Below are 114938 nucleotides of genomic sequence, written 5' to 3' on the forward strand. Positions count from 1 at the left end.
GGCTGTTCTGGACGAAGGGCACCGTTATTTTGGCGAAAACCGCGTGCAAGAGGCGGAGGGCAAATGGCCCGCCTTTCAACAACAGTATGACGGAGTGGGCTTGCACCTGATCGGCCCGCTGCAAAGCAACAAGGCGCGCAGCGCGATGGAGCTGTTCGACGTGATCCACACGCTCGACCGTCCTAAATTGGCCCAAACCTTCGCGCGGCTGGCGCAGGAACTGGGGCGCTGCCCTGATATGTTCGTGCAGGTGAACACCGGCGAAGAGGCACAGAAGGCAGGCGTCCTACCGGCAGATGCGGATGCGTTTATCAAGGAATGTCAGTCGCTTGATCTACCCGTGCGCGGATTGATGTGTATCCCGCCGGTCGACGAGGAAGCCGCGCTTCATTTTGCGTTACTGGCCAAGATTGCGGCGCGAAACGGGGTAGGCGACTTGTCGATGGGGATGAGCAGCGACTTTGAAAAGGCCATCGCGCTTGGTGCGACCCATGTGCGCGTCGGCTCTGCTATCTTTGGGGAACGCAGCGCGGGCTAAGGCTGCCTGCTAGACGATCAAACGGCTATGACGGGTCAGCCGTGCCGCTATGTCATGAAGGTGCGCGCGTGAAAACGCGACGCAGCCTTCGGTGGGGTATCCGGGGCGGCGCTGTTGGTGGATAAAGATCGCAGACCCCCGGCCCGGCACGGCATCGGGCCAGTTCCAATCGGTCAGGACCACCAGATCATAAAGCGGGTCAGCCCTGCGCAGTGCTTCGTGGCTGTGCGGGTAGGGGGTTTGCACGAGGCTGTTGTACTGGGGCTGTGTCACATCATCTGACCAAAGATCGCGCGGCCCGATGGGCGCGGCCCACGGCACGGGGGCGGGGATGCGGTCGGGCCGGTATAGCATTCCGACAATGCGGTGAATGCCGGCGGGCGTGGCCTTGTCACCCTCTTGTTTGGTGTGAGTAACGCCGGTTTTGCCAATGGTGCAGGGGTACAACCGCCCTTGAAACCGGACGCCTCGCCGCGTGAGGACCAGATCGTCGGGCGTCACAGCAGGTGACCGGATTTAGCGGCTTTCGTCGCAAGGTAGGCGTGATTGTGACGGTTTTCGCCCACCTTCAATGGGACGCGCTCTGCCACTTTGACGCCGCTTGCCTCCATCATCTCGACCTTGCGGGGGTTATTGGTCAGCAGGCGTACCGATGAAAACCCCATTGATTTCAGGATATCCGAGCCCAGACGAAAATCCCTTTCGTCATCTTCAAACCCAAGACGGTGGTTGGCCTCGACGGTGTCAAATCCCTGATCTTGAAGGGAATAGGCGCGCATCTTGTTGGTCAGCCCGATGCCGCGCCCCTCTTGGTTCAGATACAGCAATACGCCGTTTCCTTCGGACCCCATCTGGGCCATCGCCGCATGAAGCTGCGGCCCGCAATCACATTTCAGGCTGCCCATGATGTCGCCGGTAAAGCAGGCAGAATGCAGCCGTGCCAGTACCGGTTTGCTACGGTCGGGGCGGCCGATTTCGATGGCATAATGCTCTTCTCCGCCATCATCGGGGCGGAAAATATGCAGACGCCCTGCCTCTGACACTTCCATCGGGAGGCGGGCGTTGACTACAGGATGCAGCGGGCTGCGGGCGGCGAGGATCGGTTTGGCCGCGTTCAGATCAATCACCGTCAGGCCATTTTGCATCGCGAATTGCGCGGCGTCTGTAAGGTCTAGTATGACTGCGGCGGGCAGTAGCCGTGCCGATTTTATCAGATCGATCGCCAACCCATGTGGCGTCGCATCGCCGCCGCGGGCGCAGGTAAGGGGGCCCTTCATCGGGTTGCGCAAATCGTCGGCAGGATCGGCAACGGATTTAACCCACCGCAAAGCGGCATCATGCGGCAATAGCACCCGTGCAAAGCTGCCATCATAGGCGTGTGCTTTCAGGGTTTCGGCCCGACGCGCAGTGATCGCCAGCACCGGTTCACCGCCCAGTGCAAGCAGTCCGGTCAAGCGGGCAGGCGTCAGCGTTTCGGCGGCCATAACCAGAACCGGACGCGATCCGGCCAGTACAATGGGAACGCCCAAACGAAGATCGGCGCGGGCGCGTGCCAGTTGCTCGGTGATGTCGGGCCCAAAAACCATGATTTGTAATCTTTCATGTTATGTTGTCACATTTATTAGTGCAGATGCGCGAGGATTGAAACATTGCGCGACAATTTCGCACGGTCGTGTGATCAAATGCCTGCTGCTCTTGTGTGCACGGGTTTGTGAACACATCTGTAAGTCAGTTGTAGAGGATGAGTTGATATGGCCCAGCTAAAGAAAATTTTGCTCGTAGATGACGACGACGACCTGCGCGAAGCGCTGAGCGAGCAGTTATTGCTGACCGAAGACTTTGATGTATTCGAAGCAGGCAATGGTGCGGATGCTAAAACCCGCGCCGCCGAAGCGCTGTATGATCTGGTGATCTTGGATGTCGGGCTACCGGATATCGATGGCCGCGATCTGTGCCGCGACCTGCGCACGCAGGGCGTCAAAAGCCCCATTCTGATGTTGACGGGGCACGACAGCGACGCCGACACGATCATGGGTTTGGATGCGGGCGCGAATGATTACGTTACGAAGCCCTTCAAGTTCCCCGTACTGCTGGCGCGTATTCGCGCCCAGCTGCGGCAGCACGAACAATCCGAAGAGGCGATTTTTCAGCTTGGTCCCTATACGTTCAAGCCCTCGGCCAAGATCTTGATCACCGAGGACGACAAGAAAATCCGGCTCACCGAAAAAGAGACGAATATCCTCAAATTCCTCTATCGGGCTGGGGCCGGTGTGGTGCCGCGCGATACGCTGTTGCACGAGGTCTGGGGTTATAACGCCGGTGTCACGACGCATACGCTGGAAACGCACATCTACCGTCTGCGCCAAAAGATCGAACCCGATCCTTCGAATGCGCGGATTCTTCTAACGGAATCAGGTGGATACAGAATTGTTTCTTAATTTCGGAACCCAAAGCGGGTCCGGTTGTTATTCCTTCGAGAGACGGGGTTTTCATGACCCGTCGATCGGTTTGAACCCGAAGTTTGTATCCGGGAAATGATACATACCTCCCTGTTGGACTAGGCCGGGCCTTTGTGCCCGGTCTTTTTTAGTCTGCACTCCAAAGTCTCTGGAATTCGGCATGGTGGATGCCGCTCATTTCGCGGTAGGGTGTGCGCGATTTGACCCAAGGGAGCTGCCTCATGCCATTCACGCTGGCCACATGGAATATCAACTCTGTCCGGTTGCGCGAACCTATTGTGCTTAAGTTGCTGGCAGAACATGGGCCCGACGTTCTGTGCTTGCAGGAATGCAAAAGCCCCGTTGATAAGATCCCGACCGCCGCGTTTATCGAAGCAGGCTATACCCATATGGTGGCGCGTGGGCAAAAAGGATACAATGGTGTTGCAATTCTGTCGCGACTGCCGCTGGTTGATGCCGGCGGTCACGATTTTGCCACCCTTGGTCATGCCCGCCACGTTGCGGCCAAGCTCGAGAACGGGGTGACAGTGCACAACTTCTATGTGCCGGCGGGTGGCGATGTGCCTGACCGCGAGGTGAACGAGAAGTTTGGCCAAAAGCTCGATTATCTGGCGGATATGCGCGACTGGTTTCATGGCGACAAGCCCGAGAAATCCATTCTGGTCGGTGATCTGAACATTGCCCCCCGCGAGGATGATGTCTGGGACCACAAGAAGCTGCTCAAAGTGGTCAGCCACACCCCCATCGAGGTCGAAAAACTAGCCGAAACCCAGGACGCGGGCGGTTTTGTCGACGTCACGCGGCAAGATGTCCCCCAAGGCAACCTGTATAGCTGGTGGTCCTACCGGGCCAAAGATTGGGATGCTGCCGACAAAGGGCGCCGTCTGGACCATGTCTGGGCCACGGGCGATATCTCGGGTGCGGCGCATTCCAGCCGTGTGCTACGCGAAGCCCGTGGATGGGAGAAGCCCAGCGACCACGCGCCGGTCTTTGCGACATTCGACCTTTGAAATAGACAGACGCGCCCTCATATAAAGGGCAACCCCAAGCGAGGATTTTGATATGATGGATTTGAACCTTTCCCCCGTTGCCGCCGGTGATGCCGATCTGATCAAAGATACCACCGAAGCGACGTTCATGGCCGATGTCGTCGAGGCGTCGCAAACCGTGCCGGTGATTGTCGACTTTTGGGCCCCTTGGTGCGGCCCGTGCAAGACGCTTGGTCCGATGCTCGAAGACGCGGTGCGCGCGGCCAAAGGCGCGGTCAAGATGGTCAAGATTAACGTCGACGAAGCCCAGCAGATCGCGGGGCAGTTGCAGATTCAATCGATCCCGACGGTCTATGCCTTTTTCAAAGGCCAGCCTGTTGACGGGTTTCAGGGGGCCTTGCCACAATCCGAGATCAAGGCGTTTATCGATCGCGTGATCAAGGCAGGTGGGGGCGAAGCCCCTGGCGAAGAGCTTTCCGAAGCTGTGGCAGCGGCTGATGACATGTTGGCCGAGGGCGCTGCCCAAGACGCGCTGGACACCTTTACTGCGATCTTGGGCGAAGACCCGAACCACGCTGGTGCCTATGGTGGCATGGTGCGTGCGTACATCGCGCTGGAGCAGCTGGATCAGGCCGAAGCCCATCTGAATGGCGCCCCGATGGAAATTTCCAAAGCGCCCGAGCTTGAAGCAGCGCATGCACAGCTGCAACTGGCGCGACAGGCGGCGGATGCCGGTCCGGTGGCCGAGCTTCAGGCCGCGGTTGATGCCAACCCCGACGACATGCAGGCCCGTTTCGATCTGGCGCAGGCGCTTCAGGCGCACGGCGATACCCAAGCCGCCGTGGATCAGCTGCTAACGCTCTTTGGGAAGGACCGTGAGTGGAATGATGGCGCCGCCAAAACCCAGCTTTTCACCATTTTCGATGCGCTGAAAGCGAACGATCCCATTGCGTTAAATGGCCGCCGCAAACTTAGCTCGATGATATTTGCATAAGGCGGGCTGCGCCCTAGGTAAGCTAACATGATACAGCAATCAGACCTGCCAGACACAATCGCGATCTTCCCGTTGTCGGGCGCTTTGCTGCTGCCGCGCTCGCGGCTGCCGCTGCACATCTTTGAACCGCGCTATTTGCAGATGATCGAAGACTGCCTGAAAACGCCGGGACGGTTGATCGGCATGGTGCAGCCGAATGTCGTGCCGGGCCGCGAAGGCCCGGGACTGCAGACCATCGGTTGCGCAGGGCGGATCACCCAGTTCTCTGAAACCGAGGACGGGCGCTATATGATCACCCTTGCGGGGATGTCGCGCTTTCGAGTAGTGAAAGAGGTCGACGGCTTTGCCCCATACCGACGCTGCGATGTGAGCTGGGACGGGTTTGAACGCGACCTTGGTAAGGATGAACAGGATTGCACGTTCGACCGTGATACCTTCTTGAACAAACTCAGCCGCTACTTCGATGCTCGCAACCTGTCGGCGGATTGGGATACGCTGCAAGAGGCCGACGATGAACTGCTGATCAACTCGCTGTCGATGATGCTTGATCTGGACAGTGAGGACAAACAAGCCTTGCTTGAAGCGCCATCCCTCTCTACCCGACGCGAGACGTTATTGACGTTGATCGAATACACCCTGCGGGGTGGCCAAGAAGGGGAGATGATGAATTGAACGCCGAAGAGATACCGTTTGACCGCCGCATGCTAGAGGCGTTGATTTGCCCCCGAACCCAGATGCGTCTGACCTATGATGCCGACAAACAAGAGCTGATCTCTGAGGCGGCCGGCCTCGCCTATCCGATCCGCAACGGTATCCCCGTGATGCTGGTCGACGAGGCGCGGATTATCGATTGATACGCTGGGGGCATCTGCACCTAAAGCGCTTTGCCCTGCATCAAACGGGGCAGGGTGCCGGTCAGCCCTGCGGCCTCGCGCATAAAGCCACGCCGCGCATCGGGCAGCGCATTGATCGCCGCCATCCCAACATCACGCGCTAGACGCAACAGCGGATTATCGTTCGAAAACAGCCTGTTGAAACTATCTGTCGCCAAGGCCAGCGCGGTGTTATCGAACCGGCGCCACAGCTGATACTGTTCCAACACGGTGGCGCTGCCGATATCCTGCCCGCGTCGGTGCGCATCTGCGATGACTTCGGCCAATGCGGCGACATCGCGCATACCGGCGTTTAACCCCTGACCGGCAATCGGGTGTACGCCGTGCGCGGCATCCCCCAGCAGCGCGACACGCGTGGCCATCATCGCATGCGCCAATGACAGGCTCAGCGGGTAGGTGTAGCGCGCGCCGGCAAGGGAGATTTCGCCCAGAAAGTCACCGAACCGCGGGCGGAGCACGTCCAGATATCCGTCGTCTGGCAGCGCGTTGATAGGTGCGGCATTGGCGGCGGTTTCGCTCCAGACGATGGACGACCTGTTGTCGGTGAGCGGCAGGATCGCGAGCGGGCCGGGCGGCATAAAGAACTGATGCGCGATACCGTGATGCGGTTTTTCATGCGCGATGGCGCAGACCAGCGCGGTTTGAGCATAGCCCCAGCCGATCCGCTTGATCCCCGCACGCATTGCGGTGCCCGATGCGCGGCCATCCGCGCCGACAACCAGCCGTGCGCGCAGGGACTTGCCGTCTGCGAAGGTCAGGGTGATACCCGAGGGTGCCGCGTCCTGCGCGACAACCGTTTCGCCGTCCAGCCGCGTGATCCGGGCGTCAGCGCTCACCGCCTCTGCCAATGCGCGGCGCAGGTGGCGGTCCTCGACCATATGGCCCATTGGCCCTTCTTCGATCTCTGCGTGATCGAAATGCATGAAGAAAGGGGAGGGGCCTTCGCCCGCGCGCCCGTCCGTCACTTTGATCTCGAGCATCGGTTGCGCGTGGGGTTTCACGCCCTCCCAGATCCCGAGCGCCCCCAGCATCCGTGTCGAGGTCAACGCCAGCGCATAGGATCGCCCGTCAAACGCCGCATCTTCCCGCGTGGCAGCGGGCAGCCTGTCGATCAACGTGACCCGCAGCCCGATCTGCGCCAAAGCCAAGGCAAGTGTCGGGCCATTCAGCCCCCCACCGACGATTGCGATATCTGTATCAAAATCCATAGCTTTAGATATGGGCGTGCAGCAGGGATTGTCCATGCGCGCTGGCGTCGCTACCGTCCCTTTTCCAAAGCATTATTCGAGGAAGCAACATGCAAGAGTGGTTAACCATGACAGCCGCAGATTTGGGACGGGGCATCGGGGACGGCCAGATCGACCCTGTTGTGCTGTGCCAGACCTATCTTGACGCGATCGACGCCCACCCCCTGCGGGATCGCATCTATGCCCGCGTGACCGCCGACCGGGCCCTGGCCGAGGCCGGTGCCGCGCGGGATCGCGCGCGCGCGGGGCAGCGTTTGTCACCACTGGACGGGGTGCCGATCAGCTGGAAAGACCTGTTTGACACGGCGGGCGTCGCGACAGAAGCAGGTAGCGCCCTGCTGAAAGACCGCGTGCCCGACCGCGACGCGCGTGTGCTGGCGAATGCGACGGCAATGGGGCTGGTCTGTCTTGGCAAAACCCACATGAGTGAACTGGCGTTTTCGGGGCTCGGGTATAACCCCAGCACCGCCACCCCGCCTTGTGTCAATGACGAAGACGCTGTTTCGGGCGGGTCATCTTCGGGGGCTGCGGCCTCTGTCGCTTTCGGTCTGGCGGCGGCGGCGATCGGGTCGGATACCGGCGGATCGGTGCGGGTGCCTGCCGCGTGGAACGATCTTGTGGGGCTGAAAACCACCTCGGGCCGTGTGTCGCTTGAAGGGACCGTGCCGCTGGCTGCCAAATTCGACACGGTGGGCCCGCTTTGCCGCTCGGTCGAGGATGCGAGCCTGCTGCTGGCGCTCACCGAAGGGTCCAAGCCGATGGACATGGGCAGCACCGACATCGAAGGGCGTCGCTTTGCGATCCTGCGAACTGTGGCGTTCGACGATATTGAAGACGCCCCCGCAGCGGCTTTCGACGATGCTGTCGCACGGCTAAAGGAGGCCGGCGCGGTGATCGAGGACATCGATTTCGACCCTATCAAAGAGGCGATGCCGCTGAGCGGGTGCCTTTACACCGCCGAAGCCTACGGCCTGTGGCGCGACGTGATCGAGGCGAACCCGGATGCAATGTATGGTGAGATCCTTGAAAGGTTCCGTCTGGGTAAATGCCACTCCGGCCCCGATTACGTCGCGGCCTGGGCCAAGATCGACCACATCCGCGCGGCCTATGTGAAAGCTGTGGCGGGCTATGACGCGGTGCTGATCCCCACCGCACCGCTGTTGCCCCCCAAACTGGACCGGCTGGAAACCGAGCATGACTACTACGTCTCGGCCAACCTCATGACCTTGCGCAACACGCGCATCGGGAATCTTATGGGGGTAGCAGCGGTGACGCTGCCCACGGGCACCCCTTCCTGCGGCCTGATGCTGATGGGCACGCCCAACGGCGAAGAACATCTGCTGCGCGTCGCCGCAGCCGCCGAGGAAGCACTGGCCTAAATGACACAAACGCTGCCCTGCGTCCTGCAATGTCTGGACGCGGGGCAAGCCCTTGGGTACTCTGAAACAAACGGGGCATGAATGATCCCGAACCCGAGGCAGTGAAATGATGTACCCCGAGCGGTTTTCGAACCTTCCGGCCCACGCGTGGCCGCGCCTGCGCGCATTGCTTGATGCGCATGAAGGCGGTGGCACGCCGATCCATATGACGATTGGCGAGCCGAAACATGCTTTTCCAGCGTGGGTCACCGATGTGATCGCGCAAAATGCGGCTGGGTTTAACAGCTATCCCGCCAATGACGGCACGCCCCAGTTGCGCGGCGCGATTGCCGGATGGATCAAGCGGCGCTACGGCGTGGATGTCGATGCAGACACGCAAGTGATGCCGCTGAACGGCACCCGCGAAGGGCTGTACAACGCCGTCATGGCGACTTGTCCCGAGACAAAGAATGGCCAGAAGCCCGCCATTCTGATGCCGAACCCGTTCTATCAGGTCTATATGATCGCCGCGATTTCCGGTGCCGCTGATCCGATGATGGTGCCTGCTACGCGCGAAACAGGGCATCTGCCTGATTTTGCCAGCCTGCCCGAAGATGTACTGAACCGGACCACCGCGGCCTATATCTGCTCGCCCGCCAACCCGCAGGGGGCCGTGGCCACCCGTGCGTATTGGGCCGATCTGATCGCGCTGGCAGAAAAATACGATTTCAAGATTTTCGCGGATGAATGCTATTCTGAGATCTACCGCGACACGCCGCCCGTAGGGGCGCTACAAGTCGCGCGAGAGGTCGGGGCCGACCCGGATCGTGTGGTGATTTTCCATTCGCTGTCGAAACGGTCGAACCTGCCCGGGCTGCGATCCGGCTTTGTCGCCTCGGGTGCCAATACCATGCGCGAGATCAAGCAGCTGCGGAACTATGCCGGTGCACCGTTGCCGTTACCACTGCAAGCAGCGTCGGCTGCGGTCTGGGACGACGAAGCCCATGTAGCCGAGAACCGCGCGCTATATGTTGAAAAATACGAAGTCGCCGACCGGATTCTGGGCAATGTTCCCGGTTACCAAAGCCCCGAGGCAGGGTTCTTTTTGTGGATGCCGGTCGAGGATGACGAGGCTGCGGCACTGAAGCTTTGGCGTGAGACCGGCGTGCGGGTGCTGCCGGGCGGCTATCTGGCGCAAACCGTAAACGGCGAAAACCCCGGTAAACAGTATATTCGGGTGGCGATGGTCGCCCCAAAAGAAGAGACGACGCGCGGGATCGAAGCGATCCGCCGCTGTCTCTATCCAGAATAAGACGAGGGATCAGAGCAATGGCATATCAGACACGTGGGCGCGACCCTTTGCTAGACACAAACATGGCAGAAGCGATCGAAAAGCGCGGCAAGGAATTGCTGGGACTTGGGTTGATCGCCCTTGGCCTTATGGCCGCGATGATGATTGGCAGCTACACCCCTGATGATCCCAACTGGATGGTTTCGACCGATGCGCCGGTTCAAAACTGGCTGGGCCGCATGGGCGCATCGATCGCAGCACCGCTGTTCATGATCGTGGGCTGGGGCGCGTGGTCTGTCGCGGCAGTTTTGCTGGCGTGGGGCGCACGTTTTGCCCTGCACCGTGGCGAAGAACGCGCGGTAGGTCGGTTGATTTTCGCCCCGATTGGCGTCGCGCTTTGCTCGATCTATGGCGCGACCCTGACGCCTGATGCGGCTTGGCTGCAAACTCACAGCTTTGGCTTGGGCGGGCTGTTCGGCGATACCGTGATGGGGGTCATCCTGACCGTTCTACCCATCGGATCGACCTTTACGATCAAGCTGATGTCGCTGCTCATGGGCGTATCGATCCTCGTGTTCGGTGCGTTTGTCTTCGGCTTTACCCGTCTGGAACTGCAACGCCTGTTCCGCTTCATGCTGGTGGGGCTGATCATGGGCTATGCTGGTTTGATGACCCTCTTGGGACGCGGTGCATCTGGCGCGGTTTCAGCGGCACAGGGGCTTCAGTCACGTCAGCTGGAACGTCGCGAACGCAACCGCATAGAGGCCGAAGAGAACGCTGAGTTTGCTGCAAACCAAGGGTATTATAACGATGCGTCGGCCTATGATAATGCGCCTGCACCTGCGCCCAGAACCGGTTTGCTGTCGAAGATGCCGGCACTGGTCAAACGTTCCGATCCGCTGCCCGAACCTGAATTGGTCGAAACATGGGCCGATCCGGAACTGGACGAAGGTCCGAGCGATGACCGCATCAAATCCAAGATCGCCGATGTGATTAAAAGCCGTGTGCGCAAAGGTGGCGGCGTGCACACCCCGTCCATCGCGCCTTTGACACGCGGTCGCGGACGTGGGCCCGATCCACTGCTGCTGGATACGACAGCGCGGGGTGCCCATCGTGCAGAACCTCCGCTCACCGGCGCTCAGGCCCCCTCCCCTACCCGGGTAGAGCCCCCTTTGGTTGCCAGCCGGAGCCCTTTGATCGCCGAACGGCCTGTGCTTGAACTGACCCCGTCCGAACCCGACTACGATGCGGATATGGCGGTTCTGGATGATGATCCGATGTTCGACAGCCAGCTGCCTTTGCAAGAGGCAGAGCCTGAGACGACCATGCAAATCCCTGTCGCGCAGCCACGCAAAGTCGTGCAGCCGCAGGTCCGCAAACCGGTTCAACCCAGCAAGCAGGCGCAGGTCGAAGCGCAGCCTGCGCTGACCTTTGAGGATACCCACCCGGGATTCGAGCTGCCCCCCCTTAACCTGCTGGAAAGCCCCGACACAGTTGAACGTCTTCACCTGAGCGATGACGCGCTGGAAGAGAACGCGCGCATGCTTGAAAACGTGCTGGACGACTATGGCGTGAAGGGCGAAATCGTCGCCGTGCGTCCCGGACCAGTTGTCACCATGTACGAACTTGAACCGGCTCCGGGCCTCAAGGCGAGCCGTGTGATTGGTCTCGCGGACGATATCGCACGCTCCATGGCGGCACTGTCGGCGCGTGTGTCCACTGTGCCGGGCCGCAGCGTGATCGGGATCGAACTTCCCAACGAAAACCGCGAAAAAGTCGTCTTGCGCGAAATACTTGCCGCCCGTGATTTCGGCGACAGCACCATGCGTTTGCCGTTGGCCTTGGGCAAAGACATTGGCGGTGATCCTGTCGTTGCGAACCTTGCCAAAATGCCTCACCTGCTGATTGCGGGGACCACGGGGTCGGGTAAATCGGTAGCCATCAACACGATGATCCTGTCGCTGCTGTACAAGCTGACACCGCAAGAGTGCCGGATGATCATGATCGATCCCAAGATGTTGGAACTGTCCGTTTATGACGGCATCCCGCACCTGCTGTCCCCCGTTGTGACCGACCCGAAAAAGGCCGTTGTCGCGTTGAAATGGACCGTAGGAGAGATGGAAGAGCGCTATCGCAAGATGTCCAAGATGGGCGTCCGCAACATCGAGGGCTATAACGGCCGTGTGCGCGATGCTTTGGCCAAGGGCGAAATGTTCAGCCGTACCGTTCAGACCGGTTTTGACGATGATACGGGCGAGCCGATCTTCGAGACGGATGAGTTCAAGCCCGAGGCACTGCCCTACATCGTTGTTGTCGTCGACGAGATGGCCGACCTGATGATGGTGGCAGGCAAAGAGATCGAAGCCTGTATCCAGCGTCTTGCGCAGATGGCGCGGGCCTCCGGTATCCACTTGATCATGGCAACACAGCGCCCGTCGGTCGATGTCATCACCGGCACGATCAAGGCGAACTTCCCGACCCGGATTTCCTTTCAGGTGACGTCCAAGATCGACAGCCGCACCATCCTTGGCGAAATGGGGGCGGAACAGCTTCTTGGCATGGGCGACATGCTGTACATGGCAGGCGGGTCCAAGATCGTGCGCTGCCACGGGCCATTCGTCAGCGATGAAGAAGTCGAAGAGATCGTGAACCACCTCAAGGCATACGGCGAACCCGATTATGTATCGGGCGTGGTCGAAGGACCATCTGACGACCAAGAGGGCAGCATCGACGCAGTTCTGGGCCTTGGCGGGAACACTGATGGCGAAGACGCACAGTATGATACGGCTGTCGCCATCGTCGCAAAGGACCGCAAATGTTCGACGTCGTACATCCAGCGTAAACTGGGCATCGGCTATAACAAGGCGGCACGTCTGGTCGAACAGATGGAAGACGCAGGGCTTGTGTCGCCAGCGAACCATGTGGGCAAACGTGAAATCTTGATACCTGAACAGGGTTAACCTGCAAAATTTATCGGAACGTCATAGCGACGTTGGGGGTTGGCTTGGGAACAGGCCGACCCCTTTTACATTTGCGCCGTGTTAAACGATATCCTGCTGCGTGATATCGCATATCATGACGCGACACCCTATGTCGAAGGCAAGGCTCTGGAATAAGAATAGGAAGACTATGATGCGTTTTGTGACAACCACCGTACTGGCCATAGGCTTGGGGCTCGCGGCTGTGATGCCCGCCGCCGCCGACAAACTGCCGCTGAACGAAATTTCCGGCTATTTGAATAAACTGAAGACCGCCAAGGGCGAATTCACCCAGATCAACGATGACGGATCAATCAGCACGGGCACGATCTATATCAAGCGCCCGGGCAAGGTGCGTTTTGAATATAACGCACCGGATTCCGGTACTGTCATCGCGGGCAGCAACACCGTTGTCATCTATGACAAGAAATCGAACCAGCCGGCAGAGACATACCCCCTTTCCAAGACTCCGCTGTCGATCATTCTTGCGGCGAATGTGAATCTGGGTCAGGCCAAGATGGTCACGGGGCACAGCTATGATGGCACCGCGACCACCGTACGCGCCCAGGATCCCGCGCGTCCTGAATACGGTAACATCGAACTAAAGTTCACCGGTAGTCCCGTAGAGCTGCGTCAGTGGATCATCAACGATGGCAATGGCACGCGCACCACGGTCGTTCTGGGTGACCTGCAAAAGGGCGGCAGCCTGCCTAACAGCCTGTTTGATGTCGGCAGCCCCGGCAAAACGAACCGCTAAACGAAAAAGGGCCCCAGCAGCTGCGAGGGGCCCTTTCTTTATACTTTATCGATTGGCTTACCAACGTGACAAGCGGCACCCTGCGATCTGCTGTTGGTACATATCAGACCGCGCACGTACCTTGCGGGCCACGGCGACCAACCAAGGTTTGGAATTATAGCTTTGGCGCGCGTAGCCGGTATTGCCCTCGTGGTAGGCAAGATACTGGTTTTCGGCGTCATGCAGCGCAATTCCGTTCTTTTCCCGGCTCTTGTTCATATACCAGCCCATGAAATCAGAGGCGTCGTTGATCCGATCACGCTTGGCGCGAAAACCGCTGGATTCGGCAAGGTATTCATCCCACGTCGCATCAAGCGCTTGGCTATAGCCAAAGGCGCTGGACTGACGGCCCATGGGGATGACGCCGATCACATAGCGAAACGGTGTACGGGCATCCGCAATGAATTTGCTTTCTTGATGGATCGTTGCCATCTGCACATGCACAGGCACACCCCAACGGCGTTCGGCGGCACGGAATGCACGATAGTATTCTGGGCGCTCTTTGAGAATCGCACATGCGTTATCAAGGTCTCGTGGGGCGCTCGTCGGGCCGCCACTACATGATGCCAAAAGCACAGCAATTATCAGGGCGCAAAAGGTTCTGCTCATCGGCCTCTCACATTTTTCGTGTTTTTATTGTCCTTAGTTTATCAGATCAGCCGCCAGACGCCCACCAGAAATTTACCCTAGAAACCCCAGTCTGAGCGGTATTCCCACACACGACGGCATGCGCAAAACGACCGGCCCGCATATTTAGCAACCTGCATTTCGCCATTGTTTTCAATCCAGAACGGGCGGCCAACGGATGGTGCTTGGCCGGTCTGCCAGGACTAAGGCGTCACGCCATCGCGTCGAGACATCAAAACTCGGCCCTCCGCTTTCAAGGCTACACTGGCTGTTCAAACAGATTATGACTGCAATCTGTCCAACGCACATGGAATGCGTTCACGAACTGTTTCCTTGGTTTGGCGTGGCAGGATTGGACAAAAGCCCCTTGAAGGGACTACGAACGAACGGTAGGTGCACCGAAGTTATGATAAGAACGCGCGCGAAATATCACTTGGGCCAGATTGTCCGGCACAAAAAGCATCCCTTCCGAGGGGTGATTTTTGACGTGGACCCCGAATTTGCCAATACCGAAGAATGGTACGAGGCGATTCCCGAAGACAGCCGTCCCGAGAAAGACCAGCCGTACTATCACCTGCTCGCTGAAAATGAGCAAAGCTATTATGTGGCCTATGTCTCTGAACAAAACCTCGTGGCCGATTACTCGGGCGAGCCGGTAGACCACCCTGACATCCCCGATCTTTTTGGTCCGTTCACTGACGGTGCCTATCCGCTGCACTTCCAGTTGAACTGAGGCACAGCGCGGATCATCCGCGCCATGCCGCGCTGTTCAATAGCCCAAGGCACATCCGTCTTTGCGGGCGTCGCTCGCTCCTTCTAGCAGGCCGCTATCATGCAGTTTGATGGCCTGCGCACCGCCGATTGCTGTGGCGGGAATCTCGACCTTGTGGCCCATGTCTGACAGTTGCGCGCGGACCGCATCGCTATAGCCGCGCTCTACCTTCAGGATGCCCTTGTCGGAAAACGCGCGTGGCGCATCGATCGCGGCCTGCGGGTCCATCCCGAAATCGGTGAGGTTGGAAACAAGCCGCGCGTGGCCATTTGGCTGATACGCACCGCCCATCACGCCAAAGGGCATAATCACCTTGCCGTCGCGTTTGATCATCCCCGGAATAATCGTGTGCATCGGGCGCTTGCCGCCTTTCAGCTCGTTCGCATGGCCCTGTTCAAGGGTGAAGCCCGCCCCACGATTTTGCAGCAGGATACCGAATTTATCCGACGCGATGCCGGACCCAAAGCCGTGGAAAATCGAATAGATCAACGATACCGACATGCCGTCCTTGTCCACGACGGTGATATAGATCGTGTCCTTATGCACCGCTTCGGACAGGGCGACGGGGTCGGGCATGGCTTTCTTCGGGTCGATCAAAGCAGCTAGCTCCCGCGCTGTTTCGGGCGCAAGCATATGGGCCAACCGCGCGGTGTGATCAGGGTCAGCCAAAAAGCGATTGCGTGCATCATACGCCAGTTTGGCGGTTTCCGCCTCGAGGTGCACACGCTCTGCGCCCCACGGATCCATTGATGCGATGTCGAAATGTGACAGCATGTTCATCATCAACAGTGCGGTGGCCCCTTGACCGTTCGGCGCATGCTCCAGCACCTCGACATCTTGATACCGTGTGGCAATAGGATCGCCGGGCGTGCAGGCCACAGCGGCGAAATCCTCTGCCGTATGCAGCCCGCCTTGGGCGTTGAGGGACGCGACCATATCATCGGCGATCTCACCGGAATAGAATGCATCCGGCCCGTCTTTGGCGACGCGACGCAGCACCTCTGCCTGGCCAGGCGCACGGAACATGTCGCCTGCCTTGGGAGGTTGGCCACCGGACAGGTAAAAATCACGCGCAGCCCCTTGCAAGGTGTCCGCGTCGTTCCCCCAGTCAAAAGCGACGCGGGGCGCGACTGGCACGCCCTCATCGGCATAACGGATCGCTGGGGCAAGGAGCGCATCCAGACCCATGGTGCCGACACTGTCAGACAGGTGGCAAAAGGCGTCGATCGCGCCAGGAACCGTGACGGCATGGGCGCTGCGCAGGGGCACATTCGTTTCGCCGGCGTCACGCAGATGACTGGCGTCCAGTGCAGCGGGGGCACGGCCTGAACCGTTCAACGCATGTACATCTTCGCTGCCCGCTGGCGAATAAAGCACAAAGCAGTCACCGCCGATCCCCGTCATCTGCGGTTCGCAGATTCCCAACAACACGGCCCCTGCAATCGCGGCGTCCATCGCGTTGCCACCGCGTTCCAGAATGTCGATAGCGGTTTTCGCCGCAAGAGGATGGGACGTGGCGCACATGCCGTTTCGGGCCAGAACAGGGGAACGTCCGGGAAGGTGGAAATCGCGCATTGGTCAAGGCCCTCAGTTGCAAAGCATTCGCGCGAGCCTAGCGTGGGCGATATCGCGCGGGCAATCTTTTAAAAGGATTCGATCAGGAAAATGTGCCTCGGCATTGCGTACTGGGTGGGGGCTATTAAAACGCAACGCCGAGGGAAGCTATATGCAGCTACAAGTCCGACATTGCCTGCAAAAATGGGCGGAAATATGAAGCATTTGAGGCACCAATGCGAAGCTTTCGGAGGCACTGAGGTCTCGATGGCCTAGCGCTCTAAACCGGCGCGCAGCAAAGTCGCTCGCCCGTTTGCATCGCATCGCGTATCAGCGTCACCCTGCGGCAAGGGGTATGCGCAGGGTCAATAGGTTCATATCACCCATGCGAGAATACGCTAGATCGCAGCTTAGCAGGCGGATCAATCCCCAACCGAACCCACCTTCGGGCAGCACATCTGCGATTTCATGCCGCTTGAACGGCTTTCCAGCGGGAAGGGTAAACCCGGGCATCGGTTTGCCGATATCCGTGATGCGAAGCCGCAGATCCTCCCCCGAATATGTCCCCCGCACCCCGATCAGCCCGGTTTGCGGCGCACCTGCATACGCGTGTTCGACAACGTTATTTAATGTTTCTGCCATCACCAGTTCGATCACTTCCAAATTCTCTTTGGATAGGCGGTGTCGGGCCAATTCTGCGCGAATATGACCCAAGGCCGCACATACTGCATCAGGGGATGCTTCAAGGGTGACTTCAAAGCCATAGGGTGCGGAGGCTGGTTTCACAGCGTCACTATGCCGGTACAGTGCGCTCATGCCGTTGCGGGCCCGGCCATGGCCGCATCCATCGTCGGAAAAAGCGAAAAGACGCTGTCCATTCGCGTAAGTCGAAACACCCGGTCCACGGCGGGCGTCAGGCCCGCCAGCGACAACTTACTTCCCGGGGGGAGTAGTTTCAGCGTGGCAACAACCGCCCCAAGCCCGCTGGAATCGATAAACGAGACCTGCCCCAGATCCAGAATAACACCAGGCGGCGCGTGTTCGACCATGTCACGCATCGCTTCCTTAAAGGCACGCGCAACGGCGGCATCTATGCGGTCTTCCATGACGGATATGATTTGCAGCTGCCCTTCTGTTCTGGTTGAGAGTTTCATATGGTCATCCCCAAGGTGTCCCTGATGCCTAAATGCATAACGCCGATACCTTACCAAAAGATGATCATTTCCCGGGGAGGGGACGAAATGGAAAAAGTCGTGATAGCAGGTGCCGCGCGGACGCCTATGGGCGGATTTCAGGGGGTTTTTGCCGACCTGACCGCCGCCGATCTGGGGGGGCACGCGATCAAGGCCGCGATGGACGGGGCCGGAACGGACACCGTGGATGAGGTGCTGATGGGCTGCGTTCTGCCTGCGGGCCAGGGACAGGCACCGGCACGGCAAGCGGGATTCAAGGCGGGTCTGGGTGAGGACGTGCCTGCCACGACACTGAACAAGATGTGCGGCTCTGGCATGAAAGCGGCGATGATTGCCTTTGATCAGATCGCATTGGGGCACACCGGCGTCATGATCGCCGGCGGCATGGAAAGCATGACTAACGCGCCCTACGTCCTGCCCAAGATGCGCAGCGGCGCGCGGCTGGGGCACGGGCAGGTGATCGATCACATGTTCCTCGACGGGCTCGAAGACGCGTATGACAAAGGCCGTCTGATGGGCAGTTTTGCCGAAGACTGCGCAGAGACATTTCAATTCACCCGTGCCGTGCAAGATGACTATGCGCTGGCCTCCTTGTCGCGCGCGCTAGATGCGCAAAATAGCGGTGCTTTCGACGGCGAGATCGCAGCGCTTGATTTGAAAACGCGCAAGGGTGCCGTGACCGTCTCGGCGGACGAACAGCCCGGCAACGCGCGTCCCGAAAAGATCCCCCAGCTCAAACCAGCCTTCCGCGAAGGCGGCACGGTGACTGCGGCGAACGCGTCCTCTATTTCGGATGGGGCGGCCGCTTTGGTGCTGGCCTCTGAAACCGCGGCAAAGGCCCAAGGGCTGACCATGCGCGCGCATATCCTTGGCCATGCCAGCCATGCGCAGGCACCGGGGCTGTTTACGACGGCACCGGTCCCAGCCGCACAAAAACTGCTGGACCGGTTGGGTTGGCAGAAAGAGGATGTCGATCTGTGGGAAGTGAACGAGGCGTTTGCCGTCGTCCCCCTGGCTTTCATGCACGAGATGGGGCTGTCCCATGACATCGTGAACGTGAATGGCGGTGCCTGTGCACTGGGGCACCCCATCGGAGCCTCGGGCGCGCGCATCATAGTCACCCTGTTGAACGCCTTGGAAAAACGCGGGTTGAAACGGGGGATCGCGGCGATATGTATCGGCGGCGGCGAAGGCACCGCAATCGCCATCGAGCGGCCCTGAATTTCCAAATGGAAAAAATCCTCGGGGGTCGGGGGGCAGACTGCCCCCCCGGTCCGACAGTAACAAAAGGCACTTATATGCGCGTTGACTATACGACCCTTTCCAAGACCCTCCATGCCTTGACCGAAGGCGAAACTGACAGCGTGGCACTGATGGCCACCGTCGCCTGCGAGGTCCACCATGCCGATGATCGTTTCGACTGGACGGGATTTTACCGCGTTACCGACCCCGAGCTGTTGAAAATCGGTCCGTATCAGGGCGGGCACGGTTGTCTGGTGATTCCCTTCGCGCGTGGTGTCTGCGGTGCGGCGGCGCGCACTGGCGAAACACAACTGGTAGAAGATGTGGATGCCTTTCCAGGGCACATCGCCTGCGCCTCTTCCACGCGGTCCGAAATTGTCTTGCCGGTTTGGGACGGCAAAGGGGAGCTGTTGGGTGTCTTCGATATCGACAGCAACCAACCGGCGGCATTTGACCAGACCGATGCAGACGCACTCGCCGTGATCTTGAAATCTGTCTTTTCTAACGTCTAGGCCGGTGAACCTGCCCACCGATCAAAGGAAACGCCATGAGCTTTGACGCATGGATCATTTTCGCCCTGTTCTGGGTGGTGTTTGTCACCACGCCGGGGCCAAATGCGGTGAACTGCATCAGCAACGGTATGAACCTGGGCTTTTCGCGGGCCATGGTGGGCGTGTTGGGAATCTTGACACAAGCGTCTTTGTTTCTGGCCCTGTCTGCAGTTGGTGTGACGGCGCTGCTGACGGCCTCGGCGACAGGGTTCTTTGTGGCCAAGATGATCGGGGCGGGGTTTTTGATCTACCTCGGCGTGCGCGGATTGATCATGGCGGGCAAACCCGTGGTGATGGATGATCGTCCCGCCGCGTCCATCTATTGGCGGTCCTTTGCGATTGCGACGATCAACCCGAAATCCGTTGCGGGATACCTTGCGGCCTTCAGCCAGTTCGTGCAGCCGGATGTGCCGATCTGGGATCAGATGATCGTGATTGTGCCCACCGCGCTGACGCTTACCGCGGCAAGCTACACGGGGTTTACCGCGCTTGGTGCCGGATTGGGGCGGGCGGCCTTGGGGGCAGTGTTCAACGTCTGGTTCCGCCGCGTGATGGCGGTCAGCTTTATCATCTACGGAGTGCTGTTGGGCAGCGCGCATACGCCGGTGATCAAGGGCTGATCCAGCGCGCCGGTAGGGCAGGTGCACTTGGGTCAGTCTTTCCCTCTGGCCCCTTGGGTCCTGCAGGCGTAAGCAGACCCCAAGGAGACACGACATGCGCAACCCCGATACCCTATCCGCCAACCAGCCCGCCCCGCCCGAAGACACGCCCCAAGGGCTTGCTTTTGCGATTGGGGCCTATGGTCTGTGGGGGTTTCTGCCGCTTTATATGAAGGCCATGGCCCATATTCCTGCGGCTGAAATCGTGGTGCATCGGGTCATCTGGTCCGTCCCCGTGGGCGCGTTGGTGTTGATCTTGCTAGGCCGTACCGCCACCCTGCGCGAGGCGTTCAGGTCTCCGCGCACCCTGGCGATGGGCTGCGTCACGGCGACGCTTATTTCGGTCAACTGGGGGATCTACATCTGGGCGGTGAACTCGGGTCACGCGCTGGATGCGGCCTTGGGCTATTATATCAACCCGCTATTTAGCATTCTGCTGGGGGCGCTGCTGCTGGGGGAACGTCTGTCGCGGCTGCAACTGGCGGCGATTGGGCTGGCGGCGGTGGCCGTTGCGATCCTGACCCTCGATTCAGGCCGTTTCCCTTGGGTGGCCCTCAGCCTGACAGTGACTTTCGGGCTGTATGCACTGGCGAAAAAGCGGCTGCCCATCGGGCCCAACCAAGGCTTCCTGCTTGAGGTGTTGATCCTGCTTGCCCCCGCGCTTGCCTATCTGGTCTATCTGATCATGACGGGGCAGAACCACTTTGGTCAGGGCGTTTCGTTCGATACATGGATGCTGGTGGGCTGCGGCGTGGTCACGGCTGTACCGTTGATATTTTACGCCAATGGGGCCAAACGGCTGCGGCTGTCTACCATTGGTATTTTGCAATATATTGCACCCACGATGATCTTTTTATGCGCGGTTCTGGTCTTTGACGAACCCTTCGGGCGGGCACGTATGATTGCGTTTCCATTGATCTGGGCGGCTTTGGTGATCTATTCGATCTCGCTATTCCAGCAGATGCGTCACAAGCGAGCGTGATCGGGGCGGAGGGCACCTCAGCTGCGGTGCCCTCCGTTTGCTGCGTCGGGGGTTTAGGACAGCGCGTCTTTGAACGCGAGAAAGCTCGGGTCTTTCATCACGCGCGCGTTCATCGCTTCGCGTAGGGCACCGATGGATTTATAGGGGCGCATCACCACCTCGAATTTGCCGACTAGACCGTCGTCACCCAAGGTGATCAGATCGACGCCAACGGAATCCAGATCCCCGATCTTGCATTGAAACTCCAGCGCCCAATCTGTGCCTTCCCCCATGATCCGGCGGTATTTAAAGTCGCTAAAGACATTGCCAACGTGGCCCAGTACGGCGGCCACTGGGGCGCGACCGGTCCATGTTTTGTAGTAGGTCGGCGGCATAAAGGTGACGTCCTCGGCGAGCAGCGGGGCGATCTTGTCTGACTCTCCCTTGGCGACCACATCAATCATCTGGGTAATAGTAGGGTGCATTCCGGATCCTTTGGTACAGATTGGGTTGAAAAACCACCCTACATCTGAGACGGACACCTATGGAAACAGAATATAATCCGCCCCACGATCCGCTGGTGATCTTGCATGAGGATGCCGAAGTGTTGCTGGTCGATAAACCCGCAGGCTTGCTGTCGGTGCCAGGCAAGGGGCCGCATCTGGCCGATTGTCTCATCGCACGGGTGCAGGATGCATTTCCGGACGCGCTGCTGGTGCATCGTCTGGATCGCGACACCTCAGGCGTGATGATCTTTGCGCTCACACCTTATGCGCAGCGCCATCTGGGGCTGCAGTTCGAAAAGCGGATGACGCGCAAAACCTATGTGGCGCGGGTCTGGGGCGTGCCGCAGGAAAAGACCGGCACCGTCGATCTGCCGCTGATCGTGGACTGGCCCAACCGCCCGCGCCAGATGGTCTGTCATGAAACTGGCAAGTCCGCGCAAACCGACTGGCGCCTGCTGAAAGACGAAGGCGACACCGCTCGCGTCCGGCTTAGCCCCAAGACAGGGCGGAGCCACCAGCTGCGGGTGCATATGCTCAGCCTCGGGCATCCGATCCTGGGGGACCCGTTTTATGCCACGGGTCCAGCGTTGCAGTATCCGCGCCTGATGCTCCATTCAGAAGAGCTGCGGTTCAACCACCCTCAGGGCGGGCATTCGACCAAGATCCGCGCCAAAGCGCCATTTTAAAGGCACGGTTGCGCGAACGAAAAAGGCCACCCCGCAAGGTGGCCTTGGTGTTTGTGGGGGATGCCGAAAGGGCTGCTTATTCAGCGGCCCAGCCAGAGACGGCTTTGATCTCGGTAAAGTCCTCGATCCCGTACATGCCACCTTCGCGCCCGTTGCCCGACTGCTTCATGCCGCCAAAGGGCGAGCCCGCGGCACGGCTTTGGCCGTTCATCTCGACCATGCCCGAGCGCAGCTGGCGTGCCAGACGGTTGCGGCGCTCGCCGTCTTGCGACTGCACATAGTTGGTCAGGCCGTAAACCGTGTCATTGGCGATCTGGACCGCTTGCTCTTCGCTGTCGAACTTCATGATCGACAGAACCGGGCCAAAGATTTCCTCGCGGGCGATGGTCATGTCGGGGGTCACGTCGGCAAAGACGGTGGGTTTGACAAAGAAGCCGCGGTTCAACCCGTCGGGACGTCCGGTGCCGCCCGCAACCAAACGCGCACCTTCGTCGATGCCCTTCTGGATCAGATCCTGAATCTTGTTGAACTGCGATTCATTCACAACGGGGCCGATGTGACGCCCATCTTCGGAGGCAGGACCAACGGTGACCTGCGACGCGACAGCGCCTGCTTCTTCGACGGCTTTGTCATAGACATCGGATTGTACCAGCATACGGCTGGGGGCGTTGCAGGATTGGCCGGTGTTGTTCATCATGTGCAGAACGCCACGTTTGACGGCTTTGTCATCCGCATCGTTAAAGACGATGTTCGCGCCCTTGCCACCCAGTTCAAGATGGACCTTTTTCAGCGTATCGGCTGCCGCTTTCGAAATCAGCGTGCCCGCGCGGGTGGAGCCGGTGAAGCTGATCATGTCGATGTCTTTATGCGACGACATCTGGCTGCCAACGCCGACGCCGTCACCGTTCACAAGGTTGAACACACCTTTGGGGAAGCCTGCCTCGTCCATCAGTTCGGCAAAGATCATCGCGTCCAGCGGGCTTTCCTCGGAGGGTTTCAGCACCATTGTGCAGCCGGATACGACCGCAGCCCCGACCTTGAGCGTGATCTGGTTCATCGGCCAGTTCCATGGCGTGATCAGGCCCGCGACGCCAACCGCCTCGCGGATGATCCGGTCGTTGGGTGCGTGGTCGCCAAGCGGCTGTTCGAATTTGAACTCTTTCGCGGCTTTGATGAAGTTGCCCAGATGGTATGCGCCGGCCCCGACCTGCGCGGTGCGGGCCAGATCCATCGGCGCACCCATGGCGGTGCTCATCGCCTTGGCCAGATCTTCGGCGCGGGCCTGATAGACCTCGAGGAGCTTTTCCAAAAGCGCGATGCGGTCAGCCGGAGGGGTCGCCATCCAGCCGGGCAGGGCCGCTTTGGCGGCGGCAACTGCAGCGTCGGTATCTGCCTGATCCCCAAGCGAGATGACCGCGCAGGGCTCCTCTGTGGTGGGGTCGATCACGTGATAGTCATTCGGCTTGGCGGGGGATACCCATTCACCGTTGATGTAAAACTCGCGCTTCTCCAGCATGGGAAAACTCCTTTTGTCATGCGGTGTCGAGGGCATTTCCCCGACCTGTTGCGCGTACCATGTCACCACATTTGCAGACCCGCAAGTGAGGGGGTGAAACCGGCAGCGCAACGTCTTATATAAGTACTGAACGACAAACCGAAACCATGAAGCCGGAGTATATTATGTCCTTGCGCATCAACGATACCATCCCCGATCTGACCGTCGAAACCGATCAGGGCACGATCAGCCTGCACGACTGGGTTGGCGACAGCTGGGCGATCCTGTTTTCGCACCCCAAGGATTTTACCCCCGTTTGCACAACCGAATTCGGTGCGGTTGCCCAGCTTGCCGATGAATGGGAAAAGCGCGGCACCAAGGTGATGGGCATTTCCGTCGATGGCGTCGAAGAGCACAAGAAATGGAAAGGCGACATCGAGAATTTTGCGGGTGCCGAAGCGGGCTTTCCGATCATTGCCGATAGCGATCTGACCGTTGCCAAGGCGTTCGACATGCTGCCTGCCGACGCCTATCTGCCCGACGGCCGCACGCCCAATGACAGCGCCACAGTCCGCGCCGTGTTTATCATCGGTCCTGACAAGCAGCTGAAACTGTCGATGACCTATCCGATGACCGTTGGCCGCAACTTTGCCGAAGTGCTGCGTGCGCTGGACGGGCTGCAAACCTCGACCGGCAAGGGCGTGGCAACACCGGCGAACTGGAATGTCGGCGACGATGTGATCATCCCCGCAACCCTGTCGGACGATGATGCCAAAGCGAAATTCGGTGAGTTCAACAAAATCCTGCCTTACCTACGCACCACCAAAGCGCCGAGCTAAAGCCAGATCTGAGGCCTTTGAAGCAAAACACCCGCATCAGCGATATGCCGATGCGGGTGTTTTTTACCCAAGCGATAAACGCGGCCGGCTAAAGGCGCGGATTACTGCTGTGCGTTAAAGGTGAACAGCTTTTCGCCGTTGATCGTATAGCTGTCGATCAGGCCCTTGGCGCGGTCGCCGACCAGCCAGCCTTCCAGCTGGGCCGCGGCGTCCTTGTTCACATGCGCGTGCTTTTCGGGGTTCACCGGAATATAGGCGTATTGGTTGAACAGCACCGGATCGCCTGTAAAGAGGATCGCGAGATCGGCCTTGTTGTCGAAGTTCAGCCAGCTCGCGCGGTCGGACATGATATAGGCACCCATCCCCGCAGCGGTGTTGAGGCTCGCGCCCATACCTGCGCCGACAGCTTTGTACCATTCGTCGAATGTCGCTGGGGCGAGATCGGCACCTGCCCAAAGGGACAGCTCTTTCTTATGGGTGCCGCTGTCATCGCCACGGCTCACGAAGGGAGCCTGGGCCTTTTCGATCCGAGCCAACGCGTCCTTGGCGGCCTCGGAATCCTTGATCTGGGCGGGATCGTCGCTGGGGCCAATCAGGACAAAATCATTATACATGATCTCGCGGCGGTGGGTGCCATATCCGTCGGCGACGAACGCCTCTTCGGCTTTCTTGGAGTGGACGAGGATCGCATCGACATCGCCCGCTTCACCCAACCGCAAAGCCTGACCGGTGCCGACGATTAGCAGTTGAACATCAAGGTCCAGATCCTCCTTGATGGCGGGCAACAAAACGTCGGACAGACCCGAGTTGTTAAACGACGTGGTGACAGCCATTTTCATCGTATCGGCCTGAACAGCAGTGGTGCCAAGCGCCATAACAAGGGCGGTAATCAAGGATTTCATATCAAAATGTCTCCGTTCAAAAAGGATTTGAATTCCGGGGTCTGCGGGGCGTCAAACGCATCGGGCACCGGGCCGGCCTCGTGAATGTGACCTTTAAACAGAAACAATATTTCAGTTGCAAGGCGCCGCGCCTGACCCAGATCATGGGTCGCCATGACGATACGCGTCCCAGCCTGATGGGCGGCAGTCAGTAAGGCCTCGATATCCTTTACGGATCGGCCATCAAGGTTCGAACAGGGTTCGTCCAACAGCAGGATTTCAGGGTCGCGGATCAATGCGCGGGCAAGGGCGAGCTTTTGTTTTTCACCCCCCGACAACCCTGTCGCGGGCCGGTCCAGCGCCGCCGTGAGACCGATGCGTGTGGCCCATGCCTCTACCGCGTCATTCACCTGCGCCTTTGGCTGGCCAAGAATCGCTAGTGGATATCCCAGATTGGCGCGCACGGACCGGCGCAGCATAACCGGGCTTTGGAAGACATAGGCCTGTTTCATCCGCGCGACCTCATCCGGCGCGGACCATGTGACTGATCCCGTCGACAGCCGTTCAAGCCCGTGCAGCGCCTTGAGGAAGGTCGTCTTGCCGGCACCATTTGGCCCCAGCAGGATCGTAAACCCCGATCGACCAAGGGTCAGGTCCACAGGCCCCAACACTTGCTTGCCCTGACGGGTGACGGTCACATCGCGCATATGGGCTGGCAGCAAGGGGGTCACCATCTGCCCTCTCTTTCGGTACGGGACAGCGCGTGGATGATCAGGTTAACGGTCAGCGCCAGCGCGATCAGAACAAAGCCGAGCCCAAGCGCCAGTGCGAAATCACCTTTACCGGTTTCCAGCGCAATAGCAGTGGTCAGCACGCGGGTGGCGTGGTCGATGTTGCCGCCCACGATCATGATCGCGCCGACTTCGCCGATGGCGCGGCCAAAGCCTGCCAGCGCCGCAGTCAGCAAGGCGCGCCGCCCGTCCGAAATTAACGTCAGGATCCGCCGCGTCGGCGTGGTGTTCAGCGAGATCAGCAAATCATGGTATTCGGCCCAAAGATCGCGCATCGCCTGATGGGTAATAGAGGCAATCAGCGGGGTAATGATGATCACCTGCGCGATGATCATCGCCGTGGGGGTGAACAGCAGACCCAACACACCAAAGGGGCCCGACCGCGACAACAACAGATAGACGATCAGCCCCACCACGACAGGCGGCAGACCCATCAGCGAGTTCAGCACGGCAATCGCAGTGCGACGGAAGCGGAAACGGCGGATGGCCAGCCACGTGCCAAACGGCAGCGCGATGGCTGAAGCGATCACCAGCGCGGTCAGGCTGACCTGCAACGACCTGAGCGTAATCTCGATCAGATCGGGGTCACCGGTGACAACCAGCCAGAACGCAGAAGAAAGGCCCGCCCAGATATCATTCATCGGGCGGGCCGTCGGAGTTTGCTATGCATAGGATGCGGTCTTAGTCGCCCAGCCGGACATTACGATCCGAAGAGGTCTGCTCGGCCGCGGAGAACCCAGCGTTGTCCAACGCAAAGTTCATGCCCGCAGCAAGAACGACCAAGGCGACGATGGCAGTGATAAAAGCTTTCATTCAGTACCTCGTTGATGCGCATTGGCACGCTGGGTGGGGGGCGTTTTTCGCATCATATCACTCTGCCGGCTGCGTGCCAGAGGCAGGTTTACCCTGCTTTGCGACAACTTCGTCGGCCCAGATGCTGTGGTGCTCGCGTGCCCATTCAAGGTCGACATCTCCCGATCCCATTGCTTCAAACGCGCCCTCCATACCGAGTGTTCCGATATAGATATGCGCGATGATCACAGCCATCAGAACAAAGCTGATAACCGCATGCCACAGCTGGGCGTATTGCATTTCCTCTTGCGGGGTCAGCGTCGCATCCACTGTTCCAAGGCCGAGCAGTTGCGGCACGCCCATATCATTCAGCAGCGCCAGCGTGGGTTCGAACATGGTCAGCTCGAACGGGAACAGCAGCGAGATACCCGAGACAGAGATCGAGGTGCCCAGAATGATCACGGCCCAGAAGATCAGCTTTTGACCGGCGTTGAACTTCTTGGCGGGCGGGTGGCCCTTGCCGAAGATACCGCCGCCTTTGAGGATCCAGTTGATGTCAGTGCGGTCCGGCAGGTTGTGAACGATCCACATGACGAACACCATCACCAGCCCCAGCATAAAGGCCCATGAGACGTTGTTGTGCACCCACTTGCCCGCGATGGCAAAGGTCGAAAACGCCTCGTGGCCGAACAGCGGGATCAGCAGCTTACGCCCGGCAAGCGACACCAGACCGGTGATCGCCAGCAGGATAAAGGAGCTGGCGATCAGCCAGTGTCCAAACCGTTCGATAAACTTGAACCGTTCGATGGTGATGCCCGCGCGCCCGTGTTCGATGCGGATACGTCCGCGGATCAGATAGAAAATCGCCATCAGCACAACTGTGACGCCCAACAGCAGGCTGCCATAGGTCAGCAGCGGGCCGTGGCGGAAATTCAGCCACCATATGCCACCGTCCTGCATCAGCACCTTGGCTGCAGGTCCGCGGTTGCTGGCGCGCGCGTCGGGCAGGGCGTCCGCCCGGATCTCGCGCCATAGGTCGGCATCAGAGGATGCGCCAAGCGGCCCAAGGTGGCTTTCCGCCGGCGGGGCGTCCCCCTCGAGCGGCAAAGGAAGCTCTGCCCCGAAAGGCACGTCCTCGCCGCGTTGGCGGGCCATGATGTCTTCAAGCGACTGTTGGCCCGGTTGCAGGACCGAGGCATCGCCGGTGGTGTCCTGCGCGGCAGAGAGGCCGGCAAAGGACACAAGGAATATAAGAGGCAGCAGAACGCGCAGCAATGTCATCGGGACCTCCGACAGGATAAAGATAGTTGGCCCGCCAGCAGCAGGTGCCAGCGGGCCAAGGAAAGCATGAATATGCGAAAGGGGGATTAGCCGCCCTTTTGCTCGTATGCCGTGCCCCAGCCCCAAGCGCCCGAGCCAAAGCCGCGTGCGACAACGCGTTCGCGGTAGATGCCCGAGACGACGTCGCCGTCACCGGCCAGCAGTGCTTTGGTTGAACACATCTCGGCGCAGATTGGCAGCTTGCCTTCGGCGATCCGGTTGCGGCCGTACTTTTGGAATTCGGCTTCGGAGTGGTTTTCCTCGGGGCCACCGGCGCAGAAGGTACATTTGTCCATCTTGCCACGCGATCCGAAGTTGCCTGCCTGTGGATACTGCGGCGCGCCAAAGGGGCAGGCGTAGAAGCAGTAACCACAACCGATGCAGAGATCCTTGGAGTGCAGGACAATGCCGTCGTCGGTCTGGTAGAAACAGTCTACTGGGCAGACGGCCATACAAGGCGCGTCTGAACAGTGCATACACGCGACTGAAATCGACCGTTCGCCGGGTTGGCCGTCTTGGATCGTGACGACCTTGCGACGGTTGATGCCCCACGGCACTTCGTGTTCGTTCTTACAGGCTGTGACGCAGGCGTTGCATTCGATGCAGCGTTCGGCGTCGCAGAGAAACTTTGCTCTTGCCATCTTGTTGGTCTCCTTACGCTGTCCAGATTTTGCAGAGGGTCGCTTTGGTCTCTTGCATCTGAGTTACTGAGTCATAGCCATATGTTTGCGCGGTGTTGGTGGATTCACCCAGGACGTAAGGGTCAGCCCCGTCTGGATATCTGTCCCGCAAATCGACGCCTTCCATGTGGCCGCCAAAGTGGAACGGCATGAATGCCACGCCGCTTTCGACACGTTCCGTGACCATCGCCATCACTTTGATCTTGCCGCCTTCGGGGCCTTCGACCCAGACATCGGCCCCGTCACGCACGCCCAGATCGTTGGCGTCCCGGGTGTTGATCTCGATAAACATGTCTTGTTGAAGCTCGGCCAACCAAGGGTTGGACCGGGTTTCGTCGCCGCCACCTTCGTATTCGACCAACCGACCAGAGGTCAGCACGATCGGATAGTCCTTGGAAAAGTCGTTTTCCTGAATGGACTTATACATTGTTGGCAGGCGCCAGAACTTTTTGTCGTCATAAGTCGGGTAATCGGCGACCAGATCACGACGGTTGGTGTACAGCGGCTCGCGGTGGATTGGCACCGGATCGGGGAAGGTCCAGACCACGGCGCGGGCCTTGGCGTTGCCGAAAGGGGCACAGCCATGCTTGATCGCGACACGCTGGATGCCGCCCGAAAGGTCGGTTTTCCAGTTCACACCACCGGTATCGGCAACGTAATCCGACGGAGTTTCGCCGGTTTGCGATGTTTCGCCGACTTCCTCGTTCGGCTTTGCATTCGCCGGTGCGCCTTCGGGATAGCCCGCGACATAGTTGATCACCGCCATCTCGTCGTCGGTGAGGTCTTTGTCCCAGCCCAGTTCACGCAGCATGGACATGGTGAACTCTGGGTAGCCGTCCTTGATCTCGGACCCGGCGCTGTAAACGCCGTCGGCAAGCAGGCTTTCACCGTCACGCTCGACGCCGAAACGGGCGCGGAAGGTCAGGCCGCCTTCGGCCACTGGCAAGGACATATCGTACAGGTTCGCCGTGCCGGGGTGGTTCATCTCGGGGGGTGCCCCAAGCAGGCCATGGCAAGCCGTAGAAGTCGCCATCGGCAGGTCCGCCCTTGGCGCGCAGGGTGGTGCGGTCAAAGGTGTGCTGGTTGGCCATGTGCATCTTCATGCGTTCAGGGCTTTGAGCGGTGTATCCGATGGTCCACATGCCGCGGTTGAATTCGCGGGTCAGGTCCTCGATGTTGGGCTCATCGCCGTCTAGCGCGATGTTCTTGAACAAACGATCGCTGAAGCCGAACTTGTCGGCGAACAGCTTGATGATCGTGTGGTCGGGCTTGGATTCGAACAGGGGTTCAACGACCTGATCACGCCACTGCAGCGACCGGTTGGACGCGGTGACAGAGCCGCGCGTTTCGAACTGGGTCGTTGCGGGCAACAGATACAGCCCGTCTTGACGGTCTTGCATAACGGCGGAAACCGTTGGGTACGGATCGACAACAACCATCAGGTCGAGCTTTTCCATCGCCGTGACCATTTCCTTTTGGCGGGTCTGCGAGTTGGGCGCGTGGCCCCACAGAACCATCGCGCGGGTGTTGTCCGGCTGGTCGATGTTTTCCTTGTCTTCCAGCACACCGTCAATCCAGCGGCTCACGGGGATACCGGTCAGGTTCATCATCGAGGTGTCGTTGAACGACGCCTTGGAGAAACGGGATTGCAACCATTCAAGGTCTTCTTCCCAAACCCGTGCCCAGTGTGCCCAAGCGCCTGCGGACAGTCCGTAGTAGCCCGGCAGTGTATCCGCCAGAACGCCCAGATCGGTGGCACCCTGCACGTTATCGTGGCCACGGAAGATGTTGGTGCCGCCGCCAGCGGTGCCCATGTTGCCAAGGGCCAGTTGCAAGATGCAGTAGGCGCGGGTGTTGTTGTTACCGTTGGTGTGCTGCGTGCCACCCATGCACCAGATCACGGTGCCGGGACGGTTGTTGGCCAGCGTACGCGCGACGCGCTCAAGCTGGGAGGCAGGTGCACCGGTAACGCGTTCAACCTCTTCGGGTGTCCATTTCGCGACTTCGTCACGGATCTGGTCCATGCCCCAAACGCGGGTGCGGATGAATTCTTTGTCTTCCCACCCGTTTTCGAAGATGTGCCAGAGGATACCCCAGACCAGCGCCACGTCCGAACCGGGACGGAAGCGGACATATTCATCCGCATGGGCCGCCGTTCGGGTAAAGCGTGGATCGCAAACGATCATCGGCGCGTTGTTCTGCTCTTTTGCCTTCAGCAAGTGCAGCAGCGATACAGGGTGCGCCTCGGCAGGGTTGCCACCGATCACAAAGATCGCCTGGCTGTTGTGGATGTCGTTATAGCTGTTGGTCATGGCGCCGTAGCCCCATGTGTTCGCAACGCCCGCAACGGTGGTGGAGTGACAAATACGCGCCTGGTGGTCGACGTTATTGGTGCCCCAATAGGCCGCGAACTTGCGGAACAGATACGCCTGTTCGTTGTTATGCTTGGCAGAGCCGAGCCAATAGACGGAATCGGGACCGCTTTCTTCGCGGATCACATTCATTTTGTCGCCGATTTCGTTGATCGCCTGTTCCCAGCTGATCCGAACCCACTGGCCACCCTCTTTTTTCATCGGGTATTTCAGACGGCGTTCACCGTGGGCATGTTCACGTACCGACGCCCCTTTGGCGCAGTGCGAGCCAAGGTTGAACGGGCTGTCCCAACCGGGCTCCTGACCCGTCCAGACGCCATTCGTCACTTCGGCAATGACCGTACAGCCAACCGAACAGTGGGTGCAGACCGACTTGATCGTCTCTACCGCGCCGCTGACGGCTGTTGCTGCCGACGCTTGTGTCACAGAGCCCGCGGTCGATGCGATCGCCGCAAGGCCACCGATGGCCAGACCGGACCCGCGCAGGAACGCGCGACGGTCAACGGATTTTTCCGCGATGTCGGATAGCATGCCCGCCCGCTGGGGCCGCCGTGCCATCCCGTTGGTCTTTTTCCGAAGCATAATAGTCTCCCTAGAGGCCCGCGTGCTCTGACCGCGAGGGTCGGATCGGGGCTGAGTTTTCCTCCCGCGGTTGGGCCCGCGGGTCGTTGATCACTGAATTAGAAGCGTGTGCTTTCCAGATAGGCGCGGGTATGCGCGGTATCCTGCATCCGGTCCGACTGCAGGTCGACCGGCTGCGCTTCTGCGGCGGTGCCGCTGGTGGCCACGGCGACGGCGGTTGCCGGTGCAGCGGTTCCTGCCAGTTTCAGGAAATTGCGGCGGTTGGTGCCTTTGGTATCCTGGGTCATGGGTTAAACCCCTTTCCTTGGTTGCGCGGGGGGTAAGGCCCCGCCTGATGTTGTGCGGTTATCCCGCCGTCATACGAAATGCTTCGCGTTCGATGCCCATGAGGGCGCTGCCGACAGCGGCAACCCCTGCATACAGGACGGAGTTTTTGGCCCCTTGGAGGTCGGTAAAGAAGTGACCAGCCCAAGGCGCGATGTGTTTGTTAAAGAATGCCCGCTGCGCGGCATCGCTGGCGGGCGTACCAAAGCGGCCCACGATCATGCCGCCCATCATCTCCATCAGGGAGGCGATGTTGTCTTCGGGTTCAAAGACGTTTTCGGCGCGGCTGATGCGCTGTGCGGCCATGTCGCTGCGCAAGGCTGCCAGTGGTTTTTCATTCAGAAAACCTGTTAGGTAATAGCTGGCATAGGGCAAAAGTTCGCCCCGCCCGAGCCCGATGAACAGCGCGTTAAATTCCGTCTGCACCTTTTTGGGCGTGACGGCCTTGGCCACACGCGCCAGCCCGTTGATCGCCTCGCCCAAGGCGCTGTCATCTCCCGACAGGCCAGCGGTCTGGTCCAGCAGCATCTGGTCGGCAGGTCGTGCCAGCATCACGCCAAGATAGTTGTACAAATCGGCGCGCAGACGGTCTTCGGCAGAGACCTGTATGGTTTGGGCGGCAGCGGTCATGCGCGGTGCTCCTCAAAACGAAAGGCCATCCGGCGCGGGGGCAGGGCGGCGGGTTCCTCTATCGCGGCGTCGGCGATAGCGGTTTCTGCGGGGGCGTCCGCTTGGGCGACTGCGGCGTCCGCGTCGATCTCTACCGGTGCAGCGGGCTGGATATCTTCGTCGATCGCAGGAGCCTCTGCCGTATTAGATGCAGCTTCTAGCGATGCGGCCGCTTTGCGTGCGACATCTTCGATATGGCGGCGTAGGCCCTTGCCCACCTCATAGCTTGTGGTGAAATTCGTTACCGCAGACGCTTGGGTGTAGTCGTCGGCATAATCTACCAGATCATCCAGACAGGCCAACGCCGGATCAGACACCCACAGCTTGCGCAGCGCACGACGGCGCAGGTGTTCAGGAATGGCACGTGCCATGAACGCCGAGAAATCATCGCCGGACTTCATCGTGTCGGGATCGGGCAGGTCAAGCTCTGCCAGCAGGTCTTCGTCGGTCTTTTCCGCCAGCGTGGCCTGATGCTCTGCCTCGGCCTGCGCAACGGCGGCCTGTTGTTCGGCGGCCTGCTCTGCTTTGACGGCAGCGCGGCGACGATCCCAGAAAGAGGTTTGACGGGTCATTGCGATGGCCCCGAACGGGCCGTACGCGGCGCACGGTATACATCAGAGGTCTGCGAGATGCGCGCATCCCCGATGCCGTCTTGTTTCGGCTCTTGGTATTTGTCGCGCCGCCGCTTCACAAAGGCTTCTTCTTCGTGGTGCGTTTCGACATAAGCGCTGATCCACGCGTGAACCTGTGGCGTCATCATCACCTTTTCAACGATGTCTTCGCCATTGTCGCTGTAGTCTTGCGCCTCATAGGGCGATGCGGTGACCATCACCACGTCAAGCGGGCGGTCGGCGTCGCGGGTCTCGCGGCAGATGATGTAAAGGCAGGGCACATTGGCGGCGAGGCCGTGAACATAAGCCTCTGTATCAGAGCGATACAGCGTCAGCGGCACGGTGGTCACGTGATAATCAGAAACACCGCCTTCTGTGCGCAGCAGCTTCCAGTCGGCAGGGTCGGCACCCGGCAGAACGCAAACCGCACGCCAAACGACCTTCGCCCACCGAGTCACGCCAGGCGACTTGCGAAGGACAACCCCTACGGGCATCGTTTGCGCTGATTTAAGCGGTGCGTTCAATTTCAGTTTCCAATGATGTTTCAGGCGTTTCCGACCCCATATTGACGTAATCATAACGCGGATCAAAGGGGATTCTAGGGCTGAATCACACAGTTTTGTGAATGCCGCAATGCAGCATTTACCGAACGTCAATATTTGCCATATTTACTTGGGGCTTGGCCCTTTCTGACTGTTTTTGTTGGGTAATTCATGCTGTGGATGCAAACGTCCCCTTCGCGGCCAAGGGGGGTAAATAGGGGTTTGCGGCGGGTCGCGAACACCACTAGCTTGTCGGGCAAGCGCTGACAGCACCCTGACGCTTGCTTGATACCCATCGGTGCTGTCCCTGAGGAGATTATGGAAAAGACTTTTCTGCTTTGCGACTGTTTGGGCAGTCAGGATATTGATGCGCCTGCTTTGTCAAAGGCGACGGGTCTGCCGTGCTCCAAGGTCTATACCTGCCTGTGCACAGATCAGATTGGCATTGCCGCAGAGGCGATGGCGGCGGGCGACACCGTGATCGCCTGCCAGCAAGAGCGCCCCCGCTTTGAAGAGCTTGCCGCCGAGATCGAAGCAGATGTGCCCGAGTTCGTCGATATCCGTGACCGCGCCGGCTGGCATGATGACAAGGGTGACGCGACGCCCAAGATGGCGGCGCTTTTGGCAGAGCAGCAACTGGCGGCACCGGCTCCGCGTGTGTTGGATGTGGTGTCCGAAGGCACTTGCCTGATCATGGCCCCCCCGGCCCTCGCGCTTGAGGTGGCTGAAACCGTGGCCGATACATTGGCCGTGACGGTGTTGTGGCAGGGTGATTATGACACGGCGGTTGATCCGCGTTTCGACGTGGTCAAAGGCGACCTGCGCAAGGCGTCGGGCGCGTTGGGCAATTTCAACCTGACTTTTGACCAGTTGCAGATGTTGATCCCCGGTGGGCGCGGTGCGCCGTCGTTCACCGCGCCGCGGGACGGGGCAAAATCGCAATGCGATATCATTCTCGATTTGACGGGAAATACATCGCTGTTTCCCGCGCCGCACAAACGCGACGGTTATCTGCGGGCCGATCCGGGCAGTAAGCCTGCTGTGGCAGAGGCCGTACGCGAGGCCATGCAGATGGTCGGGACCTTTGAAAAGCCGCTGTATGTCCGGCTGACAAAAAGCCTGTGCGCCCATTCGCGAGCCGAACAGCCCGCCTGTTCCAATTGCCTGGACCTGTGCCCGACGGGGGCTATTACCTCTGCCGGTGAACATGTCGCGATCGACCCGATGATCTGCGCGGGTTGTGGCAGCTGTTCGGCCGTGTGCCCGTCCGGCGCAATCACCTATGACGCGCCGCCCGTGGATACGCTGTTTCGCCGGGTGTCGACGCTGGCATCGACCTATCGCAAGGCAGGCGGCAACGCGCCGCGCTTGTTGGTACATGACGAAGACCACGGGGCCGAGATGATCCGCCTTTACGCGCGGTTCGGCGCTGGCTTGCCAGTTGATGTAATCCCGCTGGCCGTAGATGCGCTTGCAGGGTTCGGCCATGCTGAAATGCTGGCCGCACTTGGCTGCGGTTTTGCGCATGTGGATGTATTGCTGTCGCCGCGTACAGAGCGTGACGTGATCGAGGTTCAGGCCGAGCTTGCCCGTGCCATCAGTGGCACCGATACGATCCGCCTGATTGATGTTGCCGACCCCGATGCGCTGGAAACCGCATTGGTTACCGAAACGCTGCAGCCCGCGCATGACACGCTGCTGCCGCTGGGTACCCGCCGTCAGGTAGCGCGGCTTGCGGGCAAGACCTTGCAGCCCGAGGCCAAGGTGATCGATCTGCCCGATGCTGCTCCCTATGGTGCCGTGCTGGTGGATACGGATGCCTGCACGCTGTGCTTGTCGTGCGTGTCGCTCTGCCCGTCGGGCGCGCTTGGCGATAATCCCGATCTGCCGCAGCTCCGCTTTCAAGAAGATGCCTGCCTGCAATGTGGGCTCTGTGCCAATATCTGCCCCGAAGACGCGATCACGCTGAAACCCCAGTTGAACCTGACCGCGCAGGCCTTTACCCAAGTGGTGCTGCACGAGGAAGAACCCTTTGCCTGCATCGAATGCGGGTCGCTGTTCGGCGTGAAATCCACCGTGGAAAAGATCACCGAAAAGCTGGCGGGCAAGCACGCTATGTTCGCCTCGTCCGAGGCGGCAAAGATGATCCAGATGTGCGACAATTGCAGGATCAACGCGCAGTATCACGCGCAGAACAATCCGCTAGCGGGCAAAGAACGCCCCCGCGTCCGCACATCCGAAGACTATTTTAGCAAGCGCAAAGACCACTAGGCGCTGTGCAGACCCACCCCAGAACAGGAGAAAATCATGAGCGATGATTTCAACATGTCGATGCGCAAGTTCCTCAAGCAGGTCGGCGTGACCTCGCAGCAAGCCATCGAAGAAGCGATGCGCGAAAACGGCGATACCGGCGGCAAGACATTCGAGGCTAAAGTGGTTCTGACCGTTGACGGGCTGGACCTTGAACATGTCGTGACCGGCAAAATCCAAGGGCAGTCCGAAGCGTGAGCGTCACCCGTGATGCCGTATTGGCCTGCCTGAAAACCCTGAATGACCCCGTGTCCGGCAAGGACATCGTCGAACTGGGCCTTGTTAAAGCATTGACCGTTGACGAGGGCGCGGTGCGCTTTGTGCTTGAGGTGAACCCAAGCCATGCCGACGCCTACGCCAAGTTGCGCGACGAGGCAGATGCCGCGGTCAAAGCGCTTGAGGGGGTTGCCTCTGTCTCGGCTGTGCTGACCGCCCATTCCAAACAAGCCCCACCGCCCGATCTGAAACTGGGCCGCAAATCCGAACCCGCAGGGCCAGAGAAGATCCCCGGCGTGGACCGTATTATTGCCATCGCGTCAGGCAAGGGTGGCGTCGGGAAATCTACCGTTGCTGCGAATCTTGCTTGTGCGCTGGCCGCCGAAGGCCGCCGCGTGGGCATGCTGGATGCCGATGTCTACGGTCCGTCGCAGCCGCGGATGCTGGGTGTTTCCGGCCGGCCTGCGTCGCCTGATGGTAAAACGATCCTGCCGATGCGCAACTTTGGCGTGACAATGATGTCGATCGGATTGATGACCAACGACGATCAGGCGGTGGTCTGGCGCGGTCCGATGCTGATGGGCGCATTGCAGCAGATGATGATGCAGGTGCAATGGGGCGCACTGGATGTGTTGATCGTCGATCTGCCGCCCGGCACCGGCGATGTGCAGATGACGCTGGCGCAAAAGGCCCATGTGGACGGCGCGATCATCGTCAGCACACCGCAGGATGTAGCGCTGTTGGATGCCCGCAAGGGGATCGACATGTTCAACCAGCTCAAGACGCCGATCATCGGGATGATTGAGAACATGAGCACCCATATCTGTTCCAACTGCGGGCACGAGGAACATGTCTTTGGGCATGGCGGTGTCGCCGCCGAGGCAGAAAAGCTGGGCGTGCCGCTGCTGGCAGAGATACCGTTGCATCTGGACATTCGTGTCGCGGCTGACGGCGGCGCGCCGATTGTGGTGTCCAAACCCGACAGCACGCAGGCCGAAGGCTTCCGCAAAGTGGCCAAGGCCCTGATAGCGGGCGGACACGCATGAGCGACGGCCCCGTTTTTCCACCCTTGCTGGCGGGTGCGCAGGCTGATGACCCCTTCGAGCAGGCCTGCGCAGAGGCGCGGCAGGGGTGTGATGCGGGGCTGGTGCTGTATGATCTGGGGCCGAGCGTCTTGCAGGTCGCCATCGTCTTTGCGCCCGAGGTGCCGCTGGCCCAAGCAATGGCGATGCTGCCGCTTTGCGCCGTGGGGTTCCAGAATGCCCTTGGCGCGCTAGCGCCGCCCGAGGTGGGCGTACATCTGGCATGGAACGGTGATTTGCGGCTGAATGGCGCGATTTGCGGGCAGATGCGTGCAGCGGCCTCTGAAAGCGATCCGACCCAAGTGCCTGACTGGCTGGTCGTAGCGTTTCACGTGAAGCTATTGCCGCAGAATGACACGCCAGGCGATACGCCCGATGTGACCACGCTGTATGGCGAAGGCTGTGCCGAAGTCGGTTCGGTCGACCTTCTTGAGGCTTGGGCGCGGCATATGCTGGTTGCGCTGAACCGCTGGATGGATGACGGCGCAGGCCCGCTCCATAAAGAATGGACGGGGCTGGCCTGGGCCATGGGAGAGCACATGACCCATGGCGACCTGACCGGCAGCTTTACCGGTGTTGACGAAAACTTTGGCCTGCTGCTGAAAACCGACAAGACCACGCATCTTATTCCACTGACCGACCTGCTGGAGCCAGCCTCATGAGTGATCTATTCCTCGCCCGCGCCATCCACTTTGATGAAAGCGACCGTAATGTATTTCATTCTCCGGCGCGTACGGGCGAATGGTGCGTATCCGGCGGGTTCGAGTTTTCGAACTGGTCCGAAGGCGATCTGACCGGCAAGGCGCGGCAGGCATTTGCGAACGGCTGGATGGGCGTGGAAACCTTTGGCCGCGTGACATTTGTCGCGGTGACCAAGGCGGAACCGTTTGAGGTCGAGGCAATCACATTGCAGCTGATGAAGCATTTCGTCGAGATCTATGGCGCACCTTCGCCCGAAGCCGCGCGCCCTGTGGCAGAAGAAGAAGTCGCCCAGATGATGGAGCTTTGCGCCGACCACGCCCCCAACACGCTGCTGACCGTCGCACGCGAACTGTCCGACAGCGGTGTGCGCGAAAGCTATCGTTTCATCGAACCGCAGGATGCGGGGATTGATCAGTTTGCCGTGCACGGATCGCTGGATGAGGACGACCACGGTGGGCACGGTCACTCTCACTAACCGTTAACTATACGAAACACCCTGTCCAGTTATCCGGACGGGGTGTCGCATATTCTTCGCCCCAGATCGGGGCGATATTCCCCCCGAATAGATAGAATCAACGCCCTGTTTCACGTGGGCGAACCGCCTGCCTTGTGCAGTCCGACGCGGGATTGCAGCTGCAATCACCGCGCGAATTGCGTGTTGTGCCCTCGAATTGATAGCGCCGCATATACGGACGGGTAGAGGGCTGCCCAGCAGATCAAAAATCTAACCCTAAGCGAGAATGCAGCGCGAGATATTTCCCGTGATGATGAATTCAGGACAGCCCAGCCACTGGGACAGTTCATCAAAACTGCCGGCGAGGGCCGGCCTATAGGGGAAACAATATGTCACTTAAAACCAACCAGATTGCCCGTGCGTTGCTCGCAGGTGTTGCGATTTCTGTCGCCGGTGTGCCGGCTTTTGCCGACGCACTTTCAAGCAGCTTTTCCTTCCGCATTGTTGAAGCAGCCGAGGGCGAAGAAGCGCTGATCGAACGGGGTACAGTACGCCCCGGCGAGGTTGTTCAATACCAGCTGCAGCACGAGAACACGACCGAGCAAGCCCTTGCAGGGATCGTCATTGCGGCACCGGTACCCGAAGGGGTGACCCTGACACTGGGCGCCGAAAGCACCTCCATCAAGGCTGTGTTCGAAGTGCAGGCAGACCTCGACCCTGAAAACGATGGCCTCGAATGGTCCACACTCCCCGCCACACGCATGGTCGCCGGTGCAGATGGCACACTTCAACCAGAACCGCTTCCTGAGGATCAGATCGCTGCCGTCCGTTGGACGCTAAGCGAGCCTCTGGAGTCAGGCGAAATCGCACTCAACAGCTACCGGGTGCGCGTCAACTGATCGGGGGGAACCTGATCCAATTTGCTTATTTCAAATTAAATCAAAGGAACGACTAACGTGAAACATCAATCATTCTTCATGCGCTCTGCAAGCGCGATGGCGGTCACAGCCGCATTTGGCGCAGTCGCCATGGCGGCCTCGCCAGATGCCGGGTCCGTGATCGGCAACCAAGCGGTTGCGACGTATACAAACGAAGCTGGCGATACCATTACGGTCACGTCAAACACAGTTGAAACGATCGTGCAGCAGGTTGCTGGCGTCACGATGACGTCGAATAACAACGAAACAATTGCACCTGGTGGTAAGGCTTTCCTGCCGCACATCATTACCAACGACGGGAACGGCGCAGACTTTTTCACACTCGCGGCAACTGAGTCAGGTACAGGCTTTCTTGAGCCCACTGGCATCGTCTTCTATCCGGATGCGAACATGGATGGTGTCGCCGATAGCGCTACGCCGTTGAGTGAAACACCAACATTAGCCTCGGGCGAACAGTTCGGCGTCATCATCGAAGTCACTGCCCCATCAAATGCATCAGGCACTGACGACATGGCCGTCACAGCGGTCTCGAACCTTGATGGCACCGAGACAGCGCTCAATACCGATACATTGACCATCTCTAACGATGCGATTGTCGAACTGGTCAAATCCATGGTTGCGGATGCAGGCTCAGGCGGGAACACGAACATCGTCGACGCCGGTGACACAGTGACCATCAAGCTGACCTACTCGAGCACCGGCCTTGCTGCTGCGCAAAACTACGTTGTGGATGACATCCTGGACGGACGTCTGGAATACGTTCCGGGCTCGGCTCAGTGGTCTGATGCTACAGATCCGCTGGATGATACCAATGGGTCGTCGACACCTGACGCCTATAACGGTCCAAATACGGCCACGGCTGACTCCATCGCCTTCGATAACAATGGTCAAAGTGTGAACTTTACCATCTCGAATATCGACTCTGGTCGTTCTGGCAGCGTGACGTTCCAAGCGGTGATTTTGGACACTGCGGATGCGGGCATCATCGAAAATGTCGCGACTCAAGAAGTTGACTCCGTCGCTTTCCCGCCATCGAACACAGCCTCGATCATCGTGGACGACCAGTTCGCTGTGTCCATCGCTGATACAGCCATCGACGGTGCCGGTGCGGCAGATGCAACCACTGCTTCAGGAACCGATGATGACGGGCAAAACAACGATGTCGTGACAGAGACCGCCGATGCGCAACAAGGCGGCACAATCAAACACGAGTTCGTTCTGACCAACCGTTCCAACCAGACCGACAACCTGACGCTTGATATCAACACTGTCACCGATACCTATCCAGATGGCACAACCTTCCGGTTCGTAGGTGCGGACGGGATCACACCAATCATCGGTTCTGTAGGCCCGATTGCTGCAGGTGACAGCGTCAAGGTTACCTTGATCGCTACACTGCCAACAGACGCCGCACCAACCGGCGCTGCCAATTACAGCGCCACCGTGAAAACCACATCGGATGCCTCAGGTGTATCGGATACATCGACAGCGACATTCACGGGTGCTGTCCTTGCATCGTCCGTTGATCTTGAGAACGCGGTCGTAGGGTCCGAAGGCGATGGCCTTGACCCCACGAACGGCGGCGCGCCCTGGGTGACCTATCCCACCGATCCCGGTGCGCCGGTCACCTATGACATGGTCGTTCAAAACAACGGTCCGGTATCTGACAGCTACAATCTGTCGCTTGCGCAAGCTTTGCCCGCTGGCTGGACCGTCGAATTCCGCTCTGCTGACGGGTCTGCGATTACCAACACCGGGACCATCCCGGCTGGTTCAAGCGATACCTTCACCGTTGTGATCACCCCGCCTGAAGATCAGCTCCCTGGTGACACCTTGGTAGACATCGCGTTGATCTCTTCTGTATCGGGCCAAGGCGACCGGATCGTCAACGCAGTCACCGTAAGAGAGATCTATAATGTAGAGATCATCGATGACCAGACGGCTCAGGCTTCGCCGGGTGGGATCGTCGATATGACCCACACCATCACCAACACCGGTAACGTTGCTATCACCGAAGGCGCAATTGATGATGCAGGGCTAGACAACTTCTCGGGCGCATTGTTCTGGGACGCCAATGGCAACGGTGTGATCGACCCCTCTGAACTGGTGATCGACAACTTTGATGATCTGACGGACGGTGTATCGGCTGGTGTGAACGGGCTTGCCCCCGGTGACAGCATCTCGGTGATCTACCGTGTGCAGACCCCTTCGACATCGACAAGCGGTGTGACCGAGAACAGCGTTATCACCCTTGATCCATCGCTGAACAACGCCACAGCGACCGATGCGGATCCGACTGACAACGCAGTAGAAGACCGTATCGTGATCATCTCTGGTGACATCACGCTGAGCAAGTTCCAGTACATCGACGCCGGCTGCACTGGCGCTGTCGGGACCTTTACCAAGACCCGTCAAGACGTCGAACCAGGTCAGTGTATCCGCTACAAGGTTGTAGCTGAAAACACCGGCTCCTCTCCCGCTGCAGACGTCATCATCTCTGATGCCGCGCCCGCCTACACGTCGATTGTCGATTGTGGCGGCACATGCAGCGAGACGCTCATCCCGGCAGGCAGCACATCCACAGTCACAACGAGCAACATCTCAAGTGACCACGGCACGGTGCTTCCGGGTTGGTCCGCTGAACTCGAATTCACCGTTCAGGTGGACGAGTAAGCGTACCCTTGGTCCCCCGGAGCACCTTCCCCCCCCTCGCTCCGGGGGGCCGCATTTCCTCTTAACAAAGATAAAACAGGGTTAGATCAAATGGGCCACACTGTTCACAAAACCGCTCTGCGCATGATGTCGTGTTTCTGGACCGTCGCGCTGGTGATCTGCCTCCTGCCACAGGGTGCCGCTGCCAAGCAGGTCCCTGCGGGAACCTTTATCCGCAACGTCGCGCAGACGATCTATTTTAACGAAGCGCTGGGCATCATCGAAACGGTTTATTCGAATGCCGTCGATGCCAAGGTCGCCGCAGTGCCCGCGCTGGATGTAACCGGATACTCTGAATTGTTGCTGACCCGCGGCGCGATGGCCCAATACTACTTCGAGGTCACCAATATCGGAAATGTGCCGCTGAACACCAACATGTCCATGAGCCACCAGGCCGGGGCGGCGATGATGAACGACACGCGTCTTGTCCACGATGCGAACGCGAATGGGCGCATCGACAATGGCGAGGCCACGATGAACTCCGGCGCGCCGATGTATATGGATGTGGGCGACACCGCTCAGCTTATCTACGAATTCCGCACCTCGTTTCATGCCACGCCTACCACGCTGATGCAGTCGGTGTTGTCAGTGTCGGCCACCAGTGCCACGGGCACCGCCACGCGCAATACCACGCGCAGCGCCAGCCGTCGGATACTGTCGGGCGCAGCAATTGGTAAAACCACCATCGTAGGCAGCACGCTTGAACTGCAAAAGGAACAGAGCGTTCGCGAGACGGAGGACGAGACACAGCTGACTTACACGCTGCGCCTGCGCAACGATTCTGACGGGGACGTGCTGGCCTATGGTGACGTGCATGGGGCGCAGATCCGCATCGACGGGGCGAGTGTCACCGGGGTTCTGCTGCGCGACGAGATCCCGTTGAACGCCCGTTTTCACAGCATCACCGATCCTAGCGCCATGGTTGCACTGTACCACGCAGCGGGCGACGCGCGTCATGACTACCGGACCACGCGCCCTGCTGGCGAAGTCGACGCAGTAGCGTTCTTTCACGAGGGTGACTACGAGGTCGGCTTAGCCCGCGACCCCGCCTTTATGGTGAGCGCGCCCATGGGACTGGGCGATATAGAGGTCGCCAACACTGCCCGTAGCTTTATGAAAATGGAAGATCGCACTGTCGATATCGACTCTAACACGACCGTTTATCGCCGCGATACCTCGGGTACGGGCACCTTGCGATTTGAACACCCCGAAACCGCAGAGGACCAGCCTTATGCAGTGCCCAACAGCGATACGCGGCTTCGTCTTACCGCGGGTGCTTGCAACGACACAATGTCGGTGGACCGTGCGATCGTCACCCTGCGTAGCTTTTTGACCGGAGACGTAGAGCGTGTGACCGCGACCGAAACAGAGCCTAACAGCGGCATTTTCCTCACGCCGGCCGTACCCATGGCGCGGATGGACATGCCAGCGTCCGGTGACAATGTCGTTGCAACCACGGATGGGGACCGCCTGATCGCCACCGCTGATTGCGCCGACGCCGCGCTGGAAGATCATTTGCTGATCACACCGGGTAACTTCTTGTTCAACTCCCTGACAAACGAGCCGATTGGTGATGTGACCATTGCGCTGATGGATATGAACACGGGCGCTGAAATGGCGCGTCGCATGACCGATGCTCGCGGCTTCTTCAGCTTCGGGGAGATGCCTGCCGGTGAGTTCCAGTTTGCGGTCATGAACGCCCCTGAATGGGACGTGCCTTCCGTGCGTGCTGATTTTGCGGGCTTTAACCGTCGCGTTGCCAGCGCCGGTTTCATGGCGAGCTTCCGTCATAGCGGCGGTATGCTGGCGGTATCGGATATCCCTGCGGATCCACATTACAGCCTGCCCCTCACACTCGCAAAGCAGGCAGACAAAGACACGGTCGGCGCAGGCGAGTTCGTCGTCTATACCCTGAATTTCTCTAATAACATGGACCAGGCGCTGATCGGTGCGGAAATCCTGGATCGCCCGCCTTATGGCAGCCAATTGGTTGCAGGCTCAGTGACCTTCAACGGTGACCCTATCGACGACCTCACCATCGATGCATCGGGTGATATGACCTATGCCTTGGGGCCGCTTGCACCGCTCTCGAGCCATGAGGTGAGCTATGTCATGCAGTTCACTGCAGCCGCCCGCGAAGGCCGCAACGAGAACACAGCGGTGCTGACCGGACGTCAGGCCGGCACCGGGACTGTGATCCAGTCCCAGACCGCCCGCGCAATGGTCAAGCTGAACAACAGCGGTGGCGTCTTCGCGCGCGAAGCCACTGTCATCGGGTCGGTCTTCCTGGATTGCGACAAAGACGGTATTCGCGGCGACCACACAGAGCCAGGCATCCCCGGCGTGCGTATCGTGACGCAAGAAGGCCTGTCGGTCGTGACTGATATGGATGGTAAATACTCTTTGTTCGGTCTGCGCCCTGTCACCCATGCGTTCCTGGTGCAGCAAGAGACCCTCCCCGTAGGCACCGAAGTGACCGTAACACGCACCAACGATCTGCTGCGCGGTGGTTCGCGGTTGATCCCCTTGCGCAAGGGGGAACTGCGTGCCGAACATTTTGCTGTGCGCGACTGCACCGCCGAAGCAATGGCCGAAGTTGCGCAGCGGCAGAAACATTTCGAACAGCAGCCCCAGTCCAATGCACTGACGGCGGCCGATCTGCCCATCGAAGGCCAGCGTGCGCCCGTGCGTTCCGTGCGCAGCGAAGCCGGCGTGGCGACGACCACCCAGCTGACACCGCGCCTGATGCAGCGGTTGGACGAAAGTCGCGCGGCGAACTCTGTTGCTGAAAAGGCGACTGGCAGGGCGAAGCGCCAATCGCTTGAGCTGCTGATCAAGACCCTCGACGACGCATCTGGTTTTATTGACCTGACCGACGGGCAGACGCTAGACCGCCGCACCCAAAGTGTACGGGTCAAAGGTAAGGGCGACCTGTCGCGGGGCCTGCTGGTGAACGGACGCGAGCTAAGCAGTGACCGTGTGGGCGAGCGTACGAGCTTTGAGAAAAACAACACGCAAGCGCTGGATTTCGTGGCGGTAAAGCTGAACGCGGGGAAAAACACCCTGACACTGGTTGGTCGTGACGGGTTCGGCATCGAACGTGCGCGCCAGCAGATCACAGTTATTGCCCCCGGCAAACCCGCAAAATTCGAGGTGATCTTGCCCGCCACCGCACCTGCATCGCCGACCGATGTGATCCCGGTTTTGGTGCGTGTTCTGGATGCTCGTGGCCTGCTTGTGCCTACCTCGGGCACCATAACGCTAAGCGCAAAGTTGGCTCTGTGGGACGTGACAGACATCCGCGACGGTACCCCCGGCGTGCAGGTCTATCTTGACAACGGCGAGGCGACATTCGGGCTGATCCCGCCACAGGTTGCCGGCACGGACCGTATCACTATCAGCGGTGCCTTTGGTCGCGCCGAAGAAACCATCACCTTCACACCTGATCTGGACCAACGCATCATGGTTGGCGTGATCGAAGGGGCTGTGGCCTTGGGCGGTGCGCAGGGTGAACTGCTGGACGCGGACCGCTTTAGCTCTTTCGAAGATACCACCACCGGTCTGCGCGGCGAAGTGTATCTGAAGGGCGTGATCTCGGGCGATGCGCTGTTAACCTTGCGCTATAGCTCGGACCGCGACACCGAAGATCGCCTGTTCCGCGACATCCGCGGTGATGAATTTTATCCGGTCTATGGCGACAATTCCGAACGCGGCTTTGACGCACAATCCTCCGAAAACCTGTACGTTAAGGTTGAAAAAGGGCGTTCCTACATCCTCTACGGTGACATCGCGATCGAACCCGAGGCCAGCGCGCTCAAGCTTGACGGTATGCGGCGCGTAGTGACCGGTGCCAAGGCACATTGGGAAAACGACAAGGTCGGCGTAACCCTGTTTGGTGCCCGCACCGCCCAAGAGCAGCGCGTGCAGGAATTCGCTGGGCGGGGTGTTTCCGGCCCCTACGATCTGGATCTGGACGGTTATGTTCAAGGCTCCGAACGGGTCGAACTGCTGGTGCGTGATGAAGAAGGTGGTGATGTGATCTCGGCCACCGCACTGCGCCGTGGCAGCGATTACCTGCTTGATTTCTTCGGTAACTCGATCACCTTTGACAATGCCGTGCGCCAGTTCGACGGTCAGGGCAATCCTGTGTCGGTGCGCGTGACCTACGAAGTGGACGTGGAAGGGGCCGACCGCTACTGGCTCTATGGCGGGGAGGTGAACGTCGCGTTGACCGACCGCACAACCGTTGGTGCGCGTATCGTTCATGCGGACGCCGAACGGGGCAATACCGCCCGCGAGCGGCTGCACTCTGCCTATATCCGCCACGAGGGCACGCAGGGTGGCGTATGGGAAGCCGAAGCCGCACGCTCAGAAGATGCAAACGGTATATCGGATACCGCCTACCGCCTGTCCTATGACATCCGCAAGGAAACCGGTCACTTCAACTTTGAAATGGTGCATACAGGGGGAAAAATTTGCCTCGCGCGGTGGTCTGGCGCTGCCCGGAACCACCCGTACACGGCTGAACTACGGTTTTGAAATCGACGGGACCAGCGACTTTGTTCTCGGTGTGGACTATGTACGTGACCGCACCTCTGACATAGAGCGTCTGACTGTCGATGCCGTCTATGCCAAAGAGTTCAGCACAAATCTCAAGGGCTACATCGGGCTGGAGTACCGCCTGGATCACACTGCGACCTCCAAAAAGGCCCATCCCGGTTTGATCCTTGGTGGCCGCTGGACCCCGGCGAACCGCCCCGGCACCGTCATCACCGCAGAGCTGCGTCATCCCTTTGGCGGCTCTGACCGTCCGACGGAGTTGACCTTGGGTATGTACCGCGAGCCCGTTCCCGGCTGGCGTGCCTATAGTGAGGCCGAAATGGCCTTCGGTGACGACACTATGACCACACACGCCAAGCTTGGTTTCTCCTACGACCTGAATGACTGGCTGCGCGGAAGCACGGATTTCGTCAAAGGCTTGGGGTCTTCGGACACCATGTTTACCCAAGCAATGATGGGCAAATGGGCGATGAACGGGAACACGACTTTCAGCTTCGGAATCGAACATTCCCGCAGCATGGAAACCGACGATCACCGTCTAACCAGCGTAGCGCTCGGCGCGAAATGGGGCTCCAGCGCACAAAGCTGGGTGGGGGATGCCGATGCGGACACAACGTTCGAAGACACCGGAAATACCCATTATGCGAGCTTCGGTATCGCAGGTAAGATCACGCCGGACTTCACAATGTTAGGCCGCACCCGCGTCGCCTTGGACAAGCGCGAAGGGCGTGATCACCGCCGCATCCGGTCGCGCGCCGGTATTGCCTATCGCCCGGTCCACGATCCACGTCTTGAAGTGCTGGCATGGTACGAGCACCGCATCGAGCAGCGCGAGACCAAGTCGGTAACCCATATGTGGTCGGTCGATGGAGCGTATGAAATGGATGCCGATCTGCGCTTGAACGCCAAATACGCGGGCCAGTCGCAACGGTTGACGACATCGGGCGGCATCTCTGCCCGGGCTCTGACCCAGTTGCTTCAGGCCGGCTTTAACTACGAATTCGGCAACAACCGGTTCCAGATTGGCATGAACGCCGCGCATCTGTGGGACAATCAAGGCAATACGACCAACGGCATCGGTGCAGAGATCGGCTTTGCCCCGACCAAGGGTGCGCTGATCGCCTTGGGCTATAACCACGCGACGCGCAAGTCCTCCCTGCGCAGCGACCTGTATCAGGAGGGGCTCTACCTTCGGTTCAAACTACTGCTCGACAACTCCCTTTGGGATCGTCTGGACGGCTTTATGGAGGGATAAACGGTAAACACGTATCGTAGACAGGATACAAAAAAGCCCCGGCATTACTGCCGGGGCTTTCTGTATTCAGAACGAGGAGGATGATTACTCTTCGCTGCCTTCTTCTTTTTTGATCTCTTCGCCGGTTTCCTGATCGACAACTTTCATCGACAGGCGCACTTTGCCGCGATCGTCAAAGCCAAGCAGCTTTACTTTCACTTCCTGACCTTCCTTCAGAACATCCGAAGGGTGGTTCAGGCGGCGGTTTTCGATCTGGGATACGTGGACCAGACCGTCGCGCTTGCCAAAGAAGTTCACGAAGGCACCGAAATCAACGATCTTGACCACGGTACCGGTGTAAACCGCACCTTCTTCAGGCTCGGCCACGATGGACCAGATCATGTCGTAGGCTTTCTTGATCGAGTCGCCGTTTGGCGATGCGATCTTGATGATGCCCTCGTCGTTGATGTCGACCTTCGCGCCGGACACTTCAACGATCTCGCGGATCACTTTACCGCCGGACCCGATAACTTCACGGATCTTGTCGGTTGGGATCTGCATCGTTTCAATGCGTGGTGCGTGGACCGAGAATTCGCCCGCGCCGGAAATGGCTTTGTTCATCTCGCCAAGGATGTGAACGCGGCCAGCCTTGGCCTGTGCCAGAGCTTTTTCCATGATCTCGGGCGTGATGCCGGCGATCTTGATGTCCATCTGCAGCGATGTGATGCCCGCTTCGGTACCGGCAACCTTAAAGTCCATATCGCCAAGGTGGTCTTCGTCACCCAGGATGTCGGACAGGATCGCATAGGAGCCGTCTTCTTCGAGGATCAGACCCATAGCAACACCAGCAACCGGTGATTTCAACGGCACGCCTGCGTCCATCATGGACAAGGAGCCACCGCAAACCGACGCCATTGAGCTCGAGCCGTTCGATTCAGTGATCTCGGACACAACGCGGATGGTGTAGGGGAAGTCGGTGGACGCAGGCAGAACCGCCTGCAACGCGCGCCATGCCAACTTGCCGTGACCGATTTCGCGACGACCAGGGCCCGAAACGCGGCCAACTTCACCAACCGAGTAGGGCGGGAAGTTATAGTGCAGCATGAAGTTGGATTTGAAATTGCCGTGCAGCGCATCAATGAACTGTTCGTCGTCACCGGTGCCCAACGTGGTCACAACCAGACCCTGCGTTTCGCCACGTGTAAACAGCGACGACCCGTGGGTACGGGGCAGGATGCCGGTTTCAGCCACGATATCGCGGATCTCGTCGGTCTTGCGACCGTCAATACGCGTACCGGTTTTAACAACGTCACCGCGCAGGATGGACGCTTCGAGGCCTTTCAACGCGGAACCAAGGTTCGCATCGTCTTTTTGCTCGTCGGTCAGGGCTGCTTTGATTGTCTCGCGTGCGGCGGCAACCGCGGCTGTGCGCTCTTGCTTGTCTGCGATTGCAAACGCGGCGCGCATAGCGTCCTCGCCAGCGGATTTGACAGCTGCGGACAGGTCCGAATAGTCAACCGGCTGGAAATCAAACGGCTCTTTCGCGGTGTCTTCGGCCAGATCGATGATCAGGTCGATGACCGGCTGGATCTGCTCGTGCGCGAATTTCACCGCACCTAGCATTTCTTCTTCCGACAGCTCGTAGGCTTCGGATTCAACCATCATCACCGCGTCTTTGGTGCCAGCGACAACCAGATCAAGACGTTGATCAGGATTCAGGCGCAGGTCCTGCATGTCGTCAACAGTTGGGTTCAGAACGTAATCGCCACCTTCAAAACCAACGCGGCAGGCAGCAATCGGACCACGGAACGGCGCGCCGGAAATGGTCAGCGCGGCCGAGGCGGCGATCATCGCGACCATATCGGGATCGTTAACCAGGTCGTGCGACAGAACGGTACACATCACCAGAACTTCGTTTTTGAAGCCGGGAACGAACAGCGGGCGGATCGGACGGTCGATCAAACGGGCTGTCAGGGTTTCTTTCTCGGTGGGGCGGGCCTCACGCTTGAAGAAGCCACCCGGCACTTTACCGGCGGCATAGTATTTCTCTTGGTAGTGTACGGTCAGCGGAAAGAAGTCCTGACCGGGTTTTTGCTGGCGTGCAAAGGTGACGTTCGCCATGACGCTGGTTTCGCCCAGTGTCGCGATCACCGAACCGTCTGCTTGACGGGCCACTTTGCCAGTTTCCAGTGTCAGCGTTTCTTCGCCCCACTGCATGGATTTTTTCGTTACATTAAACATCTACGTTTCCTGTTTCGGCCCGGATCGGGCCATTTGCGTAGAGGGCATATTCCCCCTGACTCCGGTATCTTCTTTGTCGGGCGCTGGAGTCCGGGCGCCGGCTTTCAGATTGTGCGGCCATACAGCAGTTTCGATGCGATGGGAAGGGAAGCGTTGACCCCTGCACGCGGCCCTGCTGGCCACAGCGGGCAAGCCGCAGCAGAGTGGCGAGGGGATCAGCCTGGCAAGGGCTTGAACATCTTGTAGTTTTGCAAGGTGACCCCGCCTTTGGTGACGATATTGGGGGTCTCGACGGTCCAGCCCATGCGCGTGAAAAACGGCTTTGCCATTTCGCTGGCAAAGGTCCGAAGACGTCGCGCGCCGAATGTGCGGGCACGGTCTTCGATGGCAAAATACACAGTGCGCCCCACGCCCGTGCCCATATGATCGGGATGCACAAAGGCCAGATCGATCAGCCCCTCGCGGTCAAGGGTCATGAACCCTGCCATACGGTTGTCTATCAAGGCCACGATACCCGAGACGTTGTCAAACCGCCCTCGCCATGTGGCGGGTGCAGGCGCTTTCCCGGCCCACGCGATGCGTTGTTCGACCGAATACACATCCGCCGTGCCCTGATGCACCGCAGCAAAGAAAAGCAGCGCGGCGGCGTCGGTATCTTGCGGGGTGAGGTCGCGCAGGTTGATTGGCATGGGCCCTCCTTTTGGCAAACATCACTAAAGCACAGAGGTAAACGAAAAAACCGCCCCCTGTTGCCAGGGAGCGGTTTTCATCGTTGTGGCGGTGCAGCGCGGGTTAGCGGCGCAGGCCCAAACGTTTGATCAGGTCCTGATAACGCGCGTCATCTTTACCTTTGACATAGTCCAGCAGCTTGCGGCGTGTCGCAACCATTTTCAAAAGGCCACGGCGACCGTGGTTGTCTTTCTTGTGGGTTTTGAAGTGCTCGGTCAGCGTTGCGATGCGCGAGGACAGAATGGCAACCTGTACTTCGGGCGAACCGGTGTCGCCTTCTGTGGTGCCGAATTCTTTCATGACGCGTGCTTTTTCTTCTGGCGTAATCGACATCGGGGTCTCCTTTTCGAAAGGTTAAAGTGATGGCACAGGCCGGGATGTCGTCCAGCGCAGGCCCATGGAGTATCCCCCCGCTGACAGGAATCAACGGGCGATGGGGGCGTATAGGAAAGTTTCGCCCTCTTGGCAAAGGATTATTGTCCGGTCGAAGTGTACCCCGCATTGAGGAGGCGCGGGCAGGGGCGCGCAGTCATAGTTTTCATCCGCGCGTGAGAGTGTCCGATCTTCTGTGTAACTGCGATCTGGTCCATGCTTCCTGAGAGGAGCAAGGACGATGACCATATCCGAGGAACTGCTGGACGAACTACTGAAGGGCTGCGAGCGGCCTGAAGACCTGCTTGGCGATGCCGGTCTAATGAAAGAGCTCAAGATCAAGCTGATGGAGCGAATGCTCGGTGCTGAGTTGACGTCACATTTGGGCTATGAAGACGGCAAGGATGCCCCGCCTGATCAGACCAACCGTCGCAACGGGTCATCCGCCAAGAGATTGAAGGGGCAAGACGGCGAACTGCCTATCGCTGTGCCACGGGACCGGGACGGTAGCTTCGAACCTGAACTGGTGAAGAAGGGTCAGACCCGCATTGATGGGATGGATGACAAGATCATTGGCCTCTACGCAGCCGGTCTGACGGTCCGCGATATCCGTGCTCATCTTGAGGACGTCTATGGCCTGCAAGTTTCGCCAGACTTGATCAGCCGCGTGACCGATGCGGTGCTGGATGAGGTTCGGGAATGGCAGTCCCGGGCGCTGGACCGGATGTATCCCATCGTCATTTTTGACGCTCTACGGGTCAAAATCCGTGACGCCGATAGCCGCATGGTCAAGAACAAAGCCGTCTACGTGGCCCTTGGCGTCAGCAAGGATGGCGTGCGCGAGGTTCTCGGTCTTTGGATCGCTGACAACGAGGGCGCCAAATTTTGGCTCTCCGTGATGACAGAGCTTAAGAACCGTGGGCTGCAAGACATCCTGATTGCGGTCGTAGACGGTCTCAAGGGCTTCCCTGATGCCATCACAGCAGCCTTTCCGGACGCGACCGTGCAAACGTGCATTGTCCATCTCGTGCGCCACTCGTTGAACTTCTGTGCCTGGAAAGATCGCAAGGAAGTGGCCGCTGATCTACGGCGGATTTACAGCGCCCCTACAGCCGATCAAGCTGGTTTGGAGTTGGATGCCTTCGAGGAAAAATGGGCCGGAAAATATGCCTCCATCGCACCGGCCTGGCGCAGGGCTTGGCAGGAAGTGATCCCGTTCTTTGCTTTTGATCCCGCCATCCGAAAGATCATCTACACCACCAACGCAATTGAAAGCTTGAACCGTGTAATCCGCAAATCGATTAAGACGCGGGGATCGTTCCCGACCGAAGGCGCAGCCACGAAGCTGATCTACTTGGCGATCCGCAAGTTTGAGAAAGGCGGCCGAAATGTTCGAGAATGGTTTGCGGCCCGCAATCATTTCGCCATAATGTTTGAGGATCGCTTCAATGCGTGACTGTATCTAAAACCCGCATGGGCCAGACCAGATACACAAAGTTCATGACACTCCCCCGCGCGTCAGCCCCGCAGCCAAGGCCGAGCTGAGCGGAATAAGCGACAGATCGGCAGGCATCAGAAGCTGATCCGACTGCACCATCGCCACGACCGTCCCGTCCATCGAAATCAGGTGAGAGTGGCTATCGTCCGGGTCCGGTTCTACCGACACATTTGGCGCTATTGCGGTTGCATCGCTGTCGTCCCAGACCAGCAACAGGCTGTCATCTACGATGTCGAAAGCACGAATGTCGACGATGCCGTCGGGGCTGACCCAATCACCGAGGATCACGTCATCGCGCCCGTCACCCGGGGTCACCGTGTCGTTGGATCCAGCAAGGATCACATCATCACCCCCACCGCCATTCAGATAATCACCTTCGTCGGTATCGCTGATGCGCGCGTCTTGGGGGTCTTGGTCAACGATACCGTTGATCGTATCGTTCCCCCACCCGCCAAACAGCGCATCGCCGCCGCGCCCACCTGTCAGCACATCGTCCCCAAGCCCGCCCATCAGAGCGTCGGCACCACTGTTGCCATACAGCCAGTCCTGCCCGGCAGAGCCATTCAGCGTATCTTGGCCCGCCCCACCTTGCAGTACATCATCATCATTGTGGCCGGTAAGCCTATCTGCCGCTTCGGCACCTGCTAGCACATCGTCGCCGTCATTGCCGTGCAGGTCATCATCCCCCGAACCGCCGATCAATGTGTCGTCGCCGTTGTCCCCAAAGAGAGTGTCATCGCCGCCCGCTGCCTGCACAAGATCGTCGCCGTCATAGGCCGCGACATGATCGTTGCCGGCAGATCCGGTGATCAAGTCGCCCTCAGGTGTGCCAGAGATGAGTTGGACCGTGGAGGTATCTTCATCGAGATCGGAGTCTTCTTCTTCCTCCTCCTCGACACTGATGTCGATAAAGGCGGCGGCCCCGACGGTGATCAGCCCCATTAACCCTGCAAGAAATAGCATCTGAAAATCCGCCTCTAATGCCCGCAAAATAGCAGGCGTACTCATGAAGAAACCCCGGTTCCCAAGGGTCGCATCAAAAGCATAGACGTAAAAAAGTTAAGTCGACGCTAAGACTTCCACACAATCGGCACCTGAGTATAGCGGATGTACAAAGGATGCTTCGGGTGCCCGTCCTTTGACAGGCCCAGATGGTACACCGGCCTGTCGCTGCCCAAAAGCAGATCTTGCACCTCAGGCCCGCGCCCAAGGTGTGCCCCGTGGGTGCCCCAAGCTGCAATGACCTGTTCGGCCCACAGGATGCTTTCTTTTAATATTAGGTCGTTATCCGGTCCAATGGGGGCTTGAGCCTGGCGCATCAGCTTTGGGCTGGTCTCGCGCCAAGCAAAAATATTGGTGACGCGAAAGCCCCCGAACCCCAAGGCGCGGGCGCGTCGCTCGCAACGCTCGACCGTAGGATCATTCTCAATTTCTGTCGCTTTTGACGGATTTAGCATCACAAACAGCACCCGCCCCGCATCGGGATTCCACACGCGGGTCAGGCTGTAGCGGTATTTTTCGCAATCCGAGTAGACAGCCGTCGAGGGTGCATCACCCTTGGTATGGCTGCGTGTGATCACGCAAGGGTCGGCTGATTGAACACGCGGGACGGATGAAGCTCTCCGGCTTTAAACCGCCCAACGGCAATCGCGCGGCCCTCGAACGATGCCCAAACCTCATCGCCGTATTCGACGTTGTGGGCGATCACCATGCCGGGGTTCCCGTTGCGCAGACGTGTGGCCCCCTCAGCGGTGGCCTTGACCTCGGGCAGATCCTGAAGCCCCTGTTCCAGCGGCAACAGATGTGCATCCAAGGCGTCAGTGCGGGCAATTTCTTCGATTTGCGCCAGGGTCAGCCCCTCGGACGCTTCAAACGGGCCAGACCAGATGCGACGCAAGTCGCGCACGTGCCCCAGACATCCCAAGGCCTGCCCCAGATCGCGCGCGATCGAACGGACATAGCCGCCTTTGCCGCACACCATCTCAAGCGTCACGTGATCAGCGTCGGGACGGTCCACCAGCAACAGCTGTTCGACAAAAAGCGGGCGGGCTGCCAGTTCCATGGTTTCGCCTTCGCGCGCCAGCTTATAGGCCCGCTGGCCGTCGATCTTGACGGCGGAAAACTGCGGCGGCACCTGCTGGATATCACCGATAAACTTGCCCAAAGCGTCCTTGATGGCATCGTCGTCAGGGCGCAGATCAGAGGTCGCGATCACTTCGCCCTCGGCGTCATCGGTATTCGTCGCAATGCCTAGACGCACTGTGAACTCATAGGCTTTCAGCGCATCCGTGATGAAAGGTACGGTCTTCGTTGCCTCGCCAAGCGCGATCGCCAGAACGCCGGTCGCCTCGGGGTCGAGCGTCCCCGCATGGCCCGCTTTGTTTGCGTTCAACGCCCAACGGACCTTGTTCACCACGGTGGTAGAGGTCGGTCCGGCAGGCTTGTCCACCACCAACCACCCCGAAATATCCCGTCCCTTGCGCCTGCGACCCATATCAAATGCCCTTAATTGATTTACCGGCCTCCTATCAAAGGTCCGGCGAGATTGCCCAGAGACTCTGGCTTCCAAATGGTGAAAAATCCTCGCCGAAGGCAAGAAAACTTTTATGCGCTACGATGCGTCCGGTTTCACGACGCCGATAATGGGCCCAAGCGGGCTGAAACCTAGATCATTGCGTCCCAGATCGGGGGCCCGCAGTCTCGAGATATTGCCATCGAAATACAGGGCATTCGGCAGTTTCAAATGATCGCGAAACAGCAGCGCAAAGTCGTAGAAATTCACCGTCTCGTTAGAAATGGCAAAGACCGCTTGTTTGCCATCGGCGCTGGTGCCAACCCCGTTACGAATATAGCGCGACGTGCCATCTTTCAGAAAACGCGGGTGCAGCTTGCCGTCGATCACCAGCATGGGCCCTGACTGGGTGGCGCTGCGGCAATCGGGGGCCTTTCGCACAAAAGCTTTTGTCTCGATCACATCGGCGCGACCATCGCGCAGACACAGCACACCATTGGGCAGCAAACCAAAATTGCCGGGGCCGTCGCTGCTGATGACCTTTTGATGCTCTTTGCCGTTCTCAAGGTAATACCCCACCGGCGCACGGTCATCGTGATACATGCCAGCGTTCATCGCAAAGCCCAATTGTTGGCCCTGCTTTTTCAACGCGGTGTTGAGAGTGTTAAAATACCCGTGCGGTTTGCCCTCGGGGTCATACAGGAACAGCTCAAGCCGGTCCTGCGTCAGGTCGACGTCACATATAGTATAGCCGGTGCCGTTAAAGGTCAGCGTTTGACATGTTTCCGCATGGACGGGCGCAGCGGCCCAGCCCATGAAACCAAGCGCTGCCCAGAACCGTTTCACGTGTCATCCGATCCGCTGTCCGGGGCGTCGGCGTCGCGGCGCACCACGTCCTGCGCAAGCATCCGGCGCGTTTCATCCATCCGGTCGAACGTCTCGTCCAGCTGGAACCGCAAGTCGGGCGCAAATTTCAACGCCAGCTTTTTGGACATCATGCGACGCAGTTCGCCTTTGTTGCGGGCCAACAGCTTGAGCACGTCCTCCTGCCCGTCACCGCCCAGAGGCAGCACATAGGCCGTCGCGATCTTTAGATCGGGAGAGGCGCGCACTTCGCCTACGGTGATCGACATCCGGTTCAGCTCGGGATCGTGGACATCGCCACGCGCCAAAACATCCGATAAGGCGCGACGAATGGTTTCGCCTACGCGAAGCTGCCGTTGCGACGGGCCTGAGCCCTCATGAAACTTGTTCTTTGCCATGCGCTTCATCTAAGGGTTCGTTGAGGTTTTGCCAAGCAGATCACCACGCGCTAAACCAAAGCCGAATAAGGAGCATACCATGAGCGATACACCCGGCATAGTGATTACAGGGGCTTCGGGCCGTATGGGCCAGATGTTGATCGGGCAGGTTTCAGCCAGCGACCGGGTGCATCTTGCAGGCGCGGTTGAAAGGGCAGGGCATGCGTGGGTCGGTCAGGACATCGGTGTGGCCATGGGCGGCGCAGCAATCGGCGTGTTCGTCACCGATGATCCCGCAGCGGCGATGAAAGACGCGCAGGCGGTTATTGATTTCACCGCACCCGAAGCGACCCTCGCCTTTGCGAAAGTCGCTGCGGCAGCTGGTGTGGTCCATGTCATAGGCACTACGGGGATGTCCGATGCGCAGATCACCGGTCTGGATGCACCTTCGAAACAGACAGTTATCGTGCGCGCTGGTAACATGAGCTTGGGCGTCAACCTGTTGACCCAGTTGACCAAACGGGTCGCGGCCGCGCTGGACGCAGATTTTGATATCGAGGTGATCGAGGCGCATCACAATCAGAAAGTCGACGCGCCTTCGGGTACGGCGTTGATGCTCGGCGAGGCAGCCGCCGAAGGGCGCGGTGTTGCACTGGCCGATGTCTCTGATCGCGGGCGCGATGGTATCACCGGTGCACGTAAGCGCGGCGATATCGGTTTTACGGCGATCCGTGGCGGTGACATTGTCGGTGAGCATGACGTGATGTTTGCTGCCGCAGGGGAGCGAATCATCTTGCGGCACATCGCCTCTGATCGCGCTGTTTTTGCGCGCGGTGCCATCAAAGCCGCACTTTGGGGGCAGGGAAAACCTGCCGGCGCGTATGATATGCTTGACGTTTTAGGGCTGAATGACTGAACGCCGACGCCGCCCTATCCTTTAACTGCGGTGAAACTATCTTAACCTTTGTCCCGTATGTTCGTGTGAACAATCTGGTCGGAGGGTGTGATGAGAAAACTGACATTACTGACGTGCGCGGCGTTTATGGCGCTGATCGGCCCCGCGTGGGCCGAGTATCAGAAACTAGACAGTCAACGCGACTTTGTCTCGGTGGTCGAGGGTAAGACGCTAACCCGCCCGCTGGTCGAATTGCGGGTTTCTGAAAGCGGCGGTATTTCGGGCACCGGTGCCGTTTGGGACGTGTCAGGGAAATGGGTTTGGAAGGGCGGATATTTCTGCCGCAGTCTAACTTGGGGCGATGATGACCTTGGCTATAATTGTCAGGAAGTCGCTGTAAATGGTGGAAAAATCCGTTTCACATCGGACAAGGGTACAGGTCAGTCGGCGATATTCTCGTTGCGGTGATCCGTTGGTTTCTCGGCAGTTTACGCTGCGCTTGACCCTGTACACTATCCAATTTCCTGATGCGCGACGACTTTAGAAATCGACCGCGATCCCCTTCTTTTCCCAATCGCCATAGCGGACCGGTTCTGGCCCGTCGCGACCCCCAAGTTCTGTCGGAAGGTCCAACGCTTGTGCTGCCTTCCGGCGTTCTGCGGCCTCCGCCAACGCGCGTTGCGCGGCGGCGGGAAGCTCTTGGTTTACCATAGGCATCGGATCGGGCGTGGGTTGCGGTGGAATATCCGGCCCGGGCTCCGGCATGGGGGTCGGATCATGGGGTGGGCTTGGCATGGGTCGTTTGACGGCTTCGGTCATTCTCTCATCCTCTTGAGGCCACTGTCACCTTGATATACGCCGGAACCAAGCCCAGACAACCCGGGCACCCTAAAGAAGAAAGCGTATCGCATGTCAGACACCGGCGTTCAGGCCCGCAGAAGTGCGGTGTACCTTTTGGATATGATCCTGGGGGAAGAACGTTTGATGTCAGAGCTTCTTGCGGCGGGTGTGCTGGACAAGCTGCCCCCCGATGATCGTGCGCGGGCACAACGTCTGGCCACTGATACCTTGCGTGGGATGGAAAGGGCGGATCGCCTGCTTCAGAAACACCTCTCGAAATATCCGCCGCTGACCGTGCGCAATGCGTTGCGAGTCGGCACGGTCGAGCTTTGTCAGGGCGGTGCGGCGCATGGCGTGGTGAATGCGATGGTTGAACTGGTCGCGACGCATAAAAAACTGGGTCACCTCAAAGGGCTGACTAACGCAGTGCTGCGCAAGATTGCCGCCGAAGGGTCTGAAGCTTGGGCGGCCTTGCGCTCTCCACGGTTGCCCAAGTGGCTACGTGGTCCGCTTACCGAGGCGTGGGGCCCCGAGGCAATAACCGGCATCGAAGCCGCGCATTTCGCAGGTGCACCGCTTGATTTGACCGCCAAACGCGACCCCGCAGCACTGGCAGAGGCCGTGGGCGGTGTCGTTCTGCCAACGGGTTCGGTGCGCGTTGTGGATGCAGGGCAGGTGACAACCATGCCCGGTTTCGCCGAAGGTGATTGGTGGGTTCAGGATGCGGCTGCCGCGTTGCCGGTCAAAATCCTTGCGCCGCAAAAGGGCGAGGCCGTTCTGGATCTTTGCGCCGCGCCGGGCGGTAAGACCATGCAGCTTGCTGCTGCGGGTGCACAGGTCACGGCCGTCGACAGCTCGAAACAGCGGATGCAGCGGGTCAAAGAAAACCTCGCGCGGGTACACCTGCCGGCCAAATCGGTTGTCGTTGATGCGCGGCGATTCGAGGGAATGTTCGATGCGATTTTGCTGGATGCGCCCTGCTCTGCGACGGGAACGATCCGTCGGCACCCTGATCTGCCCCATGCCAAGGATGGTTCGGAATTCGGCGACCTGATCGAACTGCAGTCGGAATTGATCGACCATGCTTGGTCGCTGCTAAACCCTGGCGGCCGCTTGGTTTTCTGTACTTGCTCGCTGCTGCCCGACGAGGGCGAGGTGCAGGTCGACGAAGCGTTGGAACGTCACGCTGACATGCGTGTGGACCCCGATGCCTTGGCCGTGGCCGGCGTAGAGTCGGCATGGACCACAGAAGAGGGCGGGCTGCGCTTGCGTCCAGATTACTGGCCTGATTTGGGTGGTATGGACGGGTTCTACATCGTCTGCCTGCGCAAGGACGCTTAAACATCCCCAATGCGCGGGCGGATTTTCGTCGCCCGAGAAACGGCCTGTCAAAATGCGGTGACTCAGGTGGCAACAGCGGCTAACATCCGCGAAACGCCAGCAGAGCGTACAAGGGCAGCCGCATGACAAGTACCAGCTTCAATGCGCGAAAAACGCGTTTTTTAAATCAGTGGCACGCCCGTGCCGCGACCAAGACGCGTACCAAAGCCACGGGATTCGTTTCCTCGCCCGAACCCCGCACGATAGGGTCATTTGCACGCGGGCGGCAGTTGATTGCGGGCAACCTTTTGTTTTCAGGCAGCCTGATCGAAGCACCGGACGCCTCGAGCCTCTGGGAAGTCGCCACGCCGGATCAGGATTTTGCCCGTGATCTGCACGGCTTTGCCTGGATGGATGATCTGGCTGCGGTCGGCGATGCGCGCGCGCGTGCCACCGCACAGCGTTGGCTTTGGGGCTGGATCGACCATTACGGCAAGGGCCGTGGCATCGGCTGGACCGCTGATCTGACCGGCCGGCGGCTGATCCGCTGGATCAATCACGCGCTGTTTGTGCTGCGCGGCACCTCGCAAAATGAAAGCGATATCTTCTATCGCTCGCTGGTCGAACAAACTGATTTCCTGTCGCGCCGTTGGCATGCTGCAGCCCCCGGATTGCCGCGGTTCGAAGCGTTGACAGGGTTGATCTACGCCGGTCTTTCGCTTGAAGGGCAAGAGGCGCGCGCCGATCCTGCGATCAAGGCGTTGGCCCGCGAGTGCGAGGCGCAAATCGACGCGCAAGGTGGGTTGCCCACCCGTAACCCCGAAGAGCTATTGCACGCTTTCACCCTTCTGACATGGGCCGCCGCCGCGCTTAGCGATGCAGGGCGCGGCACGCCGGCTGCGCATATGGAAGCGATCGAACGCATCGCCCCAACGTTGCGGACGTTGCGCCATGCTGACGGTGGCTTGGCGCGGTTTCATGGCGGCGGTCGCGGAGCCGAGGGATGGCTTGATCATGCTTTGGCAACGGCCAAGATCAAGACACGGCAGCCGGACGGGTTGTCGATGGGCTATGCGCGTTTGTCAGCAGGGCGCACCAGCGTGATTGTTGACGCCAGCCCGCCTCCGGGTGGGGCGGCATCGTTCAATGCGCATGCCTCTACGCTTGCGTTTGAACTGACCAGCGGGCGCCGTCCCTTGGTCGTGAACTGCGGCCCGGGTGATTCATTTGGTGCCGATTGGCGCCGGGCGGGGCGCGCGACGCCGTCGCATTCGGGCTTGTCGCTAGGGGGGTATTCCAGCGCGCGTCTGGCAGAGCCGGACCGGTACACAGGGGCGGAGGCCCTTATTGAATGCCCGACTTATGTGCCCGTCGAAATTGGGTCGGTCGGGGATGGTACGCAGTTTCAGGGCGGGCATAATGGGTATGTCGCGGGCTTTGGTCTGACCCATGCGCGCAGTCTTGAACTGGCCCATGACGGTCGCGGTCTTGCGGGCGAGGATATGCTGCTGGCCATAGAGGAAGCCGAAAAGCGCGCCTTTGACCGCGAAATGGACGCGGTGAAACTGGGCGGTATCCCGTTCGAGATTCGTTTTCACCTACACCCCGATGTGGATGCCACTGTTGATCTGGGCGGGGCGGCGATCTCTATGGCGCAGAAAAGCGGCGAAATCTGGGTCTTCCGCCACGACGGGACCCATAAACTGTCTTTGGAACCAAGCGTTTACCTAGAGCGCAACCGCCTTAAACCCCGTGCGTCCGTGCAGATTCTACTCAGCGGGCGGGTCGTTGACTATGCCAGCAGGGTCAGGTGGTCCTTGTCCAAAGCGCAGGAAACTGCGATTGGCGTGCGTGATTTATCGCTCGACGATCCATATGATGACCAAGATTGACCAAAGGAACCTCCCTGATGCCTGATCTCTACCCCGTCTCCCGCGCGCTTCTTTCCGTATCTGACAAGACCGGTCTGGTCGAGCTGGGGCAGGCGCTCGCGGCGCATGGGGTCGAATTGCTGAGCACCGGCGGCACCGCCAAGGCGCTGCGCGATGCAGGTCTGACGGTGAAAGATGTGTCCGAGGTCACCGGCTTCCCCGAGATGATGGACGGACGGGTGAAAACTCTGCACCCCGTTGTGCATGGCGGGTTGCTGGCGTTGCGGGATAATGACGAACATGTCGCGGCGATGGGTAAGCACGACATTGGCGCGATCGATCTGGTTGTGGTGAACCTGTACCCCTTCGAAGAAACCGTCGCCAAGGGTGCGGAATACGCCGAGGTGATCGAGAATATCGATATCGGTGGGCCTGCGATGATCCGCTCGGCGGCCAAGAACCACGGTTTTGTGAATGTGATCGTCGATGTCGAAGATTACACGACAGTGATCAACGAGCTTTCCGAGAATAACGGCCAGACTACCTATGCGTTACGTCAGCGTTTGGCGCAGACGGCATATGCCCGCACGGCGGCGTATGACACGGCGGTCAGCACATGGATGGCCGCGCAAGTCGGGGGCACCCCGCGTCGTCGTACCGTGGGCGGCACGCTGGCACAGACCCTTCGCTATGGTGAAAACCCCCACCAGCAAGCGGCGTTCTACACCGATGGGTCGGCCCGTCCGGGCGTCGCCACAGCCACCCAGCATCAGGGTAAAGAGCTGTCGTATAACAACATCAACGACACCGATGCAGCCTTTGAACTGGTCAGCGAATTCGATCCGGCCAAAGGGCCTGCCTGTGCGATCATCAAGCATGCTAACCCCTGCGGCGTGGCACAAGGCACGTCGATGGTCGATGCCTATACCCGCGCGTTTGACTGTGACCGCACCAGCGCTTTTGGCGGGATTATCGCCTTGAACCAGACGCTTGACGCAGAAACCGCCGATGCAATCAGCGCGATTTTTACGGAGGTCGTGATCGCCCCGAACGCCACACCCGAAGCGATGGAGATTTTCGGAAAGAAAAAGAATCTACGCTTGCTGACCACCAACGGTCTGGCCAATCCGGCACAGGCAGCGCTGTCGTTCCGTCAGGTGTCGGGGGGCTATCTGGTGCAAGACAAAGACGTCGGTCGCATTACTATGGATGACCTGAAGGTCGTGACAAAGCGTCAGCCGTCCGACCAAGAGCTGTCGGATCTGATGTTCGCTTGGACTGTCGCGAAGCACGTGAAATCCAACGCAATCATTTACGTTAAAGATGGCGCGACCGTGGGCGTCGGTGCCGGCCAGATGAGCCGGGTCGACAGCACACGTATCGCCGCACGCAAGGCACAGGACATGGCCGAAGCCATGGGCTTGCCCGCACCGCTGACGCAGGGCTCTGTCGTCGCTTCCGATGCGTTCTTCCCCTTTGCTGACGGGTTGATCACTGCCGCAGAAGCAGGGGCGACAGCGCTTATCCAGCCCGGTGGGTCGATGCGGGACGACGAAGTGATCGCAGCAGCGGACGAGGCCGGGCTTGCCATGGTCTTTACCGGCATGCGCCACTTCCGCCACTAATCACGGAAAGCGGTCGATATGCGTATTATTTTCTGGGCCGGTTTCGCGGCGTTTTTGGCGGATCAACTGAGCAAGTACATTGTTGTGCACGCGATGGAGCTCAGCCGCATCCGGTCTATCGACGTATTGCCGCCGCTGATCAACTTTCGCTACGGCGAGAACCGCGGGATCAACTTTGGCCTTTTCGGTGACGGGTCCGACGCAAGTCGTTGGATCCTCATCGGGCTGGCCTGCGCCATCTGCGTGGGTGTGGTGGTCTGGGCCAGTCGCCAAACCATGAGCCTTTGGGCCAATATCAGCGCAGGCATGCTGATCGGTGGCGCACTGGCGAATGTCGTTGACCGGTTGATCTATGGCTATGTACTTGATTTCTTGAACATGTCTTGCTGTGGTATCAATAATCCTTTCGTCTTTAACATCGCGGATATCTTCATTTTCGCGGGCGCGTTGGGGCTGATTTATTTCACGGGCGACCCCAAGAAACCGGCAAAAGCCACACCGAAAAAGGCCCCGAAAAAAGGCCAGTGACAATTACCGCGTGACTGCGATATTGGTACAAAGACCTTAACAAGTCCTTAAGGAGATCCGTCATGCGCTTTGTCGCCGCTCTTGTCTTGCTACCGCTTGCCCTTGGGGCCTGCGGCAACACTGGCCTGCGGGACATTCGCAGCTCTGCGAAAGGGCCTGACGAATTCATGATCCAGCCCGCCAAGTCGCTGCAGCAGCCTGATAGCTATACCACGCTGCCCGTGCCAACACCGGGGCAGGCGAACCTGACCGATCGTAATGCGGTTGCCGAAGGGGTCTTGGCCTTTGGCGGCACGCCGCAAAGCAACGCCGAGGGCATTCCGGCGTCCGACGCGGCGCTGGTACAACAGGCCAGCCGCATGGGTGTAACCAACAATATCCGTCAGGAACTGGCCGAAACCGACGCCGCCTTCCGCAAACGCAAGGCGCGGTTCACGCAGATCAAGATCGTACCGACAGATCGCTACGACCAAGCCTATAAACGTCAGATCCTTGACGCCCCCCGCGAGGCCGCGCGTTGGCGTCGTGCCGGTGCGCGCACACCCTCTGCGCCTCCGGCAGAGTGACGCTGGCTGAATTACAATTCTGTTAGGTCCCTTGATCGCCCCGCGAGGTGGCGTAAGTAAGAGGTCTTAGGACCCTGCTCAAAGGACCGACCATGATCAGATTACCGGCCCTCGGGGCTTTAGTCGCGCTTGCCTTGCCCACCTCAGCGGCGCTGGCGCGAGACAACGAAGACGTCACCCATTTCACGCTGAATAACGGGATGGAGGTCGTGGTCGTCGAAGACCACCGTGCCCCGTCCGTGCAGCAGATGGTGTGGTACCGTGCTGGTTCCGCGGATGAACCCAAAGGGTCTTCCGGCGTGGCGCACTTTCTCGAACATCTGTTGTTCAAGGCCACCGATAAGATGGAAGCCGGTGAATTTTCCGCCACGGTTGCCAAGAATGGTGGGCGCGATAACGCCTTCACCAGCTATGATTATACCGCCTATTTCCAGCGGGTTGCCGCGGATCGGCTCGAGTTGATGATGCAAATGGAATCGGACCGGATGAAAAATATCCGCCTGACGCCGGAAAACATCGCGACCGAACGCGACGTGATCATCGAAGAACGCAACCAACGCACCGAGAATGACCCGAGCGCGCTATTCCGCGAGCAGTTGAACGCGGCGCAATACCTCAACCACCGCTACGGCACGCCGGTCATCGGCTGGATGCACGAAATGCGCGAGCTGGACCTGCAGGACGCGCTAGATTTCTATAAGCTCTACTATTCGCCCAACAATGCTATTCTCGTCGTCTCTGGCGATGTGGAACCTGACAATGTGCGACAGTTGGCTGAGCAAAATTACGGTGAAATCCCCGCCAATCCCGAACTGCCTGAACGTTTGCGCACCCAAGAACCGCCCCAAACCGCTGAACGCCGTCTGACTTTTCGCGATGACCGCGTCGCGCAGGAATACGTGAGCCGTTCGTATCTTGCCCAGGAGCGTGACCCCGGTGATCAGAAAACCGCAGCAGCGCTCACGATATTGGCGGAGCTTCTGGGCGGCGGCACGACGTCCTATTTCGCCGAAAAGCTGCAGTTCGATACGTCAATTGCAACCTATTCTGCGGCGTTCTACAGCGGCCAATCGTTGGATGATACGACCTTTAACATTGTCGTGGTCCCGCAGCCCGGCGTCTCCCTACAGGACGCCGAAGATGCGATGGACGCGGCTGTTGCCGGTTTCATGAAAGACGGTGTGGATGCCGAACAGCTTGAACGGATCAAGCAACAGGTCCGCGCCGAACAAATCTATGCGCGCGACAATGCCGATAGCGTCGCCAATCGCTATGGCAGCGCCTTGGCGATCGGGCTGAGCGTGCAAGACGTACAAGACTGGCCGGATGTGCTCGAGGCCGTGACAGCCGATGACATCATGCAAGCCGCCAAGGATGTGTTTAACCGCGAGGCTTCTGTCACAGGGTGGCTGATGCGCGAAGAGGTGACAGAATGAGACTGTTTTACGCTGTAGTTCTGACGATTTTAGCCGCTCTGCCCGCCCGCGCCGAGGTGGATATCCAAGAGGTCACATCCCCCGGTGGCATCACCGCTTGGCTGGTAGAGAAACATTCGATCCCCTTCGTGGCGCTTGACCTGCGGTTTCGCGGGGGCGCGTCGCTGGATGCGCCCGAAAAACGCGGTGCTACCAACCTGATGACCGGCCTGCTTGAAGAAGGGGCTGGTGACATGGACGCGCGCGATTTCGCCCGTGCCGCCGAAGGTCTCGCGAGCAGTTTCCGGTTCAGTGTGGATGATGACGCATTGGCAATCTCAACGCGCTTTCTGACCGAAAATCAGGATGCTTCCATTGCGCTGCTGAAACAGGCGGTGCAGTTCCCCCGGTTTGATCCCGACGCAATTGAACGCGTGCGCGGTCAGGTTTTGTCCGGTATCCGGTCCAGCGCCAAAGACCCCAATGATATCGCGCGCAAGAAGATGGATGAACTGCTCTATGGCGATCATCCCTACGGCTCGCCCCTGAGCGGGACGAAAGATACCGTGACCGCCCTGACCCGTGACGACCTGATCGCGGCGCACAAGGCGGTTCTGGCCCGCGACCGCATCTTCATTGGCGCGGTGGGGGATATTACGCCCGAAGCGCTTGGCCTGATGCTGGACGACCTGCTGGGAGATCTACCTAAGACCGGCGCGCCGCTGCCCCCTCGTGCCGAGGTGACCATCCCCTCGGGCACGACGGTCGTGGATTTCCCGACGCCGCAATCGGTCGCGCTCTTTGCGCAGAACGGTATCTCGCAGAAAGACGACGATTTCTTTACTGCGACGGTACTGAACCAGGTTTTGGGCGGCGGGTCATTTGAAAGTCGTCTCATGACCGAAGTCCGCGAGAAGCGCGGGCTGACCTATGGCGTGTATTCCTCTCTGGTTCCTATGGATCTGGCAGAGACGATCCAAGGCTCCGTCAGCTCGGCCAACGATCGGATCGGGCAGGCGATGGACGTAATCAAGGAGGAATGGACCAAGGCCGCAGCCGACGGTGTGACCCAGCAAGAGCTGGAGGATGCCAAGACCTATATCACAGGTTCCTACCCGCTGCGCTTTGATGGCAACCAGACCATCGCCAGTATCCTTGTGGGGATGCAAATGATCGACCTGCCCATCGACTATATCGCCACCCGCAACGCCAAGGTCGAAGCCGTGACCCTGGATGATGTGAAGCGCGTTGCAGATGAGTTGCTTGATCCCGAAGGACTGGCCTTTGTCGTCGTCGGGCAACCCCAAGGGGTCGATGGCACCGCACCAGTTCAGAACGACTGACGGCTCCTTTAGCAAACCACACATACAGAAAAACGGGCGCTCCACAGCGCCCGTTTTTCGTTTCAGCAGGACAAGCAGACGTTATTCGCCGTAGGGGATCCAGATATTCTTGACCGAGGTCGCGGCTTGCAAGAACGCTTTGCCTTCGCCCTCCGCCCCATCCCAGTCGCGCGCCATGCCGTTGTTCACCCATGTGCGTTTGAGGTTCTGCGCGCTGGCCCGTTCCACGGTTTCGCTTTGCGCTTTGTCGCCAAAGCTCCAGACCGCATTTACATCCATATGCCGCGCCAGTGTTTCGGCCGTGTCCTTTTGCGGGCCGGTTAGGATATTTACCACACCCGCCGGTACGTCAGAGGTTTCTAGAACCTGAACAAACTCCGTCGCCGCAAGCGGGAAGGGGCCGCTGGCCGCAAGAATGACACGGTTGCCCATGGCAATCGCCGGGGCCATGCAGGAGATCAGCCCAAGCAATGGGGCCTCTGCGGGGCAAAGTGCGCCGATAACGCCAACGGGTTCTTTCATCGCAAGCGCGACCCCGCGGATCGGCACGCCATGCACCTGACCGTCGTATTTGTCGGCCCAGGCGGCATAGGTGAACAGCCGTTTGACCGCCAGATCAACCTCGGCTTTGCCGGCCTTGCCACCCTGCATCGCATCCAGCCGTTGCGCGAATTCATTCTCGCGCGCCGCTAGATTTTCAGCGATGTAATACAGGATCTGCGCGCGCAAATGGCCAGTTGTCTTGCTCCAGCCCTTTGCAGCGTGCGCGGCCTCCACGGCGTTGCGCACATCCTTGCGCGACGCGAGCGAGACATGCCCCAGCAGATCGCCGGACTTACCCCACACAGGTGAGGAATAGCCGCTGTCGGGACGGCTTTGCTTGCCCCCGATATAGAGTTTTGCGGTTCGGTCAATCGGGTCTGCGGGCGTGCCACTGCCGGTAAGGGCGGTGACCTCTTTCAACGGCTTTTGCGTGGTTTTCGAACGGGTATAGGCTGCCAGCCCTTCCCAGCCGCCTTCGCGACCAAAGCCGCTTTCGCGCACCCCGCCAAAGCCTGCGGCGGCATCCATCATGTTGGTCCCGTTCACCCAGACGATGCCCGCGACCAGCTTGGGCGCGATATCCAGCGCCAGATTGATATTCTCGGACCAGACCGTCGCGGCCAGACCGTAGCGGGTGTTGTTGGCCAGTTCGACCGCCTCGGCGGGGGTGCGGAATGTGGTGGATACCAGCACGGGGCCAAAGATTTCGTCCTGCATCAAGGCATCGGCAGGGTTCATGCCGGTGATCAGTGTTGGGGGATAATAGCAGCCGGTCGCAGGGATATCGCCTGCGGTAAAGACTTCGCCACTGGTGTTGGCCGCGACCATATCGGTCACGCGCTGCACCTGAACGGGATCGACCAGCGCGCCCACGTCCACGGATTTATCCAGCGGATCACCGACCCGCAGCTTCGCCATCCGCGCCCGCAGCTTGGCATAGAACCGATCCGCCACAGGCTCATGCACCAGCAGGCGCGAGCCTGCACAGCAGACCTGCCCCTGATTGAACCAGATCGCGTCGACCAGCCCCTCGACGGCTGAATCCAGATCCGCATCGTCGAATACGATATAGGGCGACTTGCCCCCCAGCTCGAGCGTCAGCGCCTTGCCGCTCCCGGCTGTCACCTCGCGGATATGCCGGCCCACGGGCGTTGATCCAGTAAAGGCGATCTTGTCGACATCCGCCTGCACGATCAACTCGCCCACGGCACCGTCGCCTGTTACAATATTGACGACACCCTTGGGCAGGCCCGCCTGCACACAGATATCCGCAAACAGCAGCGCAGTAAGCGACGTATACTCCGCCGGTTTTAATACCACCGTGTTCCCCATCGCCAAAGCAGGTGCGACTTTCCACGCCAGCATCAATAGCGGGAAATTCCACGGGATGATCTGCCCACACACGCCAAGCGCCTCTGCGTCGGGAAGCTCGGACTCCATCAACTGGGCCATGCCTGCGTGATAGTAGAAATGCCGCTGTGCCAAGGGCACATCCACATCGCGCGCCTCGCGTATGGGTTTACCGTTATCCAGCGTTTCCAGCACGGCGAACAACCGGCTGTGTTTCTGCAGCAACCGCGCCAAGGCATATAGGAACCGCGCACGCCCGTGACCGCCCAGCTTGGCCCATTTGGGCTGTGCCTTGCGCGCCGCGGCAACCGCGGTGTCGACCTCTGCTTGGCTGGCCTGCGTCAACGTTGCCAGCACATTGCCATTGGCGGGGTTGCTGCTTTCGAAATCATCGCGTGCGTCGGTGAACGCGCCGTCGATGAAATGCCCGAAACGGCTGCCTTGATCGACCAGCCACGCCAGCGCGTCAGCGGCATTCTCCGGTGCCGTCCCATAGTCCATGGTTTCATAGATTTCGGACACGCTCATGGGTTCACCCTTTTCAAAATACTCAAATCCGACATTGGTTTCACGCGGCTCAGCTGATGGCGTGACGATGGCTTGCGGAATAGCTGCCCGACACATGGTGGTCGAGCTGGCGTTCGATGTCGCCCAACAGCGACGACGCCCCGAAACGGAACAGGTCAGGCTGCAACCAGCGGTCGCCCAATTCCTCTTTCATCATGGCAAGATAGACCAGTGCGTCCTTAGCTTTTGAGATCCCGCCCGCAGGTTTATAGCCGACGCGGAAGCCGGTCCGGTCGAAATAGTCGCGGATCGCGCGGATCATCACGAGAGTCACGGGCAGGGTCGCATTAACGCTTTCCTTGCCGGTCGAGGTTTTGATGAAATCTGCCCCCGCCATCATGCAGATCAGCGACGCACGCACGACGTTGCGCAGGCTGCCCAACTCTCCGGTTGCGAGGATCGCTTTGACGTGGGCATCGCCGCATGCGGCGCGGAAGGCACGCATTTCATCATAAAGCGCCTGCCAGTCGCCCGACAGGACATGGCGGCGCGAAATAACGATGTCGATCTCGGCGGCACCGGCGGCGACGCTCATCTCGATCTCGCGCAGGCGCAGCTCGAACGGGGAGAGACCGGCGGGAAAACCTGTAGAAACGGCGGCAATCGGGATGCCCGTGCCCTGCAGTGCTGCTTTGGCGGGGGCGATCATCTCGTGGTAGACACAGACCGCGCCCACGGTGATCTGTGACATGCCAAGCGCGTCCAGCAGCGCGGGCGCAATCGGTTGACGGGCCTTCGCACAAAGCCGTTCTACACGGCGGGCGGTATCATCCCCCGACAGCGTGGTCAGGTCGATACAGCTGACGGCGCGCAGCAGCCACGCGGCTTGATGGTCTTTTTTCACGGACCGGCGTGCGGGCAGGCCAGCGGCACGGCGCTCTACCGCAGAGGTGTTCACCTGCACGGCGCGCACCCAATCCATATCCAACGGCATCCCCGGATTGCGGGGGTCAGTCACCTGTGGCAGGTGGCTTTGGGCCAGTTCGGTCGGGGTGTTTACATGCGTGGACATGGGCGCTTTCCTGTCTGATCAGACAGGTAATGTGCCACGGGGCAGCCGCGCAATGCAAGCATCGCGCCCTCACGTCACATCCGGCAGCGACGTTCAGCTGCCGCGATAGGTGGAATACCCGAAAGGCGACAGCAAAAGCGGCACGTGGTAATGCGCGTCCGTGTCCGAAATGCCAAAACGCAGCGGGATTTGATCAAGGAACCGCGGTGCCTCTGGCTCTGCCCCAATCGCGTCGAGATAGCCACCGGCGTCGAACACCAGCTCGTACGTGCCGGCTGCAAACTGGCCTTTGGGCAGGATCGGCGTGTCGGTGCGCCCGTCGGCATTTGTGCTCATCTGGACCAGCTTCATGCGGTTGGTCCCTTCGATCCGGTACAGCGTGATCTCCATCCCCCCTGCGGGGCGTCCGCGTGCGGTGTCCAAAACATGCGTCGTCAAGTAGCCGTTTGCCATGAGTAGGGTCTTTCCTGATCCGTTGGACCCTTACGATAGGCAGGTGTCGCGGTAGGTCAATGGCGGATCAGCGGCGAAGGCCGAGGGGCGGGAAAAGTCGCTGATTCGGGCGGCGATGAAAAAATATGCGCATACCGATTCGTTTTTACTTGAGCCGCGAATCATCCTGAGCCTATATGGTAGACAACATACAATCGGAGGTGTCGCCTGCCAGCGATCCATACAATCCGAATATGTATTCTGGGGGACAGAATTCTTATGATCGGGCAAGCTGCACCTGGTGCGGCGATCATTGGGCAGGGGCCGACAGGACTCGTGTTGCATAGCGCAGCAAGAGCGGCCCCTTCCACTCACCTTCCCGCCCGATTTTATCCCCGCATGTGTTTTAGTTTCAGGCCGGCCAGCGCCTTAGAACTTTCGGTATAAGAGAGCAGGGCCACTCGAGCCGATCTGGCAGCCAGCCAACCTTCTGTAAGGGGGTGGCTGGCTGTACATTGCGAAAAATCAGTGCCAGAAAACTGTAGGTTGAACAAAACAATCGGCCCACAGTGCGAGGTTTCCCTTTGCAGGCGGGCGCTGACCAAAGGACGATCTCATGACACGTTACCCTCGTGATTTTCACGGCTACGGCCCGACACCGCCTGACGCTCAATGGCCGGGAGGGGCGCGGATCGCTGTACAATTTGTGCTGAACTATGAAGAGGGCGGCGAAAACTGTCTGCTCCACGGGGATGCCGCATCAGAGGCATTCTTGTCCGAAATCGTCGGGGCCGCCCCTTGGCCGGGGCAACGCCACTGGAACATGGAATCCATCTATGACTATGGCGCGCGGGCGGGGTTCTGGCGGCTGCACCGTCTGTTCACCGGTGCCGATATCCCTGTCACCGTCTATGGCGTCGCCACCGCCTTGGCGCGGTCGCCGCAGCAGGTAGAGGCGATGACCCAAGCTGATTGGGAAATCGCAAGCCACGGGCTGAAGTGGATCGACTACAAGGATCACACTGCCGAAGTCGAAAGCGCCGACATGGACGAGGCGATCCGCCTGCACCGTGAAGTCGTCGGTCATGCGCCGCGCGGCTGGTACACGGGGCGCAGCTCTGTGAACACGGTCGCGCTGGCGGCAGAGACGGGGGCGTTCGATTATATCTCTGATACATACGACGATGATCTGCCCTACTGGACACAGGTGGCGGGCCGCGATCAGCTGATCATACCCTATACGCTCGACTGTAACGATATGCGCTTTGCCACGCCGCAGGGCTTTAACTCGGGTGAACAGTTCTACACCTACCTGTGCGATACCTTCGATGCGCTTTATGCCGAAGGCAGCGCAGGGCAGGCCAAGATGATGTCGGTCGGCTTGCACTGTCGCTTGATCGGGCGGCCGGGGCGCATACAGGCGCTGAAACGCTTTATCGACTATATCAAAGGGTTCGAGGGCGTCTGGACGCCGCGCCGCATCGACATCGCAGATCATTGGCGCGCAACCCATCCGCCGCAGCCGCGCTTGCGTCTGGATCAGATGGACCGCGCCAGCTTTGTCGCAAAATTCGGTGGCGTGTTTGAACATTCACCGTGGATCGCCGAACGCGCTTTCGAGCTTGAACTTGGGCCGGCGCATAGCTCTGTCGCGGGTATTCACAATGCTTTGGCGCGGATGTTCCGATCGGCGACGCGGGCGGAACGCCTGGGCGTGCTGACCGCGCACCCCGATCTGGCGGGCAAGCTGGCGGCGGCCAAACGGCTGACGGCGGAAAGCACGCAAGAACAAGCCAGCGCGGGGCTGGACGCGCTGACCGACGCCGAGCGTACGCGGTTCGAAACGTTAAATAGCCAATACGTCGCGAAACACGGGTTTCCCTTTATCATCGCGGTGAAGGATCACGACAAGGACGGCATCCTGCGCCAGTTCGAGACCCGCATCGCCAACGCAACCGAAGATGAATTTACCACCGCATGCGCGCAGGTCGAACGGATCGCACGTCTGCGTCTAGAGGATATGCTATGACCTACGCGTTTCCCCCCGGCGGTCTGCCGGATCAATCCGTGTCGCCCGAAAGCACAGCTGTTTTCACCGATGCTTATGCGGTGATCCCCGCCTCGGTGCAGCGGGACATCGTGACCAGCCTGTTGCCGGGATGGGAGAACACACGCGCTTGGGTGCTGGCGCGGCCGCTGACCGGTTTTGCCGAATCCTTTGCGCAATACGCGATAGAACTTGCCCTCAATGGTGGCAGCGACACCCCCGAGCCGGACGCACAGGCGCAAGCGGTCTTGTTTGTGGCGGCGGGGACGGCGCGGCTGACGCTGGATGGCGACGCCCACGATCTGGTCGCGGGGTCCTACGCGTATATTCCTCCTGCTACCCCGTGGACGCTGTGGAACACCGGCGATACGCCGTGTGGTCTCCATTGGGTGCGCAAACGGTATGTCCCTGCCCAAGGGATCGACGCGCCAGATGCTTTTGTCACCCATGACAAGGAGGTCGCGCCTATTGCCATGCCCGATACCGATGGGGCTTGGGCAACCCAGCGTTTTGCCGACCCCAGTGATCTGCGCCACGACATGCACGTCAATATCGTGACCTTCCAGCCGGGCGGTCGCATTCCGTTTGCGGAAACCCATGTGATGGAACACGGGCTTTACGTCATTCAGGGCACGGCGGATTATTTGCTGAACCGCGACTGGGTACCGGTTGAAGCGGGCGATTTCATGTGGCTGCGTGCTTTTTGTCCGCAGGCCTGTATCGCAACCGGCGAAGAACCCTTCCGCTATCTGCTGTATAAGGATGTGAACCGCCACATGCCGCTGTCGCTATGAGCCCGCGCGAGATCGCCGTTCAGCCGCTGACCGCTGTCGCCTTCGCTCCTTTCGGAGAAGTGCTGGACGTCTCTGGTACACCGGACCGTATCATCAACGCAGGGCTGTGCGGACGGCATCATGATCTGGCAGCGCTTGATTTCGGGCCGGAGGGGCGCGCGGGCATCAGCATTTTTAACGCGCAGGCACGTAGCTTGCCTTACCGGTTGGACCTGCTTGAACGTCACCCCGAAGGGTCGCAGGCCTTCCTCCCGCTGTCTGGTCAGCCGTTTCTTGTCATCGTCGCACCGGACACAGGCGATGCCCCCGGCACGCCGCTGGCCTTTGTTACCGCGCCTCATCAGGGTGTGAACTTTCGCCGCGGGACATGGCACGGCGTGCTTACGCCTTTGGCAGAGCCAGGGCTATTCGCGGTTGTGGACCGCATCGGCACAAGCGCGAACCTTGACGAATACCCGCTGGACCCGCCTTATGTGATCAAGGGGTAAACCCCGCAGATAATCGGACCGCACCAATAGCGGCCAGTGATCAACAAGGGACATTTGATATGACACGCCACGCCATCGGCACGCCGGAACAACTGCGGGACCCCAATTACATGCCGCCGCTGCATCGCGCCATTCCTTTGGGTGTTCAGCATGTGCTGGCGATGTTCGTGTCAAATGTCACCCCCGCCATCATCATCGCGGGCGCGGCGGGCTTTGGGTTCGGGTCAAACTCGCCTGACTTTCCCGAACTGCTGTACCTGATCCAGATGTCGATGCTGTTTGCCGGTGTCGCGACGCTGTTGCAAACATTGACGCTCGGGCCGGTCGGGGCAGGGCTGCCGATTGTGCAGGGCACATCCTTTGCGTTCATCCCCATCATGATCCCGCTGGTGGCGGGCAAAGGTGTCGACGGACTGGCTGCCTTGTTTGGCGGTGTGGTGATCGGGGGCTTGTTCCACGCGTTTCTGGGGCTGTTTATTGGCAAGATCCGCTTTGCATTGCCGCCGCTTGTCACCGGGCTGGTGGTCACGATGATCGGTCTGGCTTTGGTCAAGGTGGGCATTCAATACGCCGCAGGTGGGGTGCCGGCCATTGGCACGCCGGCCTATGGCAGCCTGTTGAACTGGTCGGCCGCGCTGGTGGTGATCTTTGTCACGCTGGGGGTCAAGTTTTTCACCCGCGGGATGCTGTCCATTTCCGCGGTGCTGATCGGGTTGATCGTAGGGTATGTCTATGCGCTGGCCGTCGGTATGCTCAGCTTTGGCGATATCAGCGGGTCATGGTCACGGTCCGCCGCTTTTGCACTGCCCAACCCGCTGAAATACGGGTTCGAGCTTTCGGCAGCCGCGATCATCGGCTTTTGCCTGATGGCGTTTATTTCGGCGATTGAAACCGTGGGCGACGTCGCAGGGATCACCAAAGGCGGCGCAGGCCGCGAAGCGACGGATAGCGAAATTCAGGGCGCGACCTATGCCGACGGGATCGGGTCAGCTGTTGCGGGCATCTTTGGTGGCCTGCCCAACACCTCGTTCAGCCAAAATGTCGGCCTGATCGCCATGACCGGCGTGATGAGCCGCCATGTCGTCACCATCGGCGCGCTGTTCCTGATCGTCTGTGGGCTGGTCCCCAAGGTGGGCGGCGTGATCCGTACCATCCCGATCGAGGTGTTGGGCGGCGGGGTTATCGTGATGTTCGGCATGGTCGTGGCCGCCGGCATGTCGATGTTGTCGGATGTGGACTGGAACCGCCGCAATATGGTGATCTTTGCCATCTCGATCTCGATCGGTCTGGGGCTACAGCTGGAACCGGGTGCGGTTCAACACCTACCCGATACGGCCAAGATCTTGCTGACCAGCGGTCTGCTTCCCGCGGCCCTGATTGCTATTGTACTGAACCTGCTTCTGCCCGAAGAACTGGCCGAAGAATCAACCGAGGAAGTCTCGGGCGGGTTATCGGGCAGCTCCAAGGGCAAGCTGCCGCATACAACCAAGACACGTCACTAAGGAGCTACCCCCCATGTACGATATGGCCGCCATTGGCGCTTGGATCGAGTTTGCCGTTCGCTGGGTGCATGTCATCACGGCCATCGCGTGGATCGGGTCGTCGTTCTATTTCATCGCGCTGGATCTGGGCCTGCACCGTGACCGCAACCTCAAAACCGGCGCGGACGGGGAAGAATGGCAGGTCCACGGCGGCGGGTTCTATCACGTGCAGAAATATCTGGTGGCCCCCGCGCAGATGCCCGACGATCTGATCTGGTTCAAATGGGAAAGCTATTCAACGTGGCTCTCGGGCTTTGCGTTGCTGATCCTGGTCTACTACCTCGGGGCCGAATTCTATCTTGTTGATCCCAGTGTTGCAGAACTGGCAAGCTGGCAGGCGGTAGGGATTTCCCTGCTGTCGCTTGGCTTTGGCTGGCTGGTCTACGATCAAATTTGCAAAAGCAAATTCGGCGACAACAACACGCGGCTGATGATCGGCCTGTATGTGATCCTCGTGGGGATGGCCTATTTCTATACGTCGGTCTTTTCGGGGCGCGCGGCGCTGCTGCATCTGGGGGCTTTCACCGCGACGATCATGTCGGCAAACGTGTTTTTCATCATCATGCCGAACCAGCGGATCGTGGTGGCCGACCTCAAGGCGGGACGGGTGCCGGATGCGAAATACGGCAAGATCGCCAAACAGCGCAGCACGCATAATAACTATCTGACTTTGCCGGTCATTTTCCTGATGCTCAGCAACCACTACCCGCTGGCCTTCGCGTCGGAAATGAACTGGCTGATCGCGGCGCTGGTGTTTCTGATGGGGGTCACGATCCGACATTACTTTAACAGCCTGCACGCGCGTCAGGGCAATCCGACGTGGACATGGGCGGTCACCGCGCTGTTGTTCGTCACGATCATGTGGCTGTCGACTGCGCCGATGTTCCGCAGCGTCGAGCCGGAAGAGGCCACCGGCCCCGCGCTGCGCTTTGCCCAGGCCGAAGGGTTCGACCGGGTGCATGACATCGTGCGTGGCCGGTGCAGCATGTGCCACGCCGCAGAACCCGCGTGGGACGGGCTGCTCTGGCCGCCGAAATCTGTCCGGCTCGAGACCGAACACCAGATCGCCAGCGCCGCGAAACAGATCTATTTGCAAGCGGGTGTGACAGATGCCATGCCCCCTGCAAACCTGAGCCATATGCAGGCCAGCGAACGCGCCGAGATCGTCGCCTGGTTTAACGCGGCCACACAGGATTAACCTCGCCGACGCGCGTTAACCATCCGTATTCGCGGCTTTCAGAATCGCGCGCCTCTATGCTAGGTCTAGCTGCATGGCACATCCAAACCCCAATATAAGCGAAAATCGTCCGGTTATCCGGCAACTGGACGACTCGGCGATTAACCGCATCGCCGCCGGGGAGGTCGTTGAACGCCCTGCCTCAGCGGTCAAGGAGCTGGTCGAGAACGCGATTGATGCGGGGGCCCGCCAGATCACGGTTGAATATGCCGATGGTGGCAAGACGCTGATCCGCGTCACCGACGACGGCTGCGGCATTGCGGCGGTCGATCTGGCGCTGGCGCTGTCACGGCATGCGACCTCCAAGATCGACGGAACGGACCTGCTGAACATCCACACATTCGGCTTTCGTGGCGAGGCGCTGCCCTCGCTTGGGGCTGTCGGGCGGCTGACCATTTGCAGCCGTGTTGCCGGACAGGACGGGGCCGAGATTTCGGTCAACGGCGGCGTGACCGGCCCTGTGCGCCCTGCTGCGCTGAATGGTGGCACCGTCGTCACCCTGCGGGATCTCTTCTTTGCTACGCCCGCACGATTGAAGTTCCTGCGCACCGATCGCGCCGAGGCGCAGGCGATCTCTGACATCATCAAGCGGTTGGCGATGGCGGAACCTTTCGTGCGTTTCACCTTGCGCGATGTGTCCGGCGATGGTCCAGGCCGCGAGGTGTTTCGCGCGGACGCCGAACAAGGCGATATGTTCGCAGCACTGCATGGCCGTCTGGCGCAAGTGCTGGGGCGCGAGTTTGCTGAAAACGCGCTGGCCATTGATGCCGAACGCGATGGTCTGCACCTGACGGGCTACGCTGCCCTGCCGACGTATTCGCGCGGCTCTGCCGTAACGCAATACCTGTTCGTGAATGGCCGCCCGGTGCGCGACAAGCTTTTGGTGGGCGCGTTGCGCGGCGCCTATTTCGACCTGCTGAGCCGCGACCGCCATCCGGCAGCCGCGCTGTTTGTCGATTGTGACCCCAAGCTCGTCGACGTGAACGTCCACCCCGCCAAATCCGAAGTGCGCTTTCGCGACCCCGGTCTGGCGCGCGGGTTGATCGTTTCAGGGTTGCGGCATGCGCTGGCGGATGCGGGGCACCGCGCCTCGACCACTGTGGCGAACGCGACCTTGGGGGCAATGCGGCCCGAACAACCTTCAGGGCGCGTATATCAGATGGACCGCCCCTCGCTCGGTGCGCGCACGACCGCCTATCAGGCCCAAGCGCCGGAGCCGGGATTTGCCGAAACCGCCGGCATGTGGGGCCGTGTTGAAACGCCCCCCCAGTATGGTGCTGACGCCCCTGATGCACAAAGCCATGACGCGCAGACGCCGGCACCCGCGCCGGACTTTCCTTTGGGAACCGCACGCGGGCAGGTGCATGAGAATTACATCATCGCACAAACGGCGACAGGCATGGTGATTGTTGACCAGCACGCAGCGCATGAACGTCTGGTCTATGAAAAGCTGAAACGCCAGATGGCGGAAAACGGTGTCGCAGCGCAGGCCTTGTTGATCCCCGAAATCGTGGATCTGTCAGCGTCGGACTGTGCGCGGCTGCTTGAGGTCGCGGATGAACTTGCGCGCTTTGGGCTGGGGATCGAACCCTTTGGCGGTAGCGCGATCGCCGTGCGTGAAACACCCGCGATCCTTGGCACGGTGGACGCCAAGGCGATGGTGCTGGATATCCTCGATGAACTGGCGGACCAAAATGAAAGCAACACACTGCAGGCCCGGATCGAGGCGATCCTCAGCCGTGTGGCCTGTCACGGATCAATCCGGTCGGGACGCTGGATGCGCGGCGAGGAAATGAACGCGCTGCTGCGCGAGATGGAGGCGACGCCCCATTCAGGCCAGTGCAACCATGGCCGCCCCACCTATGTAGAGCTGAAGTTGAGCGACATTGAACGTCTGTTCGGACGCACATGATCCAGCTTGGCGGTGAAACCTACGCACTGACAGACCCTGCCATGCTGCTGCTGATCGGTGGCGGTTGCGTGGTCTTGCTGGTGCTAATCTTGCTGGTGATGGCCGTGCGGGCCGCGGGCCGCACGGCGCGTGTTGCTGCGCCGTTGACGCGACAGATGCAAATCTTGGGGGGCCATGTGCAACAGCTTGGCATGGGGCAGGAACAACTGCGCGGCGGCTTGCAGACCGTGTCGGACACACAGGCCAATGCGCAAGCCCAGATGGTACAAAGCATCGAGACGCGGATGGCCCATGTACAGCAGCAGATGCAGGACCGGCTGGCCGATAACGCCGCCCGATCCGCGCGGTCGCTTGCAGAGATGCAAGAACGGATGAGCGCGACGTTGCACGGGTCAAGCAAGCAGACAAACACCAGTCTGACCCAGCTTCAGGAACGGCTGGCGGCGATCGACAAGGCGCAGGACAATATCACCAAATTGTCCGGCGACGTGCTGTCGTTGCAGGATATCCTGAGCAACAAACAGACCCGTGGCGCATTCGGTGAAATCCAGCTGCGTGATATCGTCTCCAAGGCGCTGCCAAGCGACAGCTATACCATGCAGGCGACGCTCTCGAACGGCAAACGCGCGGATTGTATGATCCACCTGCCGAACCCGCCCGGGCCGATCGCGATCGACAGCAAATTCCCGCTTGAAGCTTACGAGGCGCTGCGCCGTGCCAAGACCGATTACGAGGTCAGGGACGCGTCCCGTGCGATGCGTGTCGCGGTCAAAGCGCACATCCAAGCGATTGCCACAAAATACATCATCGAAGGCGAAACAGCCGATGGCGCGCTGATGTTCCTTCCCTCCGAGGCCGTGTATGCGGAACTCCACGCCAACTTTCCCGAACTGGTCCGCGAAGGCTTTGACGCGCGGGTCTGGATCGTGTCGCCGACGACCTGCATGGCGACGCTGAACACCATGCGTGCGATCCTGAAAGACGCGCGGATGCGGGAACAGGCGGGGGCCATTCGCAAGACGCTCAAGATGTTGCACCGCGACGTAGAGCTTGTGGTGGAACGCGTGGGCAAGCTGAACACCCATTTCGGGCAGGCCCGCGCCGACCTTGAAGGGTTGGGCACTGCCGCCGAACGCGCGGGCAAGCGTGCGGCGCGGCTTGATAATTTTGATTTCGAAGAGTTGTCAGAGCAGGATAGTCGCGTCGTGCCCTTATCGCGCCCTGGCAAAACGCCCTGACGGGCTAACAAAGCGAGGAGCCACGCCAAGGGTGTTACAGAAAGTCATAGTTAGTGCGTTATTAACTGCAACTCATGTAGCGTCCGGACCGTGTATCAGCCCAAGCACAGATCAAACCTGACAGACTGGAATTTCTCGCCTTATGCCATTTGAAGCCATCGACCCGCCACAGAACACCCCTTTGGCTGGCCACCGAAAAATTGCCGTCATCGGCGCGGGTATTTCCGGCATGGGGGCGGCGCATATGTTGGGCGACGACCATCAGGTCACATTGTTCGAAAGCTGCCCCCGTCTGGGCGGTCATGCGCGCACCAAGATGGCGGGCAAGAACGGCGACCAGCCTGTGGATACGGGCTTTATCGTGTTCAACTATGCCAATTATCCCAACCTCGCCGCGCTGTTCAAAGAACTGGACGTGCCCGTGGTTAAATCCAACATGAGCTTTGGTGCGTCCATTGACGGCGGGCGCCTTGAATATGGCCTGATGACGCTGGATTCGATCTTTGCGCAGCGGCGCAATGCACTGAACCCCAAATTCCTGCGGATGCTGACCGATATTGTGCGGTTCAACAACACGGCCACCAAACTGGCGCAGGATCGCACGCTGACCATCGCGGGCTTTTTGGACAAGCTGGGTGCGGGCGAATATTTCCGCAAATATTACCTGACGCCGCTGTCCGGCGCGATCTGGTCCACACCCGTAGACAAGATCATGGATTTCCCAGCCTATTCGATGATCGACTTCTTTGAAAACCACGCTTTGCTAAGCCACACAGGGCAGCACCAGTGGTATACGGTCGACGGCGGGTCCCAGGAATATGTGAACCGTCTGGGGGCATCGCTGTCGGGCAAAGGCGTTGACATCCGTCTTGGCACCCCTGTCCAATCCGTCCGCCGCACCCCGTTGGGGGTAGAGGTGAAAACCAACGGCGCGGAATGGGAAGCCTTTGACGAGGTCGTGTTTGCCAGCCATTCGGATGACGCACTTGCACTGCTGGCCGACCCCAGCGCAGCAGAGCGTGCAGCCTTGGGCGCGGTGAAATACCAACCGAACGACGTGGTGCTGCATGCGGATGCGTCCGTGATGCCCAAGCTGCGCAAAACATGGGCATCTTGGATTTATGCTGAGGACAAGGGACAGCAGACCGACCGGATCGACCTGACATACTGGATGAATTCGTTGCAACCTATCCCGATGGACGATCCGCATTTTGTCACGCTCAACACCAAACGCCCGATCCGCGAAGAGCTGATCTATGATCAGGTCACTCTGCGCCATCCGGTCTATGATCTGGGCGCGTTGGCAGCGCAGGAACAGGTGCGCGGTTTCAATGGCGTACAGAACACCTGGTTCTGCGGCGCATGGATGAAGCACGGCTTTCACGAAGACGGCTTGTCCAGCGCTGTTGACGTGGTGCAGGGGCTGCGTGCCAAGACCAAGGTCGCATTGGCGGCAGAATGAGCGCCGGCGTCGATCATATCCGAGGCGTGACCTATCATGGGCGCAAGGGGGCGGTCGAAAACAGCTTTCGCTATTCTATCGATTATGTCGTGCTGGATGCAGAGGCGGATCTGCAAACGCCCGCGCTATTCGGGCGCAACCGTGGCGCTGTGACATCCCTGTGGGACGCGGACCACGGTGGCCCCAAAGGTGCGGGTCGCGGGGCCGCTTGGGTGCGCGATGTTCTGGCGCAGCACGACGTTACGGGTGTGGCTCGGATAGAGCTGATGGCACAGCCTCGGGTCCTGGGGCATGTCTTTAACCCTGTTAGTTTCTGGCTCTGCCGGCGCGCGGACGCGGCGCTGATCGCGGTGATATCAGAGGTGTCGAATACATTCGGCGACCGTCACAGTTATCTGTGTCACCACGATGACCTGCGCCCGATAGAGTCGACCGATCACCTGCACGCAACCAAGGTTTTTCATGTCTCGCCCTTTCAGCCGGTCGAAGGCGGATACAGCTTTCGCTTTGATATTCGCGATGATCATATCGGCGTCTGGATCGACTATACCCAAACTGATGGCGGATTGATCGCCACCCTGACCGGTACGCGCAGCCCGCTGACGAACCGTGCTATTCTGTGGTCGCTGCTGCGGCGTCCGTTCGGAGCGCGGCGTGTGCTCGGGCTAATTCATTGGCAGGCGCTAAAACTCTGGTGGAAGGGCGGCGGCTATCGCCCGCGCCCCGAACCGCCGGTGAATGACGTCTCGAAAACGTGACCCGTTCGGCGCATCACCTGCCGGCATATGCGCTGTTTGCGTCGCTGTTGGCGGCGGCGGGGCTGCCGATTTATATTCACGCGCCCAAGTTCTTTGTTGATGAATACGGGGTGTCCCTTGGTGCATTGGGGTCGGTGCTGTTTGGGCTGCGCCTGCTTGATGTGGTCCAAGACCCGCTGCTGGGGCGACTGTCACATATGCTGCGCCACCAACGCGGGGTGGCTGTCGCTATTGGCACAGCCCTGATGGCAGGGTCGATGTTTGCGCTGTTTGCGGTTCCGCCGTTGCTGCCGCCGCTGATCTGGTTTGCGCTGACCCTGACGGGCGTGTTTTCCGCGTTCAGTTTCCTCACGATCTGTTTTTATGCTCAAGGCGTCGCCAAGGCGGCAACGTTGCCCGGGCGTGGGCATTTGATGTTGGCACGCTGGCGCGAAACGGGGGCTTTGCTGGGCGTCTGCGTCGCCTCGGTGCTGCCTGTGATGCTCGGGGTGGTGTTAGGTGCACCGTTTGCGGGGTTCGCCGTCGGCTTTGCCGTGCTTGGCGCGGCGGGCGTTTTTGCCATGCGGGGCGAGTGGCACAGCACAGGCGTTGAGGGCACCACGGGTATCGGCGTTGTGCTGCGCGATCCCGTCGCGCGTCGGCTGCTGGTGATCGCGCTGTTTAATGCAGCCCCGGTTGCAGTCACGTCGACGCTCTTTCTATTCTATGTCGAAAGCGTGCTGCGCGCACCGGGGTGGGAGGGGCCGCTGTTGTTGGTGTTTTTCCTCTCTGCTGCCGTCGCGGCCCCGTTCTGGGGCAAACTGGCAGAGCGTTTCGGCCCCAAGCCCGTCTTGCTTGCTGCAATGACGCTGGCGATTGTGGTGTTCGCGGGCACATTGCTGTTGGGGGCGGGGGATTTGGCGTGGTTTGTGCTGGTGTGCCTTGCCTCCGGTGCAGTGCTGGGGGCCGATCTGACGCTTCTACCTGCCATGTTCGCGGCACGTATGGCGGTTGTGGCACCGTCTGCCGCCGAAGGGTTCGGGCTGTGGTCACTTGTGTCGAAATTCTCCCTTGCCTTCGCTGCCATAGCGCTACTTCCCACCCTGCAAGCGTCCGGTTTTGACAGCGCTGCCACGGGAAATGCACCTGTGGCGATCACTACCCTTATAGGGCTTTATGCCGGAGTGCCTTGCGTGCTCAAGCTGATTGCCATCGGGTTGATGGCCGCCACGCCGCTGCAAAAGGATGACGAAAAATGATGGATGTGGTTTATGTCTTTATAGGGGCTGCCCTGGTGCTGGCGGTCTGGCTGGCGCGGCGGCTTGTCATGAGCTTTTCTGCACAAAAGCCGTCGGACTATGCGGATGACTACACCGTCTTCGACATGAAGAAGCATCTGAACGGGGCCATGGTCTGCGAGGGCGTAATCTTTGGCCCGTCGGGGCGGGTGACCAGCAGCTTTGTGGCTGACTTTATCGTGACATGGGACGGCGACACCGCGCAAATCAACGAACATTTTGTCTATGATGACAACACCACCCAAGACCGTGTCTGGACGATCACATTGGGCGAGGCGGGGCATTTCACCGCGACAGCACCCGATGTCATCGGCACCGCCAAAGGGCGCAACGTTGGCGCGACGGTACAATCGAAATATGTCATCCAGCTGCCCGATGACGTCGGTGCGCACCAGCTGAAAACTGTGGACTGGATGTATCTTACTCGCGACGGGACGATCATCAACCGCAGCCAATTTCGCAAATTTGGCCTGAAGGTGGCCGAACTTGTTGCGACAATTCGTAGAAAGGATGAACAATGACCGAATGGACCGGAAAGCGCTATTGGCTGATCGGGGCGAGCGCGGGATTAGGCGAAGCGCTTGCGCATAAGCTTGGCCGACTGGGTGCCGAAGTCATTGTCTCGGCCCGATCCGAAGATAAGCTGGCGGCATTGACCAAGGAATTGCCCGTGTCCGCCAGCTATCAGACCATCGATGTGCAGGATATCGATAGTATCCGTGCCGCGGTCAAAGCTGTTGGTCCAGTAGACGGGATTGTCTATCTGGCAGGGGCCTACTGGCCCTTTGGCGCGCAGGCGTGGGAGCCTGAACACGCAACCACTATGATAGATGTAAATCTTACCGGTCTTGTGCGCGTGATGGGAGAAGTCGTGCCTGATATGGTCAAGCGAGACGCGGGGCATATCGTGATTACCTCGAGCCTCACGGCCTATCGTGGATTGCCAAAATCTATCGGCTACACAGCCTCCAAGGCGGGGACCCTGTCGCTGGCGGAATGTATGCACGCTGATCTACGCAAAACCGGCATCAAGGTGCAGGTAATCAACCCCGGTTTTATAAAGACGCAGCTGACTGACAAGAACGATTTCAAAATGCCGTTCCTGATGGAGCCCGAAGCCGCCGCCCAACAGGTGGTCGAACATATGAGCGGCACCAGCTTTAAGAAGAGCTTTCCGTTCGGATTTTCGCTGTTCTTCCGGCTGGCGCAGTTCCTGCCCGACGGCATTTATTACCGCCTGTTCGGGTGATCCGGTCGGGCGGGTGTCTTGCCCGCCCGCAAAGCATTACAGCTTTGCGCTATGCGTAACGAAAAGCGTGCGTGCACGCTGCCAGACAGGGGCGTCATGATCCGCCAGCGCGGACAGCGTCGGCAGCAGCTGCGCGGCGTAGTCTTCAGAGCTTTCCAGCGGCAGCATCGATGGCAGGTTATCAATCGCGGTGACATCCAACGGCGGGGTATTGTGGACGCGCAAGGCGGGCTCTGCCCATGTTGTTGCGCGGTCATAGACCGGCACAGGGTTGAAATCGCTATCGGGGTCGCAGGCAATATCCCCGATCACCCGCAGCGCCCGTGGCCGATCAAGCGCGCTTTGGGGCACGAAAACCGGTGTCTGCGGCCCCGCCAGAATGCAGTTGAAAAACAGCACGTGCTGCAAGATTTCCGGGAAGGGGCCACCGTGAGCCGTTTCCTTCATGTCCCAACCGGTCACTTTGATGCCAAGGCGCGCGCATAAATCCGCCGCACCGCTGCCGACACGCCCAAGTGCGCCGATGACCAAAGCGTCCGGCACCTCGAGTCCGTCAATCTGTGCCGCAAGGTCGCGGGTCAGCGCGTCGGCGTCCGGATAAGGCGTGATCGCGGCGACGGCCTTGTTGCGGGTTTGGGCTGCCCAGCATTTGACGGCCACCGCAGCGCCGGCAAACCCTGCCCAATACCCAAAGGCGGCGACACGGCGACCGGAATCCTCTGTTAGATATTCCAAATCCAGCAACGTGCCGCCGCCAGCCTTGAAACGCCCTAACAGCGTCCGCCCCGCCGATTGTCCTTTATAGGCGTGCCCAAACATGATGTGCCGATGGACCAATGGCGTGCCGTCTTCAGGTAGCTCTTTCAGGCCAAAGATGATCGCATCAGCGGGGGCATCAGGCCAGCTGTTCTGGGGCGCGATGGCGCAGCCTGTGGCCTTGTAGGCGTCGGTTGCGATGACGCGGGTGTCTGATGCTTCGACCGTGACGCGGAAACCCTGTTCCATCAGCGTCGAAACCCCTTTGGGCGTAATGCCCACGCGGGTTTCATTGTCGCGCTGTTCGGCGCGGACCCAGAGATGTGGCGCGGTCATAGCATGCCTTTGTCTTTTACCGCGACGACACTGTCGCGGGCTTTCATTTGCTGCATGAACGCGGTGATCTTGGGATAGGCCGCGGTCTCTACGCCGTCCCCCTCAAGCCAGTTGCACACAACGAACAGATACGGATCGGCAAGGCTGAAAGCGTCGCCCAATACATACGGTCCGCGCAGGATGTCATTTTCGACAAAATCGGCGCAGGCGGCCATGGTCTCGGGCACCTGAGCGGTCATATCGTCAAAGCTTGACTGGTGCTTGGCCCACCGCGATCCGCGCATTTTGTGGGCGTGTGCGACATGCATGGTCGAGGCGAGGTAATACATCGCACTGCGCATCTGTGCCGCTGCAGTCGCGTCCGACGGGGACAGGCCTGCCTTGGGGGCGATGGCGGCGACATAATCAAGCAAGGCACCCGTTTCTGTCAGGATCGTATCATCCTCAAGGCGCAGCGCGGGAACGCGGCCCTTGGGGTTGATTGCTAGATAGTCGGGTTTTGTCTGCTCTGCCGTGGCGAAATCGACGCGCACCGCGCAATAGGGCAGGCCCGCCTCTTCGAGGGCGATCGCCACCGCGATAGAGATGGTTCCAGGCGTGTAATAAAGCGAAAGCATCATTTTACCTTTCAAATATGGGTCTGCGCGACGCGGCGTGCAGGCGTGTCCAGATGGGGCACCGCGTTGAACAACACCGGTGACCAATGGCCGCCGATGGGGAACAACCGGTGCATTGACGTGTGCATAATCGCCAGCGCAATGCGCGACATGGCCGGAATACCCAGCCCCATCGCCTGCGCCATCACCATAGAAATCAGCCCCCCCGACGTCACCACCAACGCGGGACCGTCCCCGTCCGAGATTTCCTGGAGCACGGATTTGATGCGGCTTTCGAAGTTGGCGTAGCTTTCGGGCGGGTTTTCAAGCTGGTCGCTTTTCCACGTCTCGAACACCAGCGGGAGGTGTTTGGTAAAGCCGCCCTGCTCGGTCGGAAAGGGGATGCCGTGCTGTTGCTCCATCATGGTGGCAAGCGTGAAATACTCAAGCTCGTTCAGCCGTGCATCGCGGACCGGTTCAAGCCCGGTGTTCATGCCTTCGGCGGTTTCTTTATGCCGCCGCAGCGTGCCGGTATAAAGCCGCGTATGATGCGTTTCCGACTGCCGCAGGTGATCGCCCAGCCACGCGGCCTGTTCATGACCAAGCGGGCTGAGCTTGTCATAACTGATTTCGTCTTTGGCATGTGAATTTGCCTGACCGTGGCGGATAAGAGTAATGTGGGACATGGCGCGCCTTTTTCTGTTGCGCCATTGATAGGCAAGCCTTGCGCGGGTTGAAAGGCTGCCGGCACATGGCGCAGGGATTTTTTGCCGCAGGCCCCCGGCGTCGCATATCGGAAACGCCGGTGGCGCAAAAACGGGGCAGGGTGTCGGGATTATGACTGCCGCCGCGCACATGCCCTGCCTATACTGCGGGACGGTACAGGAGGTTTCCACATGGCGAACAAGGTTAAATTCACGCTCGACGGCGAAACGGTCGAGGCCGATGCCGGGCTGACCATATGGGAAATCGCCAATGGTCGCGGGCTGAAAATCCCGCATCTGTGCTTTACGCCAGAGCCAGGGTATCGCCCTGACGGGAACTGCCGCGCCTGTATGGTCGAGATCGAAGGCGAGCGCGTTCTGGCTGCGTCTTGCCTGCGTGAACCAAGCGACGGCATGGTCGTGACCACCAACAATGCCCGCGCCGAAAATGCCCGCAAGATGGTGATGGAACTGTTGGTTACAGATCAGCCCGCGCGAGAGGTGGCCCATGATAAGTCGAGCCATTTGTGGGATATGGCCGAGATGGAGGGTATCTCGGAAAGCCGCTTTCCCAAGCTGGAAGAGGGGCGCATTCCGCTGCTGGACGACAGCCATGTCGCAATGCGTGTGAACCTTGATGCCTGTATCCAGTGCAACTTGTGTGTGCGTGCGTGCCGCGAGGTGCAGGTGAACGACGTGATCGGCATGGCCGGTAGGGGGCAGGACAGCTATCCGGTGTTCGATATGGACGACCCAATGGGCGCGTCCTCTTGTGTGGCGTGCGGTGAATGTGTGCAGGCCTGCCCAACGGGGGCGCTGATGCCCGCCACGGTGGTCGATGACGCGCAGGTTGGGGACAGCGCCGACTTTGATAGCGAAGTCGACAGCATCTGCCCGTTCTGCGGTGTGGGCTGTCAGGTGTCGCTGAAGGTCAAGGACGGTAAAATCAAATACGTCGACGGCATCAATGGCCCCGCGAACGAGGGGCGGCTGTGCGTCAAAGGGCGCTTTGGCTTCGACTATATCCACCACCCGCACCGGCTGACCAAACCGCTGATCCGTCGTAAGGACGCCCCCCCCAAAGGGCTGAACGTGGACCCGGGCAACTGGCAAACCCACTTCCGCGAAGCCACCTGGGACGAGGCCTTGGATTTTGCCGCGGATGGCATGAAAAAGATTGGCGGCACGGGCGTGGCGGGTTTTGGGTCGGCGAAATGCACGAACGAGGAAGCCTACCTGTTTCAAAAGATCATCCGTCAGGGTTTTGGTCATAACAACGTCGACCACTGCACGCGGCTTTGCCATGCATCGTCCGTGGCAGCACTGATGGAGAACGTCGGTTCGGGGGCCGTTACCGCGACATTCAACCAGATCGAAAACGCCGATGTGGCGATTGTGATCGGCGCGAACCCGACCGAGAACCACCCCGTCGCGGCGACGTTCTTCAAGCAATTCGCCAAGCGCGGCGGCAAGCTGATCGTGATGGACCCGCGCGGCCAAGCGCTGAAACGTCATGCGTCGCATATGCTGCAATTCCGCCCCGGCACCGATGTGTCGATGTTAAACGCGATCATGCATGTGATCGTCGAGGAAAAGCTGTTCGATCAACAGTATATCGAGGCTTACACCGAAAACTGGGAAATCGAGAAAGCCCACCTGAAAACCTTTACCCCCGAGAAAATGTCCAAGATCTGCGGCATCGACGCGGAGGTGCTGCGCGATGTGGCGCGGACCTTTGCGGGGGCCAATGCGGCGATGATTTTCTGGGGCATGGGCATTTCGCAGCACATCCACGGCACCGATAATTCGCGCTGCCTGATCTCGCTTGCGCTGATGACGGGGCAAATCGGACGGCCCGGTGCGGGGCTGCACCCGTTGCGGGGGCAGAACAATGTGCAAGGCGCATCCGACGCGGGGCTGATCCCGATGTTCCTGCCCGATTACCAGCCGGTGTCCGATGATGGCGTGCGGTCTGCCTTTACCGACGTGTGGCAAAGCAGCGATTTCAGCAGCCAGAAGGGTCTTACCGTGACCGAAATCATGGACGCGGTGTATGATGGCGACATCCGGAGCCTATATGTTCTGGGTGAGAACCCCGCCATGTCCGACCCCGATGTGGAACATGCCCGCGATGGGCTGGCCAAGCTTGATCATCTCGTGGTGCAGGATATCTTTTTGACCGAAACCGCGAACTTTGCCGATGTGATCCTACCCGCAAGCGCCTTTGCCGAGAAATCCGGCACAGTGACCAACACCAACCGTCAGGTGCAAATGGGCCGCCCCGCCGTGCCGCCGCCCGGCGACGCGAAAGAAGACTGGTGGATCGAGGTCGAACTGGCGAAACGTCTGGGGCTGGGGTGGACCTATACCGACCCAAGCCAGGTCTTCGCCGAGATGAAGCTGAACATGTCGTCACTGAACAACATTACATGGGGCCGTCTAAAGAACGAAGGGGCCGTGACCTATCCCTCGACCAGTCCCACGGATCCGGGGCAGGCGATTGTCTTTGCCGACGGGTTCCCGCGGCAAGACGGGCGCGCACGGTTCACGCCTGCCAGCATTATCGCACCTGATGATGCGCCCGACGAAGACTATCCGATGATCCTGACCACAGGGCGCCAGCTGGAACATTGGCACACGGGATCCATGACGCGGCGGTCCTATGTGCTGGACGGGTTAGAACCCGAGGCGAACTGTTCGCTCCACCCGTCGACCTTGCGCAAGCTGGGGGTTCAGCCGGGGGCGTATATCCGTCTGACGACAAAGCGTGGATCGATCGAGCTGATGGCCCGCGAAGACCGCGCCGTGTCGCCCGATATGGTTTTTCTGCCCTTCGCTTATGTCGAAGCCGCGGCGAATATCCTGACCAATCCGGCGGTTGACCCCTATGGGAAAATCCCCGAGTTCAAATTCTCGGCGGTGAAAGTAGAGGCCGCAACAGTCCCCCAACCCGCAGAGTAACCCTGCAAATCAACCCCAACCTTTTGCGCGACCACAATATCGCCTGAGACGTTGGGGCAGATGCCGGCCCGGCTCGATATCTATTTAGGTTCAGTGGCGTAGATACCCGCGGCGTTCAGCACGGTTGCGATAGCGGTCGGCCATTTTTGACGCCTCGCGCAAGTTGCCGAAACACTGGATGACCGCTTTGGGTTGTCCGCCGGCCACACCCCATTCGCGCAGTACGGATACTTCGCTAAAGAGGTTCATCGCGATTTCCACGCGGTAAAACAGCCGTCGTTGGGCCGCATTGGTCCGGTAGAGCAAACATTCGATCATCGGTGGAATCTAACGGGCGACAGGGCAGGCGCGCAATACCAAGGTTCATGTCGACGCTAAAAAGATGGGACATGAAAGGGGTGTCAGCTCCATGTAACGTCGCCCAGAAAGATATAGCCCGCCCCATAGATTGTCTTGATAAGCTGGGGGTTCTTGGGGTCTTCGCGCAGCTTGGTCCGCAAACGAGAGATGCGGACATCCATCGCCCTGTCAAAGCTTTCAGAGGCGACGCCGCCCAAGCTTGACTGCATCTGTGCGCGGCTCAGCAGGCGTTTGGGCGCGTCGAGAAACAGGCGCAGGACCTCCCCCTCGGCATGGGAAAACGGGATTTCGGCACCGGTGTCATCCTCCAGCGCGTAGCGGTCGAAATGCGCTTTCCAGCCGCTGAACGCCGCGACCGTGCCTGCCTGCGGGGACGGCTTGGCGCTGCGCAAGCGGGCGCGGATACGGGCGACGACTTCGGCCGGATCAAAGGGTTTGATGATATAATCATCGGCCCCAAGCTCCAGCCCCGTGACGCGGTCCTGCACCTGAGCGCGCCCCGAGATGATGATAACAATCGCACCCTGTTCCAACGCGAGACGGTGCACCAAAGTCAGCCCGTCGGAATCCGGCAGGGACAGGTCGACAAGGCAAACGTCGGGGGTGTGGGTCGCCAAAGCGGCCTCGAACGCGCGGGCGCGGCCGAACGAGAGCGTGTCAAAGCCCGCTTCCTCCAGCGCGACAGCCAGAAGGGTGCGGATTTCGGGTTCATCGTCCAGAATGGTGACAAGGGGGCGGGTCATTGGGCGGCGATCTCTTTCGGGGCAATCAATGCGGTCAGGTCCGCGGCTTCGAACGGTTTGCGCAGCACGGGTGCGAGGGTTTGCGCCTCTAGGAACTGGGCGTCATCGGGCGGCAGCGAGGTCATCAGCACCAGTGGCGGCGCGTCGGGTGGTAGCCGTTTGGCAAGGTCCAGCCCTGTCGCCTCGCCGACAAGCTGGATGTCAGACAGGATCAGCGCGATATCGGGCAGATCGGCGAGTAGCGCGGTCGCTTCGTCCGCGCTGGCAGCTTCGATCACGGAATGGCCCAGGCCCATCAGCATATCCCGCACGAGCGCGCGCAGATCATCGGCGTCTTCGACCAGCAACACCAGCCCGGTGGTGGCTGCAACTGCAGGGCGATAGGGCAGGCGCATGGTGACCTGCGCGCCCTCGGTGGTGTTGCCAAGCCGCAAGTCGCCCCCCGCCGATTTCACCATGTCATAGACCATCGGCAGCCCCAGTCCCGATCCTTCGGCCCCTTTGGTGGTAAAAAACGGGTCGAACCCGTGTTCAAGCGCCATGGGCGAAAAGCCGGGGCCGGTGTCGAGCAAGACCCATTCGATCCAAGTATCATGGACCTGGCACACCTCAAGCGAGATGGCCCCCGCGGCCCCGCAGGCATCGCGGGCGTTCAGGATCAGGTTCAACAGCCCGTCCTGCACCAGCCCACTATCCAGTAGAACAGGCGCGTCGACCATCTGGCTGTCGATGCTCAGCGTCATTCCCTTGGGCAGGGTAGGCCGCGCGATCAGGGACAGATCCTCAAGCAGCCGCGGGATATGTGTTGCGGTCGGGCGCAGCGTGCGCGCCCCCGTCATATCCGCAATAGAGCTGAGCAAGGTGCCACCCCGACGCGCGGCTGCAAGGGTGCCCTCGATCAACGGGGCGGCTTCAGCCGGTTGGCCATCAAGTCGCCCAAGCCGTGATTGCAGGCCAAGGATGATGGTCAGCAGGTTGGAAAAATCATGCGCCAGCCCCGAGATCACCTGCGCTGCGATCTCGCGTCGTCGGGTCTGTTGCAGGGCGACACGGTTTTGGGTTTCTTCGGTCACATCCATCGACAGGATATAGACACCGCCATGGGTATCGGGGGTAAAGGCCCCCCGGATGCGGCGGGCGCTCAGGTCATCGGTAAATTCGATCACCGACGGTTTCCCAGCGAGCGCTTGGACCAGCGACGGGGCGATGCAATCATAGGCCTGCTGGCCCAGAACGTTCGCGATATGATTGCCGATCAGGTCAGCGCGGCGGCCCGGCATGACAGACGCGAGCCGCCGGTTGGTATACGTATAGCGTGCATTCGCATCGACATGCGCGATATGGGCTGGCATCATTTCGGTCGTGAGACGGGACCGCGCTTCTGACAAGGTCAGCTGGCGTTTCGCTTCCTCCAGCGCGGTGTTCATAGCGGCAAGTTCGCGGTTGGTGGCCGATAGCTCTTCCGCATGGGCCAACACCTGCCCCGACAGTGCGTCCGACCGCGCGCGCAGCAGGGCCTCTTGCTGTTTGGTGCGGGTGATATCGGTATAGACGGTGACCCAGCCACCTTGGGGCAGCGGGGATCCTTCGACCGAAATGGTACGCCCGTTCGCGCGGGTACGTTCCATATAATGCGGTTCAAACGCGCGGGCCTGTTCCACGCGTTCCGCCACAAACGGCCCCACGTCGTCTACGTCGCCGTATTCCCCTGACTGCGCCAGCAGCGTGATCGTTTCCTGAAAGCTGGCACCAGGTGTCACAAGCGCTGTGGGCAGGTTGAACATCTGCTGAAACGGCGCGTTGCAAAGCACCAGCCGCAGATCCGCGTCATAGATCGTCAGCGCCTGCGCGATCAGGTTCAGCCCCGCAGCCGTCATGAGTTTCGTCTGATTATCGTCAATCTGCATCCGGCCGTCCCCCGCGTCAGACTGCACCATCGCCGCTGTGCCGCCAAGCGCAACCTGTGAAATCTCGCCTGTTACAATTCGTTAGGATTGAGAAATCATTAGGTAAAAGTTGACGCAGAGCATCGGGTCAACATCATGGTGCGACATCAGAATCGCACCAGCGATCGACCTGCCGAAAAAGAGCAGGGTTTGGGAGGAAGACATTTGGCTCACACGCTCGTGAGCGCCGACGGACCGCAATCGGTTCCGGCGCTGCTGCATCGTAATGCAAAGCAATTTGCGAACGCGCCTGCGTATCGCGAAAAGGAATATGGCATCTGGCAAAGCTGGACGTGGGCACAGACCCGCGACGAGGTCGAGGCGCTTGCGCTTGGCCTGCTGGAGCTGGGCGCGAACGAGGGCGACTTTATTGCCATCATCGGTCGCAACCGCCCCTATCTATATTGGGCCATGATGGCCGCAGAGATGGTCGGCGCGGTGCCGGTGCCATTGTATCAGGACGCCAATGCAGAAGAGATGGCCTATGTGCTGGACCATTGCGGCGCACGGTTTGCCGTCGTGGGCGACCAGGAACAGGTCGACAAGGTGCTGGATGTTCAAGACCAGCTGACCCAGTTCGAACGTATGATCTATCTCGATCCGCGCGGTTTGCGCAAATACGATCACGCCGCGCTGGACCAATATAGCGCCGTTCAGGACATGGGCCGCAAGGCGCGCGACAAGCACATCAAAGAGCTTGAGGCGCGTCAGGCCAAGCTGGACTACGACAGCACGGGCGTCATGCTTTATACCTCTGGCACCACGGGTAAGCCCAAGGGTGTGGTGCTGAGCAACCGCAACATTATCGAGACAGCCAAATCCTCTTCCGCTTTCGACAAGCTGCGCCAGACTGACGATATTCTGGCCTATCTGCCGATGGCCTGGGTGGGGGATTTCATCTTTTCCGTCGGGCAGGCGCTGTGGACGGGGTTCTGCACGAACTGCCCTGAAAGCGCGGACACGATGCACGTGGATCTGCGCGAAATCGGCCCGACCTACTACTTTGCGCCGCCGCGCGTGTTCGAAACCCAGCTGACATCGGTGATGATCCGGATGGAGGACGCGAGCCGGTTCAAGAAGTGGCTGTTCGATAAATTCATGGCCCATGCGCGCAAGGTGGGCCCCGCCATTCTGGACGGTAAATCCATCGGCGCGATGGACCGCGCGAAATATGCCCTGGGCGAGCTGATGATCTATGGCCCGCTGAAAAACACGCTGGGCCTCAGCCGCGTGCGCGTCGGTTATACCGCGGGCGAGGCGATCGGGCCGGAGATCTTCGATTTCTATCGCTCGCTCGGGATCAACTTGAAACAGCTTTACGGACAAACAGAGGCGACGGTGTTTATCACCGCGCAGCCGGACGGCGAAGTGCGTAGTGACACGGTCGGCGTGACCTGCCCCGGCGTAGAACTCAAGATCGCCGAAAATGGCGAAGTCTTCTACCGTAGCCCCGGCGTTTTCGTCGAGTATTACAAAAACCCCGAGAGCACCGCAGATACCAAGGATGCCGAAGGTTGGGTCGCGACCGGTGACGCTGGCTTTATCGAGGAAAGCTCGGGCCATCTGCGCATTATCGACCGGGCCAAGGATGTGGGCAAAATGGCCGATGGCAGCCTGTTCGCGCCGAAATACGTGGAGAATAAGCTGAAGTTCTTCCCCAACATCCTCGAAGCTGTGGTGTTTGGCAACGGACGCGACGCCTGCACGGCCTTTATCAACATCGACCTGACCGCGGTCGGAAACTGGGCGGAACGCAACAACATCGGCTATGCGTCCTATCAAGAACTGGCGCGGCATCCGCAGGTGATGGACACGATCCAGAGCCATGTGGAAGAGGTCAACGCCTCTATCGCCGAGGATGAAATGCTGTCGGGCTGTCAGGTGCATCGCTTTGTTGTGCTGCACAAGGAACTTGATGCCGACGACGGAGAGCTGACTCGCACGCGCAAAGTCCGTCGCAAGGTCATCGGCGAGAAGTTCGATGATATCATCACCGCCCTCTACGACGGGTCGCCCTCTGTCAGCACGGTCACCGAAGTGACCTATGAAGACGGGCGCAAGGGGTCGATCTCGGCCACGCTGGAGGTGCGCGACGCCAAGGTGTTCGCAGACACCCGCAAGATGGCCGCGCAATGAGCATGACATCAAACGGATCATGCGGGCGCTGCGGTTGCGCAGTGGATTTTAAGACCATTTGGAAGGGGGCTGCGGCGTGAAAGATATGACCGACGGCTATGTCACAGCGGATGGGCGCCAGATTGGCCCCGTTGTGATGGAAATGAAAAACATCACCCTGCGGTTCGGTGGGGTGGAGGCGATCAAGGATATCTCCTTCGATATCCGTCAGGGCGAGATTCGCGCCATCATCGGACCGAACGGCGCGGGCAAGTCATCCATGCTGAACGTGATCAGCGGGTTCTATGTGCCGCAGGAAGGCGAGGTTTGGTACAAGGGGGCCCCACGTCCGTCGATGAAACCTTACGAGGTGGCGCAGCAGGGCATCGCACGCACGTTCCAGAACATCGCCCTGTTCGAGGGGATGTCGGTGCTGGACAACGTTATGACGGGGCGTTTGACCAATATGAAGACCGGCATGTTCTGGCAGTCGATCTGGAAGGGCAAGGCAGAGCGCGAAGAGACCGCGAACCGCGAAGTCGCCGAAAAGATCATCGATTTCCTTGAGATTCAGGCGATTCGTAAAACGCCCGTGTCGCGGCTGTCTTATGGGTTGAAGAAACGTGTCGAGCTGGCGCGCGCGCTGGCTGCCGAGCCGTCGATCCTGCTCCTGGACGAACCGATGGCGGGGATGAACGTCGAGGAGAAAGAGGACATGAGCCGCTTTATTCTGGATGTGAACGATGAATTCGGCACGACGATTGCCCTGATCGAACATGACATGGGCGTTGTGATGGACCTGAGCGACCGCGTGGTTGTGATGGATTACGGCAAGAAGATCGGCGACGGCACCCCAAGCGAGGTGCGCAACAATCAAGACGTGATCGACGCGTATCTGGGGGTTGCCCATGACTGATTTTGCCACTGGTTTTGCGATGAGGAGGGTCTGATATGCCTGAGCAACTGGCCTTTACAATCGAGGTGTTCCTGAACGGTCTGATGGCGGGCGTGCTGTATGCACTGGTCGCGTTGGGGTTTGTTCTGATCTACAAAGCCTCGGGTATTTTCAACTATGCCCAAGGGGTGATGGCGCTGTTCGCGGCTCTGACTCTTGCCGGGATCATCGACGGGCAGGTGCCGTTCAGCCATCTGATCAACGCGATCCTAGGCACGGATATTCACCATTTCGGATGGCATGTACCGGCGTTCCTTGCGATCTTGCTGACCATGGTGGTGATGATCGGTCTGGCTTATGCGGTCCAGCGGTTGGTGTTTCGCCATCTGGTCGGGCAAGAGCCGATCATCCTGTTCATGGCGACCATCGGTCTGGCCTATTTCCTTGAAGGGGTGGGCGATCTGATGTGGGGGTCCGACATCAAATCTATGGATGTGGGCCTGCCGCAGGGTTTGAACACCTGGATCGACGACACCACTTTTAACGCCTTTGGCTACGGGTTCTTCATTGATAATCTGGATATCGTAGCCAGCATTATCGCCGCGTTGCTGGTGATCGGGCTGGTGATGTTTGCGCAATACACCAAACAGGGCCGCGCCATGCGCGCTGTGGCGGATGACCACCAAGCGGCTTTGTCGGTCGGCGTGTCGCTGAACTTTATCTGGATCCTCGTGTGGTCGCTGGCGGGCTTTGTCGCCCTTGTCGCGGGCATCATGTGGGGCACGAAATCGGGGGTTCAATTCTCGCTCTCGCTGATCGCGCTCAAGGCGTTGCCGGTGCTGATGCTGGGGGGGTTCACCTCTATTCCCGGTGCCATCGTGGGCGGCTTGATCATTGGTGTGGGTGAGAAACTGTTCGAATTCCTGATCGGTGCGCCTTTCCTTGGCGGTGCAACTGAGAACTGGTTTGCTTACATGTTGGCGCTGATCTTTCTGGTGTTCCGTCCGCAGGGCTTGTTCGGGGAGAAAATCATTGAGCGTGTGTAGTTTTGGCAACTTCCTGACCGGGGCTTTGCCAATGTGTAGGGTTCGGGCCCCAGGATTTAAAACCATTTGGAATGAGGGGCGCATCTGATGCTTTATCGTGAATCAGGGGATTTCAGCTCCACCTATGCGGAAGACAGCCAGACGTTTCCGATCAAGTTTGATCGGTATCGCTATTACTTTGTGCTGTTCATCGCCATCGCGGTGATCCCGTTTATGATCAATGACTACTGGGTGAACTCGCTGTTCCTGCCGTTCCTGATCTACGCCATCGCGGCGATCGGGTTGAATATCCTGGTGGGCTATTGCGGACAGGTGAGCCTGGGAACAGGCGGCTTTATGGCTGTGGGGGCCTATGCCTGCTACAAATTCATGACCGCCTTTCCCGAGGTCAGCATGCTGGTGCATGTGCTGTTGTCGGGTCTGGTCACGGCCTGTGTCGGCGTGTTGTTCGGCCTGCCATCGCTGCGGATCAAAGGGTTCTATCTGGCCGTGGCCACGTTGGCGGCGCAGTTCTTTTTGGTCTGGCTCTTCAACCGTGTGCCGTGGTTCTACAACTACTCTGCCTCGGGCCAGATCAGCGCGCCGGAGCGGACCTTTTTCGGGATCGAGATCACCGGACCGAATACGCAAGCCTGGGCGACCTATCTGTTCTGCCTAATGTTTGTGATCTTTAGCGCCTATGTGGCGCGCAACCTGACCCGCGGGTCGGTGGGGCGCAAATGGATGGCGATCCGTGACATGGATATCGCGGCCGAGATCATCGGGGTGAACCCGCTGCGGGCAAAATTGACGGCCTTTGCGGTCAGCTCCTTCTTTATCGGCATCTCGGGTGCGTTGTTCTTTTCTGTCTATCTCGGCGCGGTCGAGGTCGGCGAAGTCTTTGGTATCCAGAAATCATTCCTTGTGCTCTTTATGATTATCATCGGTGGGCTGGGGTCGATCTTTGGCAGCTTTGCCGGGGCCGCGTTCCTTGTGCTCTTGCCTGTGGCGCTGAAAATCGTGGGTGTCGACTGGTTGGGCTGGCCGACGGATATCGTGGCACACTTGCAGCTTGTGATCGTCGGCGGGTTGATCATCATTTTCTTGATCGCGGAACCGCACGGGCTGGCGCAGCTGTGGCGTGTCGCCAAGGAAAAACTGAGATTGTGGCCCTTCCCGCACTAGCGGGGGGCGGCATGGCCAGCGGGGGAGGAGACCCAAGGCCGAAGAAGACGACCGGGACAACCCGGCAAGATCGGATACATCCAAGGGAGGAAACACCGATGAAACTGAAGATGACTACGTTGGCGCTAGGCGCTGCTCTGGCTGCGGGCCCCGCAATGGCAGAGCTTGTATTCCCGTCGCTCAGCTATCGCACGGGCCCCTATGCGGCGAATGGCATTCCGTTTGCCGACGGTTATGCGGATTATTTTACGTTGCTGAACGAACGTGACGGCGGCATCGGTGGAGAACCGATCCGGATGATCGAATGCGAAACCGGCTATAACACCGAAAAAGGTGTGGAATGCTATGAAAGCACCAAGGGCGAAGGCGCGTTGGTCTATCAGCCGCTGTCTACTGGCATCACCTACCAGCTGATCCCTAAAGCGACGGCAGACGGCATTCCTGTCCACTCGATGGGCTATGGCCGCACATCGGCCAAAGACGGGTCGGTCTTTAGCAACATCTTTAATTACCCCGCGAACTACTGGGACGGCGCATCGGTCGCGATCAAGCACTTGCTGGATCTGAACGGTGGCAGCCTTGAGGGTAAGAAGATCGCGCTGGTCTATCACAACTCTGCCTACGGCAAAGAGCCGATCCGCACGCTGGAAGAGCTTGGCAAAAAGCACGGGTTCGAACTTTCGCTGTTGCCCGTTGACCACCCCGGTCAGGAACAGAAATCCCAGTGGTTGCAGATCCGTCGTGAAAAGCCGGACAACGTGATCATGTACGGTTGGGGCGTGATGAATCAGGTCGCCGTCCAAGAGGCCGCGAACATCCGCTATCCGATGGATCAGTTCATCGGCATCTGGTGGTCCGGTTCTGAAAACGACGTGCGTCCAGCAGGCGAAAAAGCCAACGGCTATAAGGCGCTGACCTTCCACAATGTGGGCGATGACTTCCCCGTCTTCGACGACATCCAGAAGTTTGTTGTTGATGCAGGTAAAGCAGCAGGCGCGGGCGACCAGATCGGGACCGCTTTGTATAACCGTGGTCTTTATGCGGCGATGCTGGCGGCTGAAGCTGCCAAAACGGCACAGGGCATTCACGACACCAAGGCGCTGACACCGGCGCAGATGCGTGATGGCATGGAAGCACTGGAAATCACCGAAGCCAAAATGGCGGATCTGGGTCTGCCGAACTTTGGTCCAGAGTTCACGGTGTCTTGTGAAAACCACGGCGGTAACGGCTATGGTGCTGTGGCGCAGTGGGATGCCGCTGCCGACAGCTGGAGCCTGATCACTGACTACATCCAGTCGGACCAAGACGTGCTGGCCCCGCTGGTGACCGAAGATGCCCAGGCCTTTGCCGCGGAATCCGGTATCGAACCCAGCTGCTAAGCACAGCCCTTGAACAGGGGCGCGGCGGCATCGTTGCCGCGCCCGACCCCCACGCCACCTAGTGAAAGAGACACCCATGCTGGATGCCACCCCAACGCCCGACGCGCAGGTCGAGACCCTTCTTGAGGTCAATAATATCGAGGTGATCTATAACTCGGTCATTCTGGTGCTGAAGGGCGTGAGCCTGAAGGTGCCCAAGGGCGGTATCACGGCCCTGTTGGGCGGCAATGGCGCGGGCAAGACCACGACGCTCAAGGCGATTTCCAACCTGCTGCATTCCGAACGGGGCGAGGTCACCAAAGGGTCGATCAAATACCGTAATGATCCAGTGCACAAGCTCGACCCCGCAGAGATGGTGAAACGTGGTGTCGTGCAGGTGATGGAGGGGCGGCATTGCTTTGAACACCTCACCATCGAAGAGAACCTGCTGACCGGTGCCTATACCCGCAGCGACGGCAAGGCGGCGATCGCCCGTGATCTGGAAATGGTGTACGACTATTTCCCACGGCTGCGCGAACGGCGCAAATCACAGGCGGGCTATACCTCGGGCGGGGAACAGCAGATGTGCGCCATTGGTCGCGCCCTGATGTCGCGCCCTGAAACGATCCTGCTGGACGAGCCATCGATGGGTCTTGCGCCGCAGCTGGTCGAACAGATTTTCGAGATCGTCAAATCGGTGAATGAAAACGAAGGCGTGACCTTCTTGCTGGCCGAACAGAACACCAACGTCGCCCTGCGCTTTGCGCATTACGGCTATATTCTGGAATCCGGTCGCGTCGTGATGGATGGCCCTGCCGCCGACCTGCGCGAGAACCAGGACGTTAAGGAGTTCTATCTCGGCATGTCGGACGAGGGGCGCAAATCCTTCCGCGATGTCCGCAGCTACAGACGCCGCAAACGCTGGCTCAGCTGATCCAGCGCACGGCCCGCAAGTTTTACATTTCCGACAACCCAGATGAATTGCGAGTAAGCGACATGGCACAGACGTCCTATTTTGACAGCCTAGAGACCCGCAGCCCCGAGATACGGGCGGCTGATCTTGCCCGGTCCTTGCCCGCGCAGATCGCACGGGCGCAGGCGCTGCCGGGCTATGCCGGATCGTTGGACGGGGTCGCGCCAGAGACGATCACCAATGCTGAGGCGCTGGTCGCGCTGCCGGTTCTGCGCAAATCCGAGATCGGGAAACAGCAGGCGCAATCGGCACCCTTTGGCGGTTTCACGACCAAACCCGCTCATGCATTTACCCATATCTTCCAGTCTCCCGGCCCGATTTACGAACCCTCGTCCGACGCGCCAGACTGGTGGCGTATGGGGCGGTTCCTGCATGCGGTGGGGATCGGCGCGGGCGACATTGTCCAGAACTGCTTTGGCTATCATCTGACACCTGCGGGCATGATCTTTGAATCCGGTTCGCGGGCTGTGGGGGCGGCGGTACTGCCTGCGGGCACCGGCCAGACCGAACTGCAGGTGATCGCCGCGCGCGATATCGGCACGACCGCCTATGCCGGCACGCCAGATTACCTCAAGATCATTCTCGAAAAAGCGGATGAGATGGGGGTGACGCTTGGCATCACCAAAGCCGCCGTTGGTGGCGGTGCGTTGTTCCCATCCCTGCGCGACTATTATGCGCAGCGCGGCATAACCTGTTTGCAAAGCTATGCCACAGCCGATTTGGGAAACATCGCTTATGAAAGCCCCGCCGCAGAGGGCATGATCGTGGACGAGAATGTAATCGTCGAGATCGTGACCCCCGGTACGGGTACGCCCGTCGCACCCGGTGACGTAGGCGAGGTCGTGGTGACCACGTTGAACCCTGATTACCCGTTGATCCGTTTCGCGACAGGAGATCTGAGTGCGGTTTTGCCGGGGGCGTCGCCCTGCGGTCGTACCAATATGCGGATCAAGGGCTGGATGGGCCGTGCCGATCAGACCACCAAAATCAAGGGGATGTTCGTGCGCCCCGAACAGGTCGCCGCCCTTGTCGCGCAGCACCCCGAGGTAACTAAGGCCCGTGTTGTGGCAAGCCGCGCCAACGAACAAGACGTGATGACGGTCCACCTTGAGACGACAGGCGACGATACCGAAGCCTACGGTGCCTCTGTCGCGGCGCTGCTCAAACTGAAGGGTAAGGTCGTGCTGGCCGCCCCCGGAAGCCTGCCGAATGATGGCTTGGTGATCGAAGACCAGCGTAGCTATGACTAAATCGCGCCGGTGTCCGGCGTGAAACAGGCCACAAAGGCAAGATCACGCCTTTGCGCATGGGGCGGCGGTACAATTTTCAGTCATCCCGCTGGTATTTCCGACTGAATTAGTCGAAACCAATCGAATGACGACACAGGATATAAATACAAGCCCCGCCGCCGTGAAAAAATCGCGCGATGGCGTGCGTTTGCTGGCGGGGGTTGCCGTCGCGATTGCAGCGACCTGTGCCTTGCCGATGATTGCCGTGCTGCTGGCTGCATTGGTCGGAGGCACCGATACGGTGCGCCATCTGATTGATACTGTTCTGCTCGGCTATGCTGGCACGACGCTGCTCTTGGTGGCAATGGTCGCGATGGGGACCTTTGCCTTGGGCGTCGGGACCGCGTGGCTGGTCACCATGACCCGCTTTCCCGGTGCGCGCGTGCTTGAGATCGCGCTGGTGCTGCCGCTGGCTTTTCCTGCCTATGTGTTGGCCTATGCCTATACGCATATCCTTGACCATCCGGGCATTGTGCAGACCGTTCTGCGCGACGTGACAGGCTGGGGCCCGCGCGATTACTGGTTCCCCGAGATACGGTCTTTGGGGGGGGCGGCGCTGATGTTGGTGCTGGTGCTTTACCCCTATGTCTACCTGCTGGCGCGTGCGGCCTTCTTGCAGCAATCCGCCACGACGTTTCTGGCAGCGCGTGCATTGGGCAGCAGTGCATGGGCTGCGTTCTTTAAGGTCAGCCTGCCGCTGGCGCGTCCTGCGATTGCCGCAGGCGTCCTGCTGACGGTGATGGAGACGATCGCCGATTTCGGGACCGTCGCCTATTTTGGGGTGCAGACTTTTGCCACCGGGATCTACACCAGCTGGTTCTCCCTGTTCGACCGCGCCGGTGCGGCGCAGCTCGCGCTGTGCTTGCTCAGCTTTGCGCTGCTGCTCGCGATGCTTGAGCGCATTCAGCGTGGCAAGGCGAAGTACCATGATCCGGCCCGCCGTGCCGTGGCCATGCCTCCGGTGCCGCTGACAGGCTGGCGTGCTGCTGCGGCGCTGTTGGCCTGCGGCATACCCGTGATCTTTGGTGCGATCCTGCCGGTTATTGTACTGATCTGGATGGGCACAGGGTCAGAGCAGGACCTGCTCAGCCCGCGCTATCTGGGCTTCATCCGTAACTCTGCCACGCTGGCGGGGGTGGCTGCGGTGCTGACCGTGGCCGCGGCGGTCTGCGTGGGGTTCTTTCAGCGGCTACGTCCGGGCAAGCTGTCCTTTGGGGCGGGGTATATTGCACGTCTTGGCTATGCGGTGCCGGGCGGGGTGATCGCGGTGGGGCTGATGGTGCCCTTTGCGACATTCGATAACCAGCTTGACGCATGGATGCGCAGCACCTTTGACATTTCGACCGGCCTACTCGTGACGGGGTCGATCTGGCTTTTGGTCGCCGCCTATATGGTGCGCTTCCTTGCGGCCGCATTGGGCGCGTATGAGGGCGGGCAGGCGATGGTGCATGCCAATATGGATTCCGCAGCACGGTCGCTGGGGGAAACCCCTGTCGGCACGCTGCGCCGTGTGCATCTACCGATCCTGTCGCCAAGCCTGCTGACCGCGCTGTTGATCGTCTTTGTCGATGTGATGAAAGAGCTGCCTGCAACGCTGATCATGCGGCCGTTCAACTACGACACGCTTGCGGTGCAGGCCTACCGGCTGGCCAGTGACGAACGCCTAGACGGAGCTGCGGTGCCGAGCCTTGTGATCGTGGCGATGGGGCTGCTTCCGGTCATCCTGATCTGCCGGCAGGTTGGGCGGCAGAAATAAACAAATTGCTTTGCCCATGAAAAAAACCGCACCGGCCAGTGGCCGATGCGGTTCGATGTCGTGTCTCTGCCGTGGCAGGCTGGGATTACTCCCAGCCAACCGCGTTAAAGATTTTCTGTGCTGTCGGGATGTTCTTAGCCACTTCTGACAGGTTCACTTCGTCTGCTTTGAACGTGCCCAGCTTCTCGACGGATTCCGCAAGCTCTACACCTTCGACGGCGGGGAATTCGTCGTTCCCCGCAGAGAAGTAGGATTGCGCGCTGTCGGAGGCCAGATACTCGAGAAATTTAACCGCGTTGTCGCGGTTTGGCGCATTGGCTGCAACGCCAGCACCGGACAGGTTCATATGCGCGCCGTTGCCATCCTGATCGGGGAAGACCAAACCGATTTTATCCAGATCGGCGCTCAGCCCGTCTACTTCGGTGCGGATGGCACGGGCAAAATAGTAGGAGTTCGAGACGGAGACTTCGCATTCGCCCGAAACCAGACCACGCAGCTGGTCGGTGTCGCCGCCCTGTGGAGCGCGTGCCATGTTGTTCACAACGCCCTGCGCCCATTCGGTCGCTTTTTCTTCGCCGTGGTGCGTAACCAAAGCGGCCAGCAAAGTCTGGTTATAAGAGTTGGTGGAGGAGCGGATGCAAACCTGACCCTCATAGGTCGGGTCGGCGAGGTCCAGATAGGTTTGCGGCGGGTTGTCTACGGCATCCTTGCTGTAAAAAATGATCCGCGCGCGCTGCGAAAAGCCGAACCATTCGTTGTCGGCGTCTTGCAGATTGCCTGGGATACGCTCTTCCAGAATGTCGCTGTCAACGGATTGCAGCAGGCCCATTTCCTTGGCGCGGCTCAGGCGGCTTGTGTCGACGGTGATCAGTACGTCCGCAGGAGAGTTCGCGCCCTCGGCAGCCACACGGGCCAGCAGCTCGTCTGCTTTGCCTTCGATGCGGTTGATGGTGATGCCGGTTTGCTCGGTAAAGTCTGAATACAGACGCTCGTCAGTGTCGTAGTGACGTGCAGAATAGAGGTTCAGCTGACCTTCTGCAAAAGCGGGTAGGGCAACCGTTGCCAACAAGGCAGCCGTGAACGTGGTTTTCGTAAAAGTCATAAGGTGACCTCCATCTGTGTAAAACTTATAAAAAGAGTAAGAAACAGATTTGAGGTCATACATCAAGCAATACTTGACTGTATTTATAGGATAAGCGTCTTGCCGCACAGGGACGGCAAGACGCGGCCGTTTAGTCGCCGATCTTGTCTTGGGTCTTGGTGTCGAAATCGCTGGCGTCGTGACGTTCGTGCAGCTGCATTTCGGGTTCACCGAAGGGGCGGTTAACCATACGGCCACGCGTCACGGCAGGGCGCGCATCGATCTTCTTGGCCCATTTCATCAGGTTTTCATAAGAGTCGACGTTCAGGAATTCAGCCGCATCATAAAGTCGGCCCAGAACCAGCTGACCATACCAAGCCCAGATCGCCATATCCGCAATCGAATACTCGCCCGCCATATATTCGTTATCGGCCAGATGCCGGTCCAACACGTCCAGCTGACGCTTCGTTTCCATCGCGAAGCGGTCGATGCAGTATTTAATCTTGACCGGCGCATAGGCGTAGAAGTGGCCAAAGCCGCCGCCGAGATAGGGTGCACTGCCCATCTGCCAGAACAGCCAAGACATGCATTCGGTGCGCTGGCTTGGGTTTTTGGGGATGAATGCGTCAAACTTCTCGGCCAGATGCAGCATGATCGAACCGGATTCGAACAAGCGCTGTGGCGCATCGCCGGACCGGTCCATCATCGCGGGGATTTTAGAGTTCGGGTTGATCTCGACAAAGCCGGACCCGAATTGGTCGCCTTCGCCGATGTTGATCAACCAAGCGTCATATTCGGCGCCTTTGTGGCCCGCAGCCAGCAGTTCTTCGAGCAGCACGGTGACTTTGACACCATTGGGCGTCGCGAGGGAGTAGAGCTGATAGGGGTGTTCGCCGACTGGCAGCTCTTTGTCTGCGGTTGGGCCTGCGACGGGCCGGTTAATATTGGCGAATTTGCCGCCGTTACCGGGTTCCCACTCCCATACGGCGGGCGGGGTGTAGTCGGGCAGATCGGTCATAAGATCCCTTTCAGTTCATCTTTTGAAGTTAAGGATGAACCTAGGGGGTATTGGGGGGATCGCAAGGGGCCAGCCGCGAATGGCCGGGGTGGCGGCGCAGGGCGTGGCATGTTCCGTCAGACCAAACGAAAAAAGCCGCCCCCGAAGGAGCGGCTTTTAATCAAATGCGCGCGAAGCTTAACCCTGACGGGCTTTGAAACGGCGCTGTGTTTTGTTGATTACGTAAACGCGGCCTTTGCGACGCACAACGCGGCAGTCACGATGCCGATTCTTGAGCGAGCGGAGCGAATTGCGAACCTTCATGGTCTTTCTCCTGTGTCGTGGCGCGGGCCAGCGCCGGGTTGCGGGCAGCTCAGCGAATGCTGAGCCATGAATTAGGTGGTGGGCGATACTGGGATCGAACCAGTGACCCCTTCGATGTCAACGAAGTGCTCTACCGCTGAGCTAATCACCCCCTATGTAGCACAAAATTTGCACCCCGAACCAAATCAGGGCACGAAATATCTGCACCGGTAGCGGGGTCTATAAATAGAGTCGCAGGCATGATCAAGGGGTTTTGGCTTTGTAAAAACATGCGCTATGTTCATTTTTGAAAGGTGCAACAATGCCACACATTCCTTACGAAGTCGTTCGCCCCGATCAAGCCCGTTCCTGCGCGGTGTTCGCGTCGCCCCATTCGGGTCGGAATTACAGCTTTTCCTTCCTGCGGTCCACGGTGTTGGACGGGCATAGCATCCGCTCGTCAGAGGACGCGTTTGTTGATCTTTTGTTCAAATCCGCCCCGCATTTCGGGGCACCGTTCTTGATGGCGGGAGCCCCGCGGGCGTTCCTTGACCTGAACCGGTCGCGAGACGAACTGGACCCGGCCTTGATTGAGGGGGTGCGCCGGCAGGCGCATAACCCGCGAGTGGCCTCGGGTTTGGGCGTTATCCCGCGCGTTGTGGCGAATGGGCGGTCGATTTATCAGGGCAAATTGACGCTCGACGAAGCCCGAGAGCGAATCGCGGCGTATTGGGTGCCGTATCACGATATGCTGCAAAGCCTGCTGAACGACGCCCGCGCGGATCACGGCCAGGCGATCCTCGTAGATTGCCATTCCATGCCGCATGAGGCGATGGAAGGGGTGGCGCGGATGGGGCTCAAGCGGCCCGATGTTGTGTTGGGCGACCGGTTTGGCGCAGCTGCCGGTAGCGATGTTGTTGATCAAATCGAAGCCGCTTTTTCGAGGGCGGGTTTTACCGTCACACGAAACACGCCTTTTGCGGGGGCCTATATCACGCAGGCTTATGGCCGTCCGGCGCGGGGGCAGCACGCTATACAGGTCGAATTGGACCGATCGCTGTATATGAACGAATCATTGGTGCGTCCCAATGGCGATTTCGAGGATGTCCAAAAAGCACTGAGCGGCGTTGTTGCTGAAATCGCGCGTATCCGGCCTGAAAGTCTTGCGCTCGCGGCGGAATAATCAGCGCAGCGCGCGCCCTTTGACGATGGCCTTGTCCCCGAACCGGTTGCGGATGGCATCGGTCGCCCGTTCGGCCCGACCCCGCCGCACGGCATCGGGGTCCAGAAGATCACCCGCCGTGTCGGCCCCATCAGCGGCGCTAAGATCGGAAATGCCACATCCCAGAAGCCGGAACGGCCCCGGCTCGCCCAGCTGATCAAAAAGCCCGCGTGCGGTGCGGTAAATGCGGTCGGCCAGTTGCGTCGGGTCATACAAAGACACCCGCCGCGTAATCAGCGAAAAATCGGCACGCTTCAGCTTGAGCACGACAACGCGCCCCGCAAGCTCTTTGGCCTTTGCGCGGTCCGCCACTTTTTGCGCCATGCGCCACAGGTGACCGTCCAGCAGTTCGGGGTCCGAGGTGTCCTCATTAAAGGTGGTTTCGTTGCTAATTGATTTCATCGGTTCGTGCGCGGAAACGCGACGGTTGTCCTGGCCTCGGGCCAGATGCCAGAGGCGGTCGCCCATGCTCCCGAAACGGGCAATCAGATCGGTCCGTTCCCACCGCAGCAGGTCAGCAAAGGTGCGTATGCCCGCCTTGTTCAGCGCCCCTAGGGTGGCAGCGCCCACGCCCCAGATCATGCTCACCGGTTTGTCGGTCAGAAATGTCTGCGTTTCCCCTTTGCCGATGACCGAAAACCCGTGTGGCTTATCTAGATCAGAGGCGACCTTGGCCAGAAACTTGTTATGCGACAGCCCGATAGAGCCGGTAAGCCCCAGATCGACCTTCATCCGGCGCACCAACTTCGCGAGCATCATCGCAGGCGGCGCACCGTGCAGCTTGGTCGTGCCGGTCATGTCTAGAAATGCCTCGTCCAGCGACAGCGGTTGCAGGGCGGGCGTGAGCTCTTCCATCAAGGCGCGGATCGCACGGGAGGCTTCGACATATGCATCCATGCGTGGCTTGATGATGACCGCTTCGGGGCAGAGCTTGAGCGCCTGAAACATCGGCATGGCGGATCGAACCCCTTTGACCCGTGCGATATAGCAAGCGGTCGATACCACGCCGCGCCGTCCGCCGCCGATGATCACGGGTTTACCGTTCAGGGCTGGGTTGTCACGCTTTTCCACCGACGCATAAAAAGCATCGCAATCCATATGGGCGATGGAGAGGTCAAATAATTCGGGATGCGACGTGATGCGCGGGCTGCCGCAGGCAGAGCACCGGCGGGCAGGCGTGATTTCGGACAGGCAGTCACGGCAGAGTGCGGGCATGGCGAATAAATGGGGTTAAGGGAAGGTTAAGGCAAGTCTATTCGATTGCGTGCCGTTGCGCCATGGGCAGACGCGTCGCGGTCAGTTCGCGGTCAGTTCGCGGCTGGATGCAAAATTTAGAGTGGGAAAAGAAAGACCCCCGCCTAAAGCGGGGGGAGGTGACGAACTTCAGGAAGAACCAGTCCGTCGGGGAGTATCACCAAAGTAAGGTTGCCATATGAATGTCATAAAACATACACGCAACTTCGCTTGGTCGGTAGCGAGTTTGGGTTTGTTACCGATTTATCACATAGGCCAAGCCCGCTATTAAACGGGTTTGAGGCCATTTAGGGGTGGTTAGGGCAGTTCTGCCAGAACCGCGCGGGCGGCGGCTGCGGGGTCTTCGGCTTGCCAGATCGGGCGGCCGACGACGATATGATCCGCGCCATCCTTGATCGCTTGGCCCGGCGTCGCGACCCGTTTTTGATCGCCAAGAGCCGCACCGGTCGGGCGTACGCCGGGGGTTACGATCAGCTTGCCTTTTGCCTCTGGCAGGGCGCGGATCAGCGCGGCTTCTTGAGGGGAAGCGATGACCCCGTCGGCGCCTGCATCCAGTGCGCGACCGGCCCGGGTTTGTACCAGATCGGGAATGTCGCCCGCCTGGATCATAGCGGCGTCCAGATCGTTCCGGTCCAGCGACGTCAGAATTGTCACTGCGAGAATTTTGGTGCGCGACCCCGCGGCACCCTGCATCGCGGCGCGCACCACATGGGGGTCGCCGTGAACAGTCAGGAAATCCAGATCAAACTGCGCAAGGCCCCGTACCGCGGCTTCGACGGTCGCGCTGATGTCAAAAAGTTTCATATCCAGAAAGATGCGTTTGCCATGCTCTTGGATGAGCTCATTTGCCAGCGCCATGCCGCCGCCTGTCAGCATTCCCAGCCCGATTTTGTAAAAGCTCACCGTGTCGCCAAGTTTGTTCGCGAGCTCAAGGCCGGCAACAGCATGGGGAACATCAAGGGCGACGATCAGGCGGTCATCTGACATGGGGCGAACTCCGATAGGAATGAAATTGGACAAACGCCGGAGGCTTACGGCGTTCATACTCTCGTGTCTACGCAAACACCTCGCGATGGGTACAAAAAAGCCCGGGCAGCACAAGGGCTGTCCGGGCAAGTGTCAGAGACGTGCAGGCAGGCAGGAGTCTCTGGATCGGGCGGGACATGCGCCGGGACGGGCGCACAGGCAGTTCCGCCGAAACTGAACTTCAAGCGGCGCGGTGGCCGTTGAGCTTTGCAACAGATTGCAACCAGGCCTTGGGGTCGAACCGTGGGCGACCGCTGCGGGGCGATGGTTTGATGTTGCGAATTTCCGAATGCATGCCGCCGCGGCCCATGTGCCGACGTTCTGCCTGTCTGGTCAGCCCTTCGGCGGCCTGATCAAATGACATTGTCATGGGCGCATTGATTGCGCAAGCATATCTCCGGGAGCGATCGCCATCATGAACAGTGACAAGTGCCTCGAAGCATTGCTCTGTCGCGTTGTAGATAACGTCGTTCATCTGGATTTGGCGCGTCTGCATGTTCGTACCTCAAAACTTGTTGTACTGATTAAACTTGGCTCGATCGGCTTTGTCATTCTCTGCCGGTACAACGTGGGTGTGACTAAAAAGTTCCATCTCTCATCGCTACCCTTGTGGATAAATATAAATTTTCCATTAAAAACAGTCAATTAACTTTTATTTGATTGCCTATTGCCACAAGCGGAATTTTGCGAAACTGTATTTTTTGCTGCGAATCCAATGACTTCGCGATGTGGTTAATTTTCATCATTCGTTCAAATATTGCCTCAGTGCGCGTTATTTTTGTTGACGTTTTTGTGAGCGCCTTCTCTTGAAGCCGACCCTGCCTGTCCCCAAATTCTAGTACGAGGATCACACAATGGCGTGCTGCCAAGCAGGCGTCTCACCCGTGGTCGCTTTGAGAAAAGGAGAAGCTCATGGACTTGAGCAAGTTTACAGAACGGTCGCGCGGCTTCATTCAGGCTGCGCAAACAATCGCGACGCGTGAAAGCCACCAGCGGCTGACGCCGGAGCATTTATTAAAAGCGTTGTTGGATGACGACCAAGGGCTGGCAAGCAATCTGATTGCCGCTGCGGGTGGCAATCACGCGCGCGTTACCGAAACGCTGACACTCTCTTTGGGTAAGTTGCCAAAGGTGTCAGGCGATGCGGCACAGGTCTATCTGGATAATACCACAGCCAAAGTTTTGGCCGAAGCAGAGGCGCTTGCGAAAAAAGCAGGCGATAGCTTTGTACCGGTAGAACGCGTGCTGATGGCGCTTGCCATGGTCAAATCCGGTGCCAAGGACGCATTGGTCGCGGGCAAAGTCACCGCGCAGGGCCTGAACGCAGCCATCAATGATATCCGGAAAGGGCGCACGGCTGATAGCGCCAGTGCCGAAGACGGGTATGAAGCGCTTAAGAAGTATAGTCTGGATCTGACCGAACGTGCCCGCGAAGGGAAAATCGACCCGATCATTGGCCGGGACGAGGAAATTCGCCGCGCCATGCAGGTCTTGAGCCGCCGCACGAAGAATAATCCGGTGCTGATTGGTGAGCCGGGGGTGGGTAAGACTGCTATCGCCGAAGGACTTGCGCTGCGTATCGTTGATGGGGACGTCCCTGAATCGCTGCGCAACAAACGGCTGCTGGCGCTGGACATGGGCGCATTGATTGCCGGCGCGAAATATCGTGGTGAATTCGAGGAGCGGTTGAAAGCCGTCCTGACCGAAGTGACTGAAGCCGCAGGCGAGGTGATCTTGTTTATCGACGAGATGCACACGCTGGTCGGTGCCGGTAAGGCTGATGGTGCAATGGATGCTGCCAATCTGATCAAGCCTGCCTTGGCGCGGGGGGAATTGCACTGCGTTGGTGCGACGACCTTGGATGAATACCGTAAATACGTAGAGAAAGACGCGGCTTTGGCCCGTCGGTTCCAGCCTGTCATGGTGAGTGAACCTACGGTCGAGGACACCATATCGATCTTGCGGGGTATCAAAGAGAAGTATGAGCTGCACCACGGTGTGCGGATCAGTGACTCTGCGCTTGTTGCCGCGGCCACTCTGTCGCACCGCTATATCACGGACCGCTTCTTGCCCGACAAGGCCATCGACTTGATGGACGAGGCGGCCAGCCGTCTGCGGATGGAGGTCGACAGCAAGCCCGAAGAGCTGGACGCGCTGGACCGCCAGATCATGCAGCTGCAGATCGAAGCGGAGGCATTGAAGAAAGAGGACGACGCCGCCAGCAAGGACCGGTTGGACAAGCTGGAGAAAGAGCTGGGTGATCTGCAGGAAAAAGCAGACGCAATGACGGCGCAGTGGCAGGGCGAACGCGATCGCCTTGAGGGCGCGCGCGAGCTGAAAGAGCAGTTGGACCGCGCTCGTGCCGAGCTGGAGATTGCCAAGCGCGAAGGCAACCTCGCCAAAGCGGGTGAGCTTTCTTATGGTGTGATCCCTCAACTCGAACGTAAACTGGGCGAGGCCGAGGAGAACGAAGCCGACGTCATGGTCGAAGAGGCCGTGCGCCCTGATCAGATCGCCAGTGTGGTCGAACGTTGGACCGGCATTCCAGCTGGCCGCATGCTCGAGGGGGAACGCGACAAGCTGCTGCGGATGGAAGACCAGTTGCACAATCGCGTAATTGGCCAAAACCAGGCGGTCAAGGCGGTGTCGAACGCAGTCCGCCGTGCGCGTGCTGGCCTGAACGACGAGGCACGCCCCTTGGGCAGCTTCCTGTTCCTTGGCCCAACAGGCGTGGGTAAAACCGAGCTGACCAAGGCCGTGGCCGAATTCCTGTTCGACGACGAGAACGCAATGGTGCGGATCGACATGTCGGAGTTTATGGAGAAACACGCCGTGGCCCGCCTGATCGGTGCGCCTCCGGGCTATGTCGGTTACGACGAAGGCGGTGTATTGACCGAAGCCGTGCGGCGTCGCCCTTATCAGGTCGTGCTGTTCGACGAGGTGGAAAAGGCGCACCCCGATGTGTTCAACGTCCTGTTGCAGGTCTTGGATGATGGCGTGTTAACCGATGGTCAGGGCCGCAAGGTCGACTTCAAGCAGACGTTGATTGTGCTGACCAGCAACCTTGGTGCCCAAGCGCTGAGCCAGCTTCCGGAAGCGGGTGATATGGCGCAGGCGAAACGGGATGTGATGGATGCGGTGCGGGCCCACTTCCGCCCCGAATTCTTGAATCGTCTGGATGAAACGGTGATCTTTGACCGTCTTGCACGTGGCGACATGGCGGGGATCGTCGATATCCAGATGAACCGTCTGCTCAAACGACTTGCTGGTCGTAAGATCGGGTTGGATCTGGACGACGCGGCGCGCAAATGGCTGGCCGACGAAGGCTATGATCCGGTGTTCGGGGCGCGTCCTTTGAAACGGGTGATCCAGCGAGCACTGCAAGATCCGTTGGCAGAGATGATCCTGGCTGGTGATGTGCTGGACGGGGATCTCATTCCGGTACACGCCGGTGCCGAGGGGCTGATCATCGGCGACCGCGTTGCTGCCAGCAATCGCGCGAAACCGGACGAGGCGACGGTCCACTGAGCACATAGTATATAGTGTCAGTATATAGTGCGATAACTTGAACGGGCAGGGCCGGGGGAAACCTCGGCCCTGTTTGCATGAGGTGCGCTGACATTCCGGTGTGTCCCTTGAAATGTAACGGATTGCGTTTGGTGTGCGCGCTAACCGGCAGTAGGCTTGTGCCGGTATATTGGTAAGGAGCGCCTGTTATGGCCTATCGCTGGATCAACACGCTAACGGACAAAGACATCACCCCGCATGGTGCGTTTCTGAATAGACGTCAGATCATGGGGGGCGCGTTGGCGGGGATCGGGTTGGCCGGTTTGGCAGGCCGTGCCTCTGCCGCGCCCGAGGGGCTAGAGCCGAACAGCTATGAAGATATCACCAGCTACAATAACTACTATGAATTCGGCACCGGCAAGGACGACCCCGCAAGATACGCGGACCGTCTGACGATTGAACCCTGGACAGTGCAGATTGACGGGCTGGTCGACAAGCCCGGTGCCTATGGGTTCGACGACATCATGCAACAGATGACGATCGAAGAGCGTATCTATCGTTTCCGTTGCGTCGAGGCGTGGTCAATGGTGGTCCCGTGGAACGGGTTCGAGCTGGCCGACCTGCTGACTATGGCCGGCGTCCAGTCAGGTGCGAAATACGTGTCATTTGAAACCGCGCTGCGCCCCGATGAAATGCCGGGTGTCGCGTATAAGGTGCTCGACTGGCCCTATGTCGAAGGGCTGCGGCTGGATGAAGCGATGCACCCGTTAACGATTATGGCAACCGGTATCTACGGCAAGGACATCCCTAAACAAAACGGCGCGCCGCTGCGGTTGGTGGTGCCGTGGAAGTATGGCTACAAATCGATCAAATCCGTGGTGCGGATAACCCTCACGGACACGCAGCCGCCAACCAGTTGGAACAAGGCGAATGCAGGGGAATACGGCTTCTATAGTAATGTGAACCCCGAGGTCGATCACCCTCGTTGGTCCCAAGCGAGCGAGCGGGTCATTGGCGGCGGGTTGTTTTCCAAGCGTGTGCCCACACTGATGTTTAACGGCTATGAAGATGACGTCGCTGATCTTTACGCAGGGATGGACCTGAGCAAGGATATCTAAACCAGTGTGCCGTAAAGAAGTGAGCGAGGCGGTATGATTGACCGCCTGAATACCATCGCCCGACGCGTCCCAACATGGGTTGTATATATAGTGGGGCTGATGCCGGTCCCGTGGTTCCTGTTTCAGGCC

The 114938-nt window shown here is 59.4% G+C and carries 104 protein-coding genes, 1 tRNA gene and 1 pseudogene (2 of these 106 running past the window's edge); 61 read left to right on the top strand and 45 right to left on the bottom strand.

The window, feature by feature from the left end:
• On the top strand, nt 1-538 hold the 3' portion of the coding sequence (locus GLP52_RS13275) for a YggS family pyridoxal phosphate-dependent enzyme (protein ID WP_009825512.1). The gene continues 116 nt to the left of window position 1, outside the view; the window shows 538 of its 654 coding nt (coding positions 117-654); the start codon falls outside the window, past its left edge; the stop codon is at nt 536-538.
• Nucleotides 539-547: 9 nt separating this feature from the next.
• Here the strand turns inward: GLP52_RS13275 and GLP52_RS13280 are convergent, their stop codons facing one another.
• Together GLP52_RS13280 and ribA are read right to left on the bottom strand one after the other, a co-directional pair.
• On the bottom strand, nt 548-1039 hold the full coding sequence (locus GLP52_RS13280) for a L,D-transpeptidase family protein (protein WP_237271084.1): 492 nt from the start codon (nt 1037-1039) through the stop codon (nt 548-550).
• A complete protein-coding gene (gene ribA / locus GLP52_RS13285; protein WP_093731988.1) occupies nt 1036-2124 on the bottom strand; it encodes a GTP cyclohydrolase II in 1089 nt (362 codons plus the stop codon). The genes GLP52_RS13280 and ribA overlap by 4 nt, the downstream gene beginning before the upstream one ends.
• A 165-nt stretch (nt 2125-2289) precedes the next feature.
• Here ribA and GLP52_RS13290 point away from each other — a divergent pair, with 165 nt between their 5' ends.
• The 5 genes from GLP52_RS13290 to GLP52_RS13310 all read left to right on the top strand — a co-directional run bounded on the left by GLP52_RS13290 (nt 2290) and on the right by GLP52_RS13310 (nt 5834).
• Nucleotides 2290-2976, top strand: coding sequence for a response regulator transcription factor (locus tag GLP52_RS13290; RefSeq protein WP_093731987.1), 687 nt, complete (start codon nt 2290-2292; stop codon nt 2974-2976).
• A 242-nt stretch (nt 2977-3218) separates the two neighbouring features.
• On the top strand, nt 3219-4007 hold the full coding sequence (locus GLP52_RS13295) for an exodeoxyribonuclease III (protein ID WP_093731986.1): 789 nt from the start codon (nt 3219-3221) through the stop codon (nt 4005-4007).
• Nucleotides 4008-4059: 52 nt separating this feature from the next.
• Nucleotides 4060-4980, top strand: coding sequence for a thioredoxin (gene trxA, locus GLP52_RS13300; RefSeq protein ID WP_138924839.1), 921 nt, complete (start codon nt 4060-4062; stop codon nt 4978-4980).
• 27 nt (nt 4981-5007) lie between these two features.
• On the top strand, nt 5008-5652 hold the full coding sequence (locus tag GLP52_RS13305) for an LON peptidase substrate-binding domain-containing protein (RefSeq protein WP_093731984.1): 645 nt from the start codon (nt 5008-5010) through the stop codon (nt 5650-5652).
• A 29-nt stretch (nt 5653-5681) separates the two neighbouring features.
• Nucleotides 5682-5834 carry a Trm112 family protein gene (locus GLP52_RS13310; RefSeq protein WP_208596018.1) on the top strand — a complete coding sequence of 51 codons (153 nt, stop codon included), beginning with the start codon at nt 5682-5684 and terminating at the stop codon, nt 5832-5834.
• Nucleotides 5835-5854: 20 nt separating this feature from the next.
• Here GLP52_RS13310 and GLP52_RS13315 read toward each other — a convergent pair whose 3' ends face one another.
• Nucleotides 5855-7081: an FAD-dependent monooxygenase gene (locus tag GLP52_RS13315; RefSeq protein ID WP_093731982.1), complete on the bottom strand. Its 1227-nt coding sequence runs from the start codon at nt 7079-7081 to the stop codon at nt 5855-5857.
• A gap of 89 nt (nt 7082-7170) precedes the next feature.
• On the opposite strand from GLP52_RS13315, the gene GLP52_RS13320 reads away from it, so the two are divergent.
• From GLP52_RS13320 to GLP52_RS13335, 4 genes are all read left to right on the top strand, one after another.
• A complete protein-coding gene (locus GLP52_RS13320) occupies nt 7171-8499 on the top strand; it encodes an amidase (RefSeq protein WP_237271085.1) in 1329 nt (442 codons plus the stop codon).
• Nucleotides 8500-8608: 109 nt separating this feature from the next.
• Nucleotides 8609-9790, top strand: coding sequence for an aminotransferase class I/II-fold pyridoxal phosphate-dependent enzyme (locus tag GLP52_RS13325; RefSeq protein WP_237273593.1), 1182 nt, complete (start codon nt 8609-8611; stop codon nt 9788-9790).
• Nucleotides 9791-9807: 17 nt separating this feature from the next.
• Nucleotides 9808-12729, top strand: coding sequence for a DNA translocase FtsK (locus tag GLP52_RS13330; RefSeq protein WP_237273569.1), 2922 nt, complete (start codon nt 9808-9810; stop codon nt 12727-12729).
• Nucleotides 12730-12901: 172 nt separating this feature from the next.
• Nucleotides 12902-13504, top strand: a complete 603-nt coding sequence (locus GLP52_RS13335) for a LolA family protein (RefSeq protein WP_237271087.1) — start codon at nt 12902-12904, stop codon at nt 13502-13504.
• Nucleotides 13505-13561: 57 nt separating this feature from the next.
• Here GLP52_RS13335 and GLP52_RS13340 read toward each other — a convergent pair whose 3' ends face one another.
• The gene (locus GLP52_RS13340; RefSeq protein WP_237271088.1) at nt 13562-14152 is read right to left on the bottom strand and encodes a transglycosylase SLT domain-containing protein; all 591 of its coding nucleotides are present in this window, start codon (nt 14150-14152) and stop codon (nt 13562-13564) included.
• Between the two features lie 424 nt (nt 14153-14576).
• Here GLP52_RS13340 and hspQ point away from each other — a divergent pair, with 424 nt between their 5' ends.
• Nucleotides 14577-14903 carry a heat shock protein HspQ gene (hspQ, locus tag GLP52_RS13345; RefSeq protein WP_005850331.1) on the top strand — a complete coding sequence of 109 codons (327 nt, stop codon included), beginning with the start codon at nt 14577-14579 and terminating at the stop codon, nt 14901-14903.
• 36 nt (nt 14904-14939) lie between these two features.
• Here hspQ and GLP52_RS13350 read toward each other — a convergent pair whose 3' ends face one another.
• From GLP52_RS13350 to GLP52_RS13360, 3 genes are all read right to left on the bottom strand, one after another.
• A complete protein-coding gene (locus GLP52_RS13350) occupies nt 14940-16517 on the bottom strand; it encodes a gamma-glutamyltransferase family protein (protein WP_237271089.1) in 1578 nt (525 codons plus the stop codon).
• A gap of 315 nt (nt 16518-16832) precedes the next feature.
• Nucleotides 16833-17312, bottom strand: a complete 480-nt coding sequence (locus GLP52_RS13355; RefSeq protein ID WP_237271090.1) for an ATP-binding protein — start codon at nt 17310-17312, stop codon at nt 16833-16835.
• Nucleotides 17309-17650 (bottom strand): STAS domain-containing protein, encoded by a 342-nt coding sequence (locus tag GLP52_RS13360; RefSeq protein ID WP_093731976.1) that lies wholly within the window; start codon nt 17648-17650, stop codon nt 17309-17311. Before GLP52_RS13360 ends, GLP52_RS13355 begins: the two co-directional genes overlap by 4 nt.
• Nucleotides 17651-17737: 87 nt before the next feature.
• Between GLP52_RS13360 and GLP52_RS13365 the strand changes: the two genes are divergently transcribed.
• The 4 genes from GLP52_RS13365 (at nt 17738) to rarD (ending at nt 21123) form a co-directional block, all read left to right on the top strand.
• Nucleotides 17738-18910: a thiolase family protein gene (locus tag GLP52_RS13365; RefSeq protein WP_237271091.1), complete on the top strand. Its 1173-nt coding sequence runs from the start codon at nt 17738-17740 to the stop codon at nt 18908-18910.
• Nucleotides 18911-18987: 77 nt separating this feature from the next.
• The gene (locus tag GLP52_RS13370) at nt 18988-19443 is read left to right on the top strand and encodes a GAF domain-containing protein (RefSeq protein WP_093731974.1); all 456 of its coding nucleotides are present in this window, start codon (nt 18988-18990) and stop codon (nt 19441-19443) included.
• 35 nt (nt 19444-19478) lie between these two features.
• Nucleotides 19479-20102, top strand: a complete 624-nt coding sequence (locus GLP52_RS13375) for a LysE family translocator (RefSeq protein WP_093731973.1) — start codon at nt 19479-19481, stop codon at nt 20100-20102.
• A gap of 94 nt (nt 20103-20196) precedes the next feature.
• Nucleotides 20197-21123 carry an EamA family transporter RarD gene (gene rarD, locus GLP52_RS13380; protein ID WP_138924854.1) on the top strand — a complete coding sequence of 309 codons (927 nt, stop codon included), beginning with the start codon at nt 20197-20199 and terminating at the stop codon, nt 21121-21123.
• Nucleotides 21124-21176: 53 nt separating this feature from the next.
• Here the strand turns inward: rarD and GLP52_RS13385 are convergent, their stop codons facing one another.
• Nucleotides 21177-21587 (bottom strand): nuclear transport factor 2 family protein, encoded by a 411-nt coding sequence (locus GLP52_RS13385; RefSeq protein WP_237271092.1) that lies wholly within the window; start codon nt 21585-21587, stop codon nt 21177-21179.
• Nucleotides 21588-21646: 59 nt separating this feature from the next.
• Here GLP52_RS13385 and GLP52_RS13390 point away from each other — a divergent pair, with 59 nt between their 5' ends.
• Complete coding sequence (locus GLP52_RS13390; RefSeq protein WP_237271093.1) at nt 21647-22294, top strand: pseudouridine synthase; 648 nt, start codon at nt 21647-21649, stop codon at nt 22292-22294.
• Nucleotides 22295-22370: 76 nt separating this feature from the next.
• On the opposite strand, the gene GLP52_RS13395 is transcribed toward GLP52_RS13390, so the two are convergent.
• Nucleotides 22371-23810: an aldehyde dehydrogenase family protein gene (locus tag GLP52_RS13395; protein ID WP_237271094.1), complete on the bottom strand. Its 1440-nt coding sequence runs from the start codon at nt 23808-23810 to the stop codon at nt 22371-22373.
• A 164-nt stretch (nt 23811-23974) separates the two neighbouring features.
• On the opposite strand from GLP52_RS13395, the gene GLP52_RS13400 reads away from it, so the two are divergent.
• On the top strand, nt 23975-24628 hold the full coding sequence (locus tag GLP52_RS13400; RefSeq protein ID WP_237271095.1) for a peroxiredoxin: 654 nt from the start codon (nt 23975-23977) through the stop codon (nt 24626-24628).
• Between the two features lie 101 nt (nt 24629-24729).
• Here the strand turns inward: GLP52_RS13400 and GLP52_RS13405 are convergent, their stop codons facing one another.
• The 11 genes and pseudogenes from GLP52_RS13405 to GLP52_RS13450 all read right to left on the bottom strand — a co-directional run bounded on the left by GLP52_RS13405 (nt 24730) and on the right by GLP52_RS13450 (nt 34144).
• The gene (locus GLP52_RS13405) at nt 24730-25530 is read right to left on the bottom strand and encodes a substrate-binding domain-containing protein (protein WP_237271096.1); all 801 of its coding nucleotides are present in this window, start codon (nt 25528-25530) and stop codon (nt 24730-24732) included.
• A complete protein-coding gene (locus GLP52_RS13410; RefSeq protein WP_237271097.1) occupies nt 25527-26243 on the bottom strand; it encodes an ABC transporter ATP-binding protein in 717 nt (238 codons plus the stop codon). Before GLP52_RS13410 ends, GLP52_RS13405 begins: the two co-directional genes overlap by 4 nt.
• A complete protein-coding gene (locus GLP52_RS13415) occupies nt 26237-26941 on the bottom strand; it encodes an ABC transporter permease (RefSeq protein WP_138924861.1) in 705 nt (234 codons plus the stop codon). Before GLP52_RS13415 ends, GLP52_RS13410 begins: the two co-directional genes overlap by 7 nt.
• Before the next feature lie 40 nt (nt 26942-26981).
• Entirely contained in the window at nt 26982-27113 is a 132-nt protein-coding gene (locus GLP52_RS19515) for a hypothetical protein (RefSeq protein WP_272903163.1), read from the bottom strand.
• Between the two features lie 57 nt (nt 27114-27170).
• Nucleotides 27171-28373 carry a formate dehydrogenase subunit gamma gene (locus GLP52_RS13420; RefSeq protein ID WP_237271098.1) on the bottom strand — a complete coding sequence of 401 codons (1203 nt, stop codon included), beginning with the start codon at nt 28371-28373 and terminating at the stop codon, nt 27171-27173.
• Nucleotides 28374-28459: 86 nt separating this feature from the next.
• On the bottom strand, nt 28460-29053 hold the full coding sequence (fdh3B, locus tag GLP52_RS13425; protein ID WP_005850298.1) for a formate dehydrogenase FDH3 subunit beta: 594 nt from the start codon (nt 29051-29053) through the stop codon (nt 28460-28462).
• Nucleotides 29054-29066: 13 nt separating this feature from the next.
• A pseudogene (locus GLP52_RS13430) lies at nt 29067-32046 on the bottom strand (formate dehydrogenase subunit alpha).
• 98 nt (nt 32047-32144) lie between these two features.
• Nucleotides 32145-32333, bottom strand: a complete 189-nt coding sequence (locus GLP52_RS13435) for a twin-arginine translocation pathway signal protein (RefSeq protein WP_237271099.1) — start codon at nt 32331-32333, stop codon at nt 32145-32147.
• 58 nt (nt 32334-32391) lie between these two features.
• Nucleotides 32392-33000: a TorD/DmsD family molecular chaperone gene (locus tag GLP52_RS13440; protein WP_237271100.1), complete on the bottom strand. Its 609-nt coding sequence runs from the start codon at nt 32998-33000 to the stop codon at nt 32392-32394.
• Entirely contained in the window at nt 32997-33611 is a 615-nt protein-coding gene (locus GLP52_RS13445; protein ID WP_237271101.1) for a DUF3306 domain-containing protein, read from the bottom strand. The genes GLP52_RS13440 and GLP52_RS13445 overlap by 4 nt, the downstream gene beginning before the upstream one ends.
• Entirely contained in the window at nt 33608-34144 is a 537-nt protein-coding gene (locus tag GLP52_RS13450) for a DUF3305 domain-containing protein (RefSeq protein ID WP_237272615.1), read from the bottom strand. The genes GLP52_RS13445 and GLP52_RS13450 overlap by 4 nt, the downstream gene beginning before the upstream one ends.
• A 366-nt stretch (nt 34145-34510) precedes the next feature.
• Here GLP52_RS13450 and GLP52_RS13455 point away from each other — a divergent pair, with 366 nt between their 5' ends.
• From GLP52_RS13455 to GLP52_RS13495, 9 genes are all read left to right on the top strand, one after another.
• The gene (locus GLP52_RS13455; protein WP_237271102.1) at nt 34511-36463 is read left to right on the top strand and encodes a 4Fe-4S binding protein; all 1953 of its coding nucleotides are present in this window, start codon (nt 34511-34513) and stop codon (nt 36461-36463) included.
• Between the two features lie 36 nt (nt 36464-36499).
• Nucleotides 36500-36700: a DUF6494 family protein gene (locus GLP52_RS13460; RefSeq protein WP_093731957.1), complete on the top strand. Its 201-nt coding sequence runs from the start codon at nt 36500-36502 to the stop codon at nt 36698-36700.
• Nucleotides 36697-37764 carry an iron-sulfur cluster carrier protein ApbC gene (apbC, locus tag GLP52_RS13465; RefSeq protein WP_093731956.1) on the top strand — a complete coding sequence of 356 codons (1068 nt, stop codon included), beginning with the start codon at nt 36697-36699 and terminating at the stop codon, nt 37762-37764. Before GLP52_RS13460 ends, apbC begins: the two co-directional genes overlap by 4 nt.
• Nucleotides 37761-38462, top strand: coding sequence for a biotin/lipoate--protein ligase family protein (locus GLP52_RS13470; RefSeq protein WP_093731955.1), 702 nt, complete (start codon nt 37761-37763; stop codon nt 38460-38462). Before apbC ends, GLP52_RS13470 begins: the two co-directional genes overlap by 4 nt.
• On the top strand, nt 38459-38977 hold the full coding sequence (locus tag GLP52_RS13475) for a DUF6505 family protein (protein ID WP_093731954.1): 519 nt from the start codon (nt 38459-38461) through the stop codon (nt 38975-38977). Before GLP52_RS13470 ends, GLP52_RS13475 begins: the two co-directional genes overlap by 4 nt.
• Before the next feature lie 368 nt (nt 38978-39345).
• Nucleotides 39346-39855, top strand: coding sequence for a hypothetical protein (locus tag GLP52_RS13480; protein WP_093731953.1), 510 nt, complete (start codon nt 39346-39348; stop codon nt 39853-39855).
• 57 nt (nt 39856-39912) lie between these two features.
• Nucleotides 39913-42567, top strand: a complete 2655-nt coding sequence (locus GLP52_RS13485; RefSeq protein WP_093731952.1) for an NEW3 domain-containing protein — start codon at nt 39913-39915, stop codon at nt 42565-42567.
• Nucleotides 42568-42657: 90 nt separating this feature from the next.
• Nucleotides 42658-47145 carry a hypothetical protein gene (locus tag GLP52_RS13490; protein ID WP_237273570.1) on the top strand — a complete coding sequence of 1496 codons (4488 nt, stop codon included), beginning with the start codon at nt 42658-42660 and terminating at the stop codon, nt 47143-47145.
• A 31-nt stretch (nt 47146-47176) separates the two neighbouring features.
• Nucleotides 47177-48421, top strand: a complete 1245-nt coding sequence (locus tag GLP52_RS13495; RefSeq protein ID WP_237273571.1) for a hypothetical protein — start codon at nt 47177-47179, stop codon at nt 48419-48421.
• An 84-nt stretch (nt 48422-48505) separates the two neighbouring features.
• Here GLP52_RS13495 and pnp read toward each other — a convergent pair whose 3' ends face one another.
• The 3 genes from pnp to rpsO form a co-directional block, all read right to left on the bottom strand.
• The gene (gene pnp / locus GLP52_RS13500) at nt 48506-50641 is read right to left on the bottom strand and encodes a polyribonucleotide nucleotidyltransferase (RefSeq protein WP_237271103.1); all 2136 of its coding nucleotides are present in this window, start codon (nt 50639-50641) and stop codon (nt 48506-48508) included.
• Between the two features lie 215 nt (nt 50642-50856).
• Nucleotides 50857-51330, bottom strand: a complete 474-nt coding sequence (locus tag GLP52_RS13505) for a GNAT family N-acetyltransferase (protein WP_093731949.1) — start codon at nt 51328-51330, stop codon at nt 50857-50859.
• Between the two features lie 103 nt (nt 51331-51433).
• Nucleotides 51434-51703: a 30S ribosomal protein S15 gene (gene rpsO, locus GLP52_RS13510; protein ID WP_093731948.1), complete on the bottom strand. Its 270-nt coding sequence runs from the start codon at nt 51701-51703 to the stop codon at nt 51434-51436.
• A gap of 280 nt (nt 51704-51983) precedes the next feature.
• Between rpsO and GLP52_RS13515 the strand changes: the two genes are divergently transcribed.
• Nucleotides 51984-53198 (top strand): IS256 family transposase, encoded by a 1215-nt coding sequence (locus GLP52_RS13515; protein ID WP_237273572.1) that lies wholly within the window; start codon nt 51984-51986, stop codon nt 53196-53198.
• Nucleotides 53199-53240: 42 nt separating this feature from the next.
• Here the strand turns inward: GLP52_RS13515 and GLP52_RS13520 are convergent, their stop codons facing one another.
• The 5 genes from GLP52_RS13520 to rbfA all read right to left on the bottom strand — a co-directional run bounded on the left by GLP52_RS13520 (nt 53241) and on the right by rbfA (nt 57014).
• The gene (locus GLP52_RS13520) at nt 53241-54248 is read right to left on the bottom strand and encodes a calcium-binding protein (RefSeq protein WP_237271105.1); all 1008 of its coding nucleotides are present in this window, start codon (nt 54246-54248) and stop codon (nt 53241-53243) included.
• A 62-nt stretch (nt 54249-54310) separates the two neighbouring features.
• A complete protein-coding gene (locus tag GLP52_RS13525; RefSeq protein WP_237271106.1) occupies nt 54311-54820 on the bottom strand; it encodes a DUF1643 domain-containing protein in 510 nt (169 codons plus the stop codon).
• Nucleotides 54817-55734: a tRNA pseudouridine(55) synthase TruB gene (gene truB / locus GLP52_RS13530; RefSeq protein WP_237271107.1), complete on the bottom strand. Its 918-nt coding sequence runs from the start codon at nt 55732-55734 to the stop codon at nt 54817-54819. The genes GLP52_RS13525 and truB overlap by 4 nt, the downstream gene beginning before the upstream one ends.
• 117 nt (nt 55735-55851) lie before the next feature.
• Complete coding sequence (locus GLP52_RS13535) at nt 55852-56598, bottom strand: phosphodiester glycosidase family protein (protein WP_093734099.1); 747 nt, start codon at nt 56596-56598, stop codon at nt 55852-55854.
• The gene (rbfA, locus tag GLP52_RS13540; RefSeq protein WP_093734106.1) at nt 56595-57014 is read right to left on the bottom strand and encodes a 30S ribosome-binding factor RbfA; all 420 of its coding nucleotides are present in this window, start codon (nt 57012-57014) and stop codon (nt 56595-56597) included. The genes GLP52_RS13535 and rbfA overlap by 4 nt, the downstream gene beginning before the upstream one ends.
• A 79-nt stretch (nt 57015-57093) precedes the next feature.
• Here rbfA and dapB point away from each other — a divergent pair, with 79 nt between their 5' ends.
• Complete coding sequence (dapB, locus tag GLP52_RS13545) at nt 57094-57909, top strand: 4-hydroxy-tetrahydrodipicolinate reductase (RefSeq protein ID WP_093734098.1); 816 nt, start codon at nt 57094-57096, stop codon at nt 57907-57909.
• Between the two features lie 90 nt (nt 57910-57999).
• Complete coding sequence (locus GLP52_RS13550; protein WP_093734097.1) at nt 58000-58356, top strand: dihydrodipicolinate reductase; 357 nt, start codon at nt 58000-58002, stop codon at nt 58354-58356.
• A gap of 72 nt (nt 58357-58428) precedes the next feature.
• On the opposite strand, the gene GLP52_RS19615 is transcribed toward GLP52_RS13550, so the two are convergent.
• On the bottom strand, nt 58429-58707 hold the full coding sequence (locus tag GLP52_RS19615) for a DUF1674 domain-containing protein (protein WP_093734096.1): 279 nt from the start codon (nt 58705-58707) through the stop codon (nt 58429-58431).
• 90 nt (nt 58708-58797) lie between these two features.
• Here GLP52_RS19615 and GLP52_RS13560 point away from each other — a divergent pair, with 90 nt between their 5' ends.
• The 7 genes from GLP52_RS13560 to GLP52_RS13590 all read left to right on the top strand — a co-directional run bounded on the left by GLP52_RS13560 (nt 58798) and on the right by GLP52_RS13590 (nt 67396).
• Nucleotides 58798-60069, top strand: a complete 1272-nt coding sequence (locus GLP52_RS13560; protein ID WP_237271108.1) for an RsmB/NOP family class I SAM-dependent RNA methyltransferase — start codon at nt 58798-58800, stop codon at nt 60067-60069.
• Nucleotides 60070-60191: 122 nt separating this feature from the next.
• Nucleotides 60192-61940, top strand: coding sequence for a heparinase II/III family protein (locus GLP52_RS13565; protein ID WP_237271109.1), 1749 nt, complete (start codon nt 60192-60194; stop codon nt 61938-61940).
• A gap of 17 nt (nt 61941-61957) precedes the next feature.
• Entirely contained in the window at nt 61958-63544 is a 1587-nt protein-coding gene (gene purH / locus GLP52_RS13570) for a bifunctional phosphoribosylaminoimidazolecarboxamide formyltransferase/IMP cyclohydrolase (RefSeq protein ID WP_237271110.1), read from the top strand.
• An 18-nt stretch (nt 63545-63562) separates the two neighbouring features.
• Nucleotides 63563-64072 carry a signal peptidase II gene (gene lspA / locus GLP52_RS13575; protein ID WP_093734092.1) on the top strand — a complete coding sequence of 170 codons (510 nt, stop codon included), beginning with the start codon at nt 63563-63565 and terminating at the stop codon, nt 64070-64072.
• 62 nt (nt 64073-64134) lie between these two features.
• Nucleotides 64135-64638: a DUF3035 domain-containing protein gene (locus GLP52_RS13580; protein WP_093734091.1), complete on the top strand. Its 504-nt coding sequence runs from the start codon at nt 64135-64137 to the stop codon at nt 64636-64638.
• 92 nt (nt 64639-64730) lie between these two features.
• A complete protein-coding gene (locus GLP52_RS13585; protein WP_237271111.1) occupies nt 64731-66074 on the top strand; it encodes a M16 family metallopeptidase in 1344 nt (447 codons plus the stop codon).
• Nucleotides 66071-67396, top strand: coding sequence for a M16 family metallopeptidase (locus GLP52_RS13590; protein WP_237271112.1), 1326 nt, complete (start codon nt 66071-66073; stop codon nt 67394-67396). Before GLP52_RS13585 ends, GLP52_RS13590 begins: the two co-directional genes overlap by 4 nt.
• 81 nt (nt 67397-67477) lie before the next feature.
• On the opposite strand, the gene GLP52_RS13595 is transcribed toward GLP52_RS13590, so the two are convergent.
• From GLP52_RS13595 to uraH, 3 genes are all read right to left on the bottom strand, one after another.
• Nucleotides 67478-69817 carry an aldehyde dehydrogenase family protein gene (locus GLP52_RS13595; protein WP_093734089.1) on the bottom strand — a complete coding sequence of 780 codons (2340 nt, stop codon included), beginning with the start codon at nt 69815-69817 and terminating at the stop codon, nt 67478-67480.
• Between the two features lie 49 nt (nt 69818-69866).
• Nucleotides 69867-70868, bottom strand: a complete 1002-nt coding sequence (gene deoC / locus GLP52_RS13600) for a deoxyribose-phosphate aldolase (protein WP_093734088.1) — start codon at nt 70866-70868, stop codon at nt 69867-69869.
• Nucleotides 70869-70961: 93 nt separating this feature from the next.
• Complete coding sequence (gene uraH, locus GLP52_RS13605; protein ID WP_093734087.1) at nt 70962-71321, bottom strand: hydroxyisourate hydrolase; 360 nt, start codon at nt 71319-71321, stop codon at nt 70962-70964.
• A gap of 595 nt (nt 71322-71916) precedes the next feature.
• On the opposite strand from uraH, the gene puuE reads away from it, so the two are divergent.
• The 12 genes from puuE (at nt 71917) to GLP52_RS13665 (ending at nt 85303) form a co-directional block, all read left to right on the top strand.
• The gene (gene puuE / locus GLP52_RS13610; protein ID WP_237271113.1) at nt 71917-73329 is read left to right on the top strand and encodes an allantoinase PuuE; all 1413 of its coding nucleotides are present in this window, start codon (nt 71917-71919) and stop codon (nt 73327-73329) included.
• A complete protein-coding gene (locus GLP52_RS13615; protein WP_237271114.1) occupies nt 73326-74141 on the top strand; it encodes a bifunctional allantoicase/(S)-ureidoglycine aminohydrolase in 816 nt (271 codons plus the stop codon). Before puuE ends, GLP52_RS13615 begins: the two co-directional genes overlap by 4 nt.
• A complete protein-coding gene (locus tag GLP52_RS13620) occupies nt 74138-74629 on the top strand; it encodes an ureidoglycolate lyase (RefSeq protein WP_237271115.1) in 492 nt (163 codons plus the stop codon). Before GLP52_RS13615 ends, GLP52_RS13620 begins: the two co-directional genes overlap by 4 nt.
• Nucleotides 74630-74688: 59 nt before the next feature.
• Nucleotides 74689-76131 carry a uracil-xanthine permease family protein gene (locus GLP52_RS13625; RefSeq protein WP_237271116.1) on the top strand — a complete coding sequence of 481 codons (1443 nt, stop codon included), beginning with the start codon at nt 74689-74691 and terminating at the stop codon, nt 76129-76131.
• A gap of 13 nt (nt 76132-76144) precedes the next feature.
• Nucleotides 76145-77368, top strand: a complete 1224-nt coding sequence (locus tag GLP52_RS13630; RefSeq protein WP_237271117.1) for a urate hydroxylase PuuD — start codon at nt 76145-76147, stop codon at nt 77366-77368.
• A gap of 73 nt (nt 77369-77441) precedes the next feature.
• Nucleotides 77442-79319, top strand: coding sequence for a DNA mismatch repair endonuclease MutL (gene mutL / locus GLP52_RS13635; protein ID WP_237271118.1), 1878 nt, complete (start codon nt 77442-77444; stop codon nt 79317-79319).
• A complete protein-coding gene (locus GLP52_RS13640; RefSeq protein ID WP_237271119.1) occupies nt 79316-80557 on the top strand; it encodes a DNA recombination protein RmuC in 1242 nt (413 codons plus the stop codon). Before mutL ends, GLP52_RS13640 begins: the two co-directional genes overlap by 4 nt.
• Nucleotides 80558-80699: 142 nt before the next feature.
• Entirely contained in the window at nt 80700-82019 is a 1320-nt protein-coding gene (locus tag GLP52_RS13645) for an NAD(P)/FAD-dependent oxidoreductase (RefSeq protein ID WP_093734080.1), read from the top strand.
• Nucleotides 82016-82777 carry a DUF1365 domain-containing protein gene (locus tag GLP52_RS13650; RefSeq protein ID WP_093734079.1) on the top strand — a complete coding sequence of 254 codons (762 nt, stop codon included), beginning with the start codon at nt 82016-82018 and terminating at the stop codon, nt 82775-82777. Before GLP52_RS13645 ends, GLP52_RS13650 begins: the two co-directional genes overlap by 4 nt.
• Nucleotides 82774-84015 (top strand): MFS transporter, encoded by a 1242-nt coding sequence (locus tag GLP52_RS13655; protein ID WP_093734078.1) that lies wholly within the window; start codon nt 82774-82776, stop codon nt 84013-84015. Before GLP52_RS13650 ends, GLP52_RS13655 begins: the two co-directional genes overlap by 4 nt.
• On the top strand, nt 84015-84575 hold the full coding sequence (locus GLP52_RS13660; RefSeq protein ID WP_414718540.1) for a DUF3833 family protein: 561 nt from the start codon (nt 84015-84017) through the stop codon (nt 84573-84575). The genes GLP52_RS13655 and GLP52_RS13660 overlap by 1 nt, the downstream gene beginning before the upstream one ends.
• Nucleotides 84572-85303, top strand: a complete 732-nt coding sequence (locus tag GLP52_RS13665; RefSeq protein WP_237271120.1) for an SDR family NAD(P)-dependent oxidoreductase — start codon at nt 84572-84574, stop codon at nt 85301-85303. Before GLP52_RS13660 ends, GLP52_RS13665 begins: the two co-directional genes overlap by 4 nt.
• Nucleotides 85304-85339: 36 nt before the next feature.
• Here GLP52_RS13665 and GLP52_RS13670 read toward each other — a convergent pair whose 3' ends face one another.
• From GLP52_RS13670 to GLP52_RS13680, 3 genes are read right to left on the bottom strand one after another with little or no spacing between them, the layout of a single operon-like run.
• On the bottom strand, nt 85340-86395 hold the full coding sequence (locus GLP52_RS13670) for a saccharopine dehydrogenase (RefSeq protein ID WP_237271121.1): 1056 nt from the start codon (nt 86393-86395) through the stop codon (nt 85340-85342).
• Complete coding sequence (locus GLP52_RS13675; RefSeq protein ID WP_237271122.1) at nt 86392-87012, bottom strand: glutathione S-transferase family protein; 621 nt, start codon at nt 87010-87012, stop codon at nt 86392-86394. Before GLP52_RS13675 ends, GLP52_RS13670 begins: the two co-directional genes overlap by 4 nt.
• Before the next feature lie 11 nt (nt 87013-87023).
• Entirely contained in the window at nt 87024-87677 is a 654-nt protein-coding gene (locus GLP52_RS13680; protein WP_093734073.1) for a histidine phosphatase family protein, read from the bottom strand.
• Nucleotides 87678-87887: 210 nt separating this feature from the next.
• Between GLP52_RS13680 and fdhF the strand changes: the two genes are divergently transcribed.
• Complete coding sequence (gene fdhF / locus GLP52_RS13685; protein ID WP_237271123.1) at nt 87888-90656, top strand: formate dehydrogenase subunit alpha; 2769 nt, start codon at nt 87888-87890, stop codon at nt 90654-90656.
• A gap of 90 nt (nt 90657-90746) precedes the next feature.
• Here the strand turns inward: fdhF and GLP52_RS13690 are convergent, their stop codons facing one another.
• The 3 genes from GLP52_RS13690 to GLP52_RS13700 all read right to left on the bottom strand — a co-directional run bounded on the left by GLP52_RS13690 (nt 90747) and on the right by GLP52_RS13700 (nt 93666).
• Nucleotides 90747-90974, bottom strand: a complete 228-nt coding sequence (locus tag GLP52_RS13690) for a WGR domain-containing protein (RefSeq protein ID WP_237271124.1) — start codon at nt 90972-90974, stop codon at nt 90747-90749.
• Between the two features lie 83 nt (nt 90975-91057).
• Entirely contained in the window at nt 91058-91759 is a 702-nt protein-coding gene (locus GLP52_RS13695; protein WP_093734070.1) for a response regulator transcription factor, read from the bottom strand.
• On the bottom strand, nt 91756-93666 hold the full coding sequence (locus GLP52_RS13700; RefSeq protein WP_237272616.1) for a PAS-domain containing protein: 1911 nt from the start codon (nt 93664-93666) through the stop codon (nt 91756-91758). Before GLP52_RS13700 ends, GLP52_RS13695 begins: the two co-directional genes overlap by 4 nt.
• Before the next feature lie 204 nt (nt 93667-93870).
• Between GLP52_RS13700 and GLP52_RS13705 the strand changes: the two genes are divergently transcribed.
• The 8 genes from GLP52_RS13705 to GLP52_RS13740 all read left to right on the top strand — a co-directional run bounded on the left by GLP52_RS13705 (nt 93871) and on the right by GLP52_RS13740 (nt 104301).
• Nucleotides 93871-95841, top strand: a complete 1971-nt coding sequence (locus GLP52_RS13705) for an AMP-binding protein (RefSeq protein ID WP_237271125.1) — start codon at nt 93871-93873, stop codon at nt 95839-95841.
• An 85-nt stretch (nt 95842-95926) separates the two neighbouring features.
• Nucleotides 95927-96736 (top strand): ABC transporter ATP-binding protein, encoded by an 810-nt coding sequence (locus tag GLP52_RS13710; protein WP_237272617.1) that lies wholly within the window; start codon nt 95927-95929, stop codon nt 96734-96736.
• A gap of 35 nt (nt 96737-96771) precedes the next feature.
• The gene (locus GLP52_RS13715) at nt 96772-97761 is read left to right on the top strand and encodes a branched-chain amino acid ABC transporter permease (protein WP_005850184.1); all 990 of its coding nucleotides are present in this window, start codon (nt 96772-96774) and stop codon (nt 97759-97761) included.
• 87 nt (nt 97762-97848) lie between these two features.
• Complete coding sequence (locus GLP52_RS13720; RefSeq protein ID WP_237271126.1) at nt 97849-98925, top strand: branched-chain amino acid ABC transporter permease; 1077 nt, start codon at nt 97849-97851, stop codon at nt 98923-98925.
• A gap of 98 nt (nt 98926-99023) precedes the next feature.
• On the top strand, nt 99024-100304 hold the full coding sequence (locus GLP52_RS13725) for an ABC transporter substrate-binding protein (RefSeq protein ID WP_093734066.1): 1281 nt from the start codon (nt 99024-99026) through the stop codon (nt 100302-100304).
• Nucleotides 100305-100380: 76 nt separating this feature from the next.
• Complete coding sequence (locus GLP52_RS13730) at nt 100381-101217, top strand: ABC transporter ATP-binding protein (RefSeq protein ID WP_037942846.1); 837 nt, start codon at nt 100381-100383, stop codon at nt 101215-101217.
• 62 nt (nt 101218-101279) lie between these two features.
• The gene (locus GLP52_RS13735) at nt 101280-102506 is read left to right on the top strand and encodes a phenylacetate--CoA ligase family protein (RefSeq protein WP_237271127.1); all 1227 of its coding nucleotides are present in this window, start codon (nt 101280-101282) and stop codon (nt 102504-102506) included.
• A gap of 124 nt (nt 102507-102630) precedes the next feature.
• Nucleotides 102631-104301, top strand: a complete 1671-nt coding sequence (locus GLP52_RS13740; protein WP_093734063.1) for an ABC transporter permease — start codon at nt 102631-102633, stop codon at nt 104299-104301.
• A gap of 85 nt (nt 104302-104386) precedes the next feature.
• On the opposite strand, the gene GLP52_RS13745 is transcribed toward GLP52_RS13740, so the two are convergent.
• The 4 genes from GLP52_RS13745 to GLP52_RS13760 all read right to left on the bottom strand — a co-directional run bounded on the left by GLP52_RS13745 (nt 104387) and on the right by GLP52_RS13760 (nt 106854).
• The gene (locus GLP52_RS13745; RefSeq protein WP_237271128.1) at nt 104387-105403 is read right to left on the bottom strand and encodes a Fe(3+) ABC transporter substrate-binding protein; all 1017 of its coding nucleotides are present in this window, start codon (nt 105401-105403) and stop codon (nt 104387-104389) included.
• 130 nt (nt 105404-105533) lie between these two features.
• Nucleotides 105534-106400 (bottom strand): glutathione-dependent disulfide-bond oxidoreductase, encoded by an 867-nt coding sequence (gene yghU, locus GLP52_RS13750; RefSeq protein ID WP_093734061.1) that lies wholly within the window; start codon nt 106398-106400, stop codon nt 105534-105536.
• Between the two features lie 177 nt (nt 106401-106577).
• Nucleotides 106578-106703: a type B 50S ribosomal protein L36 gene (gene ykgO / locus GLP52_RS13755; protein WP_005850168.1), complete on the bottom strand. Its 126-nt coding sequence runs from the start codon at nt 106701-106703 to the stop codon at nt 106578-106580.
• Between the two features lie 76 nt (nt 106704-106779).
• Nucleotides 106780-106854 (bottom strand) — tRNA-Val (locus GLP52_RS13760).
• A 150-nt stretch (nt 106855-107004) separates the two neighbouring features.
• Between GLP52_RS13760 and GLP52_RS13765 the strand changes: the two genes are divergently transcribed.
• On the top strand, nt 107005-107865 hold the full coding sequence (locus GLP52_RS13765) for an N-formylglutamate amidohydrolase (RefSeq protein ID WP_237271129.1): 861 nt from the start codon (nt 107005-107007) through the stop codon (nt 107863-107865).
• Here the strand turns inward: GLP52_RS13765 and GLP52_RS13770 are convergent, their stop codons facing one another.
• The 3 genes from GLP52_RS13770 to GLP52_RS13780 all read right to left on the bottom strand — a co-directional run bounded on the left by GLP52_RS13770 (nt 107866) and on the right by GLP52_RS13780 (nt 110554).
• Nucleotides 107866-109119, bottom strand: coding sequence for a DNA polymerase IV (locus GLP52_RS13770; RefSeq protein WP_237271130.1), 1254 nt, complete (start codon nt 109117-109119; stop codon nt 107866-107868). It abuts the gene before it with no gap.
• Between the two features lie 336 nt (nt 109120-109455).
• Nucleotides 109456-110145: an orotidine-5'-phosphate decarboxylase gene (gene pyrF / locus GLP52_RS13775; protein ID WP_093734057.1), complete on the bottom strand. Its 690-nt coding sequence runs from the start codon at nt 110143-110145 to the stop codon at nt 109456-109458.
• 220 nt (nt 110146-110365) lie between these two features.
• Complete coding sequence (locus GLP52_RS13780; protein ID WP_237273573.1) at nt 110366-110554, bottom strand: hypothetical protein; 189 nt, start codon at nt 110552-110554, stop codon at nt 110366-110368.
• Between the two features lie 542 nt (nt 110555-111096).
• Between GLP52_RS13780 and clpB the strand changes: the two genes are divergently transcribed.
• The 3 genes from clpB to msrQ all read left to right on the top strand — a co-directional run.
• A complete protein-coding gene (gene clpB, locus GLP52_RS13785) occupies nt 111097-113712 on the top strand; it encodes an ATP-dependent chaperone ClpB (RefSeq protein ID WP_237271132.1) in 2616 nt (871 codons plus the stop codon).
• Between the two features lie 188 nt (nt 113713-113900).
• A complete protein-coding gene (gene msrP, locus GLP52_RS13790) occupies nt 113901-114809 on the top strand; it encodes a protein-methionine-sulfoxide reductase catalytic subunit MsrP (RefSeq protein ID WP_237271133.1) in 909 nt (302 codons plus the stop codon).
• Nucleotides 114810-114842: 33 nt separating this feature from the next.
• Nucleotides 114843-114938, top strand: the beginning of a protein-coding gene (msrQ, locus tag GLP52_RS13795; protein ID WP_093734053.1) for a protein-methionine-sulfoxide reductase heme-binding subunit MsrQ. The gene runs 489 nt beyond the window's last position; the window shows 96 of its 585 coding nt (coding positions 1-96); the start codon lies at nt 114843-114845; the stop codon falls past the right edge of the window.

The sequence above is a fragment of the Sulfitobacter sp. M22 genome, assembly GCF_021736025.1.
Classification (GTDB): Bacteria; Pseudomonadota; Alphaproteobacteria; order Rhodobacterales; family Rhodobacteraceae; genus Sulfitobacter; species Sulfitobacter litoralis.

What these genes read in the sequence shown, in the direction of transcription:
- ribA (WP_093731988.1), bottom strand. Translation starts at nt 2,124, where the DNA reads ATGGTTTTTGGGCCCGACATCACCGAGCAACTGGCACGCGCCCGCGCC.
- GLP52_RS13290 (WP_093731987.1), top strand. Translation starts at nt 2,290, where the DNA reads ATGGCCCAGCTAAAGAAAATTTTGCTCGTAGATGACGACGACGACCTG.
- GLP52_RS13295 (WP_093731986.1), top strand. Translation starts at nt 3,219, where the DNA reads ATGCCATTCACGCTGGCCACATGGAATATCAACTCTGTCCGGTTGCGC.
- trxA (WP_138924839.1), top strand. Translation starts at nt 4,060, where the DNA reads ATGATGGATTTGAACCTTTCCCCCGTTGCCGCCGGTGATGCCGATCTG.
- GLP52_RS13305 (WP_093731984.1), top strand. Translation starts at nt 5,008, where the DNA reads ATGATACAGCAATCAGACCTGCCAGACACAATCGCGATCTTCCCGTTG.
- GLP52_RS13310 (WP_208596018.1), top strand. Translation starts at nt 5,682, where the DNA reads ATGCTAGAGGCGTTGATTTGCCCCCGAACCCAGATGCGTCTGACCTAT.
- GLP52_RS13315 (WP_093731982.1), bottom strand. Translation starts at nt 7,081, where the DNA reads ATGGATTTTGATACAGATATCGCAATCGTCGGTGGGGGGCTGAATGGC.
- GLP52_RS13320 (WP_237271085.1), top strand. Translation starts at nt 7,171, where the DNA reads ATGCAAGAGTGGTTAACCATGACAGCCGCAGATTTGGGACGGGGCATC.
- GLP52_RS13325 (WP_237273593.1), top strand. Translation starts at nt 8,609, where the DNA reads ATGTACCCCGAGCGGTTTTCGAACCTTCCGGCCCACGCGTGGCCGCGC.
- GLP52_RS13330 (WP_237273569.1), top strand. Translation starts at nt 9,808, where the DNA reads ATGGCATATCAGACACGTGGGCGCGACCCTTTGCTAGACACAAACATG.
- GLP52_RS13335 (WP_237271087.1), top strand. Translation starts at nt 12,902, where the DNA reads ATGCGTTTTGTGACAACCACCGTACTGGCCATAGGCTTGGGGCTCGCG.
- GLP52_RS13340 (WP_237271088.1), bottom strand. Translation starts at nt 14,152, where the DNA reads ATGAGCAGAACCTTTTGCGCCCTGATAATTGCTGTGCTTTTGGCATCA.
- hspQ (WP_005850331.1), top strand. Translation starts at nt 14,577, where the DNA reads ATGATAAGAACGCGCGCGAAATATCACTTGGGCCAGATTGTCCGGCAC.
- GLP52_RS13350 (WP_237271089.1), bottom strand. Translation starts at nt 16,517, where the DNA reads ATGCGCGATTTCCACCTTCCCGGACGTTCCCCTGTTCTGGCCCGAAAC.
- GLP52_RS13355 (WP_237271090.1), bottom strand. Translation starts at nt 17,312, where the DNA reads ATGAGCGCACTGTACCGGCATAGTGACGCTGTGAAACCAGCCTCCGCA.
- GLP52_RS13360 (WP_093731976.1), bottom strand. Translation starts at nt 17,650, where the DNA reads ATGAAACTCTCAACCAGAACAGAAGGGCAGCTGCAAATCATATCCGTC.
- GLP52_RS13365 (WP_237271091.1), top strand. Translation starts at nt 17,738, where the DNA reads ATGGAAAAAGTCGTGATAGCAGGTGCCGCGCGGACGCCTATGGGCGGA.
- GLP52_RS13370 (WP_093731974.1), top strand. Translation starts at nt 18,988, where the DNA reads ATGCGCGTTGACTATACGACCCTTTCCAAGACCCTCCATGCCTTGACC.
- GLP52_RS13375 (WP_093731973.1), top strand. Translation starts at nt 19,479, where the DNA reads ATGAGCTTTGACGCATGGATCATTTTCGCCCTGTTCTGGGTGGTGTTT.
- rarD (WP_138924854.1), top strand. Translation starts at nt 20,197, where the DNA reads ATGCGCAACCCCGATACCCTATCCGCCAACCAGCCCGCCCCGCCCGAA.
- GLP52_RS13385 (WP_237271092.1), bottom strand. Translation starts at nt 21,587, where the DNA reads ATGCACCCTACTATTACCCAGATGATTGATGTGGTCGCCAAGGGAGAG.
- GLP52_RS13390 (WP_237271093.1), top strand. Translation starts at nt 21,647, where the DNA reads ATGGAAACAGAATATAATCCGCCCCACGATCCGCTGGTGATCTTGCAT.
- GLP52_RS13395 (WP_237271094.1), bottom strand. Translation starts at nt 23,810, where the DNA reads ATGCTGGAGAAGCGCGAGTTTTACATCAACGGTGAATGGGTATCCCCC.
- GLP52_RS13400 (WP_237271095.1), top strand. Translation starts at nt 23,975, where the DNA reads ATGTCCTTGCGCATCAACGATACCATCCCCGATCTGACCGTCGAAACC.
- GLP52_RS13405 (WP_237271096.1), bottom strand. Translation starts at nt 25,530, where the DNA reads ATGAAATCCTTGATTACCGCCCTTGTTATGGCGCTTGGCACCACTGCT.
- GLP52_RS13410 (WP_237271097.1), bottom strand. Translation starts at nt 26,243, where the DNA reads ATGGTGACCCCCTTGCTGCCAGCCCATATGCGCGATGTGACCGTCACC.
- GLP52_RS13415 (WP_138924861.1), bottom strand. Translation starts at nt 26,941, where the DNA reads ATGAATGATATCTGGGCGGGCCTTTCTTCTGCGTTCTGGCTGGTTGTC.
- GLP52_RS19515 (WP_272903163.1), bottom strand. Translation starts at nt 27,113, where the DNA reads ATGAAAGCTTTTATCACTGCCATCGTCGCCTTGGTCGTTCTTGCTGCG.
- GLP52_RS13420 (WP_237271098.1), bottom strand. Translation starts at nt 28,373, where the DNA reads ATGACATTGCTGCGCGTTCTGCTGCCTCTTATATTCCTTGTGTCCTTT.
- fdh3B (WP_005850298.1), bottom strand. Translation starts at nt 29,053, where the DNA reads ATGGCAAGAGCAAAGTTTCTCTGCGACGCCGAACGCTGCATCGAATGC.
- GLP52_RS13435 (WP_237271099.1), bottom strand. Translation starts at nt 32,333, where the DNA reads ATGACCCAGGATACCAAAGGCACCAACCGCCGCAATTTCCTGAAACTG.
- GLP52_RS13440 (WP_237271100.1), bottom strand. Translation starts at nt 33,000, where the DNA reads ATGACCGCTGCCGCCCAAACCATACAGGTCTCTGCCGAAGACCGTCTG.
- GLP52_RS13445 (WP_237271101.1), bottom strand. Translation starts at nt 33,611, where the DNA reads ATGACCCGTCAAACCTCTTTCTGGGATCGTCGCCGCGCTGCCGTCAAA.
- GLP52_RS13450 (WP_237272615.1), bottom strand. Translation starts at nt 34,144, where the DNA reads ATGCCCGTAGGGGTTGTCCTTCGCAAGTCGCCTGGCGTGACTCGGTGG.
- GLP52_RS13455 (WP_237271102.1), top strand. Translation starts at nt 34,511, where the DNA reads ATGGAAAAGACTTTTCTGCTTTGCGACTGTTTGGGCAGTCAGGATATT.
- GLP52_RS13460 (WP_093731957.1), top strand. Translation starts at nt 36,500, where the DNA reads ATGAGCGATGATTTCAACATGTCGATGCGCAAGTTCCTCAAGCAGGTC.
- GLP52_RS13470 (WP_093731955.1), top strand. Translation starts at nt 37,761, where the DNA reads ATGAGCGACGGCCCCGTTTTTCCACCCTTGCTGGCGGGTGCGCAGGCT.
- GLP52_RS13475 (WP_093731954.1), top strand. Translation starts at nt 38,459, where the DNA reads ATGAGTGATCTATTCCTCGCCCGCGCCATCCACTTTGATGAAAGCGAC.
- GLP52_RS13480 (WP_093731953.1), top strand. Translation starts at nt 39,346, where the DNA reads ATGTCACTTAAAACCAACCAGATTGCCCGTGCGTTGCTCGCAGGTGTT.
- GLP52_RS13490 (WP_237273570.1), top strand. Translation starts at nt 42,658, where the DNA reads ATGGGCCACACTGTTCACAAAACCGCTCTGCGCATGATGTCGTGTTTC.
- pnp (WP_237271103.1), bottom strand. Translation starts at nt 50,641, where the DNA reads ATGTTTAATGTAACGAAAAAATCCATGCAGTGGGGCGAAGAAACGCTG.
- GLP52_RS13505 (WP_093731949.1), bottom strand. Translation starts at nt 51,330, where the DNA reads ATGCCAATCAACCTGCGCGACCTCACCCCGCAAGATACCGACGCCGCC.
- rpsO (WP_093731948.1), bottom strand. Translation starts at nt 51,703, where the DNA reads ATGTCGATTACGCCAGAAGAAAAAGCACGCGTCATGAAAGAATTCGGC.
- GLP52_RS13515 (WP_237273572.1), top strand. Translation starts at nt 51,984, where the DNA reads ATGACCATATCCGAGGAACTGCTGGACGAACTACTGAAGGGCTGCGAG.
- GLP52_RS13520 (WP_237271105.1), bottom strand. Translation starts at nt 54,248, where the DNA reads ATGAGTACGCCTGCTATTTTGCGGGCATTAGAGGCGGATTTTCAGATG.
- truB (WP_237271107.1), bottom strand. Translation starts at nt 55,734, where the DNA reads ATGGGTCGCAGGCGCAAGGGACGGGATATTTCGGGGTGGTTGGTGGTG.
- rbfA (WP_093734106.1), bottom strand. Translation starts at nt 57,014, where the DNA reads ATGGCAAAGAACAAGTTTCATGAGGGCTCAGGCCCGTCGCAACGGCAG.
- dapB (WP_093734098.1), top strand. Translation starts at nt 57,094, where the DNA reads ATGAGCGATACACCCGGCATAGTGATTACAGGGGCTTCGGGCCGTATG.
- GLP52_RS13550 (WP_093734097.1), top strand. Translation starts at nt 58,000, where the DNA reads ATGAGAAAACTGACATTACTGACGTGCGCGGCGTTTATGGCGCTGATC.
- GLP52_RS19615 (WP_093734096.1), bottom strand. Translation starts at nt 58,707, where the DNA reads ATGACCGAAGCCGTCAAACGACCCATGCCAAGCCCACCCCATGATCCG.
- GLP52_RS13560 (WP_237271108.1), top strand. Translation starts at nt 58,798, where the DNA reads ATGTCAGACACCGGCGTTCAGGCCCGCAGAAGTGCGGTGTACCTTTTG.
- GLP52_RS13565 (WP_237271109.1), top strand. Translation starts at nt 60,192, where the DNA reads ATGACAAGTACCAGCTTCAATGCGCGAAAAACGCGTTTTTTAAATCAG.
- purH (WP_237271110.1), top strand. Translation starts at nt 61,958, where the DNA reads ATGCCTGATCTCTACCCCGTCTCCCGCGCGCTTCTTTCCGTATCTGAC.
- lspA (WP_093734092.1), top strand. Translation starts at nt 63,563, where the DNA reads ATGCGTATTATTTTCTGGGCCGGTTTCGCGGCGTTTTTGGCGGATCAA.
- GLP52_RS13580 (WP_093734091.1), top strand. Translation starts at nt 64,135, where the DNA reads ATGCGCTTTGTCGCCGCTCTTGTCTTGCTACCGCTTGCCCTTGGGGCC.
- GLP52_RS13585 (WP_237271111.1), top strand. Translation starts at nt 64,731, where the DNA reads ATGATCAGATTACCGGCCCTCGGGGCTTTAGTCGCGCTTGCCTTGCCC.
- GLP52_RS13590 (WP_237271112.1), top strand. Translation starts at nt 66,071, where the DNA reads ATGAGACTGTTTTACGCTGTAGTTCTGACGATTTTAGCCGCTCTGCCC.
- GLP52_RS13595 (WP_093734089.1), bottom strand. Translation starts at nt 69,817, where the DNA reads ATGAGCGTGTCCGAAATCTATGAAACCATGGACTATGGGACGGCACCG.
- deoC (WP_093734088.1), bottom strand. Translation starts at nt 70,868, where the DNA reads ATGTCCACGCATGTAAACACCCCGACCGAACTGGCCCAAAGCCACCTG.
- uraH (WP_093734087.1), bottom strand. Translation starts at nt 71,321, where the DNA reads ATGGCAAACGGCTACTTGACGACGCATGTTTTGGACACCGCACGCGGA.
- puuE (WP_237271113.1), top strand. Translation starts at nt 71,917, where the DNA reads ATGACACGTTACCCTCGTGATTTTCACGGCTACGGCCCGACACCGCCT.
- GLP52_RS13615 (WP_237271114.1), top strand. Translation starts at nt 73,326, where the DNA reads ATGACCTACGCGTTTCCCCCCGGCGGTCTGCCGGATCAATCCGTGTCG.
- GLP52_RS13620 (WP_237271115.1), top strand. Translation starts at nt 74,138, where the DNA reads ATGAGCCCGCGCGAGATCGCCGTTCAGCCGCTGACCGCTGTCGCCTTC.
- GLP52_RS13625 (WP_237271116.1), top strand. Translation starts at nt 74,689, where the DNA reads ATGACACGCCACGCCATCGGCACGCCGGAACAACTGCGGGACCCCAAT.
- GLP52_RS13630 (WP_237271117.1), top strand. Translation starts at nt 76,145, where the DNA reads ATGTACGATATGGCCGCCATTGGCGCTTGGATCGAGTTTGCCGTTCGC.
- mutL (WP_237271118.1), top strand. Translation starts at nt 77,442, where the DNA reads ATGGCACATCCAAACCCCAATATAAGCGAAAATCGTCCGGTTATCCGG.
- GLP52_RS13640 (WP_237271119.1), top strand. Translation starts at nt 79,316, where the DNA reads ATGATCCAGCTTGGCGGTGAAACCTACGCACTGACAGACCCTGCCATG.
- GLP52_RS13645 (WP_093734080.1), top strand. Translation starts at nt 80,700, where the DNA reads ATGCCATTTGAAGCCATCGACCCGCCACAGAACACCCCTTTGGCTGGC.
- GLP52_RS13650 (WP_093734079.1), top strand. Translation starts at nt 82,016, where the DNA reads ATGAGCGCCGGCGTCGATCATATCCGAGGCGTGACCTATCATGGGCGC.
- GLP52_RS13660 (WP_414718540.1), top strand. Translation starts at nt 84,015, where the DNA reads ATGGATGTGGTTTATGTCTTTATAGGGGCTGCCCTGGTGCTGGCGGTC.
- GLP52_RS13665 (WP_237271120.1), top strand. Translation starts at nt 84,572, where the DNA reads ATGACCGAATGGACCGGAAAGCGCTATTGGCTGATCGGGGCGAGCGCG.
- GLP52_RS13670 (WP_237271121.1), bottom strand. Translation starts at nt 86,395, where the DNA reads ATGACCGCGCCACATCTCTGGGTCCGCGCCGAACAGCGCGACAATGAA.
- GLP52_RS13675 (WP_237271122.1), bottom strand. Translation starts at nt 87,012, where the DNA reads ATGCTTTCGCTTTATTACACGCCTGGAACCATCTCTATCGCGGTGGCG.
- GLP52_RS13680 (WP_093734073.1), bottom strand. Translation starts at nt 87,677, where the DNA reads ATGTCCCACATTACTCTTATCCGCCACGGTCAGGCAAATTCACATGCC.
- fdhF (WP_237271123.1), top strand. Translation starts at nt 87,888, where the DNA reads ATGGCGAACAAGGTTAAATTCACGCTCGACGGCGAAACGGTCGAGGCC.
- GLP52_RS13690 (WP_237271124.1), bottom strand. Translation starts at nt 90,974, where the DNA reads ATGATCGAATGTTTGCTCTACCGGACCAATGCGGCCCAACGACGGCTG.
- GLP52_RS13695 (WP_093734070.1), bottom strand. Translation starts at nt 91,759, where the DNA reads ATGACCCGCCCCCTTGTCACCATTCTGGACGATGAACCCGAAATCCGC.
- GLP52_RS13700 (WP_237272616.1), bottom strand. Translation starts at nt 93,666, where the DNA reads ATGCAGATTGACGATAATCAGACGAAACTCATGACGGCTGCGGGGCTG.
- GLP52_RS13710 (WP_237272617.1), top strand. Translation starts at nt 95,927, where the DNA reads ATGACCGACGGCTATGTCACAGCGGATGGGCGCCAGATTGGCCCCGTT.
- GLP52_RS13715 (WP_005850184.1), top strand. Translation starts at nt 96,772, where the DNA reads ATGCCTGAGCAACTGGCCTTTACAATCGAGGTGTTCCTGAACGGTCTG.
- GLP52_RS13720 (WP_237271126.1), top strand. Translation starts at nt 97,849, where the DNA reads ATGCTTTATCGTGAATCAGGGGATTTCAGCTCCACCTATGCGGAAGAC.
- GLP52_RS13725 (WP_093734066.1), top strand. Translation starts at nt 99,024, where the DNA reads ATGAAACTGAAGATGACTACGTTGGCGCTAGGCGCTGCTCTGGCTGCG.
- GLP52_RS13730 (WP_037942846.1), top strand. Translation starts at nt 100,381, where the DNA reads ATGCTGGATGCCACCCCAACGCCCGACGCGCAGGTCGAGACCCTTCTT.
- GLP52_RS13735 (WP_237271127.1), top strand. Translation starts at nt 101,280, where the DNA reads ATGGCACAGACGTCCTATTTTGACAGCCTAGAGACCCGCAGCCCCGAG.
- GLP52_RS13740 (WP_093734063.1), top strand. Translation starts at nt 102,631, where the DNA reads ATGACGACACAGGATATAAATACAAGCCCCGCCGCCGTGAAAAAATCG.
- GLP52_RS13745 (WP_237271128.1), bottom strand. Translation starts at nt 105,403, where the DNA reads ATGACTTTTACGAAAACCACGTTCACGGCTGCCTTGTTGGCAACGGTT.
- yghU (WP_093734061.1), bottom strand. Translation starts at nt 106,400, where the DNA reads ATGACCGATCTGCCCGACTACACCCCGCCCGCCGTATGGGAGTGGGAA.
- ykgO (WP_005850168.1), bottom strand. Translation starts at nt 106,703, where the DNA reads ATGAAGGTTCGCAATTCGCTCCGCTCGCTCAAGAATCGGCATCGTGAC.
- GLP52_RS13765 (WP_237271129.1), top strand. Translation starts at nt 107,005, where the DNA reads ATGCCACACATTCCTTACGAAGTCGTTCGCCCCGATCAAGCCCGTTCC.
- GLP52_RS13770 (WP_237271130.1), bottom strand. Translation starts at nt 109,119, where the DNA reads ATGCCCGCACTCTGCCGTGACTGCCTGTCCGAAATCACGCCTGCCCGC.
- pyrF (WP_093734057.1), bottom strand. Translation starts at nt 110,145, where the DNA reads ATGTCAGATGACCGCCTGATCGTCGCCCTTGATGTTCCCCATGCTGTT.
- GLP52_RS13780 (WP_237273573.1), bottom strand. Translation starts at nt 110,554, where the DNA reads ATGACAATGTCATTTGATCAGGCCGCCGAAGGGCTGACCAGACAGGCA.
- clpB (WP_237271132.1), top strand. Translation starts at nt 111,097, where the DNA reads ATGGACTTGAGCAAGTTTACAGAACGGTCGCGCGGCTTCATTCAGGCT.
- msrP (WP_237271133.1), top strand. Translation starts at nt 113,901, where the DNA reads ATGGCCTATCGCTGGATCAACACGCTAACGGACAAAGACATCACCCCG.